At 33.8% G+C, this 115343-nt stretch carries 107 protein-coding genes, 1 pseudogene and 1 riboswitch (2 of these 109 running past the window's edge); of the genes and pseudogenes, 30 read left to right on the top strand and 78 right to left on the bottom strand.

Annotation, left to right across the window (positions count from 1 at the left end; genetic code table 11):
• Together ISP08_RS01250 and trhO are read left to right on the top strand one after the other, a co-directional pair.
• Nucleotides 1-906, top strand: the 3' portion of a protein-coding gene (locus ISP08_RS01250; protein ID WP_195719057.1) for a metal-dependent hydrolase family protein. The gene continues 318 nt to the left of window position 1, outside the view; the window shows 906 of its 1224 coding nt (coding positions 319-1224); the start codon falls outside the window, past its left edge; the stop codon is at nt 904-906.
• 460 nt (nt 907-1366) lie between these two features.
• Nucleotides 1367-2320 (top strand): oxygen-dependent tRNA uridine(34) hydroxylase TrhO, encoded by a 954-nt coding sequence (gene trhO / locus ISP08_RS01245; RefSeq protein ID WP_195719056.1) that lies wholly within the window; start codon nt 1367-1369, stop codon nt 2318-2320.
• A 64-nt stretch (nt 2321-2384) separates the two neighbouring features.
• Here the strand turns inward: trhO and fadH are convergent, their stop codons facing one another.
• From fadH to ISP08_RS01220, 5 genes are all read right to left on the bottom strand, one after another.
• Entirely contained in the window at nt 2385-3149 is a 765-nt protein-coding gene (gene fadH, locus ISP08_RS01240; RefSeq protein ID WP_195719055.1) for a 2,4-dienoyl-CoA reductase, read from the bottom strand.
• Nucleotides 3150-3314: 165 nt separating this feature from the next.
• Complete coding sequence (locus tag ISP08_RS01235; RefSeq protein ID WP_195719054.1) at nt 3315-4346, bottom strand: sensor histidine kinase; 1032 nt, start codon at nt 4344-4346, stop codon at nt 3315-3317.
• Between the two features lies 1 nt (nt 4347).
• Nucleotides 4348-5031, bottom strand: coding sequence for a response regulator transcription factor (locus tag ISP08_RS01230; RefSeq protein WP_195719053.1), 684 nt, complete (start codon nt 5029-5031; stop codon nt 4348-4350).
• Nucleotides 5032-5036: 5 nt separating this feature from the next.
• On the bottom strand, nt 5037-5459 hold the full coding sequence (locus ISP08_RS01225; protein ID WP_244138712.1) for a DoxX family protein: 423 nt from the start codon (nt 5457-5459) through the stop codon (nt 5037-5039).
• Between the two features lie 76 nt (nt 5460-5535).
• A complete protein-coding gene (locus ISP08_RS01220) occupies nt 5536-5976 on the bottom strand; it encodes a DM13 domain-containing protein (RefSeq protein WP_048793953.1) in 441 nt (146 codons plus the stop codon).
• A 275-nt stretch (nt 5977-6251) separates the two neighbouring features.
• Here ISP08_RS01220 and ISP08_RS01215 point away from each other — a divergent pair, with 275 nt between their 5' ends.
• The gene (locus ISP08_RS01215) at nt 6252-6680 is read left to right on the top strand and encodes an Hsp20/alpha crystallin family protein (protein WP_195719051.1); all 429 of its coding nucleotides are present in this window, start codon (nt 6252-6254) and stop codon (nt 6678-6680) included.
• Between the two features lie 160 nt (nt 6681-6840).
• Here the strand turns inward: ISP08_RS01215 and pcp are convergent, their stop codons facing one another.
• From pcp to ISP08_RS01175, 8 genes are all read right to left on the bottom strand, one after another.
• Nucleotides 6841-7479: a pyroglutamyl-peptidase I gene (gene pcp / locus ISP08_RS01210; protein WP_195719050.1), complete on the bottom strand. Its 639-nt coding sequence runs from the start codon at nt 7477-7479 to the stop codon at nt 6841-6843.
• Nucleotides 7480-7497: 18 nt separating this feature from the next.
• Complete coding sequence (locus tag ISP08_RS01205) at nt 7498-8424, bottom strand: DUF979 domain-containing protein (protein ID WP_048793956.1); 927 nt, start codon at nt 8422-8424, stop codon at nt 7498-7500.
• Complete coding sequence (locus ISP08_RS01200; protein ID WP_048793957.1) at nt 8417-9121, bottom strand: DUF969 domain-containing protein; 705 nt, start codon at nt 9119-9121, stop codon at nt 8417-8419. The genes ISP08_RS01205 and ISP08_RS01200 overlap by 8 nt, the downstream gene beginning before the upstream one ends.
• Nucleotides 9122-9315: 194 nt before the next feature.
• Nucleotides 9316-10908 (bottom strand): BCCT family transporter, encoded by a 1593-nt coding sequence (locus ISP08_RS01195; RefSeq protein ID WP_195719049.1) that lies wholly within the window; start codon nt 10906-10908, stop codon nt 9316-9318.
• Between the two features lie 216 nt (nt 10909-11124).
• On the bottom strand, nt 11125-11601 hold the full coding sequence (locus ISP08_RS01190) for a DUF1440 domain-containing protein (RefSeq protein ID WP_195719048.1): 477 nt from the start codon (nt 11599-11601) through the stop codon (nt 11125-11127).
• Nucleotides 11602-11842: 241 nt separating this feature from the next.
• Nucleotides 11843-12547, bottom strand: coding sequence for a transglycosylase family protein (locus ISP08_RS01185; RefSeq protein ID WP_195719047.1), 705 nt, complete (start codon nt 12545-12547; stop codon nt 11843-11845).
• A gap of 384 nt (nt 12548-12931) precedes the next feature.
• Nucleotides 12932-14311, bottom strand: a complete 1380-nt coding sequence (locus ISP08_RS01180) for a cryptochrome/photolyase family protein (protein WP_195719046.1) — start codon at nt 14309-14311, stop codon at nt 12932-12934.
• 16 nt (nt 14312-14327) lie between these two features.
• On the bottom strand, nt 14328-14699 hold the full coding sequence (locus ISP08_RS01175) for a YbgA family protein (RefSeq protein WP_195719045.1): 372 nt from the start codon (nt 14697-14699) through the stop codon (nt 14328-14330).
• Between the two features lie 118 nt (nt 14700-14817).
• Here ISP08_RS01175 and ISP08_RS01170 point away from each other — a divergent pair, with 118 nt between their 5' ends.
• Complete coding sequence (locus ISP08_RS01170; RefSeq protein WP_048794322.1) at nt 14818-15243, top strand: pyridoxamine 5'-phosphate oxidase family protein; 426 nt, start codon at nt 14818-14820, stop codon at nt 15241-15243.
• A 156-nt stretch (nt 15244-15399) separates the two neighbouring features.
• Here ISP08_RS01170 and ISP08_RS01165 read toward each other — a convergent pair whose 3' ends face one another.
• The 6 genes from ISP08_RS01165 to ISP08_RS01140 all read right to left on the bottom strand — a co-directional run bounded on the left by ISP08_RS01165 (nt 15400) and on the right by ISP08_RS01140 (nt 23827).
• On the bottom strand, nt 15400-15882 hold the full coding sequence (locus ISP08_RS01165; RefSeq protein WP_195719044.1) for a TspO/MBR family protein: 483 nt from the start codon (nt 15880-15882) through the stop codon (nt 15400-15402).
• A gap of 190 nt (nt 15883-16072) precedes the next feature.
• A complete protein-coding gene (locus tag ISP08_RS01160; protein WP_195719043.1) occupies nt 16073-16951 on the bottom strand; it encodes an NAD(P)H-binding protein in 879 nt (292 codons plus the stop codon).
• A 283-nt stretch (nt 16952-17234) separates the two neighbouring features.
• Nucleotides 17235-20042 (bottom strand): putative mucin/carbohydrate-binding domain-containing protein, encoded by a 2808-nt coding sequence (locus ISP08_RS01155; protein ID WP_195719042.1) that lies wholly within the window; start codon nt 20040-20042, stop codon nt 17235-17237.
• 341 nt (nt 20043-20383) lie between these two features.
• Nucleotides 20384-21541 carry an N-acetylglucosamine-6-phosphate deacetylase gene (gene nagA, locus ISP08_RS01150; protein WP_195719041.1) on the bottom strand — a complete coding sequence of 386 codons (1158 nt, stop codon included), beginning with the start codon at nt 21539-21541 and terminating at the stop codon, nt 20384-20386.
• A 215-nt stretch (nt 21542-21756) separates the two neighbouring features.
• Nucleotides 21757-22707, bottom strand: a complete 951-nt coding sequence (locus tag ISP08_RS01145) for a mechanosensitive ion channel (RefSeq protein WP_048794317.1) — start codon at nt 22705-22707, stop codon at nt 21757-21759.
• A 466-nt stretch (nt 22708-23173) separates the two neighbouring features.
• Entirely contained in the window at nt 23174-23827 is a 654-nt protein-coding gene (locus ISP08_RS01140) for a DUF2848 family protein (protein WP_195719040.1), read from the bottom strand.
• 472 nt (nt 23828-24299) lie between these two features.
• Between ISP08_RS01140 and lqo the strand changes: the two genes are divergently transcribed.
• Both lqo and ISP08_RS01130 read left to right on the top strand, forming a co-directional pair.
• Nucleotides 24300-25793: an L-lactate dehydrogenase (quinone) gene (gene lqo / locus ISP08_RS01135; RefSeq protein ID WP_048794315.1), complete on the top strand. Its 1494-nt coding sequence runs from the start codon at nt 24300-24302 to the stop codon at nt 25791-25793.
• A gap of 137 nt (nt 25794-25930) precedes the next feature.
• Nucleotides 25931-26032 (top strand): SE2200 family small protein, encoded by a 102-nt coding sequence (locus ISP08_RS01130; protein WP_065428961.1) that lies wholly within the window; start codon nt 25931-25933, stop codon nt 26030-26032.
• A gap of 168 nt (nt 26033-26200) precedes the next feature.
• Here ISP08_RS01130 and ISP08_RS01125 read toward each other — a convergent pair whose 3' ends face one another.
• Nucleotides 26201-27571: a CitMHS family transporter gene (locus ISP08_RS01125; RefSeq protein WP_195719039.1), complete on the bottom strand. Its 1371-nt coding sequence runs from the start codon at nt 27569-27571 to the stop codon at nt 26201-26203.
• 243 nt (nt 27572-27814) lie between these two features.
• Nucleotides 27815-28555, bottom strand: a complete 741-nt coding sequence (locus ISP08_RS01120) for a methyltransferase domain-containing protein (RefSeq protein WP_195719038.1) — start codon at nt 28553-28555, stop codon at nt 27815-27817.
• 208 nt (nt 28556-28763) lie between these two features.
• Here ISP08_RS01120 and proC point away from each other — a divergent pair, with 208 nt between their 5' ends.
• Nucleotides 28764-29537, top strand: coding sequence for a pyrroline-5-carboxylate reductase (gene proC, locus ISP08_RS01115; protein WP_195719037.1), 774 nt, complete (start codon nt 28764-28766; stop codon nt 29535-29537).
• Between the two features lie 159 nt (nt 29538-29696).
• Here the strand turns inward: proC and ISP08_RS01110 are convergent, their stop codons facing one another.
• A complete protein-coding gene (locus ISP08_RS01110) occupies nt 29697-30443 on the bottom strand; it encodes a glycerophosphoryl diester phosphodiesterase (RefSeq protein WP_048794311.1) in 747 nt (248 codons plus the stop codon).
• A gap of 163 nt (nt 30444-30606) precedes the next feature.
• On the opposite strand from ISP08_RS01110, the gene ISP08_RS01105 reads away from it, so the two are divergent.
• Nucleotides 30607-32004, top strand: coding sequence for an MFS transporter (locus ISP08_RS01105; protein WP_195719036.1), 1398 nt, complete (start codon nt 30607-30609; stop codon nt 32002-32004).
• Between the two features lie 178 nt (nt 32005-32182).
• Nucleotides 32183-32536, top strand: a complete 354-nt coding sequence (locus ISP08_RS01100; protein WP_195719035.1) for a helix-turn-helix domain-containing protein — start codon at nt 32183-32185, stop codon at nt 32534-32536.
• A 56-nt stretch (nt 32537-32592) separates the two neighbouring features.
• Here ISP08_RS01100 and mdh read toward each other — a convergent pair whose 3' ends face one another.
• The 3 genes from mdh to ISP08_RS01085 form a co-directional block, all read right to left on the bottom strand.
• Entirely contained in the window at nt 32593-33528 is a 936-nt protein-coding gene (gene mdh, locus ISP08_RS01095) for a malate dehydrogenase (RefSeq protein ID WP_195719034.1), read from the bottom strand.
• 69 nt (nt 33529-33597) lie between these two features.
• Nucleotides 33598-34131, bottom strand: coding sequence for a GrpB family protein (locus ISP08_RS01090; protein WP_195719033.1), 534 nt, complete (start codon nt 34129-34131; stop codon nt 33598-33600).
• Nucleotides 34132-34154: 23 nt separating this feature from the next.
• Nucleotides 34155-34499: a hypothetical protein gene (locus ISP08_RS01085; protein ID WP_195719032.1), complete on the bottom strand. Its 345-nt coding sequence runs from the start codon at nt 34497-34499 to the stop codon at nt 34155-34157.
• A 138-nt stretch (nt 34500-34637) separates the two neighbouring features.
• Nucleotides 34638-34742, top strand: a riboswitch (SAM riboswitch).
• Between the two features lie 69 nt (nt 34743-34811).
• Here ISP08_RS01085 and ISP08_RS01080 point away from each other — a divergent pair.
• On the top strand, nt 34812-35006 hold the full coding sequence (locus tag ISP08_RS01080) for a hypothetical protein (protein WP_195719031.1): 195 nt from the start codon (nt 34812-34814) through the stop codon (nt 35004-35006).
• A 27-nt stretch (nt 35007-35033) separates the two neighbouring features.
• Here ISP08_RS01080 and ISP08_RS01075 read toward each other — a convergent pair whose 3' ends face one another.
• The 8 genes from ISP08_RS01075 to ISP08_RS01040 form a co-directional block, all read right to left on the bottom strand.
• Nucleotides 35034-35669 (bottom strand): ABC-2 transporter permease, encoded by a 636-nt coding sequence (locus ISP08_RS01075; RefSeq protein ID WP_195719030.1) that lies wholly within the window; start codon nt 35667-35669, stop codon nt 35034-35036.
• Nucleotides 35669-36511, bottom strand: coding sequence for an ABC transporter ATP-binding protein (locus ISP08_RS01070; RefSeq protein ID WP_195719029.1), 843 nt, complete (start codon nt 36509-36511; stop codon nt 35669-35671). Before ISP08_RS01070 ends, ISP08_RS01075 begins: the two co-directional genes overlap by 1 nt.
• 23 nt (nt 36512-36534) lie before the next feature.
• Nucleotides 36535-37269, bottom strand: a complete 735-nt coding sequence (locus ISP08_RS01065) for a DUF3169 family protein (protein WP_195719028.1) — start codon at nt 37267-37269, stop codon at nt 36535-36537.
• Entirely contained in the window at nt 37266-37469 is a 204-nt protein-coding gene (locus ISP08_RS01060) for a helix-turn-helix transcriptional regulator (protein ID WP_107628402.1), read from the bottom strand. The genes ISP08_RS01065 and ISP08_RS01060 overlap by 4 nt, the downstream gene beginning before the upstream one ends.
• Nucleotides 37470-37688: 219 nt before the next feature.
• Nucleotides 37689-39038, bottom strand: a complete 1350-nt coding sequence (locus ISP08_RS01055; protein ID WP_195719027.1) for an MFS transporter — start codon at nt 39036-39038, stop codon at nt 37689-37691.
• 34 nt (nt 39039-39072) lie between these two features.
• Entirely contained in the window at nt 39073-40440 is a 1368-nt protein-coding gene (locus tag ISP08_RS01050; RefSeq protein ID WP_195719026.1) for a flavin monoamine oxidase family protein, read from the bottom strand.
• Nucleotides 40441-40482: 42 nt separating this feature from the next.
• The gene (gene dapA / locus ISP08_RS01045) at nt 40483-41367 is read right to left on the bottom strand and encodes a 4-hydroxy-tetrahydrodipicolinate synthase (protein ID WP_195719025.1); all 885 of its coding nucleotides are present in this window, start codon (nt 41365-41367) and stop codon (nt 40483-40485) included.
• 25 nt (nt 41368-41392) lie between these two features.
• Nucleotides 41393-42883, bottom strand: a complete 1491-nt coding sequence (locus tag ISP08_RS01040) for an aldehyde dehydrogenase family protein (RefSeq protein WP_195719024.1) — start codon at nt 42881-42883, stop codon at nt 41393-41395.
• Nucleotides 42884-43071: 188 nt separating this feature from the next.
• On the opposite strand from ISP08_RS01040, the gene ISP08_RS01035 reads away from it, so the two are divergent.
• Entirely contained in the window at nt 43072-43929 is an 858-nt protein-coding gene (locus tag ISP08_RS01035; protein WP_195719023.1) for a MurR/RpiR family transcriptional regulator, read from the top strand.
• 43 nt (nt 43930-43972) lie between these two features.
• Here the strand turns inward: ISP08_RS01035 and ISP08_RS01030 are convergent, their stop codons facing one another.
• Entirely contained in the window at nt 43973-45673 is a 1701-nt protein-coding gene (locus tag ISP08_RS01030) for an ABC-ATPase domain-containing protein (protein WP_195719022.1), read from the bottom strand.
• A gap of 254 nt (nt 45674-45927) precedes the next feature.
• On the opposite strand from ISP08_RS01030, the gene ISP08_RS01025 reads away from it, so the two are divergent.
• From ISP08_RS01025 to ISP08_RS01010, 5 genes are all read left to right on the top strand, one after another.
• A complete protein-coding gene (locus ISP08_RS01025; protein ID WP_195719021.1) occupies nt 45928-46422 on the top strand; it encodes an isoprenylcysteine carboxyl methyltransferase family protein in 495 nt (164 codons plus the stop codon).
• Nucleotides 46423-46611: 189 nt separating this feature from the next.
• Nucleotides 46612-47004: a heparan-alpha-glucosaminide N-acetyltransferase domain-containing protein gene (locus tag ISP08_RS12880; RefSeq protein ID WP_229294152.1), complete on the top strand. Its 393-nt coding sequence runs from the start codon at nt 46612-46614 to the stop codon at nt 47002-47004.
• Nucleotides 47005-47057: 53 nt separating this feature from the next.
• Complete coding sequence (locus ISP08_RS12875; RefSeq protein WP_229294151.1) at nt 47058-47645, top strand: DUF418 domain-containing protein; 588 nt, start codon at nt 47058-47060, stop codon at nt 47643-47645.
• Nucleotides 47646-47931: 286 nt separating this feature from the next.
• Nucleotides 47932-48735, top strand: a complete 804-nt coding sequence (locus ISP08_RS01015) for a DUF3100 domain-containing protein (RefSeq protein WP_195719020.1) — start codon at nt 47932-47934, stop codon at nt 48733-48735.
• Nucleotides 48736-48740: 5 nt separating this feature from the next.
• A complete protein-coding gene (locus ISP08_RS01010) occupies nt 48741-49193 on the top strand; it encodes a hypothetical protein (protein WP_195719019.1) in 453 nt (150 codons plus the stop codon).
• Nucleotides 49194-49241: 48 nt separating this feature from the next.
• On the opposite strand, the gene ISP08_RS01005 is transcribed toward ISP08_RS01010, so the two are convergent.
• The 13 genes from ISP08_RS01005 to ISP08_RS00945 all read right to left on the bottom strand — a co-directional run bounded on the left by ISP08_RS01005 (nt 49242) and on the right by ISP08_RS00945 (nt 64047).
• Complete coding sequence (locus tag ISP08_RS01005) at nt 49242-49541, bottom strand: DUF2316 family protein (RefSeq protein ID WP_048794301.1); 300 nt, start codon at nt 49539-49541, stop codon at nt 49242-49244.
• Nucleotides 49542-49761: 220 nt separating this feature from the next.
• Complete coding sequence (locus ISP08_RS01000; protein WP_195719018.1) at nt 49762-50973, bottom strand: MFS transporter; 1212 nt, start codon at nt 50971-50973, stop codon at nt 49762-49764.
• 100 nt (nt 50974-51073) lie between these two features.
• Nucleotides 51074-51622, bottom strand: a complete 549-nt coding sequence (locus ISP08_RS00995; protein WP_195719017.1) for a TetR/AcrR family transcriptional regulator — start codon at nt 51620-51622, stop codon at nt 51074-51076.
• Nucleotides 51623-51820: 198 nt separating this feature from the next.
• The gene (locus tag ISP08_RS00990) at nt 51821-53245 is read right to left on the bottom strand and encodes a sugar porter family MFS transporter (RefSeq protein WP_195719016.1); all 1425 of its coding nucleotides are present in this window, start codon (nt 53243-53245) and stop codon (nt 51821-51823) included.
• Nucleotides 53246-53285: 40 nt separating this feature from the next.
• The gene (araA, locus tag ISP08_RS00985) at nt 53286-54707 is read right to left on the bottom strand and encodes an L-arabinose isomerase (RefSeq protein ID WP_195719015.1); all 1422 of its coding nucleotides are present in this window, start codon (nt 54705-54707) and stop codon (nt 53286-53288) included.
• Between the two features lie 11 nt (nt 54708-54718).
• On the bottom strand, nt 54719-55414 hold the full coding sequence (locus ISP08_RS00980; protein ID WP_195719014.1) for an L-ribulose-5-phosphate 4-epimerase: 696 nt from the start codon (nt 55412-55414) through the stop codon (nt 54719-54721).
• Entirely contained in the window at nt 55383-57002 is a 1620-nt protein-coding gene (locus ISP08_RS00975) for a xylulokinase (protein ID WP_229294150.1), read from the bottom strand. The genes ISP08_RS00980 and ISP08_RS00975 overlap by 32 nt, the downstream gene beginning before the upstream one ends.
• A 144-nt stretch (nt 57003-57146) precedes the next feature.
• Nucleotides 57147-58235, bottom strand: coding sequence for a GntR family transcriptional regulator (locus ISP08_RS00970; protein ID WP_195719013.1), 1089 nt, complete (start codon nt 58233-58235; stop codon nt 57147-57149).
• 129 nt (nt 58236-58364) lie between these two features.
• Nucleotides 58365-59039, bottom strand: a complete 675-nt coding sequence (locus tag ISP08_RS00965) for an alpha/beta hydrolase family protein (RefSeq protein ID WP_195719012.1) — start codon at nt 59037-59039, stop codon at nt 58365-58367.
• Between the two features lie 104 nt (nt 59040-59143).
• Complete coding sequence (locus tag ISP08_RS12930; protein WP_195719011.1) at nt 59144-59692, bottom strand: TetR/AcrR family transcriptional regulator; 549 nt, start codon at nt 59690-59692, stop codon at nt 59144-59146.
• A gap of 266 nt (nt 59693-59958) precedes the next feature.
• A complete protein-coding gene (locus ISP08_RS00955; protein ID WP_195719010.1) occupies nt 59959-60891 on the bottom strand; it encodes a glycine betaine ABC transporter substrate-binding protein in 933 nt (310 codons plus the stop codon).
• Nucleotides 60892-60913: 22 nt separating this feature from the next.
• Entirely contained in the window at nt 60914-63565 is a 2652-nt protein-coding gene (locus tag ISP08_RS00950; protein WP_195719009.1) for an MMPL family transporter, read from the bottom strand.
• Between the two features lie 350 nt (nt 63566-63915).
• Nucleotides 63916-64047 (bottom strand): beta-class phenol-soluble modulin, encoded by a 132-nt coding sequence (locus tag ISP08_RS00945; protein ID WP_048794295.1) that lies wholly within the window; start codon nt 64045-64047, stop codon nt 63916-63918.
• A gap of 462 nt (nt 64048-64509) precedes the next feature.
• Between ISP08_RS00945 and ISP08_RS00940 the strand changes: the two genes are divergently transcribed.
• Nucleotides 64510-66615, top strand: a complete 2106-nt coding sequence (locus ISP08_RS00940; RefSeq protein ID WP_195719008.1) for a glycoside hydrolase family 31 protein — start codon at nt 64510-64512, stop codon at nt 66613-66615.
• A gap of 38 nt (nt 66616-66653) precedes the next feature.
• Here the strand turns inward: ISP08_RS00940 and ISP08_RS00935 are convergent, their stop codons facing one another.
• The 6 genes and pseudogenes from ISP08_RS00935 to ISP08_RS00915 all read right to left on the bottom strand — a co-directional run bounded on the left by ISP08_RS00935 (nt 66654) and on the right by ISP08_RS00915 (nt 72217).
• Nucleotides 66654-67949 carry a TRAP transporter large permease gene (locus ISP08_RS00935; RefSeq protein WP_195719007.1) on the bottom strand — a complete coding sequence of 432 codons (1296 nt, stop codon included), beginning with the start codon at nt 67947-67949 and terminating at the stop codon, nt 66654-66656.
• Nucleotides 67946-68440, bottom strand: coding sequence for a TRAP transporter small permease (locus tag ISP08_RS00930; RefSeq protein WP_048794293.1), 495 nt, complete (start codon nt 68438-68440; stop codon nt 67946-67948). The genes ISP08_RS00935 and ISP08_RS00930 overlap by 4 nt, the downstream gene beginning before the upstream one ends.
• Entirely contained in the window at nt 68415-69449 is a 1035-nt protein-coding gene (locus ISP08_RS00925; protein WP_195719006.1) for a TRAP transporter substrate-binding protein, read from the bottom strand. Before ISP08_RS00925 ends, ISP08_RS00930 begins: the two co-directional genes overlap by 26 nt.
• Nucleotides 69450-69786: 337 nt before the next feature.
• Entirely contained in the window at nt 69787-70980 is a 1194-nt protein-coding gene (sqr, locus tag ISP08_RS00920; RefSeq protein WP_195719005.1) for a type II sulfide:quinone oxidoreductase Sqr, read from the bottom strand.
• A 14-nt stretch (nt 70981-70994) separates the two neighbouring features.
• Nucleotides 70995-71123: pseudogene (locus ISP08_RS13010) on the bottom strand (hypothetical protein); the annotation flags it as partial.
• Between the two features lie 203 nt (nt 71124-71326).
• Nucleotides 71327-72217, bottom strand: a complete 891-nt coding sequence (locus ISP08_RS00915) for an AraC family transcriptional regulator (RefSeq protein WP_195719004.1) — start codon at nt 72215-72217, stop codon at nt 71327-71329.
• Between the two features lie 103 nt (nt 72218-72320).
• Here ISP08_RS00915 and ISP08_RS00910 point away from each other — a divergent pair, with 103 nt between their 5' ends.
• Both ISP08_RS00910 and ISP08_RS00905 read left to right on the top strand, forming a co-directional pair.
• The gene (locus tag ISP08_RS00910) at nt 72321-73229 is read left to right on the top strand and encodes a DMT family transporter (protein WP_195719003.1); all 909 of its coding nucleotides are present in this window, start codon (nt 72321-72323) and stop codon (nt 73227-73229) included.
• A gap of 65 nt (nt 73230-73294) precedes the next feature.
• Entirely contained in the window at nt 73295-74485 is a 1191-nt protein-coding gene (locus ISP08_RS00905; protein ID WP_195719002.1) for a CynX/NimT family MFS transporter, read from the top strand.
• A 104-nt stretch (nt 74486-74589) separates the two neighbouring features.
• Here ISP08_RS00905 and ISP08_RS00900 read toward each other — a convergent pair whose 3' ends face one another.
• Entirely contained in the window at nt 74590-75282 is a 693-nt protein-coding gene (locus ISP08_RS00900) for an alpha/beta hydrolase (RefSeq protein ID WP_195719001.1), read from the bottom strand.
• 127 nt (nt 75283-75409) lie between these two features.
• Between ISP08_RS00900 and ISP08_RS00895 the strand changes: the two genes are divergently transcribed.
• A complete protein-coding gene (locus ISP08_RS00895) occupies nt 75410-76333 on the top strand; it encodes an ABC transporter substrate-binding protein (RefSeq protein ID WP_195719000.1) in 924 nt (307 codons plus the stop codon).
• A gap of 194 nt (nt 76334-76527) precedes the next feature.
• Nucleotides 76528-77112, top strand: coding sequence for an immunodominant staphylococcal antigen IsaB family protein (isaB, locus tag ISP08_RS00890; RefSeq protein WP_195718999.1), 585 nt, complete (start codon nt 76528-76530; stop codon nt 77110-77112).
• A gap of 133 nt (nt 77113-77245) precedes the next feature.
• Here isaB and ISP08_RS00885 read toward each other — a convergent pair whose 3' ends face one another.
• A complete protein-coding gene (locus tag ISP08_RS00885) occupies nt 77246-77848 on the bottom strand; it encodes a short chain dehydrogenase (RefSeq protein ID WP_195718998.1) in 603 nt (200 codons plus the stop codon).
• A gap of 175 nt (nt 77849-78023) precedes the next feature.
• Here ISP08_RS00885 and ISP08_RS00880 point away from each other — a divergent pair, with 175 nt between their 5' ends.
• Nucleotides 78024-78800 carry a 3-hydroxybutyrate dehydrogenase gene (locus tag ISP08_RS00880; RefSeq protein ID WP_195718997.1) on the top strand — a complete coding sequence of 259 codons (777 nt, stop codon included), beginning with the start codon at nt 78024-78026 and terminating at the stop codon, nt 78798-78800.
• 112 nt (nt 78801-78912) lie between these two features.
• Here the strand turns inward: ISP08_RS00880 and ISP08_RS00875 are convergent, their stop codons facing one another.
• From ISP08_RS00875 to ISP08_RS00860, 4 genes are all read right to left on the bottom strand, one after another.
• The gene (locus ISP08_RS00875; RefSeq protein WP_195718996.1) at nt 78913-80523 is read right to left on the bottom strand and encodes a BCCT family transporter; all 1611 of its coding nucleotides are present in this window, start codon (nt 80521-80523) and stop codon (nt 78913-78915) included.
• 225 nt (nt 80524-80748) lie between these two features.
• Nucleotides 80749-81609, bottom strand: a complete 861-nt coding sequence (locus ISP08_RS00870; protein WP_195718995.1) for a patatin-like phospholipase family protein — start codon at nt 81607-81609, stop codon at nt 80749-80751.
• Nucleotides 81610-81629: 20 nt separating this feature from the next.
• Nucleotides 81630-82091, bottom strand: a complete 462-nt coding sequence (locus tag ISP08_RS00865; RefSeq protein WP_195718994.1) for a MarR family winged helix-turn-helix transcriptional regulator — start codon at nt 82089-82091, stop codon at nt 81630-81632.
• Between the two features lie 179 nt (nt 82092-82270).
• On the bottom strand, nt 82271-83161 hold the full coding sequence (locus ISP08_RS00860) for an alpha/beta hydrolase (RefSeq protein WP_195718993.1): 891 nt from the start codon (nt 83159-83161) through the stop codon (nt 82271-82273).
• A gap of 188 nt (nt 83162-83349) precedes the next feature.
• Here ISP08_RS00860 and ISP08_RS00855 point away from each other — a divergent pair, with 188 nt between their 5' ends.
• Nucleotides 83350-84078 carry an NAD-dependent protein deacylase gene (locus ISP08_RS00855; RefSeq protein ID WP_195718992.1) on the top strand — a complete coding sequence of 243 codons (729 nt, stop codon included), beginning with the start codon at nt 83350-83352 and terminating at the stop codon, nt 84076-84078.
• A 113-nt stretch (nt 84079-84191) separates the two neighbouring features.
• Nucleotides 84192-85052 carry a hypothetical protein gene (locus tag ISP08_RS00850; RefSeq protein ID WP_244138706.1) on the top strand — a complete coding sequence of 287 codons (861 nt, stop codon included), beginning with the start codon at nt 84192-84194 and terminating at the stop codon, nt 85050-85052.
• Between the two features lie 73 nt (nt 85053-85125).
• Here ISP08_RS00850 and ISP08_RS00845 read toward each other — a convergent pair whose 3' ends face one another.
• Nucleotides 85126-86526 (bottom strand): aminotransferase-like domain-containing protein, encoded by a 1401-nt coding sequence (locus tag ISP08_RS00845; RefSeq protein WP_195719368.1) that lies wholly within the window; start codon nt 86524-86526, stop codon nt 85126-85128.
• Between the two features lie 172 nt (nt 86527-86698).
• Here ISP08_RS00845 and ISP08_RS00840 point away from each other — a divergent pair, with 172 nt between their 5' ends.
• Nucleotides 86699-87580, top strand: coding sequence for a DMT family transporter (locus tag ISP08_RS00840; protein ID WP_195718991.1), 882 nt, complete (start codon nt 86699-86701; stop codon nt 87578-87580).
• 42 nt (nt 87581-87622) lie between these two features.
• Here ISP08_RS00840 and rbsK read toward each other — a convergent pair whose 3' ends face one another.
• The 12 genes from rbsK to ISP08_RS00785 all read right to left on the bottom strand — a co-directional run bounded on the left by rbsK (nt 87623) and on the right by ISP08_RS00785 (nt 100641).
• Complete coding sequence (gene rbsK / locus ISP08_RS00835; RefSeq protein WP_195718990.1) at nt 87623-88531, bottom strand: ribokinase; 909 nt, start codon at nt 88529-88531, stop codon at nt 87623-87625.
• Nucleotides 88532-88552: 21 nt separating this feature from the next.
• On the bottom strand, nt 88553-88957 hold the full coding sequence (gene rbsD / locus ISP08_RS00830; RefSeq protein WP_048794277.1) for a D-ribose pyranase: 405 nt from the start codon (nt 88955-88957) through the stop codon (nt 88553-88555).
• A gap of 18 nt (nt 88958-88975) precedes the next feature.
• On the bottom strand, nt 88976-89857 hold the full coding sequence (rbsU, locus tag ISP08_RS00825; RefSeq protein WP_048794276.1) for a ribose/proton symporter RbsU: 882 nt from the start codon (nt 89855-89857) through the stop codon (nt 88976-88978).
• Nucleotides 89858-90013: 156 nt separating this feature from the next.
• Nucleotides 90014-91006: a ribose utilization transcriptional repressor RbsR gene (rbsR, locus tag ISP08_RS00820; RefSeq protein WP_195718989.1), complete on the bottom strand. Its 993-nt coding sequence runs from the start codon at nt 91004-91006 to the stop codon at nt 90014-90016.
• Nucleotides 91007-91195: 189 nt separating this feature from the next.
• Nucleotides 91196-92515, bottom strand: a complete 1320-nt coding sequence (locus ISP08_RS00815) for an NtaA/DmoA family FMN-dependent monooxygenase (protein WP_195718988.1) — start codon at nt 92513-92515, stop codon at nt 91196-91198.
• 168 nt (nt 92516-92683) lie between these two features.
• On the bottom strand, nt 92684-93211 hold the full coding sequence (locus ISP08_RS12860) for a TDT family transporter (protein ID WP_229294148.1): 528 nt from the start codon (nt 93209-93211) through the stop codon (nt 92684-92686).
• Nucleotides 93196-93627 (bottom strand): SLAC1 family transporter, encoded by a 432-nt coding sequence (locus ISP08_RS12855; protein ID WP_244138705.1) that lies wholly within the window; start codon nt 93625-93627, stop codon nt 93196-93198. Before ISP08_RS12855 ends, ISP08_RS12860 begins: the two co-directional genes overlap by 16 nt.
• A gap of 185 nt (nt 93628-93812) precedes the next feature.
• Complete coding sequence (locus tag ISP08_RS00805; RefSeq protein WP_195718987.1) at nt 93813-94439, bottom strand: DNA-3-methyladenine glycosylase family protein; 627 nt, start codon at nt 94437-94439, stop codon at nt 93813-93815.
• Nucleotides 94440-94504: 65 nt separating this feature from the next.
• Nucleotides 94505-95716, bottom strand: a complete 1212-nt coding sequence (locus ISP08_RS00800) for an MFS transporter (RefSeq protein WP_195718986.1) — start codon at nt 95714-95716, stop codon at nt 94505-94507.
• Between the two features lie 319 nt (nt 95717-96035).
• Entirely contained in the window at nt 96036-96935 is a 900-nt protein-coding gene (gene mmuM / locus ISP08_RS00795; protein WP_195718985.1) for a homocysteine S-methyltransferase, read from the bottom strand.
• Nucleotides 96936-98273, bottom strand: coding sequence for an amino acid permease (locus ISP08_RS00790; RefSeq protein WP_195718984.1), 1338 nt, complete (start codon nt 98271-98273; stop codon nt 96936-96938).
• A gap of 196 nt (nt 98274-98469) precedes the next feature.
• A complete protein-coding gene (locus ISP08_RS00785) occupies nt 98470-100641 on the bottom strand; it encodes a bifunctional glycosyltransferase/CDP-glycerol:glycerophosphate glycerophosphotransferase (protein ID WP_195718983.1) in 2172 nt (723 codons plus the stop codon).
• Nucleotides 100642-101068: 427 nt separating this feature from the next.
• Here ISP08_RS00785 and brnQ point away from each other — a divergent pair, with 427 nt between their 5' ends.
• Both brnQ and ISP08_RS00775 read left to right on the top strand, forming a co-directional pair.
• Nucleotides 101069-102427: a branched-chain amino acid transport system II carrier protein gene (brnQ, locus tag ISP08_RS00780; protein ID WP_195719367.1), complete on the top strand. Its 1359-nt coding sequence runs from the start codon at nt 101069-101071 to the stop codon at nt 102425-102427.
• Nucleotides 102428-102658: 231 nt separating this feature from the next.
• On the top strand, nt 102659-103639 hold the full coding sequence (locus ISP08_RS00775; RefSeq protein WP_048794267.1) for a tRNA dihydrouridine synthase: 981 nt from the start codon (nt 102659-102661) through the stop codon (nt 103637-103639).
• A gap of 135 nt (nt 103640-103774) precedes the next feature.
• Here ISP08_RS00775 and ISP08_RS00770 read toward each other — a convergent pair whose 3' ends face one another.
• The 6 genes from ISP08_RS00770 to ISP08_RS00745 all read right to left on the bottom strand — a co-directional run bounded on the left by ISP08_RS00770 (nt 103775) and on the right by ISP08_RS00745 (nt 111154).
• Nucleotides 103775-104815, bottom strand: coding sequence for an NAD(P)-dependent alcohol dehydrogenase (locus ISP08_RS00770; protein ID WP_195718982.1), 1041 nt, complete (start codon nt 104813-104815; stop codon nt 103775-103777).
• A 221-nt stretch (nt 104816-105036) separates the two neighbouring features.
• Entirely contained in the window at nt 105037-106455 is a 1419-nt protein-coding gene (locus tag ISP08_RS00765; RefSeq protein ID WP_195718981.1) for an anion permease, read from the bottom strand.
• Between the two features lie 404 nt (nt 106456-106859).
• Entirely contained in the window at nt 106860-108182 is a 1323-nt protein-coding gene (gene merA, locus ISP08_RS00760; protein ID WP_195718980.1) for a hypothiocyanous acid reductase MerA, read from the bottom strand.
• Nucleotides 108183-108713: 531 nt separating this feature from the next.
• Nucleotides 108714-109475, bottom strand: coding sequence for an SDR family NAD(P)-dependent oxidoreductase (locus ISP08_RS00755; RefSeq protein ID WP_195718979.1), 762 nt, complete (start codon nt 109473-109475; stop codon nt 108714-108716).
• Between the two features lie 25 nt (nt 109476-109500).
• Nucleotides 109501-110214, bottom strand: coding sequence for a dihydrofolate reductase family protein (locus ISP08_RS00750; protein ID WP_195718978.1), 714 nt, complete (start codon nt 110212-110214; stop codon nt 109501-109503).
• Between the two features lie 16 nt (nt 110215-110230).
• A complete protein-coding gene (locus ISP08_RS00745) occupies nt 110231-111154 on the bottom strand; it encodes an alpha/beta hydrolase (RefSeq protein WP_195718977.1) in 924 nt (307 codons plus the stop codon).
• Nucleotides 111155-111321: 167 nt separating this feature from the next.
• Between ISP08_RS00745 and ISP08_RS00740 the strand changes: the two genes are divergently transcribed.
• The 3 genes from ISP08_RS00740 to ISP08_RS00730 form a co-directional block, all read left to right on the top strand.
• Nucleotides 111322-111870 carry a TetR/AcrR family transcriptional regulator gene (locus ISP08_RS00740; protein ID WP_195718976.1) on the top strand — a complete coding sequence of 183 codons (549 nt, stop codon included), beginning with the start codon at nt 111322-111324 and terminating at the stop codon, nt 111868-111870.
• A gap of 267 nt (nt 111871-112137) precedes the next feature.
• Nucleotides 112138-113667 carry an exopolyphosphatase gene (ppx, locus tag ISP08_RS00735; protein WP_195718975.1) on the top strand — a complete coding sequence of 510 codons (1530 nt, stop codon included), beginning with the start codon at nt 112138-112140 and terminating at the stop codon, nt 113665-113667.
• Between the two features lie 63 nt (nt 113668-113730).
• Nucleotides 113731-115343: the 5' portion of an RNA degradosome polyphosphate kinase gene (locus ISP08_RS00730; RefSeq protein WP_195718974.1), read on the top strand. 547 nt of this gene lie beyond the right edge of the window; 1613 of the gene's 2160 nt are visible here — the first part of the coding sequence; the start codon lies at nt 113731-113733; its stop codon lies off the right edge, out of view.

The raw sequence follows: 115343 nt of genomic DNA, 5'->3' as shown, positions 1-115343 counted from the left end.
CAAGGTATTAAAGAAGCTGTACAAGACGGATTAATTCTCGGACCACGTATGCAAGTGAGCATTAATGCATTGACTATTACTGGTGGCCATGGTGACAAACTTACTAAATCGGGTATCGTCATGCCAAGCTTTTTAGAAGACTACCCCGGTTTACCTAATGGTATTTGTGACGGCGTTGAAGAAGTGCGTAAGAAAGTACGTCAAATGCTACAAGCAGGTGCCGATGTAATTAAAGTGCATGCAACCGGCGGCGTTACAAGTCCTACTGACCATCCAGATTATACCCAGTTTTCAGTTGAAGAACTCAAAGTTATGGTACAAGAAGCGCAATTTAGAGATAACCGTAAAGTTATGGCACATGCTCAAGGATTACAAGGTGTGAAAAATTGTATCGAAGCAGGCATCCATTCAATCGAACACGGTATTTATTTAGACGATGAGGCAATTGAAGGAATGAAAGCCAAAAATATGTTCCTTGTACCAACACTATTAGCACCAGTTTCTGTCATTGAGTTTGCCGATGAATTAGGCATGTCAGAAACATCAATACAAAAGTCTAAAGATGTTATTGATGCACATACGACTAGTTTCAATAAAGCGGTAAAAGCAGGCGTCAAAATTGCTATGGGTACAGATGCAGGTGTCTTCAAACACGGTACCAACTTACGCGAGTTAGAACTAATGGTCGAACATGGTATGACACCTATGCAAGCTATCGTCGCATCTACACAAACTTCAGCAGAATGTCTAGGGTATCAAGACTATCTAGGTACTGTAGAAATCAACAAGAAAGCCGATTTCATCATGGTAGATAACAACCCATTAGACAATATTGGTTTACTTAAACATCCAGACAACATCCAAATAGTCGGCATCGGTGGTAAAGTCGTTAAAGACATCCGATAAAATAAAAAAATAGCCCCCCTGTTTTGAATACAGGAGGGGCTATTTTTTTATTTTTCAATCTCCAGAAATTGTGTTTATCGTATTGAAAATTTTGCTTTTTAGACCACCCGCACTAATACTTCAGACAAACGGCAGACTAACCCCCCCTTGATTAATATCGTAAATTTTTACATTTTTGTTTGCAATTACACGTTTTCTCAATCGTTGTTCTTTAAGCTTTCACAACTATTATCCTCTCCCCTATTTCTTAAATGACAGAAAAAGAGTAAACTTAATTATATTAATACATTGAATATTATCGCTTTTTTGTTAAAATATAGTATGGAATTTCTTTGCCCCTTCATAAATAAAATACCTCAAGGGTGCAAGGTATAAATCATTAGTACTTATATCATTCAACCACACAGGCACTTTATATAAATGATTAAAGACAACATTAAAATTAAGAGGAGTTAGTATAATGGATTATAGAGTATTGTTATTTTATAAATATGTAACGATTGATGACCCTGAAACTTTTGCAGCTGAGCATTTACAATTTTGTAAGGACAACGACTTAAAAGGTCGTATTTTAGTATCTTCTGAAGGTATTAATGGTACAGTGTCTGGCCCTAAAGAAGTAACTGATAATTATATCGCTCACATGAGAGCTGACACTAGATTCAGCGATATCGTCTTCAAAATCGACGAAGCTGAAGGTCATGCATTCAAAAAAATGCACGTACGTCCAAGAAATGAAATTGTCGCTTTAGATCTTGAAGATGATGTTAATCCTAAAGAATTAACAGGTAAATATCTATCACCTACTGAATTCAAAGAAGCATTACAATCTGACGATACAGTTGTTATTGATGCACGTAATGACTATGAATATGATTTAGGTCATTTCAGAGGGGCTATCCGTCCTAACATAACTAGATTCAGAGACTTACCGGACTGGATAAAAGAGAATAAAGAACAATTTATGGATAAGAAAATTGTCACTTATTGTACTGGCGGTATCCGTTGTGAAAAATTCTCTGGCTGGTTATTAAAAGAAGGTTTCGAAGATGTAAGCCAACTTAAAGATGGTATTGCAACTTACGGAAAAGACCCTGAAACTAAAGGTGAACTTTGGGACGGCAAAATGTACGTGTTCGATGAACGTATTAGTGTAGAAATTAACCAAGTAGACAAAACAGTTGTAGGTAAAGAATGGTTCGATGGTACGCCATGTGAACGTTACATCAACTGTAGCAACCCTGAATGTAACCGTCAGATTTTAGTTTCTGAAGAAAATGAAGAACGTTATTTAGGTGCTTGTTCACATGAATGTGCAGCGCACGAAAGAAACCGTTACGTTCAAAAACACGATATCAGCGAAGAAGAAAAAACAAAACGCTTAGAAAACTTCAAAGATTTAGTAAACCAATAATATAATGAAAAAAAGCACGACCATCTTATAACGTGGTCGTGCTTTTTTCATTTCCCTCTCATATTTAAAACGGATTACGATTTAACCATTGACCACCGTCCATCGTGATGCAATCGCCATTAATGTAACTCGCTTCATCTGAAAATAAAAAGCGTGCTAATCCAGCGATTTCTTCGGGTTGTCCCATTCGGTTCAACGGTACGCTATCTAATGTTTGTTGACGCGCCTCTTCTGATAGCGTTAATCTCTGTGCGCCTCCAGTATTGTCTATTGGACCTGGTGCAATTGCATTGGCACGTATCCCATATTTTGCACCCCATTCTACAGCAATCGTCCGTGTCATTGATAACACGCCTGCTTTAGCGCTTGCTGAGTGGATAACACCCGGACCTGATGTCCAAGAGTAAGGTGCGACGATATTGACGATAACGCCTTTGTTTCCTTGCTCAATCCAATGTTTACCGACAGCTTGTGTGCAATACCAAGTGCCGTTTAATACGATATTGATAACAGAATTCCAACCGTTAATCGATAAATCTTCGGCCGGACAAATAAAATTCCCTGCTGCATTATTCACCAAGCCATCAATTTTGCCAAACTTGTCTAATGTTTTATCGACCGTCTGTTGTACCATTTCAGGATCTCGAACATCCATTGCGACGCACAATACTTGCCCTTCACGTTGTTCTATTTCTTGTTTCGTTGCGTCTAATTTCTCTGGCGTACGGCCAGTTATGACGACATTGGCACCTTCTTCAACAAATCGTTTAGCCATTGCTTTACCCATTCCGCTACTGCCACCAGTTACAATAATTACTTTATCTTTCATAACCATGCTCCTAACTCATTGTTTGATATATTTATACCAACTATATGTAATCGCTTACATTGATTGCAAGAAAAATTACTTATTACTAAAGTTTACCCCTGTTAACTATTTATCATGCACCTTCTTATGAATTAAAAAAGCATCTATAAATAGATGCTTTTAAGCTTATTTTATTGGGAATGTTAATGTTATCGTGGTACCTCTACTAAAAATACTATTAACTTTTATCTCGCCGTCTATACGCTCAGCTAAAGTACGTGCAATGTATAGACCTAAACCTGTACCACCCGTAGATTTATTGCGCGAATCTTCTACTCGATACGTGCGATTAAAAATATGGGGCACATGTGACTCTTTAATACCTATTCCTTCATCAGTTACTGATATTGCTAGCTGTTTATTGGCTAGGCTGTTAACGTCTATCTTAATAGGTGAGCCTTTAGCCGAAAATTTCAATGCGTTATCGATAAAATTCGTAATAATTCTTTCGAGCGCCACCTTGTCTTGTTGGAATGGAGGGATAGTATGATCAATGTTTAATTGTAAATCTCTATTTTCCGTCGTTAATTGTTGCTGATAACTCTCTAAAACTGGGATTAACAATTGATCCATATTAATCGTTGCTTGTAATTGATCGGTACGATTTACGGCTATTAAATCTGTTAAGTCATCAAACATTTGTGACAAACGGTCTGTTTGAGTTATTAAAATACGATAAGCTGACGCTACATCTTCTGTGTCATGAATTATGCCATCTTTAAGTCCTTCTGAATAGGATTTAATACTTGCTAAGGGGGTTTTTAAATCGTGCGCTAAATTTTGAATCATCGCTATTTTTTCATCTTGTTCTAATTGGATATGTGCCATTTGCGCTTGAATTTTAGCTACCATCATTGTGAATGAAACATTTAATTCTTTTAATTCTTTTGGTGATGTTATTGGTAAACTTTCAATATTAAAATTACCTTGTGCAATTTGTTGTGTTTGGATGTTTAATTGTTCTATTTTTTGAATCGTGGGTGCTAATAAAAATATTGCAATAATCATCGTAATCATACTAGAAATAAAAGACCCTAATGTTAACATTATCGTTTGATGAACGTTAAACCACATTAATTTATAGAGCACGAAAACGAAAAGTGTCGTAATCAGTATTGAAACTATAAATGCATAAAATAATTGTTTACGAATCGACATGTTAAACACTCCTTTGGAACTTATAACCAAGCCCCCACACCGTTGCTATGGTGTATTCATCATACTGACAGGCTTCTAATTTTTCTCTAATACGGTGTATATGTACGTTTAATGTATTCATGTCTTCGTAATACGCATAGCCCCATACTTGCTCTAACAGTTCCGATTTTGAAATAGCCATTGTTTCATGTGTAGCAAAATACCATAACAACTCAAATTCTTTTATTCTAAATCCTAATTCTTGTCCGTTAATTTCTGCTGTTTTAGTTAAATTATTGAGTATTAAACTTCCGCAATTAACGATTTCTGTCTGCGTGGGTTGCTGTGCTGTTCTATTTAAAATATTTTTAGCACGTATAACCAATTCTCTTGGACTAAAAGGTTTTTTAACATAATCATCTGCACCTAGCATTAAACCATAAATTGTCTCACTTTCAGTCGTCTTCGCAGTTAAATAAATGTAAGGTATATCTAAACCTTGCGTTTTCATTTCTTCTACAACTTTATAGCCATTAAGTTCAGGCATCATAATATCTAAAATGATTAAATCCACACTGCTATTTAATTTACTGAGTGCTTCCTTACCATCACAAGCTGTCGTTACTTCATGACCTTCAAATTCAAAATAGGTCTTACAAATTGCTCTAATATCTTGTTCGTCATCGACGATTAACACGTGACTCATTGTTATCAACCCTTACCTGTTGTCCTTTTTAAGAAATGATTTAAACTTAAAGTTGTCATCGTTTCTTTATTCATTAATAATATTATAAAGAAAAACAGTTGTGTTGGGTATGTAAATATCATGTCTGCCAAAATATAATTTAACATGATAAACACACCGAAGAAGCTAGCTGTATATGACAATACGCCTAAAATCAGCGCCAAACCTACCGCTATTTCTCCTAATGGGATTAGCCATTTAAATAATTCTAAATTAGGTGCTACGACGTATTCAAAAAATTCTTTATACCAGTAAGGTGAATCTTTGTTCTCTTTAATAACTGGTACTAATCCGTCTACCGCAAAACCGCCAGTCAATTTTTCGTAACCTTGGAATAACATATAACTGCCTGAACCTAAGCGAATAAATAATATTATGAGTTTTCTTATCATTATTGTTTTCACCTCTAAAAAAGGCAGTAAAGCATTGTTAAACTACATTAATAATACTCCCCGCCCGTCTATACTATTTTAATTTAGCAGATCCAAATATAACGTGTGCTTTATCACAATATATTGTCACTGTGTCGTACTGTTCAGCATCTATGTCTTTAAGGTCAAATGTTTGCGTTGCTTCATCATGTTTAACGTCATCAATTTTTTTACCTTCTTCAATTTTGTTACCTTTAGTTAAGTAAACGTGTAAATCAGGACCTTTAGATGAACTATAATCAGTTAGCATAAGTTTACCGTCTTTGATCATAGCTTTACCTTCTACTTTTTCTTTGTTTTCAGATTTGAACATACCTGTTTTTTCTACTTTAGCGTTGTCTTTAGATGTCTTCTCGTCCTTCATTTCCGTTTTAGTGTCTGACTTCTCATTTTTCTTATCTTCCATATTGTTACAAGCGCCTAATAATAAAGTTCCTGCAATCGTCGTTGAAAATACTAATGTTTTAATATTCATTTGATTTCCTTCTTTCAAATTTAGTTTATGCTTTAATCATAATAAGACCGCTTCAAAAATCACATTAACTTAGGATTAACTAGGATTAACTATTTCTTAAATATCGATGAAGTCAGTTAATAACTCAAAAAGAGAAAACACATTTTTGACTTTGACTTTCTTTGACCTTTATGCTATTATATAGTTGTAAGGTTAAAGAAGGCATAATACAAATAGTAAAGATTTACTACCGTTTATGCCGATACACTAATCACAAGATTAAGGAGAGATGTTTTATGGCATTTGAAATGAAACCTTTCAACAACTCATTTTTCGACGTGAACCCAAGTGATTTCTTTAAAGATTTTGGACGTCAATTCTTTGATCAATTTCCAAGTCAAAATATAAAAACTGACATTACAGAATTAGACGATGCTTTTGAAGTAGAAGCAGAATTACCTGGTATGGATAAAGACAATATACAACTTCAATTCGACAACAATATTTTAACTATTGCAGGAAAACAAACCGTTGAAAACGAAGAACAAGATGATGCAGGTCGCATTATACAACGTGAACGTAGTTACAGCAACGTAAGTAGACAATTTTCATTTAACAATATAGATAAAGACAATATTACTGCTTCTTACAATAACGGAATGCTTCACGTGAAACTTCCTAAAACACAACAAGAAGACACAAGCTCAAATATTCAAATTGACTAATCAACTCAATAATTAAAGACATGAATAAAAAAGTAAGGTGGGACTATGAATGTTTAAATACATTTGTAGTCCCAATCCCCTAGGGTTATCTTCGTTTTAGATAACTAACACGCCCTCTATCAGTAAATGATGCGGGCGTGTTTTATACATATGATTCAATTTAATGCGTTTCTCCTAATGCTACATGGCTATCACCTGAGTGAGATATCGCTTTGATAGCAGCAGTCAAACCTTGCACAATAGTATCTAGCGACATTGAAGGTACATTTTGTTTCGACGCTACTTGCGCAGGTATAAATGGCACATGGATAAATCCAAATAACAGCTCTGGATATGTTGTCGCTTGTAAATATCCCATTTGATATAAAATGTGATTACACACAAATGTACCGGCTGTATTTGATAAACGTGCAGGCACGCCTGCATTTTGAATTGCTTCAGTCATTGCTTTTACTGGCATGTTAGAAAAATAAGCCGGTGCGCCTTGTGATTGAATCTCAGCATCAATAGGTTGATTCCCTTTGTTATCTGCAATACGCGCATCATCAATATTAATGCCAACACGTTCAGGCGTTAATTCAAAGCGTCCGCCAGCTTGACCTATTGTTAACACGGCTTCATAACTGTTTTGTGCCAAAGCTTCTGCTAGTACATCTTTCGATTCATGGAACACGGTAGGAATTTCTAATTTCGTAATATGATGTTCGCCAATTTGCTCAGGTAATTGCTTTACCGCTTCTAATGCTGGATTTACTTTTTCTCCACCAAATGGGTCAAATGCCGCTATTAAGATTTTCATAAAATTGCCTCCTTATAATTAAAATGCCCAAAAATACATCAGTACGATATGTATGATGATTAACGATATGGCAATAGGAATTTGCGCTTTAATTACACCGAACTCTTCTTTCATTTCGAGTAATGCGACTGGCAATGTATTAAAGTTCGCAGCCATCGGAGTTAGTAAAGTGCCACAAAAGCCTCCAGTCATCGCTAATGCGCCAGCTATTGCTGGATCTCCGCCTTGTGCAATAACGAATGGCATACCAATGCTCGCTGTGATAACTGTAAATGCCGCAAACGCATTGCCCATCAACATCGTAAACAAGACCATGCCTAAAATATAAGCCGTTGCACCAATCAAATGATTACCTTCAGGTAAAAATGATGATATACCTTTAGATATCACATTACCGACACCACTCACCGTAAATAGTACACCTAATGCGGCTAAAAATTGAGGTAAAATACCGACCGTTCCAACTTGCTGTGTCAGTCTGTCACTATCATATAAGATGTATGATGCTTTAGGTTTGATAACGACTACCGCGGCGATAATACCTACGATAGAAGCTACACCTAATCCAACAGCACCGCCAAGTGGTGTCCAATTCGATACTACGACTGCGACTACCGCTAATACAATTGCCGGTATAAAGAGTTTATTGCCGTATTTAGATGCACCCGCTTCAACCTCTTTATCTGTGACATCAACAATATTTTTAATTGCCACTTGTTTGAATAAAGTCAACGCACCCATAAATAATATCAACAATCCGTTAATGCTGTTTGGTATGTAAGGTCCAAAAATAAATAATACGCCTAAAATAATCCAAAATAGTGCGGTACCGTATTTTTTACTTCTATCTGGTGCTTTCAACACACGTAATGCTGTATAAAACAGTTGCAATCCAATTAACACGTAAAATATTTCTAACAAAGTATCTAAAGTATGACTACTCATCTTTCGTCACCTCTTTTTGTTCATATTTTCGTTGGAAATAACGATCTATACGTATATTATTCAACCACACAATCACAAACGTAATAATCGCGATTGGTACCGAAGCCAACGCTAAATCTACAGCATCGACATCAATTTTTAGTGATTTAAATGTTCCAACCATTAATAACACACCCGCGCCACCGACGAATAAATTTTGTCCAAAGAAATTACCATAATTTTCCATTGCTGATGTTTGAGCTTTAATAAGTTCCACGTCTTTGTCATCCACTTGTTTGTTGTTTAATTTAAAACGCGTACGCAAAGCGCCTTGTACCATTGGATTAATTAATGGCCTAACAAATTGAGGATGTCCCCCGATTCTAATAGATGCAAGTCCGGCCAATTCTCTAACACCTAAATAAACGGTCATCAGTCTACCACTCGTCACATTGTTAATCTTACCAATCAGTTTAGAAGCTTGTTGCTTTAATCCGAAGCGTTCAATTAAACCAACCATCGGCAATGTTAGTAAAAATAATGTTACTAGCCTATTATCAGTAAAAGCTTTGCCTAAGGTAGACAAAATATCTGTAAAATCCATGCCAGACACGAGTCCAGTTACAATTGCCGCTATTAAGACGACCGCAATCGTGTCTATTTTTAATAAAAAGCCGACAATTATAATGACAATGCCAATTAATTTTAACCATTCCATACTAACTCCTCCTTTTTATGTAAGCGCTTTTAAAGAACATACCACAGTATTCACAGAGATGAAAGACAACCCATTTAATGAGATAAAAAATTAAATTACTTTTCAAAAAATATGGCATAGAAAATATGATCACTTAAGTAGTCAGGACACAAAAAGGCTATGACATTTTATATGCCACAGCCTTAATATCGTACTTATTTAGTTGCATGTTGCTGATCCTTATTTTCTTCAATATCATCTTGATTCACTTTGCGATAGTGCAATAATTTTTCATCCCCAACATATAGTTTGCTGTTGGTATATCTTGGCTTTTCTATAGCTAAGGATTTAAATAATGCCCATATCATAAAGATAATGACGACGGAGAACGGTAGTGCAGCAATAATCAAGAGATTTTGGATAGATTGCGTACCACCAGTGTATATCATGATAATTGCGAATAAGGCTAAAATTATGCCCCAACTTACTTTTACAATTCCGGATGGGTTAATTTCACCTTTAGAACTTAACATTCCTAACACATACGTAGCTGAGTCAGCTGATGTGACGAAGAAAATCATGATGACAAATAATGTTAATATGCTTAGGACAAAGCCCAATGGAAAGTGTTCTAACGTTGCAAATGTCGCCGTTTCAGTTGCTTGCTTTGCAATATTGGCAATACCATGTTGTTGTACAAAAATTGCTGAAGCGCCAAAGACCGCAAAGAAAATAAAGCAGACAAGTGCAGGTACAAATAAGACACCCAAAATAAATTCCTTAATCGTTCTACCGCGTGAAACTCTTGAAATAAAGATTCCTACGAATGGCGCCCATGAAATCCACCATGCCCAATAGAACAACGTCCATTGTTGCACCCATTGGAATTTCTCTCCCCCATTTTGTGGAATACGTAAACTCATCTTGAAGAAATTAAAAATATAATCTCCGAGTGCATTCGTAAATGTATTTAAAATTTGTAGTGTAGGACCGACTATAAACAATCCTACTAAGACTATAAATGCTAAGACCATATTAATATTGCTCAAACTTTTTATTCCTTTGTCGATGCCTGACCATGCCGACCACGTAAATAATATTGTCGCAATAATAATGATCACTACTTGCATGGTGAAATTCGAAGGTGTTTTAAATAAAAAGTGTAAGCCTTGATTAATTTGTAACGCACCAAACCCTAACGTAGCTGCGACACCTGTTACTGTCGCTATAATTGCTAAGACATCAATCGCACCACCAACAGGGCCTCTCATCATCTTAGACCCAAATATAGGTGTTAACGTAGCACTCACTAAACCTGGGTATCCTTTATGGAAGTTAAAATATGCGAATACCAGGGCCACAATACCGTAAACTGCCCATGCATGTATGCCCCAATGGAAGAAGGCGAACTGCATCGCATCGTTAATCGCAGTTTGTGTGCCAGCCTTATGAATCGGCGTTAACGTATACGCATGACTGATTGGTTCAGCCGTCGTCCAAAAGACAAGTCCCATACCCATGCCAGCACTAAATAGCATGGCAAACCATGATTTAAGTGAGAATTCAGGTTCTTCTCCTTCTTCTCCCAAGGTAATTGAAGCATATCTAGAGAATAATAAATAAACACATACTATGAGTATGACTAACACTAGTAATAAGTAATACCAACCAAAATTTACTGCTATAAAGTCTGTTATTGACTGAGTACCCGTTTCTAGTTGTTTAGGCCAAATTGCACCGTAAACAACGAATAATGTACAAATCGCTAGGGCAACCCAGAATACTATCGTTAATTTATTTAAACGCATAAAAAATAGTAGCCTCCCCCTATTTCGTTTATGCATAACTTATACCCTAACTTCATTTAATTATGTATTGCACAAGTGTTGAAATTGTACATTCAAAAATTTCTCTATACGCTCACTTTTTTATAATATACTTTCAGGCTATCATGCTAACGTTTTGAATTGTATATAAAAACACAGTGATTCCATTTAATGAAATCACTGCGTTTATTTAATTGATTATTTTACTGCATTTCTGAATAAATCAATACTATTCATCCATATTATATGTCCTAATAATTCAGAAACATGTTCTTGTAGTGGTAATTCTGTTGCTTCAGGCGTTAATTTTAGTTTTGGTAATACCCATTCATGAAATATAACATGAATAGCAACACCAAATAACAATCCTTTACCTAAAGTAATTTTATTGCATTTCTCTGCTAACATTGCATACACAAATGCATTAGCCACAGAAAAACCATAATGAATACCCATAACTGCTAGCGGAATGTCATTACTATTATACGTAACAGTATAATTTTGAATACGCTCAGGTACTTTAAATTGCTTCATCATTGTTACTGGTGGCGGCTCTTCATCGCGTTCAGGCGTCCTAGGTGGGACGATACTTTCCCAACCCATTTTAACCATACCACCGACTAATCCACCTGCTAAACCAGTTAATAAAACGCGTTTACAAGAAATATTTGTCATTATTATTCACCTCATCCATTACTAATTTACCCAATAAAGAAAATAAACAATCAGACGATTTGTCTATTATAAATAATAAGTGCAGTTTAATTTTTGAAAAATATAGTTCTTCATCGATCTTTCAATTTTATTATCAATCGCATTATCGTAGTACTATTATGGTTAATAAAATAAAAAAATAAGCCTTACCTCTCTTGAGGTAAGGCTTATTTTAAAGAGTTATACATAATTTAGTTTAAAATTATGCAGTTACCCATTGTGAAGCACCAGCAGAGTTGTATAATTTAACTGCTGCAGCATCTTGTACTGATTCAGGAGCTGATGAAGCTGGTTGACCTTTATATTGAGCAGGTGCTACTGAATCCCATGTAGTTTGTAAGAATTGATATTTACCTGATGCACCTGAAGATGGGTTTGTAGCGTGGATGTCGCCACCTGATTCACGTTGAGCGATTAGTTTTAAGTGATCGTTAACGTTTACTGAAGAACCGCTGTCTTCACTTGAACTTGAATTACTTGAAGTAGATTCTTGTTGTGGTTGTTGAGTTTGTTCAGTTTGTGGTGCTTGTTGTTGTTGTTTTGGTTGTTCTTGAGTTTGAGCACTTTGTTGAGTTTGTTCTTGTTGTTTAGGTTGCTCTTGAGTTTGTTGTTGTGGTTGAGCTTGTTCACTAGTTGACGCTTGATCAGAACCTCCACCGAAGCTCCAAGACCAAGTTTTACCATTTGAACTGAAGTGGTAGTCAGTACCATTTTGATTAAAGTTAATGTTATATGAACCTTCTTGAACTGGTTTCGCGTTTAATTCAGAAGGGTTATTTTGCGCTAAGTTTGCTAATTGTGCATGGTCAGCTCCAGTAGTTTCTGCTGCGTTTGCATGATGTCCTGTTGCTAATCCTGTTACACCTAATCCTAATGCTATAGTTGAAGTTAAAACTGTTTTTTTCATAATTTAAAAAATCCTCCTATAAGGTAATAAGTTTTGTATGATTAATTTGCTGTACTCACTATAACATCTAAAAAATGGGTGTAGGTTACAGGCAAATAAAAAAACAGCCCTCTTCATTACATCCTAATTACACTAAAATCATTATAAATAAGCATAAAAATATGCCCTCAAAACTATCATGAAAGTTTTGAGAGCATATTTCACACGCTAAGTCTTTGTAACATCAGTGTAATACTCGAATAAGATTTAGCTATTTTTGTAACTTATTTTCTCTATTTGTTATTTATTATTCCCATGAATTTTCTTGCTGAAACACTTAAAAGTAAATTTTATATAAAAAATCGCTATAAATACTAGGTTTATAGCGAAATGAACTTCAATATTTTATTTACCTATATTTTTAAATTTAGACATAACATGCGCTCTACTTGTTTTATGATCAACGATTGCTTTAGGGTAATCTTTACCTAGTTCAACACCATACGTTTGTTGTAATGTTTGTTCATATGACATTGGATGATGAATATATTTGGACGGGACATCTTCAAAAATTGATAATTCTTCTATAATAAAATAAGCGTTTTTATCAAATCGTTCACCTTGAGTGCTTGGATTAAACATTCTGAAGTAAGGTACGGCGTCTGTACCCGTTGAAGCCGACCATTGCCAGCCATGAACATTCGAAGCATTATCGTAATCAATCAAATATTTTTTAAAATATGCCTCTCCCCACACCCAATCAATAAACAAGTCTTTTGTTAAAAATTGAGATACCACCATTCTCAATCGGTTATGCATATGTCCTGTTCTATTTAATTTACGCATTGCGGCATCGACGAGCGGATATCCTGTATTACCTTCAGTCCAAGCTTTAAAATGTGCTTTATTATAAGACCAATTTAATTTACGATATTTTTCATTAAATGATTGATGTGCAGTATTAGGAAATTGAGTCATCAATACATAATAAAATTCTCGAAACATTAATTCTCTAATATAAGCTTCGTAATTTTCCTCATCGTTGGGATAATTTTCTAATAAATCATTTATAACCATAGTAATATCGAGTAAACCATAAGCTAAATCGATACTCATACCACTGACATATGATTGCGATACATCATCTCTATTTCTACTATAATATGCAATATCATTACTTAAAAAATCTTGCCAAGTTTTATTTGATTGTCGTTCTATATTGTAATTTTTATCAAAAGCAATATTTGTTTTATTCTGTCCATCACTACATAACTTACTTAGTGCGGTTAGCTCATAACTATAATTAGGTTTGTTTATTACTTTGTCTCTATTTGCTTTATAAAAACTTGTAAACACTTTGTAAGGCTCATTTTGTTTATTAAAAGTGAGTGACGGTTGAAAGTAATGATTCACACGCAGTCCTATAATTTGAACATTGTGCTTCTTCAATTCAGCACTTACATGAGGATAATCATTTTCTTCATTATTAAAGCTCATAATATCTTTAGGCATTAATATATGTGTTAAATCTAAACGTTGGCACAAATTACCCAGTTGATTGTAGTTCACTATAAAAGGTTGAATGTTATATTGCTTTAATGTCGCAACAAAACTGCCAACTAAATTATAATAGTATTGTTTTTTCACATTGCTAACGTCGTCCATATTTTCTATTGGTATAATCATTGCAAGTTGTTCAATTTCTTCTTTATGTTGTGCTATATAATGAAATAATGGATTATCGTTTATTCTAAAAACACGGTTAAGTACAACACCTAAATTCATTTTTTATCCCCCTCGTCTATGTATATAATGCCGTACTATCAATTAAATATTGCACCTTATATTGATATGCTAATTGTTTCAAAAACTGTTGCCATTGCTTTAATTCTATTTGATTATCTTGAAATCGTTGCTTTAACATTAAATACTGCTCTTTTTCGTCTTCAGTCGCTACCTTCTTAAAATAACCCCACATATGATCATAAGCATTTACAATTGATCCTGTCGTCGGTTCTATTGCTATGGCTTTATCGATTTTGTCTACGACTGTCTTATATGAAGGATTATGTTTAAGTAACTCACGTATCTCATCATATTGTTGCTTACTATGTGCAAGCACACGATATTTCTCTTCCCGCCATAATCGTTCTATATAACCTCGTTCTTTCATGACAAAACCTCCTTCGAATTTTCCGCCTTTATCAACATGACCATTTGATTCGTCAAAATTCCACCTCTCTGTTACAACTTTTTTGTACAGGGTATAGTTAAATATGAGGTGATAAATGATGAATAGAGCACAAGTTCTTACTGAAGTAGAAAAAATATTAAGCACGTCTAGAGTAGGTGTATTATCTACGGCTCATAATAACGTTCCTAATAGTCGTTATATGATTTTTTACAATGACGATTTGACATTATATACAAAAACAAACATTGACTCTACCAAAGTGAGTGAATTTAAAGATAATCCGCGCACTCACATTTTACTTGGTTACGATGATACAAATAATCGCAGCTTTTTAGAAATAGATGCCCACGTAGAAGTTATTAATGACCAAGCGACGATTGATTGGTTATGGGAAACTCAAGATAAAACATTCTTCGATTCTAAAAATGACCCAGAATTATGCGTGTTAAAAGTAACGCCTAAATCAATTAAAGTCATGAACGATGATGCTGTGGACTCCCCACAAACCATCACATTTGATTAATAGTAAAGAATAAGCGTTTAGTTCATATACTAAACGCTTATTTTTATTGTTATTTAAAGGGGAAATTTACAAAAACAAACGTGCCTTTTAATGACAATGTCCTGTGAACAATAAAACGTACAAAACAATATCATCCCTTCATGTTCGCCACACCATTCACTGACTTGTATAATGTGCTTTATCTTTATTAAGTAGCCAGTTTCCAGTAGCTAAATAACTGGCGTATCCTGACCACGCTACGTATGGCAACATTAAACTACCACTCACTTTGTTAGATTGATAATAAGTTACCGTTGTCGTTGTAACAGCCGTAAACAAGACATAACTTTCAACAACTGCAGCACCGCGTAATTTATATCTGAAATAAAGTAACGACCATAAAAAATTCAACCCTAGTTGACTATAATGCGCACTATTTAACGTTGTGTCGTTTCCTTTTCTTTTAGCCAACACAAAGGCAACGCCCATACTAATGTATAGGATTGGCCATACGATTGGAAATATATATCCCGGTGGTGATAGCGGTGGTTTATCATTTTTACGATAATCTTTACGTGCATTTTTCACAGCATATTTACCAATAAGATTACCACCGACAAAAGGCAATATGGCCTCAACTATTAATTTTAAATATTTCATATATGAGCCTCCTAATTTCTAATTACTGGAATTTAATCCTTTTCGCTAGTAAAAACCCGATAGTCCCTAAAGCGATACTACTCCCCAACTTAACTACTTTCGCTAATGATGATTTTTGAGAAGCTTGTTTCTTCATTTTTATTGCGAAGAGGCGCATGACAATTTTATGAAGTTGTGCTTGTGTTAATTTTTAAAATTGCCATGGTAAGCTTGGTTGATAGTTTTGCAACGCTACTAAAGCTTGTGCTGAATTTACTAATCTACGAAATTCAAAAGTGCCATTCAAATTATTGCCAGCCTTGGCCAACGCACCACCAACAATTTGATAAACAACGCGGTCTGAGTCTGAACTTTGAGACATTTTTTTCATAGATAATAAAACTTTATTCAGACCTAATAATTTAATTTCAAAGTATTTTCCTTCGATAGTGCTTTCTACCATATTAAAAGTTACTTTATTAAGAAAATCGGCATACGTATTTGCGATTTGCTCCATCGTATAGTCATTGGGTGCTGCTATACGTGTAATCGAGCAAACATTTTTAATATTCTGCTGTTGCTGTGGCAATAAATATCGGGCAACCATATTCACAACATCGTAAACTACACCTTTGGAACCTGTAATAAAATTTGTTTGTAGCATAGTCACGGGCGTACCGTAAAAACCTAGTATGCGTTCACCTTCTATATTACGCCTCAAAGGAATTGGCGCATTAACATCATTTGGAACTAGACCATTCACAAACACAATATGTTTTACGTCGTTATCTCGTGCCGCTTTAGCAAAGTTGTCAGCAACTAAAGCTTCCATGTCCCGCAAATTTGATTGTGTTAATTGAGCGTTAGGCATCATCGAATGCGCTAAATAAATTACGATATCCACATCTTTCATTACTTGTTTAGCCTGTTCTAAGTCAAATAACTCCACCGCGCGCCATGTCACATTTGTTTCTTGTTGTTTATGCTCTATATTTTTAGCAACTGCTATAACTTCATATTTTTCTTTCAACTTATCTATAAGGTGAGCCCCAATATAACTTGTTGCACTAGTAAGCAATATTTTTTGCATCGTTTCACATCCTTAGGTGACTACTTAATACGTTTTAGCTATTAAAAAATTGCGAGTAAGCAAAACCTCACTCACAACTATTATTCAATGTATATGACTTTTAGGATAACTAGAAAATATTAACTTTTTATAATTATGCTATTTCCCTTATTTAATTCCCGTTAATAGTCTCGCGAAACAAAGCGACTAGCCCCATGTTTGTCACACATAAAAAAGACACTTACGATATCTTTTACATGCAAGATTCCTAAGTGTCTTCTATTCAATAATTACAGTTATTCAATTATGAAAGGTTAAATCGCTTAAAGTACGGTTTCACGCGTTGTAAAATAATTTCGCGATATTGTTCATCAAGGTGGTTAATACTGCGTACAAGATTACTTAATCGCACTCTGTAATCGCCATCTGGATTTTTATTTACATCGTATTCAAATTTTTGAACATCTTCTACGATGGCTGTTGCATAACGACTGCTCGTTCTATAATCCGCTTCGTTATTAATCTTAAATCCTTTATCCGTTAAAGTATGAGTTACAGTTTCATTGCTAGAGAACGGAACTTCAATTTTTTCTTTTGTTTCGTTACGTAACAATATGCGCCTATTATTAGGTTCTCTATGCTTCACGATAATTTTGTCACCATATGATAATTGGAAATTTTGGACATTAGCTGCGAGATTACGATTACCTACAATGGATTCATCTAACACTACTTCTCCATTTTGTTTCACAATTTTAATATGGGCGTATTCGTTATTAAAATAGTTATGTGGTATACCTGCGTATTTTTGAACCGTTACGCTAGCATTTCCCGGGTTATAATTAATGCCAACAACTTCCCTATTGCCGATACCTTTTAATGCCAGACGTTGATTATAAAAGCTTTGTTTTTCATCAATGTTAGGATATGACACTGTTATGTTATTCGCATTACCTTCTCTCACAATTAAAAACGTATGACTAGGTAGTGCTTTACCCTTTGAATGTGGCGCAAATACTTTATAAATGCCAGGTCTAATATTTTGGAACTGTGCTATATCATTTTGAAGTTTTGCTTCTGCCACCACACGTTGACCATCGATTAATTTAACGACTGCACCTTTAGGCAGCGTATGACCATTAAGTTGCAAATTAACTGCTGCATTTGTCTTAACTTTCGTATCTGCTAAATCAGAGGATTTAACAAGTTCATATTCTGTAGCTAAGCCTAATTTTTTAACATAACGTTGACGTTCTTCAGCATTATTGATTAACAATGCCAATGGATATACATAAGTTTGTTGTAATGACTCTATTTTATCCTTAAGTTCATTAGTAACTGGAATATTATATAAATCGAAATAAGCTAAAATATTCGCATTATTTTTTGCTAACCAATTTTCGCTAAACCAGCGAGGTAAATCTGCACTGACTTTTTTCTTACTTTGTTCTTCACGCACCTCTTGCAACATAGCAGTCAATCCTTCTATACCAGTCAATCTTACCATGCGTGTCATAAAATCAAGCCGTTCTTTAAGTGTTGCACGTTGGATATCAAATTTTAAGTTATTTTGTAGCATACGTTTATGTATACCAGCCTGGTATTGGCGTTGATTAGTGCCATATAACCAACCACCTTGACTTTTCTCAATGTTTTTTTGATATTCATTGGCAAAGATATTATTCCAAACTTCACCCAATGGGATACGTGAATCGCTCGTCATTATACCATCGTACCCATGCCCCACTTCATGTAAAGCTAACCATCCTTTAGTTAAAAAGTAACCAGCTGATGGATTGTTTGCTGCGACATGATCGCGACTGTAGTACGCTAATCCACCGCCATGTTTATTAGCCACAATAAAATATTTAGACTGATTGTTGAAGTTGACTGAATTTACATCATTATTTAAACCAGTCCATTTATTATAATGCGCAATCATATCATCATAATAATGTATGAGTTCGTCTAAATTTTTAAATTGGTGCATATGTTTGTTGTTTTTCATATTTACTATATGATGGCGATCCATTTTTGGGAGTAACAGTGCATGATCTTTCCCTTCAATATATGCGTAACTTGAATCCTCTTCAGTCCATCTACGCTCAAATAACTTTTGATTCCATCCTTTGCGATAAGTAGGCAGTGCTTTACCTAAATTATTTTCTACATAATATTCGATTTGTGGCTCTTTAGCTAACCCACGTGGCATATAAATAAAAGCCGCACTGTCGATAGCAGTTTTAATTTTAGTCCATGCACCCTTATCATTTACAGTCGCAGATTTATTATAGTGACCGTCATTCGTTACTAGATTCACACGTAAATTACCAGCTTTATTACCTTTTACTTGTCGTATATACAGATTCGTATTAGCAGGAACTATAAACCCAAGACTATCACGTGCTTGGCTAATGCCTCTATTCGCACCTAATGTTTGCGATTTTTTGCCAGTTTCCAGCACACTAACCGCTTTTCGGTATACTTGTTCTCTCACTTCTTTTACCTGTACAGGTCTAGCATTTGTTTGTGGAAAAATAATCGTTTCATTAAATGTAGCTTTCGGAGTCGTAACTGGTTTTTCTACTGTAGACCTTTTTACTCTTTTTGTTTCTTGTGCATGATTTGGTTTTGTAACACTAGCATTATTGTTTCCAGTTTGTTTAATCGTATTTTGTTGGGGATTTGCATTAGGTTTTGTTGTAGTTTGATTTGAAAGTGATTGTTGTTGCTTAGCAGGTTGCTTGTTTACTTGTTGCCCACCAGTTATTTGATTGCCATTCGCTTCATTCGTTTTATTAACTGATGTTTGAACATTTGTATTAGGTTGTTGTGTTTGATTTGGCTTACTGCCTTCAGTAGCTTGATTGCTTTGTACTGTAGGAAGATGATTGGTCACATCGTTAGTGGCATTTTGCGAGACAGGTGCGCCATTTTGATTTGTATGAGGTAGTTTGTTTATTTCATTATTTGTCTTTTCAGCAGCTGAAGCTTCGTTATGTTGACCTAAATAGCAAAAAGTACCAAACAATACAGACGCAATGCCGACACTAAGTTTACGAAGTGCATATTTTTGTCGTTGTTTTAAAGTATCTTTCTGTTGTTTTTTCATCGTTAGCAATAATTCCTTCCTTATATAGTAATATATTCGACCTTTTATATAAGTCGTTATTATAATACTTGTTTTTCAAACAATATTTTTTACTAAATAAGGTGAGAATTTTACTTTTTGCTGTCCTTTTCCTTCTCGTCTATCACGAGCTATACCTTATGCTCTAAATCTGACGAAACATACATAATTGCACAATAAATAAAAAACATAGTGCTAGAATTTTGAGAAATATAATACGCACGTTGAATTATTATTTGTTCCATGTGAAACTTAGCAAAATCGAGTCTAAATTATACATATTTTATAATAAAAAAAGAGCGACCATCACGTCGCTCTTTTTGTTATTTATAATTGTGTATTGTACCTTTTTTAATCGTCGTTAAGACTTCCATGTCGTTATCTAAAACTACAATGTCGGCATCTTTACCAATTTTAATACTGCCTTTTTTATGCGCGATATTTAGCGCTATGGCTTGGTTTAAACTTGTGACACGCCATAAATGGTCAAGTGAGTCACCGGTAAATTCAATTAAGTTTCGTAAACCCTCATTCATTTTCAATATGCTACCAGCCAATGCTCCAGACGCAAGTCTTGCTTCAGAACCTTTAACGATAACTTTTTGACCACCTAAGTCATACTCTCCATCGGACATACCTTTTGCACGCATAGCATCCGTAATTAAATAAAAATGTTCATTTCCTTTTTGTTTATAAGCAATTTTAACTGCAGATGGATGTGTGTGAATCCCGTCGCTTATTAATTCCGTATGCAAACCTTCATTAACCCAAGCTGCGCCAACTACTCCCGGATCTCTATGTACAAAACGCGTCGCAGCATTATATAAATGCGTAATATGTTTAGCACCATGCGCTACTGCTTCCATAGCTTCATCAAATGTTGCCACCGTATGACCGATTGAAAAGATAATTTCGTCTTTAAAACGTGCTAATGCTTCTTTTGCACCCTCAACTTCTGGCGCGAAGGTCATAACTTTGATATTGCCTTCAGCCACTTGCTGTAATCTTTCAATTTGCTCGACATGTGGTCGTTGCACATATTTTGGATTTTGCGCGCCAACTTTATGTTCAGAAATGAATGGCCCTTCTAAATGAACGCCTGCAATTTCGGCAGCATTATAGTCGTCTTGATCTTTTGAATACTTAACGATATTTGATAATGCACTTTCAATATTGTCGTTAGATTGTGTCATCGTCGTCGCTAAAAATGATGTCGTCCCCTCCGACATCAGCGATTCCGCTAAATGTTTTAAACCATCATAATTGGCATCCATCGCGTCTTCACCGTAGCCACCATGAATATGAATGTCTATAAACCCAGGTAAAACATTCGCTCCCTTAACGTCGACCGTATCAAGATTCCCCTCATAGTTACCATGACCAATTTCGGTAATTTCACCATCTTGAATAACTAGGTAACCATGTCTAATCGTTTCGTTTTCTGTATAAAATATACCGTTTGTTAATACATAATTTCCCATCGTTTTTACCTTCTTTTCACTTTGAATATTGTAATTTATTTATCAAATTCATTCCATAACCATTCTACTATAGTTGCTAACAAACATCACATAAATACATTATATTTTTTACGCAACAACATTAAAAAAACGCCCATACTTAAATTATTTTAAGTATAGACGTAAATTATTAATCATGTTCAAATTTTAATGAATGGTTGTCCCTTGCCGATTCATTATTGACGGTCGTTATCGTTTTTTGATTCCATTTTTTTAGAGAACTTGCTAAGTTGTTGCTCAGCAAAGCTTTTACCGCCAATACCAAATGCAATCGCAAATGCTACTGCTACGGCACCTAAGATTAATAAGAATGCCACGTTAACGATGCTTTTAGCAAAGTGTAACTGGTCTAATGTCATAAATACAGAAACGATAATTACTAAGTATTTAGCTATTTCTGCCAACATTGCGTTACCAGTAGATTTGTTTAATAGTTTGGCAATTAAGTTACCACCGATAAAGCCTAATGCTAGAATAATCGCACCAGAAATTACTAATGGTAAGTAACCGATAATTGCGTCACCAATTTTGTTTAATACAGTTAAGTTTACAGTATTTAATGCTTGTACAGCAAAGAATAATCCAACAAGTGTTGAAATAATCCAACCTGTTGCTACTGGAATATCAATACTGTTTTTGTCCTCACCAAAGTTTACATATTTATTGAAGCGACTAACTTTAAAGTTAGCTAAGACATTTTTAACTAACGTACCTAATATTTTAGCAATGAATAAACCTACAATAAGGATAATTACTGCCACAACGATTTTAGGTGCAAAGTTAAACATACTTGTCATCATGCCTTTAATTGGCATAGAGACAGCTTTCATTTTTAATTGATCGAATACAGGTGGTAAGAATAATAAGAAGATGAAGAAATATGCTAACTTACCAAAAGTTTGCACAATACCATCAGAATTTGATTTTCCACCTTGGTCATCAACTAAGCCTTTCTTTTGTAACCATGCTTCGAAACCTAAAGCTCCTAAGCCTTTGACAATAATTTTCTTAACTATTATCGCAATAATCCACGCGATTAATAATAATACAATTGCTCCGATAAGATTTGGTAAAAAACCTATAATTTTATCGAGCACACTAGTAAATGAATCTATAATATTACTCATAAAATCAACCTCCTTTATGGGAGGTTACCCTATCAATTTATAAATAATCGTATTTTTTAAAATTTTTTGAACGATTATAACTAATTTAAATTAATTAAATATGAAGAAAACTTTTAATAAAAGTCTTAATAGTTGTTTTAGCAATATTATGATTGCAAAATTTAGAAGTTACACACCTTTTATTGTTTTTTATTTTCTTTAAGAAAATATATTCAAGTTGTCTCATCCCGCAGTCATTAACGCCACAATATTACATTACGTTCCATATACCCCCATTTAAATTGGGGACTGAAATAATAATTTTCACAAGTTTATTTTTAACTATTATATATAAAAAGATGATGAACGATCTACGTTCATCACCTTTCTTAATCCACCCATAATCATATAATATTTAAACTTTATAATGTACTTCAAAACCTAAATTCATTAAAAATTAAGCTTTTTTACATAACTTTAGTACGTTCTATAATTCATTTACAGAATAAGTTAGTTCGATTGCTTTATTTTTTTGAGGATTAAATAATTCAGCTTTAAATTTATTTGGATACTTAAATCCATCTATCAACGGCACTGTCCCACAATAAACAATTGTATTCGTTAGTTCCTCCCCTTCTTTAGTTAAAGTCTTCATTAAGTTTTCTACTGGCAAAATACTACTCACAGCGTCTTGTTGATATAACTTCCACTCTTCATCTTCCATTATATAAGAGGATAATTGTAGATTATCCCACTGCTCTTGTACGTCTTCAAAACGCCATAAGTCAGTTGCTAGAGGCTTAGCACATACTTGTTTGGATTTATGAATACTAACCCTTTCTAAATCTCGGTCCGTATGATCACTCCCTAGCGTTACATAACTTTGTTCACCATTAAAAAGCAAAACTATTTCTGCTTCCCCACTCGTCTTATTGCCAACTACATCTATACTGTCTACTTGTTTAAATAATGAAGAAGATAAATGATAAATTTCAGGTATCGAAGCTGGTTCTGGCACACCTAATTTTTTTAATTCGGCAATATGTGCCTTTGTTTTATCTACATTACGTCCTGAATAGCCTATGCAATACGCATGCTTAAAATCAATATCCACCCATTCGTTACTTAACATAAATTTCATCAGTTCCCACCCCTATAATAATGAAATTTCACTTTATAAAGCACCCCATTTTTCATCAATAGAGGTAAAAAATGGAGTTTATTCGCGATATTATACTATTGCCTATTTGATGCAAGCCAAAGCAAAATTTTTTTAAAAAAATCGGCTATTTTTAAGTAAAAAACTTGCCGTAAATCAAATTTCGGTGCATACTCATATTATGACCTGATGACTTATACGGAAAGTTAATTTATCGTATAGTAAAACGCTTACTTTTATTTATTAATAAATGATTTTGATATAATGAAATCGGGTAAATAACTTTTAGTATAAACTTTAACGCCTTTTCCTCCACCCATTACTAAAAGTAATGGATGTAATTAAAATTATGTATTTTTATAATAGATTGGAATATATTATAATTATAAGTGGAAAGAGGCCATGGGTAACAACAAATGTTACTAATAATTTAATTAATGAAAGGTGAGACAGTATGGCTAATCAAAAGGAATCAAAAGATGTCATTCTTATTGGCGCTGGCGTCCTTAGTACGACATTCGGTTCAATGCTTAAAGAAATCGAACCAGATTGGAATGTCAAACTTTATGAACGTCTAGATCGTCCTGGTATTGAAAGTTCAAACGAACGTCACAATGCTGGTACAGGTCACGCAGCGCTTTGTGAATTGAACTATACGGTGCAACAACCTGATGGTTCAATTGACATTGAAAAAGCAAAAGAAATCAACCAAGAATTCGAAATTTCAAAACAATATTGGGGTCACTTAGTACGTGAAAAATACATCGAAAACCCTGAAGAATTTATTCGTCCATTACCTCACATCAGTTTCGTAAGAGGTAAAAATAACGTTAAATTCTTAAAAGATCGTTACGAAGCAATGAAAAACTTCCCAATGTTCGATAACATCGAATTTACAGAAGACATCGAAGTAATGAGAAAATGGATTCCATTAATGATGCAAGGTCATAGTAAAGACGATATTATGGCTGCAAGTAAAATTAATGAAGGTACAGACGTAAACTTTGGTGCGTTAACTCGTAAATTAGCGAAAAATCTTGAAGAAACACCTAAAACAGAAGTACATTACAACCACGAAGTTGTTAACTTTAACCAACGTGTAGACGGTAAATGGGAAGTTGAAATTCGTGAACGTAATAGCGGTGTAACTCAAACTCAATTAGCTGATTACGTATTTATCGGTGCAGGCGGTGGCGCTATTCCATTGCTACAAAAAACAGGCATCCCTGAAAGTAAACACCTAGGTGGCTTCCCTATTACAGGCCAATTTTTAGCTTGTACTAACCCAGATGTTATCAAAGAACACGATGCCAAAGTGTATGGTAAAGAACCACCTGGCACTCCACCAATGACTGTACCTCACTTAGATACACGTTATATTGACGGAGAAAGAACTTTATTATTCGGACCATTCGCTAGTGTTGGACCTAAGTTCTTGAAAAATGGTTCAAACTTAGATTTATTCAAATCAGTTAAACCATATAACATTACAACTTTATTAGCGGCAGCTGTGAAAAACTTACCATTAATTAAATATTCATTCGACCAAATCTTAATGACTAAAGAAGGTTGTATGAATCACTTACGTACTTTCTATCCACAAGCACGTGACAAAGATTGGCAATTATACACTGCTGGTAAACGTGTTCAAGTAATTAAAGACACTGAAAAAGAAGGTAAAGGTTACATTCAATTCGGCACAGAAGTTGTTAACTCTTCTGACCATACTGTAATTGCTTTACTTGGTGAATCACCAGGGGCATCTACTTCTGTATCAGTAGCACTTGAAGTATTAGAGAAAAACTTCTCTGAATATAAAGATGCATGGTTACCAAAAATCCAAAAAATGATTCCATCATATGGTAAATCATTAATTGATGATGCTGATTTAATGAGAAAAACACGTCACCAAACTTCAAAAGATCTTGGATTAAATTATTACGAATAATAATATTTAGCAATGCCATTATTGATATGCACGTTTAAATTTATTTAAATTGTCATATCAAATGGCTTATTGCTATTTATTACTAATCTCAGTTTAATTATTTCGTTATAATCAATGAACTTAAAGGAGTACAAGATATGAAAACATTATTAGTTGTTGTAGGCTTAGGTGCATTAGCATTCTTCGGCCTTAAACGTTATCAAAAACATGTAAACAAAGCACCTAACATCGAATATTAATAAAATAAAAGCGTAACAGATAATATAACTGTTACGCTTTTTTATAGCTAAATTAACAACACCCTCACTCTAATTAAAGTGAGGGTGTTTCATATTTTTAAAAACTTTATCTTGTCGTAAATTGTGCCGCCCTTTGTGGCCTATTTTGAAGTAGTTATAATCATTGACTTAAACTGTTACAACGCCCATTAATAAAGCAATGATTAACATAACGATTGCGAAGCCCCATATCCAGAAGAATGCATATTTAATATACGTTCCCATGTTTGCTTCCGCTAAACCAATAGCCAACCATAATGCTGGTGAGAATGGACTGACGAAAGTACCGATAATATTACCAATAAGCATAGAATAAGCAGTTGATACTGATGGTACACCGAATTGCCCTGCAGTTTGTTCTACGATTGGTAATACTGCGAAATAATAAGCGTCTGTACTTGTTAACAAGTCTAATGGTACCCCGAAAATACCTACGATAACATGTAAATATGGCCCAACTGAGTTAGGTATAATATGAATTAAACTTAATGCGATTGCTTTTAACATGCCAGTTTCATTTAGGACACCTAAGAACATACCAGCAGCAATAATTACTGCCGCCATCATTAACGCATTGGGTGCATGTGCCTTAAGTCGATTCATTTGTTCATCGACATCTGGGAAGTTAACGATTAATGCAATAGCTACACCCATCATAAATGCGAATTCTGGTGGTGCAATGTTTAATAACATAATAACGATAATAGCTAAAGTTAAAATAACGTTAACCCAATTTACCCATCTATGTTTTACTGCCATACCACGAACTGGGAATTTAACTTCTTGATCACGTTCATATACTTCTACTAATTTATGTACATCGACATGTTGTTTATCTTCTATTTCACCTTTTGCCACTGCACGATTAATTCTTCTTTTTTCTCTCAATCCTAAATACACGGCAAAGATTAACACAAGGAAAATACCAACGATTTGAACCGGTATAACGCCATACCATAATTCATTAACACTTTTGGAATGAAGCACTGATGCCGTACGCGCCATTGGGCCACCCCAAGGTACCATATTCATCACTGACGCACTTAATCCTAATAATAAAATAAGTAAGTACTTATTCATGTTAAGTGCTTTATATAAAGGTAATAAGGCTGGAATTGAAAGTAAAAACGTTGTCGCACCCGCACCATCAAGTTGGATTATTGTTCCAATCAAAGCCGTCATAATACAGACGATAATAACATTACCTCTAGTAATCAATATAAGCCGCTTAACTAACGGTTTAAATAAACCCGCATCCGTCAATAAGCCAAAGAATATAATGGCGAAAATGAACATAATGACTACGCTCATAACTTGATCCAAACCACTATTGAAATATTTAACTAGGTCCCCTATACTGTGACCTAATATGAGCGCCCCGGCACTAGGTATTAAAATCATACCTACGACAGGACTTATACGTTTAGCAATTAATAACCCTACTATTGAAATAATTATAATTAGGCCGACTATAGTAAGCCATATACTATCATGTTGCATAAACATCCCCCTCTGTTTATTAAAACGCTTATAATAAAGTATTAACTAATTGTAACAGAGAAAATAATATAAAACTATAACTATATTATATATTTTCAGGTTAAATATTATAATAATAAGTTACACTTATAATATACAATTACTATATCTTAATTTTTTAAATAGATTAATTTGCTTTTGACATAAAAAACACTTCCACATTAAAAATATGGAAGTGACAGTTATTTAGATTTCAATTGGTCATTAATCTTTTCTGCCCCACACGCCGAATGCCATATCACGTATAAACGCTGCCTGTGCTTCTTCTGCTTCATGAGACATATTCGCCTTGAATTTCTCCATAGAAAAGTCTTTAGCTATAATTTCGTTTTCTTTCATTCTAGTTTCCATCATTTCAGTTAGCCATTGTAAATCATTATCGTCAGATGTTTGAATTAATGCTTCGGCAATGACTTGAGGTTGTGGTATGCCAATATTAAGGTACATCATATATAATTTTTGCCCTATATGAATATCGCCACCTTCAGCATCTACCGTATCCCATACACGCTGAATGGCTTGTTGATGTAATGGTAATTGATTCGCTCCAGTGCCACCATTAATCGCATCACTTTCTTGGAAACATAAAATACCACCAGGCTTTAGAAATCGTTTTAAATTTTGTAAACATGCTTTAGCTTCTGGTAGATACATTAAAATCCTTCTACCAACGATTGCATCAAACTGCGCTAAATCATCAGGTAATTGATACACATCACTATTTATATATTCTATATTGGAAGCATTATTATTCGTTTTTGCCATTTCAAGCAATTGCTCGTTCATATCTACACCAACTACCTCACCCGTAGGGCCAACTATTTCTGATAATAATTGAGTCACTTCTCCCGTCGCACAACCTACTTCAAGTATACGCATGCCTTCACGAATCTCGGCCGCTTCAAATAATCTTAAAGTAAAATCATTTCTACCTTGATGTTTCATGATAGACTCCTTTCACAAATTAATTTGCGTTAGTGTTATTATTATAGCAACTTCATTATCCTACATTTCAATATTTGGGTTAAGTAACTTGCTTTCAAGCGCCGAATATTAGATGCAATGTCATATTAGTTTTCTTCACCAATTTCAAGGGAATATTAATTCAAATATATGATTTTATGATGTAACTATTATCAAAGGGGTGCTAGAAATGAAATTAGGTATTATAGGTGCAGGTCATATGGGAAGTGCTTTGGTAAAAGGGTTTTATAACTCGGATAACTTAAATATGCAAAATATTTATATTAAATCAGGTCACAGTAATAAGGCAAAAAATCTGTCATCAGAAGTAGGTGCAACACTCGTTCACAATTATGATGATTTGGCACGCTGTGACATGATTCTCTTAGTCGTAAATGAAGCTGCAGTTGGAAATGTACTCGACGAACTAAGTAACGTAGTTAATGAAGATACGATGATAGTTTCAATCGTACCCTCATTGTCTATCGCCGATATGGAACATGTTTTCTCTAAACAACAACCTATCGTCAGCCTATTACCGAACGTCGTCGTTGAAATAAATAAAGGTATTATTGGATATGCACATAACCAACTACCACAAAATAACACAATGATTACAGACGTATTTAGCTGTCTAGGTAAGCTAGTAGAAGTTAAAGAAAGTGAATTAGATATTTTTAGTACTATGTCTGGATGTGGCCCTGCCATTGTAGATGTATTTGTCGAAGCACTATCTGATGGTGCCGTATTAAATGGTATGGATAGAAATCTTTCTTATGAAGTGATATTAGAAATGATCATCGGTGCTGCACAATTAGCTCAAGAAACAGGACAACATCCTGGCGCGCTTAAAGACACAGTAACCTCTCCTGGGGGAAGCACGATTAAAGCTACAAGCGCATTAGAAAAAAACAACTTTAGATATGCACTTATCGATGCCATAAACGCTGTTGGCAGAAGATAAGCAATATTAAAAACCCGTCACCATAACGATGACGGGTTGATTTAGTTATTTATTTTCTAGGAAATATAAATCAAAGTCGAAATTAACTCTAAACAATAATTGAGAACTAATGGTTCACTCATTGCACAAATCTTGTTCCCATATTACTTCTAGTCTCATTTATACTTCTTGTAAATGACTCAATTTGTCTGCGTTATCGGTAAAGACACCGTCTACGCCCCAATTGGCTAATTGGTTGGCGCGCACAACTTTGTTGACGGTCCATACGTTGAGCTCGTAGCCTGCTTCTTTAATTGTTTTAACTTTAGCTTGTGTGAGTGATTTATCTTCGATGTTTACTGTTTTTGAATTACAAAAGTCTAATATTGTACGCCAATCTTCTTCAAATGCTGCCGCCTTAAATATGACTGCGCGTTTGAATTGCGGCATAAGTTCTTCGGCTAATTTTACTAACATCACATTAAAGCTAGAAATCAATATTTGTTGATCATTGTTTAAGTTTTGCAACTTGTCACTAACTTGTTGAACCATGCTTTTTGATAACGCTGTGCCTTTAGGACCTGTAACTCCTTTTAATTCAACATTTAAATTCATATTATAGTCATTGGCAAAATTAATTACATCATCAAACGTGGGAAGATGTTCATCTTTAAATTTGTTACTGTACCATGCCCCTGCAGACGCTGATTTAATATCGCTATACTTATAGCTTGTTACTTCGCCTGACATGTTTGTCGTACGGTCTAAATAATCATCATGAATAATAACCAATTGTTCATCATCAGTTATCGTAACATCTAATTCTATCCAGTTAATGCCTTCCGCTTTTGACGCAGATTTAAATGATGCTATGGTATTCTCTGGAGCTTGACTTGGCAAGCCTCTATGTCCATAGACAGTAAACATAATTTCACTCCTCAAAATATCATGTTTTTTCATATATAAGTATGCTATGCTCAGAGTGTATTTTCAACAACTCAACTCTGGATTAACACACTTGTATTATCCCATGAATGTTTTATCGTTTCCATTCAGAAGGACCTACATTTAATGTTGGAGGAGGAGTCACATGTCTGCACAATCTATCACGATACATACGAAGCAAGACATTATTGATTATGTAAATAGACAGAAAAACGCCAAACGTACCGCATTATTATTAATCATCGTCTTAGGTACAATCTTTTTAGATGCTTACGATTTAACAATTTTAGGTACGGCGACTGATCAATTAACTTCAGAATTCAAGTTATCTCCAAGCTATCTATCATTTGTCATGACCGCAATGCCATTTGGTGCATTTTTCGGTGCAGCCATCGGAGGATTTTTCGCGGATAGATTTGGACGCAAACTTATTTTATCCGTATCACTGATTTCACTAATTATCGGGTCACTAGGTGCTGCCTTATCACCCACACCAGCTATTTTACTATGCTTCAGATTATTAATGGGTTTTGCCATTGGTATGGATAGCCCAGTAGCATTTACTTTCGTAGCAGAAATTAGTAACCAAAAAGATAAAGGGCGTAACGTAAACTATTGGCAAGTTGTTTGGTACATTGCAGTCGTATCATCTGCACTAATTGTTATGTTATTTTACGCTTTAGGTACTGGCACGTTGTTATGGCGCTATACGGTAGGTCTAGGAGCGGTCTTCGCTACAATTATTTTAGTACTGCGACTATTTTATTTAAGCGAAAGTCCTACATGGTCTATGAAAAACAAAACGCTAGTTCAGGCTAGCCGTGAATTAGAAAAAAACTATAATATTAATGTAAATATTGAGCCTTATAAAGGTGAAAATGAAGAATTTAAACGTACAGAGGTAAAACACCCACTACGTACATTGTTCAATAAACGTTACCGTAAAAGAACAATATTAGCGACTGCTATCGCCACTTTACAAGGTATGCAATACTATGCCATTGGTTTATATATTCCATTAATCGCTGCTTACGTTATTGGACAAAATAAACTAGAATCACTTTCTGGTACAGCTTTAATTAATATTGCCGGCATCATAGGTGGTCTGGTTGGTGCATTACTGACAACTAAATTTGGTGCCCGCAGATTAACGATTACAGGTTTCAGTATCGTCGCGTTTACGATGATTATTATCGGTTTGTTCTATGGACATACTTATACTTGGCTAATTGCCTTTATGGTTGCACTATTCCTCTTCGGACATGCTGGTGGACCCGGAACACAAGGTAAAGCTATCGCTGCTTTATCATATCCAACCATTTTACGTGGTAAAGGTACCGGTTTTGTTGAATCGATTAGTCGTTTTGGTAGTATGTTTGGAACATTTGTCTTCCCAATTATTTTAGCAAGTTTTGGTTTAAATAAGACGATGCTCATCATTGCGATCTTCCCTATCTTAGGCTTAATTATTACTAAACTGATTAAGTGGGAACCCGTCGGCAAAGACTTAGAATACGAAGATCAATATATCGAAAAAGTTTAATGCCTTTCACTACACAGTGACTTAACGGTCACTGTGTTTTTAGTTTACTCCAAAAAGGGTTAGACTACCTCCCAGTCTAAAAAAGTGCGTGGCAACTGTAGGTTGCGGTCATTTCAACTAATACTATCGTGACTTTACTATGGAAAACGGGTATGTTTAAAGCAAAGGGAGTGATCTTATGGAATTGGCTAAAATTATTAAAAAGCATCGTGAATTAAATCATTGGTCACAAGAAGAACTAGCTGGAAAATTACATGTTTCCAGACAAAGTATTTCAAAATGGGAAAGCGGAGCGAACTACCCTTCTTTAGATATACTTGTTGCTATGAGTGATTTATTCGATATAACGTTGGATCATTTAGTTAAGGGAGATAGTGAATTTAAACAACAAGTTTTAGACGGTAAATTAAACGGGCATGATAATAAAGGACGAACTATAGGAGACTACTTTGCAGGATATTGGTGGCTTATCTTCCCCATTGGCGGTTTCTTTTATGGTATCTTCGCCCAAATCGTTAAACTTTTCCAATAAGATCGGCTTATCGACATAAAAAGGAGGCACTTGATTAAGTGCCTCTTTTATCTATTTTAAAATTTCAATGCATTTTTAACATTCATTACTGATTCTGCTGAGTCTTGTAATTGTTCTTTTTCATATTCGTCTAACTCTAACTCAACAATTTTTTCAATGCCGTTAGCACCTAATACGGTTGGAACGCCTAAATATATATCGTTATAACCATATTCTCCTTCTAAAAGTGTAATAGTCGGTAATAAACGATGTTGATCTTTAATAATTGCTTCTATCATACTGTAAAGCGCTGCAGCTGGTGCATAATATGCCGAACCATTACCTAATAAGTTAACAATTTCTGCCCCACCTTGTTTAGTGCGTTCTACAATCTTATCTAATACATCGCTTGCCAATAACTCTCTGACCGCAATACCATTGACATTAGTAGAATGAACGAGCGGTACCATTGTATCGCCATGTCCACCCAAGACAAGACCTTTCACATCCTTGACAGAAACGTTTAATTCTTGAGCAATAAAAGTTTGATAACGTGCTGTATCTAACACGCCAGATTGACCAATGACACGTTCTTTAGGAAAGCCCGAAGTTTTATATACTGTATAAGTCATTGCATCGACAGGATTTGTTAAGACAATGATTTTACAATCAGGAGAATATTTTACGATTTGTTCAGTAACATCTTTCATTATTTGTTCGTTCGTTTGTACAAGGTCATCCCTACTCATATTAGGCTTTCTCGCCACACCAGCTGTAATAACTACTACATCCGAATTTGTTGTAGCTTCATAATCTGATGATGCATTAATATTTACATCAAAACCAAAAATAGGACTACTTTCTAATATATCCAACGCTTTACCTTGAGCCGGTTTTTCACTTTGAGGTCTATCAATTAAAACTACGTCAGCTAGTTCCTGTTGTGCCACAATAAATGCGAGCGTTGCACCCGTATTGCCGCCCCCAATAATTGATACTTTCTTTTTAGACATTTGCGTCGCCTCCTTTGGTAACTTCAATTTCATTGTATCATAGGAAAAACATTTTCTTTATTATATAGCTTAACTATTAGAATTGCCTTCATACCACACCACTGCTTGTTTTTCAGTTTCTTTTATGAAGGCATTTTTGCCATCCATGTATGACTCAATATCGTCTGGAAATGCAGCGCCTAGTCTAGATTTTAAATTGCCATATTGATTTGCTATCTCTGGATGTGCAATTAAATATGCTTTAAAAGCTAAATGTCTAATGATTTCATCTTGGCTACTTGGATCAAAGATATGCACATGATATGTCCTTTTCCCTGAAGACATATTACATTTTCGAAAAAAACGTCTACCCACTATACCGTTTTCTCCAAGTGGTTCATAACCGAGTGCTAGCATCTGGTCGTCGAATTTATCCACTTTATTAATATCACTAACAATGGGCATCATATCTATAACAGGTTTTGCTTTCAAACCTGCTACGGACGTACTGCCGATATGATATATTTCCAATAGTAAATCATCATATATAGCCATTATTTTTTGCGCTTCTTTTTCAAAATCATCTTTCCATCTTGGATTATGTGCTGTAACTTCAACTTGCATACAATCCCCTCCCACTCCATCGTCTATGCATCTTTTCGTCCTTCAACTTTTTTTAAAAGTAGATATACGATAGCACCTATCATTACTATAGGAATGAGCTCCCAATTTCCCATCGGCATAAAGAGCACGCCTAACAAATAAAATGCTAAAATATAGAAAAAGCCTACAAATAAAATGCATATGATTACGGTAAACCAGTTAGAAATATCAATCTTGAAATATTGATAGCTTTTATATGTAATGTAATCATATAATCTTAAAATGATTAGCAATGGTAAATGCAGGCATAAAAAATAAATTACTGCGATCACTAATGGTATTAAAACAAACAACATGAATAATCCTTTAATAACATCCCATATTTCCATTATTTTACCTCTTTAATATTGTTATTTATATTTTACACTATATTCATATAATAGTTTATAAATTATTACGTTTTTTCTTAATATGTAAAATAGTACTATTAACAAAAATGTGATATTATAAAGTTAAATAAAATAGTTCTCTTATTAAGAGTGAGTGGAGGGACTTGGCCCTGTGAAACTCCGGCAACAGCCTTTTGGCGATGTGCTAAATCCAACAGTTATTTTGTAACTGAAAGATGAGAAGATGTGTGGAAGCTCTTCTGATCTAGAAGGGCTATTTTATTTGCAAAAAATAAAAAAGGTGGTCATATTATGACAACATGTCGTGAATTATTTTCAGAATTAGAAGAATGGGAAGCATACAAGCCAATGAATATGCCAAGCAGTATCGGTAAAAGCGCTCATATTCAAGAAACTAAAAGACAAATTATTGATAAGTTACTCAGTAATGTTGATTTTAAAAATCAAAAGGAAGATATTATACATTTAGCAGACAAACATAAATAATAAAAAAGCAGTCGGAATGACTGCTTTTTATAGTTCTTGTCTATTAAAAATACGAATTGAACTCGAATAAGAGAGCACGATTGTCAAAATACCAACTAGCGCATAAACAATTAGGGCAATAAGACTTGAAGGTTGTGACACAGCTTCAGTTAATGAGTTTGTAGTATTCAAATCTTTAACGATAAACACAAAAAACACTATATAAAATAGAGCTATAACAAAAATAGACGACGATATTAACACTACGTTAGAGTTTTCCGCACCAAATTTAAATGTCAACGGAAACATAACTGCATATGTCCCCGCGCCACCTAAACCAAGTAATACCGATGCAATTGCCACTTGGATACTTTGAGTCAAAACAGCAGTGACAATTAATCCCACAACCAATCCTACTACTACAAGCAACATGTAGTAAGTAAAATACCCATTAATATAATCTTTTCTACGTACAGGTAATGTTGAGATATAATTCATCCACTTAGAATTTTTTTCATGCTTTATCGTATCCGTCACAGGTGAAATTAAGATTAGCATAGGAAAGAAACAACTCATTATGGGATTAAGAAATCCAAAAATAATACTAGCTAATATAGCAATGGATAAATATAGATAGACTGCTTTCTTGGATGCGTAATAAGTGCTTAATAACATACCTTTCATTATGTTTCACCTCTCATTATAATTTTTGTAGCCTCATCTATTTGCTGAAGTTGTTCCGCTTCTGCTATCGCTGTATAGTCATTCACCAACGTTATATGTTCTTGTTTACGTATTCTTGAAGCTACAATCAATTCATTGGGGATATTAAATGATTCCATAGGTTGTTTGATAATGCCGTAAGTTGTTAATAATTTGTCTTTTTCTTCTTCTAATATCACTTTGCCATCTTTCATAAAAACAAGTTTAGTCGCTAGCTGTTCAATATCTTCTGATATATGTGATGATATTAAAATGCTGTTTCCATCATTAATAAAATCTTCAAGCATTTCCATCACTTGTTCTCTACCAGAAACATCCATACCTGCAGTTGCTTCGTCTAAAATCAATAGCTTACTGTCATGCGCTAATGCTATTGCTAGCGCGCTTTTCATTCTCATACCTCTTGAAAACGTGCTAATCATATTTGTTTGTGGTAATTCAAACTGTTCTATAAGAGATAAGAATCGTTCACTATTCCACGTTTCAAAAATTGTATTAAACACTTGATTAATACCTTTAATTGTTAATTTATTAGGCACTCTCAAATCATCAAATACGACACCAATTTGTTCCTTATAACGATAATTATCTTGAGTTATAGTTTTACTAAAAAAGGAAATGTCCCCAGAATCTTTTGATCTGTTACCAACAATGGTGTTAATGAGCGTTGTTTTTCCTGAACCATTTTGTCCTATTAAACCCACGACTTCATTTTTATCAATCGAAAAAGATATATTATCCAAACTAAAATTAGACTTTTCATATGTTTTATTAAGCTGTTTAATATCAAGTAATTGTGCCATCGTCTACCTCTCTTTCTATAAAGTTAATTTTTATAAAATTTACGTACTTTAGTTAAATAACCAAACGAATTATACATAAATATAATAATGAGTATTAATATACTCATTCCTTGATTCATGTCAGTTGCCATCGAATATATTCCTAAAAATAAAGTTCCGACCATTAACATGATTAAGTTCCAGTGATATACCTTAAACATTGATACTAAAGTAATGTATCTTTCGCCTTCATCCATAATATTAAAAACTTTGTCAGTATAATTTTTTTCACCTTGTTTAGGAAGTCTTGGTTCGAATTTACGATAATAAAAACCAATTGTAGTTCCTGCTATCATAACCACTAAGAAAGGCACAATAGCCAACAAGACATCATATTCTGAACCATAATTTGAACGATAACCTAATACAATAACAAATATATGAATGAGACTCACAGAAATTAAAGCATAAAAAATAGCGTTAACCCTTAAGTAATAAGTATTGGATTTCTTTTCATAATAATCTGCTTTGTCGTCATCTATATCTTCTGCTAATTTATTTTTAAAATTTAAAGATTTACGTTGTGTTCCGTATAAAACTACTAATAAAACAGCATTTATTAATACAACAATTATTGTAAGTACGATAATAGTAGTATGATCAGTAAATTGTAAGCTAGTGATTATTAGTTTAAATGTTGATGAACCTATGATTCCACCAAATAAGCCTCCTATAATACCACCTATCATTAAAATTAATAAATATCTACCTATTTTCATAATTCCTCCTCCTCAAAGATAAAAATACTTTCAACATTTTCGTTAAATATACGTGCTATTTTGACTGCCGTTAAAATTGATGGCATAAAATCATTTCGCTCAATTAAAGAAATAGTTTGCCTTGAAATACCGGCTTTCTTAGCTAGTTGCGTTTGATTATAGCCATCTCGAGCACGCAATTCTTTTAGACGATTTCGCAAGTTTCATCAACTCCTTAATCACAATGTACATTACTCATGTCATTTTGACAAGTATAGTAGTCAAAAATATGTTTTTAAAAAGGAAGCCAATTATTTTTTGGCTTCCTCCATATATAACTAAATCTTTGATTTAACTTTTCGTTTTTCATTGTAGAACTGAAGTCTCAAAAAACTACACATCTAAATAGACGTGTAGTTCGTGTAAACTAACTTCGTTATTTAATTAATTTCGGGTTTAATTACTGTTGCTGAACTTGCGTCATCGAGGCCTTTATTCTTCGTCTCTGGTGCCATAAATATGGAAACGATAAAGCCGATAAACAGTAGGCCTGATGAAATATACATCGTTGTACTCAATCCATAGTTAGATAGTATAACTGGGAAGAAGAATGTACTGATTGCTGATGCGATACGACTGACTGTAGTTGTAAACCCACCACCTGTACCTCTAAAGTGTGTAGGATATAGTTCATATGGATAAATCCATTGATGACTACTCATACCGGTGTTAAAGATACCATAAATAACAAAGAGTAATAATATAATCCAAAATGGTGGATTATTACCAGATACGACGCCTAATACGAATAATGCTATCGTCGTTATTAAAAACGGCCATAATAAAGTGGGTCTTCTGCCAATTTTTTCTACAAAATATAATGCCGGGAAAGCACCAATTAAATAAAATAAATTAATAATTGCCGAGCCTAAATACTCTTGCGAACCGCCTTTCAAACTAAATTCAGACAGTATTTCAGGTATATATGTACCTATCGCAAAAGTCGTCATGACTTGTACTGACCAAAATATTGAAACAAATAGAGTTCTTTTACCATAACCATTTCTAAAAATATCTAATAAATTAGGCTTTTGTTCTGAATGTTCATTTTGGCTAACTTGAACATGATCACCAAACACGCTGTGTACAATGTCTTCGGCTTTTTGTTTCTTCCCATGCTTTAATAACCAATGAGGTGATTCTGGCATATTTAAACGTGCGAATAATAATACGATTACCGGTACTGCACCACTAGCTAACATCCATCTCCAACTTGTTGCGTTGCCAATTGGAATAAGTAAATAGCCAACAATAAATGATACAGCGTATCCAATAAACCAGAATGCGTTGATACCGCCTAACAATGCACCACGATTTTTTTTCGGCGCAAATTCACTCATCAATGAACCTGCAATAGGATAATCCATGCCTAGCGTCACACCAATTAATATTCTTAAGATTATTAATTGCGTTGGATCCGTCACGAAAAACTGTGATATCGTAAATATGCCTAGTAATAACATGTCGATGATAAACATTTTCTTTCTGCCTATAAGATCGGTAAAATAACCGCCGACTAAGCCACCAAAAACCATACCAAGTAGTGTCCCCATACCGAGAAGACCTACTGTAGTAACGGACATATTAATATCTTTTTGCATTATCGAGAGTGCTATAGCAATAATACCGAGCGCATAGCCATCTACGAATGAACTACCACTACAATATGCAAATATTTTCATGTGAAATTTACAAAATGGAACATCTTCCATAGCTTTTGTTTTTTCCATTAAACCTTGCCTCCCAAAATATACAGAATGTTAATTACAGTATTTGCTGTATATCATTTTGATAGAACGATAATAAACTGTTAATATCTTGTGCAGCTGTAAAACCAGTTTGAATAGCTGTTTCTGTATAAAATGTACCTAAGTAGTCTCCTGCTAAGTATAAGCGCCCTTCAGGTTCTGTTAAAGTAGGTTGTATATCGGCACGACCCGGATACACATAAGCTGAACCGTATGGGAACTTCTGCACATGTGCTTCTACTACAATATTTCTAAAACCTGGGAACATGTCTTCAATGTCGTCTAAATATTGCTCTAAAATTTCTTCTTCAGTTTTCTCTAATAATGCTCGACCTCTATTAGCCGGCGAGAACGTCATAAAACTACTACCTTGATGACGTTGACTATGCATACTGTGTGTTAGATTTGAATTATGAATCAAGATATCAAATGACTTTTTAGGTGTTGCAAAGGCATAAACGTCGTCCCAAACTTGCTCTTCTGTTTCATTCGTCAAAAAGGAAGCGCTTACATGAGGGCCGTACTTAATTTGACTGAGCGCATCATTCAGGCGAGGGCTCAAATTTTTCGTCACTTTACGCGTAATTGGTGCTGGTGTTGCCATAATAATATAACGTGCAATTTCAGTATAAGTTTTGCCGTCTTTTTCATACTTCACACTAACAAAATCATCATTATTTACAACTTCTTGGACATGCGCATTTAGCTCAACACTGTCCTTAATACGACTCGCTATCGTATTCGTTAAAGTTGAGGGTCCTCCCACTATATTACGTGTTAACCCGTCTTCCTTACTCCAAATCATATCAAAGTATGCGACCCCGGCACCTGCAGAAATTTGTTCAGGTTCTCCAGTTGAACGACTTACAGTAGGTCTAAATATGGCATCTGCATCTTCAGGCAATTTTCCTGTAAAATCAGAAAACGTTCTGTCATTCATAAAGTTAAATATACGTTGTTGTTGTGTACAGTAATCTTCATGCGCACGTCTTTTGGCTATTTTGCTATATTTTAAAACTGCGCCTCTTACTTTTGCACCAGCAATCAACATAGAAATACGATCTTTCCAAGACATTGAAACTCTGAACGGATACAATTCGACATGCCCATCTAATAACAATTTACCATTTAATTGCATTGCTGAAAGTTTGCCAGGAACAGGTAGTGCCTTCACACCAACTGATTTTAATAATTCATCGGTCGCTGAACCTTTTCCGGCATAAACATGACCGCCCCAGTTCATCCAATAGTTGCCACGTCGTTCAGACATCACTCGACCACCTACACGGTCTTCGGATTCTAGTAGTAAAATATCATGATCTTTTAATCTCCATGCCGCTGATAATCCTGCTAATCCTCCGCCTACAATAATCACGTCTTTCATATATAAGCACCTTCTTCGTTTACTATTTTTCTCTACTACGTCTTAGTTAAGCGTTTCTAATAACTGTGCAATTTTTTGCTCGTATGCTTTGGAAGGAGACGTTAATGGTTCGCGACAAGTTGTTGTATCAAAAATGCCTAACGCTTTTAAGCCAGCTTTTACAGTACCAGGAATTACATCTTCTTCTATAATGTTAAATAAAGGTAATAATTGTTTATTAATTTCTATCGCTTTTTGGATATCGTTGTTTTGTACTAATTCATATATTTTGGCTACTTTATCAGGCACTAAATTTGGAGCGACACCAATGGCACCTTCACCACCGATTGCTAACGTAGGTAAAAATAGATCTTCATAACCATTCAATAAAGCAAAAGTGTCATCATCTTTAACTAATTCTAATAATTTAGAAGTGTGGATACCGTCGGCAGTATTTTTAATACCAACCACATGATCTAATTTACTAATTTTAGCTAAAACTTCTGGAGACAATTCAATGCCAGTAGCTTCAGGATAATGGTAAATAACAAGACCAATGTTAGTATTGTCAGCTATAGCTTGGTAATATGCTAAAATGCCTTCGTCACTTGTTGGCATATAATATGGATGAAGTACTAATGCAAAATCAGCACCTACTGCTTCAGCATATTGTGTTAAATTGATTGCATCGACTGTTCGGTGACAACCTGTACCGGCCATTACATGTACTCGACCATTAACTTTTTCTGTAACAAATTTGATAATTTCCTTACGCTCTTCAAATGACATTAAAGAATACTCGCCGCCGCTACCGCCTACAAGTACGCCGTGGATGCCACCGCTGATTACGTGTTCAATTAATTTTTCATAACTTGCATAATCAATTTCTCCATTACTATTCATTGGTGTTGGTAAAGCTGCTATCATTCCATATGGTTTTTTATTCATAATCAGTTCCCTCGCTTTTATTTTTTTAGTCAATATTAATCATGACGCTTTTCACTTCAGTATAGCTTTGAATACCGTATTCGCCGCCCATTTCTCTACCTATACCGGATTGTTTATAACCACCGAATGGCATCGTTTCAAGTTCTTGACCTACCGTATTAATCCAAACTGTACCGGCTTTCAATTTATTTGATATATAATGACCATTTTTAATGTTTTGTGTCCATACACTAGAAGCTAGTCCGTATTCACTGTCATTTGCTCTATTGATGACTTCATCAACTTCATCGAAAACAAATACTACCATTACCGGACCGAAAATTTCTTCTCGAGCAATTGTCATATCATCTTCAACGTCTACAAAAATTGTAGGTTCAACATAATAACCTGCATCATGTACTTTGTTACCGCCACAAAGGAGTTTTGCACCTTCTTCTTTACCTTTATCGATATAGTCAAGTACACGTTGCTGTTGTCTTTCCGAAATAAGTGGGCCCATATCAGAATTCGGATCCATACTTGGCCCTACTTGTACTTCAGAGGCACGTTGTTTCAATTTTTCAATCACATCTTCATAAACATTTCTTTGAACGTAAACTCTCGTACATGCACTACAGTTTTGACCGTGATTGTACATCGTACCATTATAGACACCTTCAATCGTTTCTTCTAAGTCTGCGTCATCAAGTACAATTGCAGGTGATTTACCACCTAATTCAAGAGTAACGTTTTTAATTTGTTCAGCCGCATTTTTCATTACTCCTGTACCAACAGCAGTTGAACCAGTAAATGCAAGTTTGTCGACATCTGTATGATTGGTTAAAGCTTCACCCACAGTTCGTCCTGGACCCGGCACAATATTTACCACGCCATCAGGGAATCCTGCTTCTTTGAATAATTGTGCTGCGTACAGAAGAGATAAAGGTGTTTCCATTGCTGGTTTAATTACAATCGTACAACCTACAGCTAAGGCAGCCCCCAATTTCCATGACGCCATCAGTAATGGGAAGTTCCATGGAATAATTTGTCCCACGACACCGATGGGTTCATGTAGTGTATATGCGACAAGATCATTAGAAATCTGTGTTGTTTTGCCTGAAATTTGTGTTGCAAATCCAGCATAATATTCAAATTGTTGAATTGTACCATCAATATCATCTGCCAACGCCGTTTCATAAACTTTACCACTGTCGATAGATTCCAGTTCAGCGAGTTCTTCCCTATGCGCTTTAAGTAATCTCGCAAATTCATATAAGATGTTTGAACGTTCTTGTGCAGGCATTTGAGTCCATTCACCGTTATCAAAAGCATTACGTGCAGCTTGAACAGCTAAGTTGACGTCAGTTTCATTTGCTTCACTTGCCGTAGCAATTTGCTTGCCAGTTGATGGATCAAGCACTTCAAATGAAGCGTTGCTAGAAGCCTTTTGGTATTCACCATTAATGTATAGCGGTATTTCATTATTTAAAAATTCCTGAACTTTCGGTTTAAGTTGTGAAAATTCAAAATTTTTCATATGTGAATCCTCCTTAATTTAAATTATCAAAAGCTTAGCACCATTTTGAACAAATGTAAACCCTTACATTTAAAAACGGAACTTTTTTGTTCTTTTAAAATTTAAATTGGACACAAACTTCTTTTAAATATCCTACATAAACTGGTATTATGGTTTTAAACTATTAACGGAAACGGAGTTCTGTTGTAATGGGAATCCCCTTGAAAAAGAAATTATTAAATAATAAAAAGCAGTTGCCAAAAAAGCAACAAAAATTATGTGATTATATATTGAAAAATTTTGAACATCTTGGACTAACTACTATTAAAGAATTATCACAAAAAGCCGATGTTGGTATTTCTACAGTAATGCGCACTATTCATGCATTAGACTATGAAAATTTTAACGATTTCCGTAAAGACATTTATAACGAAGCGCTGCCGAATGATACCAAATTCACATTGCAAACAGCATTTATTGAAAGTGAGCAACATCATGCCGATCCATTAACGACTGTATGGGATAGAAGCGTTCAACTACTGAATCAATCTTTAAAAGATGAACTCGCAAGCAATTTCAATCATGCAATAGAATATATTGAAAATGCTGATAGCGTTAGTATTTTAGGTACAAGACCTTATAAAGCAACAGCGTTATATTTGGAACAATTACTGAACGAGTTTTACTTTAATATTCATCAATTAAGCCATGATTTAGATGCTATGTTTGATAAAATTATTAAATTAAAACCTAACGATGTCCTTATTGTATTTGCCTTTGAGCCTTATACTAATTCTGTGATTAACGCAGTAAAAGAGGCATCTAGTTTAAATATACCTATTATATTAATTACAGATTATGATTCGTCTCCATTACTTGAATATGCAACCGTGACACTAAAAGTTGCCGTGCAAAAAAATCATTTTTCTATTCTACCAATCATCGCATTAATCGATGCCATGATTCTTAAAATTGGTAATGATTTTTCAACTTCCACGGTGGAAAACTTGAAACAACTTGAATCAGCACTCGATCGGAATAACGTCACCTATCGAGATGAAAATTAAAAAAGCTAAGACATATAATATGTCTTAGCTTTTCGTTTATTTATTAACCTTGCACTTTCAAGCCTCTATAACGGTTTAATGCTGAGCAAAACTCTTGTTTGCGTGGTAAGGCTAGATTTCCTGGATGACCACTATGCGGTGAAATCGCATCTAGTCCTTTTTCATCGATGAAATTATATAGTTTGTCCGCAGCTTGTTTTAATGTGTCTTGTTCATTTAAAAGATGTTGCTGATAATAATCAATCAACATGGCAAGACATTCTGTTTGGCTCATATCCACGAGTTGTTCTAAACCTGTGATATCAATAGATTCTTTGCCATATAAAATTTGCTCTTGTCCCTTAGCCTTAAACCGAGCGTCTTTTCCTTTTTTATTAAAACTTGATTTCAGAGGTATTCTTGCTGGTAAATCTCCAAATTCATCCTGTGAAATATTTTCACGTTCGTAACCTGCAGATTGTGCTATGTCTTTAGCTTCTTGGGTCACATCTTTTAATACATATTCATCCATCATCAATACTTGATCGGCAACTTCAAAATAATCACCTGAACCACCAACAATCAATATCGTAGATACGTGATAATCGTCATATAGAGGTTTCACCTTACTAGCAAATGGTGTTATAGGTTCTTTTTCAGGCGCAATTAATTGTTGCATGCGTCCATCTCTAATCATAAAGTTCGTGGCAGAAGTATCTTCATCAATCAAGAGAAGTGAAGTGTTTGCTTCCAACGCTTCCATCACATTCGTTGCCTGTGACGTACTGCCACTCGCATTTTCAGTTGAGAATTGCCTAGTATCTTTATTTCCCGGTAAATTGTTGATAAAAGGTCTAATATTAACTTTTTCAATATTCCTACCGTCCTCTGCTCTGATTTTCATTGCATCATGACGTGTAATAACATACTCACGACCGTCACCCACAATATGATTATATATACCTCGTTCTAATGCTTGTAACAAGGTCGACTTTCCATGAAAGCCACCCCCAACTATTAGTGTAATACCTTCTGGCACACCCATGCCTGTCACCGATTTACCGCTAGGCAAATGCAACGTGATTTCCATATTTTGAGGACTAGTAAAAGCTACTGCGCCTTTCATCGCTTTATCCGAAACTCCACTCTTACGCGGTAAGACGGAGTTATTAGCGACAAAAGCTACTAAATTTTGATTCTCTAGCATTTGTCTTATATATTGTTGATCTATCATCAATGTAACTTGTTGTTTAAGTGCTTGATGATCAATATTTTGATACAACAGTCCCTGGTTAACAATGTTAGGTAACAAGTCAGTTAAGATATGTGTCGCTGCCTTACCTAATATTTTTCTTCCAGCTGCTGGTAAACCTACTTCAAGTCGTACTTCGATATCTTGTTCATTAACTACTACCGCACTGCGTGTTAAGATTTCTTGACCGCAATTATCTATAAAAACTTTGGGTGGCTTACCATTGTTTGTTTTAATAGCATCTTGAATACTGTCTTTGACGTTACGTGTGAGAAAATCGGCCACGGCAGTCAACTTATCTTGTGTATCTAATAAATCATTTGGTATACCGGCAGTCTGACGGCTTATTAAAATTCGCATCTTACTAGGTGGTGCGAAAGGATCAACTTGCACATGATCTATTGCTAAGCAAAATTGTTCAAATTGATATATGCCTTTAACACGTTTATAGGCACCATATTTCTGTCCGTCTAACGAAACCAACATTTTGTTTAAGTCAGTACCCTTTTTCACGATAAAACTCCTTTTATAATTAACTTCTTAATTCACTTACCCACTCTTCTTATTTATCAAAACTTTTAACTGATTTTACAATTAAATAAATTTTTGTTGAAAAGTTAATAGTTAATAAATATTTAATAGCATTTGACGTCGTAACCCCTTAAAATAACCTTATAAATGCACTTCAAAGTCTTCTGTGGTAGTTAACAACTGCAACTAAGCCTTGAGAGTACATACACATCTATGAACATCACTTGGAGGACAACATGACTTTCACAATTCTACTCTTATTTTTTATTGTGCGGTTATACAGCTTGAAAATTTCAATTAACCACACACAGCAATTAATCCAAAATGGGGCAAAAGAATACGGTGCGCAAAACTCAAAGTATCTTGCATTAAATCATATCCTAATATATGTAGGTGCAGCAATCGAAGCACTTATCAACAAAGACACTTTTAGCCTGTTTAATGGTGTAGGGTTAATATTACTTATCTGCGGATATGCCACCCTATTCCATGTTATTAAAACTTTAGGTTCTATCTGGACCCTTAAATTATTTATCTTACCAGCACACCCCATCGTAAAATCAGGACTCTACAAAATAACAAAACACCCTAATTATTATTTAAATATCGTACCTGAACTCATCGGAGTACTGTTACTCACACATGCGACATACACTAGCGTGTTACTTATACCGTATGCATATTTCTTATATACAAGAATCATACAAGAAGAAAAAATGATGAATTTATAAAATTAGAAGCACACTTATAGCTGAATTTTAACTATAGGTGTGCTTTTTAATATGAGCTTTTTGATGCGCGATTGCCTATCACAGTCACCTTAATGTGACATATTTGTTAGTTGTATCTCGAGATGAATTTGATAATATTAATCATGGCTTAAGCAATACATTTATAAAATAAAACATACGGAGTAAAATATGAACTACAAATCCAAAAGAATTTCAGAATTAGATTATATGCGAGGTTTTGCATTATTAGGAATCATTTTAACTAATATCATTACCTTGTATAAATTCCCGACAGCGAACAACCTTGACCAAGTTAAATACTTACAATTTATAGACTTCTTTGTCGAAGATAAATTCTTTACTATCTTTTCGTTTTTATTTGGCGTTGGCTTTTATATTTTCATACGTAACCTAAAGCAAAAAGATTTAAATAGTAATTTTGTCTTCCTGAGAAGATTAGCCATTTTAGCAGTATTCGGACTGTTACACCAATTGCTTCAACCTGGAGAAGCTTTGCTGTTATACGCTATATTTGGATTAATATTAATACCATGTTTTTATTTAAATAAATATATCACTTAGTTCTTGGATTAATTTTCTTAGTTATTTGTTTATATTTAGGCAGTAAAACATTATTGCCAATTCCATACTTTTTATTAGGTCTTACAGCAGGTCAATTCTGTCTTTTTGAAAATATTAAAACTAAATTATTAATTATATTAGCATCTGCTTCTGGCCTGATTTCAATTGCTTGTTGGATAATATTAAGCAAAACATACGTATATCCTAGTTACAAATTAGCTGGGTACACATTGAAAGATCAAGACCTTACAAATTACACACAACAACTAGATTTTTACAATCATCTGATTGTTATTACTAGCCCATTCATAGCGTTATTTTATGTTTCAGTCTTACTACTCATCGTTAAAACTAGATTATTTGGCAATGTCTTAGCACCATTAAGCTTTTACGGAAGAATGGCTCTGACAAATTATATTGGACAAACATTATTAATATGGGTATCTTTATTAATATTTAGCAAACATCATATTAACATCACTGACACATTATTTATTTGTATAATTATCTATGTATTACAATTAATCGCATCAACAATTTGGCTTAAATTCTTTAAATATGGTCCACTAGAATATATATGGAGACTTGGCACATACATGAAACGATTTAACAACAAGACACCTAAAACACAAACAGACTAACAGATAGTTTTTAAAACAATACCTCTCAATTATTCGAAGCGAATCAATGCAAATATGAGCATTGATCCGCTTCTTTTTATTATTTATATATACATTGATTGAATTGTTCTGTGCTTATTTCATTAGCATGCACTTTTTGCGCAGTTAGCTATTTATCTTTAAATATTAAACTATTTCAAACAATAAAATTTTGTATTTTTTTAATCCACCCTTTTAATTTTAGTAAGACATCGTTAAAATAAGTATATTATTTGAATTTTCAGATATTTAAAAGGGAGGTCTTTCTATGGAAAATGAAAATAAATTGTGGAAAGATTGGCGGCTACATCTATTAGTATTGGTTATTATGGTTATCTCTGAAGTAATTGGGGCACATAAAATACCATTAGGCTTCTCTTCTATATTATTATTACCCGTGGTCTACGCTGTTTTACTAGGTTTAATCGCGTACTTCACACCACTCGTAAAAAGAAAACAGGCTAAAAATTCTGAGCCATTAGTTTTCATATCAGTCGCATTATTAATAGCTAAATTTGGTGTCGAAGCTGGACCTGCCTTACCGAAAATCATCTCTGCAGGACCCGCGTTGATTTTACAAGAAATAGGTAATCTTGGGACAATTTTTATCTCTTTACCACTGGCTGTATTATTAGGTCTCAAAAGAGAGTCGATTGGTATGACGCATTCTATTGGTCGAGAACCAAACCTTGCATTAATAACGGAAAAATTTGGTATTAGTTCTCCAGAGTGGCGTGGTGTCATGTCGATGTACATATTTGGCACAATTTTCGGTGCAATATTTTTCAGTATTTTTGCTGGATTAATTATATCTATCATTCCTTTAAGTCCTTTAGCTTATGCAATGGCAACCGGTGTGGGGAGTGGCGTAATGACGGCTGCCGCTTTAGGACCATTAGTAGAAATATATCCACATCAAGCAAGTACAATTACAGCTTTTTCAGGCGTTAGTAATTTACTTACTTCTGTGACAGGACTGTATATGGGAATACTTATCGCACTGCCATTAACGCAAAAATACTACGCAGGCGTTATGAAAGTGAAAAGTAAATTCAGCAAAAATAAGGAGTGATGAGCATGTCATCTAAAGTTACAAATTGGATACTAACATTATGTGTCGTTGGGTTTATCGCACTACTCAGTAATTTAATTGGCTATAATACGTCAATGCTTAAAGGACTGCCAGGTATATTAGTGCTCATGCTAATCGCTTTAGTTGGATTAATTTTGAGTAACGTTATTCCGTTAAACATTCCCAGTATTGCCTACATCGGTATCATTGGTCTAATCATTACAATTCCTGGTTTTCCAGGCTCAACATATATTGTTCATTGGACCGAAAAAGTTGATCTTATGTCACTTGCAACACCAGTAGTAGCATATGCAGGTGTGTCTATCGGTAATTCTTGGGCCGACTTCGCTAAATTAGGTTGGAAAACAATTATTGTAGGCATGGTAGTCTTAATTAGTACATACATAGGCTCAGCGGTAGTAGCAGAGATAATCTTGCGTATTCAAGGGCTTGTATAAAATAAAAAGGAGAAGTAACAATATAGTTACTTTTCCTTTTTATTGATTTTATTGTAAAAACCAGTAGTCTTCCTTTTCGCCTTGTAAATAAGTATAACCACTTGGCACTTCCCCATGATCTCTAATATCATTATCGATTGCATCACGTACATCCCACACGAGATGAATAAATGTTTGTAATTTATCGGCAAAAAAGCCATTTGATGCATCCATATTTAATACCTTTTCTACCTGTGAAACAGATATATTCATTTGGTGGGCTAAATCTTCTTCCGTAAGTGAAGATTGTTCAAAATTTGCAATCAATTCTTCACTTGTAATACGCCTTTGTTCTTTATCTAAAGTCATGATATTAACCCTCTTCCTTTTTAAAATCACAATTTGTGATAACCATTCGTATGAATACTCACTTGAAATCGAATTGTCACCTATACACCGTTCCTTTAACTTAAAGACTGATAATATGTCACATACAATATAACATTTTTCACTATCACTGTGAGTATTCTTTTGAAATTTTGTACAAATTAAAAAAGTGCCAACTACACAGGGTAATTGGCACTCATTTTTAAGTATTGAATTCTTGTTCAATAACTTCTCTATTTTCTTGCTGCATTTTAGTATATTCTTGATCATTCTCTACTCTACTTGGTGTCACTTCTACTTTTGGATACATTGCCAATGCAACTAGTCCTACTATGCCATAAACCATAAATGTCACAGCGTAATTGAGGCTATCTATTAATGTTCCAGCTATCATTGAGCCTATTACCTGACCAACAGCTAACATTAAAAATGGAATGCCAATCCCTAGCGAAGCATTTTTCACAAATATTTTCACACCCCATACTAATAATACGCCTGTTAAAAAGATATAACTTGCGCCGAAGAGTGAGGAAGCAATAAATGGTATTATCCATACTTTAGAAGTAAACACCAATAAAATTGAAGCTATTGATAAAAGTGTAACGCCGAATATATAAGCAAAACGTAGTCCTTGTTTATCGATAATACTACCTGATATACCACCTATTACACCTAAAACACCAATCAAAATCCAAAATATAGATAATGCAGTATTTGAATAGTTACCAGCATGCTCAATAAATGATTTCGAAAATGTCCAAAATGGAGCAGTAGAAAAACCTAATACCGTTGATGCAATTATTATTTTCTTACTCGTATTAATATCTCTAATATTTAGAGATCCTGTTTCAATTTTAATATTTTTATTCAATGCAGGAATAGCATAAAAATTCCAAATTAAAACGATTAAGGCGATGACACTATATATTAAATATGTCATTCTCCAGTCTAAAAAAATAACCATTGCGGTAAGACCCGTGAACATTAAACCAAAACTAGTTCCCGAATTAATCCACGTATTTGCCTTACCTTGTTCAGGCCATTTAATCCATAGCGAAATAGTATAACCATAGGGAGGCGAAACTAAACCCGTACTCGCACCAGCAAATATTACTCCTAGTGAAAGCATTAAACCATTTGGTGCAGTACCAATCAATACTAATCCAATGAGCACACTCAAACCGGATAACATAATCATGTTTTTAGGACCAACTTTATTAGTGCGTAAAGTAGAATATACAATTGTAAAACAATAAGATAAATAGAATAACGACGATATTAATCCTGAACTTGAGGCACTTAATCCCATATCACGGCCGATATTAGGTAAGAATAAACCAAAGCTAAAACGGCCTAAACCATACGTAGTTGCTATCATAGCAATGCCTGGTAATACTAATTTAGAGAATTTCATATAATACATACTCCTTTTTTATATAGAACGTTCATTCTACTTTATAGTAAAATGATACGAGATTGATGATTAGTCAATCTCGCGCTTTACATTGTTATACTTAGCTAGCTTCATCGATAAATAGATTAGCTACATATAATGCGTGCTTCGTTGCTTCTTCTACTCCAATTAGCGTTGTCATCGAAGTCGTACCTTCCATCAACATCGTATAACGAATAGCTAAATCGTGATCATTTTTAAAACCTGAAGCATTTGCCAGATTTTCTAAATAGTTGAGCAAACGTTGTTTATGACCCCTAGCTATAGATTCAATTTGATTGTCAGCATCAGTATAATCTTCTATTGCACGCATAAACATATCACCCGTATATGAGTAATCATTTAGCCACTTACAATGGCCATTAACGGCAGCAATAAAAGGTTCAGATGAATTTTGTTTTACATTTTCATCCAAGTAATGCCAATACCGTTGTTCACGTTGCTTTAAAATCTCTTCAATTAATTGTTCTTTAGAGTCAAAATGATTGTACAACGTCATCGTAGCAACATTAGCCTCTTTAATTATTTGTTTTAAACCTACGCCATTAAAGCCATTTTCATAAAATAACCTTTCAGCAACTTGTAATAAATCATCTTTTTTCTTCGACATAAGCTCCACTCATCCAACTAGAATAATCGTTCTATCTAAAAGTAACATATTTCATTTTAAGCTGTCAAAATGAGAATTAAATATGAAATAAAGACATATGCGATTTTACATATAACTCAAAAATATTTCATTTAATTAAAAACATAAATAACTTATAAACAAAGCCACCTATTTAGATAGAAAATAGGTGGCTTTATTTTATTTTAATTGTGATATTTCGTTTTTATCAATATTTTTTGCTCGGACTTTAGATTTCCCTTTTAACTCTCCTAATTTTTCAATTTCTTCTAAAGTTCGCCCTTTTGATTCTGGTAAGCATATCTTCACAAATAATACACCAACTAAACAAATGATACCGAAAATAGCGAATACTAATTGTTGAGAAAAATATGCAGTCATTATTGGGAATAACAGACCTACTAAAAATGAACCTATCCAATTTAACGATGATGCTGCACCAGATGCTAATCCTCTAATAGCTAACGGGAATATTTCGCCTACAATAACCCAAGTCAACGGAGCCCAAGTAAATGAATAAAATGCTACATAGATACTTAAAAATACAACGATTAAAATTGGATTAGTAGAAGGTGCAAAAATATGAATGATGGCAGGTAATATAAACGATAAACCCATCACAAATCCACCAATCATTAACAATGTTCTTCTTTTAAATTTGTCGGCAATTGCTATAAATAATAACGATCCTAAGACTAATATTATTCCTTGAATAATTGGCCACATCAAAGCTGTACTTGCAGTTTTCCCGGTTGCTTGTTCTACAATTAATGGAATGTAATAAAATATTGCATTAGCACCTTGAAATTGTTGAAAAGCTGCTACGCCTAATCCTGCAACCACTAGATACTTGTATTTCCCATTAAATAAGGTTGCAAGTGAATGATTTGTTAAAGTTTTATTCTCTTGTTGAATTGTATTTTTAATTTCATTGTATTCTTTTTCAACTTCTTGATTATTTCTAATATTCGTTAATACTATTTTAGCTTCTTCAAATTTCCCTTTTTTTATTAAAAATCGTGGTGATTCAGGTAACTTTAATACACCTAGGTATAAAATCAATGCTGGTATAGCTGCAATACTAAGCATCAATCTCCAACCCATTTCTATAGGTAATTCTCTGAGAAAATAATCAACAATATATGAAATGAGCATTCCTGAAACTATCATAGTTTGATTTATTCCAGATAACTGCCCTCGATACTTAGCAGGAGCCATTTCTGACATGTAAGCTGGCACTAAAGCAGAAGATGCACCAACAGCAATACCTAATATTATTCTTGATATAATCAAAAAGTAATTACCATCGTGAGGCGCTATACCCGACAAAATTGAACCTACCACAAATATAATAGCCGAAATTAATATCATCTTTCTACGACCTAATTTGTCTGATACTCTGCCAGCTAAAATCCCACCAAATATTGCACCTAACATAACTGAAGATGTAATCAATCCAATTATCATCCCATTATCTATGTTCCAATCTTCTTTCAAAAATGGTAATGCTCCAGTCATGACCCCTATATCATAACCGAAAAGAATCCCGCCAAATGCTCCAAAGAAATAGATAAATCTATTCGAAACTTTACTATTTAATTTCATCCCAACCACCCTTTATATTTAATCCCTATATTAAATGGGATTATTGTATTAATTCATATTCAGCGTTAAATAATTTAAATAGTTGCATAATTTGAGGTATTGTTAATTCTAATGAAAGTACTGAATGATGCCCCCCTCCTGCTTCTATCCATCTTCTAATACCTTGTTCAAAAGAAGGTTTTACATCCCATAAAATTCGAGCTACTGGTAAATTGGGTGCCGATTCATCTACAGATTTGGCATTGATTTCATTAACGATAAATTTGTAATGTGTGCCTAAATCTATCATCGTTACCATGACGCCTTCACCCTGCTTACCGTCAAAAACAAGTCGTGCTGGGTCATCTTTTCCTCCTATACCTAAAGGATTAACTACAATTTTAGGTTTTGTACTAGCTAAAGTTGGATCTACTTCTAACATATGAGAACCCAATACGTGTGTGTAAGGTTCTCTCATATCATATGTGTAATCTTCCATAAAACCGGTAGCTCTATTTTGTGTTGTAATTTTCAACAATCGATCTAAAGCTGCCGTTTTCCAATCACCTTCACCTGCAAAGCCATAACCTTGTTCGTTTAATCTTTGTACCGCTAATCCAGGTAACTGCTTCATACCATGTAAATCTTCAAAATTAGTAGTGAATGCAGTGTAACCACCATCATCTAAAAATTGCTTAATCGCTATTTCATATTTAATTTGTTCTATAACAGACTTTTCAAAATCCTGTTTACTGTAATCTCTATATTCAAAATCATATGCTACTTTATATTGTTCAAGTATTTCGTTTATGTCATTTTCAGAAACTTTATTAACGTATTCAACCAAATCTCCAATACCAAAATAATCTACAGTCCAACCAAATTTAATTTGTGCTTCTATCTTATCCCCTTCAGTTACTGTAACGTTACGCATATTATCTCCAAATCTGGCTACCTTTAAGTCAAAACTCTCATAATAAGTGTTAGCAACGTGCATCCAATCATTTATTTTTTGTTGTACTAAGGTATCCTCCCAATGACCAAAGACAACTTCATTATTTTTATTCAAACGTTTATTAATAAAGCCATACTCTCTATCCCCATGTGCTGACTGATGCAAGTTCATATAATCCATATCTATGTCAGACCATGGAATTTCTTTATTAAACTGAGTTGCTAAATGTAATAACGGTTTTTGTAATAATTGCGTACCTCTAATCCAAGTTTTTGCTGGTGAAAATGTATGCATCCAGGTAATTACACCAACTACTTCATCTCTATAATTAGCTTCTTTCATTATGTTTTTAATAACATCGGCAGATATAGCTAATTTTTCTTGCAACTTGATTTCAAAATCTAAATCAGCGGTGTTATTCAATGTTTCTACAATCGTTTCTGCATTATGCTTTACTTGGGCTAGTGCCTCATCCCCATATAATTCTTGTGATCCCACTACCAACCAAAATATTTTTGATTCTTTCATTATAATTCCTCCTATTTTTGACCATAATAAGCATTTACGCCATGCTTTCTTTGATAATGTTTATCTAAAATCGATTGCGGTAGAGTTTCAGCAAATGGATTTATTTGTCTAGTAAATATATTCATTTTGCATACTTCTTCTAAAACTACAGCGTTCATAACTGCCTCTTTGCAATCCTTCCCCCAGACAAAAGGAGCATGACCATGTAATAAAACTGCTGGTACTTCCCAATGTTTCAAGCCTCTTTTTTCAAAAGTTTCTATAATAACATTTCCTGTTTCATATTCGTAATCTCTATCTATCTCCTCGGTGTTTAAATATCTGGCGCATGGAATCGAACCATAAAATGTGTCCGCGTGTGTGGTGCCCATAGCTGGTACATCAAGTCCAGATTGTGACCAAGTAGTAGCCCATGGAGAATGTGTGTGTACTATGCTTCCAATATCATGAAATTTTTTATATAAAGCAGCGTGTGTAGGCATATCAGATGATGGTTTAAGCGTTCCTTCAACTACTTCACAATTCAAATTACAAACAACCATATCTTCTGGTGACATAGTGTCGTAATCTACTCCACTAGGTTTAATCACGAAAAGCTGTTGTTCTGTATCAAAAGCACTCGCATTGCCCCATGTATACTTAATAAGTCCTCTTATAGGCAACTCTAAATTAGCCTCATAAACTTCTTGCTTCAGTTGCTCTAACATTCTTATCCACTCCTAAATAGTAATTAGCATCCCTTTCAATCTGTAATCCAAGCTTCATTCTATTTAAATAATTTTGGAAATTTTGCACCTCTTTATCTTTTGGTTCGCTTGTAAATTCCTTAGTATTTATAAAAACTCTTTCATTGAGAAATTTTTCTAAAGTTATTTGTTCATCTAATGATGCATAATAACTTAATATACTAATCCCCCATGCTCCCCCTTCACTTGCGGTATCCATTACAGTAATTTTCTCTTGAAGGGCTGAAGATAATACTTGTTGAGCAATATTTTTAGTTTTGAAAATACCGCCATGCGCTATTAATTTTGACAAGTTAATATTTTCATTTTTCTGTAGTAAATCAATCCCAATTTTCAATGTGCTAAATGCACTATATAGGTGCATTTTCATAAAATTAGCTAGGTTAAATTTATTATTTGGTAGCCTAATAAACATCGGGTGCCCAACATCTATATCAGTTATATTTTCTCCAGAAATGTAGTTGTATGACAAAAGACCACCTAAGTCATCATCACTAGAAAGTGATGCCCCTAATATTTGTCCGTACATATCTTCAGGTGAAAAACTAACCCCCATTGTTTCTAATACTTCCGAAAATAAATTCATCCAATCATTTATATCCGATGTACAATTATTCACATGAATCATGGCTACTTCTTTACCATCAGGAGTCGTAACAACATCAACTTCAGGATAATAATTCTGTAATTTGTTATTTAAAACTATCATGGCAAATGCGCTTGTACCTGCTGAAATATTGCCAGTATTTGCTGTAATCGAGTTTGTTGCTACCATGCCTGTAGCTGCATCCCCTTCTGGCGGACATAACAAGCATCCAGCCTCAAGTTTTCCAGTTGGATCTAATAATTTTGCGCCAATTTTAGTTAAGTAACCCGCGAATTCACCTGCTAATTTTACTTGCGGTAGTACGTTTTCAATAGAAGTATGATAACCATGTGTTGCAAATAAATTCTGTGCTTCATTCAATAAATCTTGTCTGTAATTTTTAGTACTTATATCTATAGGAAACATACCTGAAGCATCACCTAGTCCTATTACTTTTTCACCAGTTAAATACCAGTGTATATATCCTGATAATGTAGTAATAAATTTAACTTGCTTTATATGTGATTCCTTATTTAAAATCGCTTGATAAATATGTGCAACACTCCATCTTTCTGGAATATTGAAATTAAATATACTCGTTAATTTTTTAGCGGCTTCTTTTGTATTACCGTTGCGCCATGTTCTAAATGGCACAAGTAAGTCATCATTGTTATCAAATGCTAAATATCCATGCATCATAGCACTAATGCCAATAGAGTTAACTTTAGTTAATGTAACGCCAGTTTTATCAAATAAATCTTGTGCCATAGCACTATAACTTTTTTGTAGACCTACCCAAATATCATTAGCCGAATATGTCCAAAACCCATCTACAAATTTATTTTCCCATTGAAAACTACCAGAAGCTCTCACATTAAGTTTTCTATCAATAGCAATTGTTTTTATTCTTGTAGAACCTAACTCAATACCTATTGATAACTCTTCACTTTTTATATTATTCAAATTTATACCTCCTACGAAACCGCTTACATGTACATTATAATATTTGTCCGTATAAGTCAATCTATAAAATATAAATAATGCGTACAAATATAAACCGTAATAAAAAAGGACCCTTTGTAAAAGGTCCTTTAAATGTATATTCCCCTAAATATTTTTTAAATCTTTGACTGAACTTCTTTCGATTATATATGTATCAATTAATTCAGACTTGAGTACATTTTCTTTTTCAATAGCTTCAATTATTAAATTAGCTGCTTTAGTACCCAATAGCTCTTGAGGATGGGCAGTAGTCGTCAAATTTAGTTCTTTTAATCTACTCAAAATTGAATTATCTTCACCAACTATTGAAATATCTTGGGGTATTTTTATATTGTATTGCCACAATTGGTGAATAATGTCGTATGCTATTTCATCGTTATAGCATACTAATGCTGAAATATTAATGTTGTTATTACTAATATGCTCAACTATTTGTTCTATAACTTTTTGACGACTTTCAGTGTTGTACGTATAAATATATTCACCTTTGAATAATTTATCGTTCTGTTCAAAGGCATTAAAATAACCTTTCATTCTCAATTTTCCTTGATTATCATCAATTTTTGTAATTAAAGCGATTTTTTCATGTCCTTGATCAATAAGATATTGCGTCGCTAAATACCCTGATTTAACATCATCAATAGCTATATAAGGCAAATTCAACTCTTCATAATTTGCATTTATCATCAAAATTGGAATGTCTCTTTGTTTAAATAAAGGGTAATAAGACAAATTAGGATTATAAACATTACTTTTTGTAGGTTCAACAATTAGACCTGATACACCTTGATTTAACATCATTTCCAAACATTGCTTTTCATCTTCATGATTATTATTAGTACTTGCTAATATTAACGAATACCCTTGCTTTTTTAGTTCTTTTTCGATACCCCTAATGATGTTAGGAAATATATATTCAGATAAATATGTTACAATTACGCCTATTTTCTTTAAGCTTTTGTCTTTGTTACTACTTAAGTATTTATTACTAACATAAGAACCTGAGCCCTTCTTCTTTTTTATATATCCTTCAGAAACTAGTAAATCCATAGCCTGCCTAATTGTATACCTACTTAAATTATATCTATCTTGAAATTGTTTTTCTGTAGGTAAGAGCATTCCAATATGATAATTTTTATTTATAATTTTTTCTTTAATTTCATCTGCTACAATCTGGTATTTTGGCTTATCCATTATTGAAAATCTCCTCTAAAATCGTCACTTTTGCTAATTAATTTATTATATCATACGCATAATTCGTTCACTCAGTTAAAATTGATTCATTACAATTAAAAATTATAATGAATAGTTTTCAATATATATCTACTCATTAATCCATTCCAGCAAATATTGGAATACTGGATGTGCTGGGTTTACGCATTCCATATGAGGTAAGTCGTTGAAGATAAATAAATCTAGGTTGGCGTGTTTGAATTTGTGCGCAAAATCAAATGTGTTTTCGACGAGTACTCGATCGTCGTTGTTACCATGCACAATGAGTGTATGTGATGATAAATTCGACTTTTCAATTGGCGAGGCCTGACGCATGAGTGCTTTATCATCGCCGAAATATGCTTTGGCAGCGTTCTGTCCTAATTCATTATCGTATGTGAAGGGTACGTCTGTCACTGGTGCTAATGCGACAACACGGTCAACTGCCCCTTCGTTTAATAATGCAAGCTGACCTCCCACTGAATGACCAATTAAAATAAGTTCTTGCTCATCGTGATAATATGTTGATTGCTTAAATTTAGTAATCGCCGCGCTTACATCTTCATTTGGTATGGGCCATTCATGCTCACCACGACGATATTCTATCGTTAACACATTAAATCCTTCAGTTCCCAACTTTTCGAATAGCTCACCGATATTCTCGTTAGAATGCTTTTGACGCCAATAACCTCCGTGTATGAGTATTATCCACTTATTACTTGTCTCATCGTTAACACCAACTTCGAAAAATTGTTCCTCTTCATTGCCATAAAAGACTCTTTCCATCACTTTCCACCCCATTTAAGTTTATTTTCATCTTTATAATTAAAGTATTTACAAACTATAGTGACTCTAACGCTTAACAATAATCTTTCGAGTATTCAAAACTATTATAATGTCGCTATAGTATTTTTAAAGAAATGATACAATTCTACTGCATCATCGTCATAATTATTATCAACCCAATTTTTTAATACTTCTATTAATCCAGCGCTCATAAAGTCGCACAACATTTCAGGATGATTGGATTGACGTATTTTTCTTGATAAGTCATCATTTTTTTCACATGACTCATCAAGCATCAATTTACTATGCACTTGAATCAGCTCCTGATAAATATCTCCTGACTTAGTTGAAGTAAACAGATGACGAAAAATTTTTTTATTTGCTTCAAAATATGACACAAAGGCTTCGACAAATGTATCTGTATCTTCCTCGTTCACACGTGATTTCAATAAATAACCAATGTATTGTGCTAGATAATACAGCAAATCATATTTGTCTTCGAAGTAACGATAAAATGTACTCCGATTTATTTCCGCTTCTTCACAAATTTGTTGTACTGTTATCACATCAAAATAATTTTTATAAAGTAAGTGATATGTCACATGGACAATATGTTGAACCGTTCTCTTTTGAACTGGTGATTGTGGTTGCATAACGTTCTCTCCTCAAACTTAAAATGCTTTACAAGTTATATTTAGACGTAGCTTATCACAAGCAAACATCACTTAACAAAACGTACCACCCTAAACTTTTAAGTTTTTTGTCATATGTACTATTAAATTTCACACATTTTTCACATATAAAAAATCCCTGTTCGCAACATGAGAAATAGCATTTTCTGCTAAGTTACGAACAGGGAAATAATGTGTGTAAATATCTATTTTATTAAATAACTCCTAATCCACCTTATGCTTCAACCTTAATTGCCAACGCCTTGTTTCCAATCATCAACTTTACTGTCATGATCATTCACATAATCTTTGGCAGTTTGTTCAGGATTTTTATCGTCGACGAATATTTTCTTAGACAGTTTTTCTTCGTCTTTTTTACTCCAATCGTCGGCAATACGTGTCGCTATTTTGTATGCACCTGGGTGACTTTCTTTAAATTCTTTGTTAAAGACTAAATTAATGTTTTGGTCTTGTTTACCAAAGACTTTATCTGGATCATCTAACATTTTAAAATCTAGTTCTTTATTAATCCAACTTGGATCCATAGCTGTAAATACTATAGGTTTTTGTTGTTTATAAGCCCCTTGAATTTTCTTGAATTGCTCTTGGTCTGAAGATTTATTTAGGCTGTATTTCTCTAAATCATCGTTACCAATTTCATCTTGTGTTTGTTTCATTACACCATTACGTTTATCTGTGCCTTGTATTGTCCAATCCACAGATTTTCCGAAATCTTTATCTTTTAAGTCACGAATTGAGCTAACATCTTTTTCATATTTCGGAACAGCTAAGCCTACTTTAACATTACTAATTAGATGATGTTGCTTATATACGGTAACTTTGTTTTTAAATTTGTCGTAATATTTCTTATCTGTAGATGGGAATATACCATCCGCATGAAATTGATTTTTATCTTCAGCAACTGAAGCATATAGTGGACCACTTGCTTGAACAGGTGTTGTCGTAACGTTATAACCAGCTTTCTTCAGTACTTCAGCAATGACTAATGAGCGTGCTGTTGAGTTATCTGAAGCAATATATGGTATTTCAACATCTTTATCACCTAAAGATGTTTTTTTATTGTCTGACGATCCACCACCATTACCACAAGCGCTTAGCACTAGGGCTAAGGCTAATGTGGCTATAAGACCAAACGTTTTTATTAGACGTCGTTTCATCATTCATCGCTTCCTCCTTTTACTATTATTCTAAATCTCCGTAACCATTATTTGTGTGTTCATTTTTGTATTTGTCATAGATTGCTTTATTGTTCACACGTGCATATAACATTAAAGCGTTGAAGACGATATCTTGGTCTGAAGTTTCTTTAGCTAACGCTTCATATAATGCTGTAGTTTTCTCTATTTTATCTTTATTCATATCTTCATGAGGCTCATAACCTTCATATCGTGAATAGTGCTGTCTGTCTTGTTCATGACCGTTGCCTTCTTGTGTGTACAATGTTTCATAGTCGATATCTTCATCTTGTTCTGGTTGTTGTGCACCAAAGTAACTTGGAGGTGCTTGATGAATAAACGTGTTACGACCGTCATTGCTATATGGCTTAGGTTGTTCATGTTCGTAACCCATATATGATGGTTTTTGACTGTCAGCATATGGTCTGTTTTGGTCATTAGTTTCTGTATATTCATCGTAGTTGTTTGATGAATCTGTTGCTTGTTGTGTGTTGTCTGTTTCGTTTTCTTCTAATGCTTTACCTTCGATATCAATTTCAGGCATGATGCCCTCTAACCATTTAGGTAAGTACCAAGAAGCTTTACCAAATAATTTTGTCAGTGCTGGAATAATAGTCATACGAACGATGAATGCATCAAAGAGTACACCGAAACCTAAGGCTATACCGATAGATTTGATTGTTGCATCATCTTGGAAGACGAATGAAATAAATACACTGAACATAATCAATGCTGCAGCCACGATAACTGGTCCACTTTGCTTAATACCTACGAGAATCGCGTGGTCATTGTCACCAGTCTTACTATATTCTTCATGCACACGTGTCATTAAGAATAACTCGTAGTCTATGGCGAGACCAAAGAGTATACCTATGACGATAACAGGTAAGAATGCCAGTACTGGACCGGTCGTATCTACACCAAATAGATTACTTAAAAATCCATCTTGCATGACTAATGTTGTAAAACCTAACGTTGCCACAAGTGAAAGTACGAAGCCTAACACTGCTTTTAACGGTACTAAGATTGAACGGAAGACAAATGCTAACAATACGAAAGCAATTGCTACGATAACACCAGCGAATACCGGAATTGCATTGTTAAGTTTTTCAGACATATCAATATTGATTACACTTTGACCTGAAATTTCAGTATCAAGGTTATATTTCTCTTTAGCCTGACTGTTGTAATCACGCAATTCGTAAGTTAAATCCTGAGTAGATTTAGCATTTGGTCCTTGTTCAGGAATAATTGAAATCAGCGCATAATGATTATTGTCATTAAGCTGTGCTTTTTGTACTTTATCTACGTGATCTAAATCTTTAATGTCATTGCGAATATTATCTAAATCGTTTTGAATATCTTTTTTACTACCATCATCTTTAGTATTCACTAACATGACAATTTGACCGTTATATCCAGGGCCAAAGTTATCGGAAATCATTTTGTATGCTTTATGTTGTGGTGAATCTAAAGGTTTAAGACTGTCATCAGGCATACCTAAACGCATATGACTTACTGGTAGAAGTGCAAGAATTAAAATAACTAAACCAATAAGTGTTGCAATGATAGGTTTCCCGACGATAAATCTACCCCAAGGGCTACTTTCTGAATTTTTAGCTTTAGGTTGTTGTTTATCTCTTTTAGTAGTTAATTTAATACGTTTATGGAAAATGCTAATCAACGCTGGTAATAATGTTAGCGCTGCTAACACGGCGAATAATACACTAATAGCAGAAGAGAATCCCATAACTGCTAAGAAATTTATACCTACAAGTGATAAGCCACAAACGGCTACCATTACTGTAATTCCGGCAAATATAACTGCACTACCTGCAGTACCTACCGCTAAACCGATTGCTTCTATTGGATCCTTGCCTTTTTTCGCAATTTCTTTATATCTAAAGAGAATAAATAGCGAGTAGTCGATACCAACGGCAAGACCTATCATAATCGATAGTGTTAAAGTTACGTTCGGTATATCAAAGACATATGTTAATAATCCGACAAGTCCTACACTTGTGCCTAAACCAATTAAAGCACTCACTATAGGCATACCAGCCGCAATGATTGAACCAAATGTAATTAACAATATGATAAATGCAGCGATAATGCCGACAAGTTCGGAAGTACCACCTGGTTCAGAGCCCATAGCCATTTGGTCAGTTTTTTCAACGTGTACATTATGAGCATCCGTTACATCTTTAACTTCTCTGTCGATAATTTTTTTCGACTGATCTTTCAATCCTGTTTGTGGTACGACATAACTAATTTGTGCAATTGCTGTATTTTTATCTTTGTTGACTTGTCCACTATCATAAGGGTTAGAAACGTTTTGGATGTAATCATCATCTTGACTAATATTATCTAACGCTTTTTCTATATCTTTCTTCGTGCTTTTCTCTGTAATGCCATTGTCTTTATCGGAATGGAAGACAATCCGCATCGATGCTTTTTGACTATCCTGATGGAATTCTTTACTAATTTTGTCATTAGTATCTAATGATTTAAGACCATTCATTGTAATGTCGTCGTCAAATTTCGGTGAATTAACTGAAAGTATACCTACTATAATAGCAAGTACAATAATCCATGAGAAAAGAGCGGTCCATTTATGTTTAGCAATGAATGACCCCATTCTATACAGTAGTTTTGCCAAAACATTCCCTCCTATTTTATTTTTAATTTTAACTACCTATTACATTTACCCTTTTTTAAATGCTTAAAGTATTTTCTGTTTGAAAAATACATTATCAACTTTACTCTTTTCCTAAGATAGTGAACACCATTAGATTTTTCATTGTGTCGAAAAATACAACACACATTCGAATGTGTTGTAATATTGTATGGATAATCACTAATATAATGCTGGTAAATATATAGCAATTATTTATAAAAATAACAAAAAACACTTTCGCTAAACTTCATAATTAAATGAATTTAACGAAAGTGCTTTATGGTTGAACGATAGTTCGTCATACATATATGTTTATTACTTAAATTGTGCGATTAGCCAATTAAACCAGCGATTGCGTCTACACCTTTAGCTACTGCATCTGCAATACTAGTACCCATTGTTACCCAGTCATGACCTAAACCTGATTTTACTGCGTTTGAAATTGCTTCTACGATACCTGACATAATATAAACACTCCTTCAATTTGTATAGTTAAAACAAAAGAGATTATATATAAGTGACTAATATTATGAATGACACAAATTCTGCTGTATGTAACGATCACTTATTAATCATCTTTGTTTTACTATTTAAATTGTACGATACAAAAATATAATTACGTTTAATTTTGCCAAATTCGTTAACTTTAGGTCTTAAATGTATTTAAAAACGTTTTTCAAATACAATATTGCACAATACATTAACGGTTAGGCAAGATGTCGCTTTTTAACAAGTCTGATTCTATAGTACCTTTAAATATTTTTTAGATAATAAACGAAAAACTAATATACTATCATTATGTCTAAAAATCTCTTCAATCACATAAAAAAATTATTAAATAACCACCCACTTATTTTGCAATTTTACACATAAAGCTATATGCTATAAAATAACAACGTTTTCATTTTTATTGAGGAGGCTCCCAAATGACATACAAAACAGCACATTTAGTTAACGCACATACTGTGGAAATCAAACATCCAAAGAAAGAATTTTTTTATATTATTCGTGTATTAGAAGATACTATTATCAATGTAAAAATAAGTAATACCCACCAAATAACATTACCTACATATACGATCACTCCTTATGATACACCACTACCTTACGAAGGCTTATCAAGGTATCATACTCAAGGTTTTACCTTGCCTCAATTTAATTTAGAGGAAAATAACGATGCCATTATCATTGAAACAAATCAACTACGACTAGTATGTGATAAACAACGTTTGAAATTTTATTGGTTACAAAAAGATATGGATGGTATATTCCAGCCTATATTTAACGACCGCCCTACTCAAGCCTACAAATCAGACATTGCCGACAATCATTCTACATGTCATTATATTTCTAGGGAAATCGATGATAAATATTTTGGTCTTGGTGAAAAATCAGGTTTAGTCAATAAGCATGGCGATAGATACCGCATGCTCAATATTGATGCTATGGGCTATAGCGCAAAAAATACAGATCCATTGTACAAACATATTCCGTTTTACATCACTTATAAACCATCGAATCAAATGTCTTATGGTATTTATTACGATGACTATCAACAATCTTTATTCGACTTAGGCAAGGAACTTGATAATTATCATGGTTATTATCGTTATTACGAAACTGATGCTGATTTTCTAGATTATTACGTTATTGGGGGCACTAAAATAAAAGATGTAACACGTCAATTTAGTCAGTTAACTGGTAGACCAACTGTATTTCCGAGTTGGAGTGCGTCTTATTCTGGTTCAACGATGCAATACACTGATGAACCACATTCACAAGAACGGTTATCTCAATTTTTAAATGATTGTCAAAAGCATGAGATTAATGTACGTTCATTTCATTTATCATCAGGCTATACGTCTATTGATGACAAACGTTATGTTTTTAATTGGAACTATGATAAATTCCCTAATCCAAAAGAATTTGGTAAAACGTTTACCAATAATAACGTAGAAGTCGTAGCCAACATCAAACCATCGCTTATGTTAAATCATCCATTACTAGATGAAGTGTTAGCATTTGATGGTTTTATCAAAAATGAACATGGCGACCCTCTTAAAATTCAATTTTGGGATGATGAAGGTTATTACTTAGATTTTACGAATCCTAAAACGATTGAATGGTGGCAACATCAAGTTAAAACAAAATTGCTCGACAATCATATAAATTGTACGTGGAATGACAATAATGAATTTGAAATTTGGGACGCACATGCCCAAGTGCATAGTTTTAATACCGAGCATACTAATTTCAATGACTATAGAGCCATAATGCCATTATTAATGTCTAAGGCTTCCCGTGATATTCAAATTCAAGAAACTGGCACTACGACACCTTATGTTATTAGTCGTTCTGGTTGTGCGGGGATGTCTAAATATGTACAAACTTGGACGGGTGATAATAATACGAGTTGGGAATCTCTTAAATATAATAATTACATGGCGCAAGGTTTAAGTTTATCTGGTGTACATAATTTTGGACATGATATTGGCGGCTTTTCAGGACCGAAACCTGATCCAGAGTTATTTTTACGTTGGGTTCAAAATGGTATATTTTATCCACGTTTTTCAATACATTCTTGGAATAGCGATCAAACGGTAAATGAACCATGGATGCACACAGAAGTACTTGAAGAAGTGAAAACAGCAATGCACCTTCATGAACGGCTGATACCTTATTTTGATCAATTACAACAAGAGAGTCACAACAACTTTATTCCAATAGTAAGGCCAACATTTTTAGAATTTGAAGACGACAGTCAAACGTTAGAAGATTATGAAACGTGGCTGTTAGGTTCAGACATGTTGGTTTCTCCAGTTGTAGAGCCAGGACAAACAACTAAAGCCATATACCTACCTCAAAACGGCAAAGGTTGGATCAACTTCTTTACTAAAGAACGGTACGACGGAGGTCAATACATTCAATTAGCTATTCAACAAGATACAATACCTATCTTTATGCAAAAAGACAGTAAAATACCAATGTATGCTAATGATTTAGAGCAAGTAGAATTAATCTCTTTTGAATAAAAAATGGTCAGTCTCAATTGTGAGACTGACCATTTTTATTATAATCCTAGTAATTTTGGTAAGAATAGTGATAATTGCGGTATAAAAGTAATAACAAGTAATAATATGATAAGTATAGCGAAATAAGGTAATAAATATTTAAATACGGACTCTACCCTGACTCCACCAACACTAGCACCAACAAATAATGCACTACCAACTGGTGGTGTGATATTACCTATACATAAGTTAAAGGCAATAATAATCCCAAAGTGAATAGGATCTAAACCGATAGCTTCTGATATTGGTAAAAAGATGGGAGTAAAGATTAATACTGCTGGTGTAATATCCATAAATGTACCAATAATCAATAAAATCACATTCATTAATAATAATAAAAGAATAGGATTATCAGTTAACGAAATAATACTTTTAGATATCGCTTCGGGTAATCCTGTATAACTCATAACAAGTGAAAATAATGCAGAAGCAGTAATTAAAAATAAAATCATTCCTGTAATTTCTGCGGTTTCTTTAATTATACTTGGAATATTTTTGATTTTTAAACTTTTATAAATGAGCGACAATACCGTTGCATATAATACCGCTACTGCTGCTCCTTCTGTTGCTGTAAACACGCCAACTACAATACCACCTATTACAATAACTATTAATAACAAGCTAGGAATAGCATCTAAAAATAAAAATAGTTTATCTTTCCATGAAATCTTTTCAGATCCTTTATAGCCATGTTTTTTCGCCATAAAAAACGCAACAATCATACAACAAACTCCCCATAAAATCCCTGGGATATATCCTGCAATAAATAGTGCCGCTATAGATGTTCCACCACTCACTAGAGAATATACTATTAGTAAAGAACTTGGCGGTATTAATAAACCTGACGGTGCAGAAGCGATATTGGCAGCTGCAGAATATTCTTTTTTATAACCTTGAGCCTTTTCCATAGGTCCCATTATACGCCCCATTGCTGCCGCAGCGGCAACACTAGAACCAGATATTGAACCAAATAACATGTTTCCTACAGTGTTTGTATGAGCCAATGAACCAGGCAATCGTCCCACTAATACTTTCGCAAAGTTAACTAATCTAAATGCAATACCACCATTATTCATAATGATGCCAGCTAGTACAAACAATGGTATAGCTAACATCGTGAAATCGTCTATCCCTGTAACCATACGTTGTGCTGCAGTTGCAATTGTTACATCAAAAGGCAAAATCAATAGTAACGTAATTATAGAGCTTAAAATTATAGAAATAGCTATCGGCAATCCGTAGAACAAGAATACAAAGAAACTAATAAATAGTACTAACCCTGCCACTAACGTCATGATGTATGCCCCCCATCATCCATATTATCTAATTCACTTTTATCCAATAAGTTGTAGATAGAATAAAAAATAATAAATATTCCAGATACTGGAAGTGCGCCATACATACTTGCCATCGATAAACCAGTAGATGGTGCGAATTGTGTCCATGTCAGTTTCACTACTTCGTATCCACCATAAATCATCAATACAAGCGCAATAATAATGATTAAAACATCGGTAACTTTTTCCATTATTAACTGCACTTTTTTAGGTAAAATTTCTCTAAAAAATAAAATGGCAATATGTTTTTTAACACCGAAAACATAGCTAGCACTGAGTAGTGCAAACCAAATCAAAAGAAATCGTACAATTTCTTCACTGACTGTACTTGGCGTATTAAAAATAAAACGGGAGACCACTTGATAAATAGACAACAAAACCATTACAAATAATGCTATGCCAGCTAATGTAAGCAATAGTTTATCAATGCTTTGTTTTACTTTCTTCATATTTCTTTTCCTCCCTTTGAATTAAGTCATAATATTTTTTAGTTTTTGGATCTGTAGCAAACTCTTTGCGTAAAGGTTTGGACGCTTTTTTGAACGATGATTTATCTACTTTATAGAATTTCACACCCATATCCTTTTTAGCTACTTTCTTCGCGTGTTTAACTTCTTTGTCCCATAATACTTCATGTTTTTTAGTTGAATCTGCTGCTGCTTCAGCAATCCATTTTTGCTGTTGTTTAGTAAGATCATTGTAAGTATCCTTGTTCATAATTAAGATATCAGGAACGTAAGCATGCTCTGTATAAGAATAGTTTTTGGCTATTTCACCATGATTATTCGTTGTGAGTGCCGTTTCATTGTTTTCAGCAGCATCTATAACGCCTGACTGCATAGCAGTGTATACTTCTCCGAAATCCATCGGTGTTGGCGTACCGCCTAATGATTTAATTAGCTTAACACTCGTTTTACTTGGCTGAACGCGTGTTTTAACTCCCTTTAAATCCTTACTATTTTTGATAGCTTTGTTTTTGGTATAAATATTACGAGCTCCGGCATCGTAATATGTAATACCTAAAAATCCATTGTCCAAAGTACTATGGAAAAATTCATTTTGAACTTTTTTATCTTTCATTAAATGACGATAGTTGTCTTGTGAATTAAATAAATATGGTGCGTTGAATAGAGAATACGAAGGTGAAAAACTTTCGAGTGCACCTGCAGAAACCTTTGTCATCTGTATAGCATTTGTTTGAGTCATTTCAATTGCTTCACGTTCACTGCCTAATTGACCATTAGGATATATTTTCACTTTTATTTGGCCATGAGATTTCTTTTCTAATTCCTTTTTGAAGATTTCAAGCGACTTATGGACAGGATGCTCCGTTGGTTGATTATGAGCTAAGACAATTTCCTTTTTCTTTTCTTGAGCATCAATCTGTGAGTTAAGTGCAAAACTAATCATTCCCAAAATTATGAATGCGCTTACAATTAACTTTAAAAATTTTGACATATAATCCCCCTCCATTTGGTTTGCATAGATAGATAAATACAAAAAATTAAATTGCTTACAAAATAACAACGTTGTTATTTGGCTATAAAAAAATATAAGACTTACTTTCTATTGTAAATTTATTTTATGTTTAAATCAACAGTTATATTATTACACTAATTTAATGAATAAGTGATTATATTAAATAACTCAGATTTTCTTTCATCATATGATGGTTTTCGCTAAGGAACAATCTCGACATAAATATGGAAAATTAATTGTTTAAAAATAATTCTATAATTAAAAATTTACACAAAAAAACAGACCCAACATGTTTAGTGTTGGCCTGTCTCTTTTACTACATTAAACCTTTTAACATGCCATGCCAGTACATTTTTGGTAATAAATCTTTTTTAAATATATACATACTCCAACGTTCTTTTGATTGGTTGAATGGCATTGTTTCTGTAGGTTTTTTATTATAATCGAACTCTGCCAAGATTAGTTTATTATATCCAGTAACAAGTGGACATGAAGTATAACCGTTGTAATGATTTAATAATATTTCGCCATTCATCGCTTGCAATAAATTGTTAACGACGACTGGTGCCTGTTTACGAATAGCTGCGCCTGTTTTGGACGTTGGTGCGTTCGAAGCGTCACCTAGTGCAAATACATTGGAGTAGCTCGTATGTTGTAGTGTCGTTGGATTAATATCAACCCAACCGTCATTATCTGTAAGTTCACTTTCTTTAACAAAATCTAATGGCCCCATAGGCGGTGTAACATGCAGCATTTCATAATCTAATGTCTTTTTAACTCCTGTTTCAATGTGTTCGAAAACAGCTATTTTTTTGTCACCATCAATTTCGATTAAATTATAATAATAATTTACTTCTATATCTCTTTCTTGAGCAATTCTACGTAATTCTTTATCATATTTTGGCACATCAAACATTACATCTTTAGGTGTTTCATAGCTGATTTTAGCAGTTGAGCGCATGTTATGTTTGCTAAAATAATCTTCTGCTAAATACATAATTTTCATTGGTGCTCCGCCACATTTTATTGGCGTATTAGGATGCGTAAAGATGGCATTTCCACCTTTGAAGTTAGAGATCTGACGCCATGTCTCCGTAACGTATTCTGGAGAATAGTTCGAACAAACGCCATTCTTCCCTATATTTTCTTGTAATCCTTTAATTTGTGACCAATTAATTTGCAATCCTGGGCAAACAACTAAATAATCATAATCAATCGTTGCCTCATTACTTAATATGATTTTATTATTTTCTGGATTAAAGCTTGCTACACTTTGTTTAATCCAATGTGCCCCTTTAGGAATCACACTACTCATATGCTTCTTAGAACTTTTCAGTTTGGATGCACCCGCACCTACTAAAGTCCATAGCGGTTGATAATAGTGCGTGTTTGACGGTTCAACAATCGCGATGTCACCTTTTAAATTATGCTGCTGTCTAAGTAGTCTTGCGGCAACGGTGATGCCTGCTGTTCCTCCGCCAACGATAACAATTTTATAATGTTGTTTCATTTTCCTCACACCCTTTATGTTATTAATTGTGGTTTGTTTGCATAACCCTCTATGGTGTGCACAATATTATTAAAACCTTTACTTTCTAATATACCCACTGTAATGGAACTTCTAATCCCAGATTGGCAATATACATCAATTTTTCATAACTGTGCTATTTACATATATAAATACAACCTTGAGCAGTTACCTGATAAAATCAACAGAAAATTAACCAGTTATGAATAATCTGCACACAAAGGAAATGTTAGTGTCGTAAAAGGATATAGCGAGAAGATGGCATTAATTAGACGCCACGCAGTCTTAGACGTTTAATTAATGTCTTTTATTTTTAGAAAATATTAACTCAATTTTCGCTTTGAGCATTTGCATTTTTTTGCATTTGTTTTGGTGTCATACCGTATTTATTTTTAAAAATTTGTATAAAATAACTTGTTGTTGAAAAACCGCAAGCCATTGCAATCTCGGTTACCGTATATGTTTGTTGGCCGTATAACATGCTAATGCTTCGCTCTAACCTAACATTCATTAAATATTGAAATGGTGTTTGATTCACATGTTGCTTAAATAATTTAATCGTTTCTGACTCGCTCATATGAACTAAATGACTCAGCGTTTTCAAAGTTATTTTCGTATGCGCATAATTATGTAGATATTCTATTAACAATTTTACGCGCTTATCAAAATAGTATTCGATATAATCATGCTTTTGTTGCAATGCACTCATTAGCCATTTAAGTGCCTCATAATACCTAATCGTAATATCTAATTTAAAGTAAGTAGGTTTTCGTTCATAAATTTGACCTGCTTCATTAATTATTTCAAGTAATTTTAACCCTTCCTTGTCATCTGAAGATAAATAGATATAAGGCAACTTCGCTGCAAAATTTGTAATGGACATAACGTAATCAAATTCCATATTATGACTTACTTCAGGTAACTCGATATTCCAGCAATAATATTCTGTATTAACAACACACTCATTAATTTCATGTACCACATTTGAATTAATAAAAATACCATCACCTTGATTAATTGTTATAGCTTTATCTGCAATGACTACATTTACGCCTCCATGAATGACATACATGAACTGTAACGCATGATGCCAATGCAACGGGATGTACCCAAAAAGTGTTTTATTAAGTACAGTATGTAAAATGAAGTGTTTCCATTGTTTATCTGGATATTGTATAAGTTCTTGATTTGTCTCATCTACAATAATTTCGTTATACATTATGCAACACCTCTATATTTTGATATTTTTAAACTATTTTTATATATTATAGCAGTTTTGGTCGCGATATAATTTCAATATCTTAACATTTCAAGGTGATAACATGACTAACAACATAAACCAACGTTTACAAGGCATCATATTAGCTGTGGTCGGCGCCTCACTCTGGGGCTTGGGTGGCACAGTTTCAGACTTTCTATTTCAACAAAGGCATATCGATATTAATTGGTATGTTACAGCAAGACTTCTCATCAGTGGTATTGTACTTTTAGTCTTATTTAAAATAATGAACCGTCATAAATCGATATTTAGTATTTTCACTCATGTTCATACTATTTTTCAACTTGTTATCTTTTCGATTTTTGGGATGTTGCTTGTGCAATATGCTTATATGGCTTCTATAAATTACGGTAATGCTGCCGTAGCAACATTATTGCAATATATAGCGCCTGTTTATATTATCTTGTGGTATATCATTCGTCGCAAAGAAAAATTTAAACTATTCGATCTTATCGCTATTATTTTGACATTATCTGGTACATTTTTATTATTAACCAATGGGTCTTTCAGTAAATTATTAGTGGCACCACCCAGTGTCATTTGGGGCATTATTTCAGGACTGGCACTTACTTTTTATACAATTTATGCCGCTCAATTATTAGCTAGATTTCAATCTATTTTAGTCGTCGGTTGGGCAATGCTAATTTCAGGTGTCCTGATGAATTTCAAGGCACCTATATGGCACTTTGATTTTTCAGCGTTGACTATTTCCACTACAGCATATTTGATTTTTGGCATTATTGGCGGTACGGCAATCGCCTTCTTTTTCTTTATTAAAAGCTTAACTTATTTAACAGCAAAAGAAACGACGTTATATGGCACAATCGAGCCTGTAATGGCTATTGTAGCAAGCGCACTGTGGTTAAAAGTAGCGTTTTTACCGCTTCAATTAGTTGGCATTATGCTTATTATTATTTTAATTTTGACATTATCATTGAAGAAAGCGTCATAATTAGGTCTGTGGTAATTGAGGCTATCTAATTAATATTATCTTTCATTTTAAGGGAGGTATTCATAATGAATTTAGAAACTAAAAAAACGTATTACATATATATGTTGCTTATAGCTATATTACTAGTGGGTGCGACGTTACGCTCACCGATAGCTTCTGTAGGCCCATTAGTTCCACATATAAAAAGTGATCTAGCGATGTCCAATACAGCAATTGGATTTATGAATACTTTGCCGTTAATTGCATTTGGTTTATTCTCACCACTTGTGCCTAAAATTGCTGCTAAGCTAGGTATTGAAGTAACATTATTAATTTCCATGTTTATCTTGTCTTTCGGCGTAATTTTCAGGGTTTTTGGCGATAGTACCGTGTTAATACTTGGTACGTTAGTCGTTGGTATTGCCATTTCTGCAGGCAATGTATTAACACCAAGTTTGATTAAATCTACGTTTATAAAAAATACAGGTTTTGTCGTCGGTCTATACTCTATTACAATGAATTTAATTAGCGCACTGTCTTCCGGTCTGACTTCATCAATAGCAAATTCAGGGACTTTCGATTGGAAATTTGCCATGCAACTGTGGGTTATATTTCCAGTGTTAGCAATAGTAGCGTTTTTCTTAAGATTTCCTCAATTAAAAGTTAAAGAAAATCTTACTTTTGGTAACATTAATAATGAAATTGCGACTACAGTCTGGAAATCTAAATTCGCTTGGGCTATTACGCTTTATATGGGATTACAATCATTGATTCCATACAGTCTTTTCGCGTGGTTGCCACAAATTTTAGAAACGAAAGGTTTTAACGGCAATCAAGCTGGCTGGTACATGACTATTTTCCAGCTCGCAATGTTACCAATAAACTTTATTATTCCTATTATTACAAGTAAAATGCAGAAACAAAGCTTTTTAACGCTAACATCTGGTATATTTTTAGTTGTTGGGTTACTCGGCGTTTTACTCATTAATAATAATTGGGTTATCGTCTTTCTAGTGCTTATTGGTTTAGGTACCGGCGCGACATATAGTTTGGCCATGATGTTTTTTGTCTTAAAAACAGCAACCGTTAAAAAGTCTTCGGATTTATCGGGTATGGCTCAATCTATAGGGTATATTTTAGCCGCTTCAGGCCCATTACTATTAGGAATTATTTCACAACAAACTGGCAGTTGGAATTTCTCAATAATATTGTTGATTCTTGTGGGAGTTTTAGTCTCAATATTTGGTTTTATTTCAGGTAAAGATACAAAGATTTAGTGAATTAACTTCAAATAATTGATACAACATATAAATAACCAACTCAAAAAAATACACCCTTTAGACTAAAATCACTTCGTCTATAGGGTGTATTTCAATATATCTCAATAAATATATTTTAAAGCTTTGTTAAAATATTTTTTGAAAAATCGATGTCTATGAATACCTCTTTTTGAGGTTTGGAATTTGAAACGTGAATTGTTATTTTTTAAACTCTGTTCTAAAATTTTTACGCCTTCTAAACTATGAGGCACCATCTTTTTGATTCTCAATGTATGTTTGATTCCTTCTTTCAACCCAACATACCAATAAACACTGACTTCTTTATTTATTGCGTTATGGTTCTGCATAAACTCTACAAATTGTGGATACCATAATGAAGGAGAAATTAAAATATAGCTTCCAAATTTTTGTGGCATCGTATATAGCGCATATAATGAAACTAATGCCCCGAATGAAGCGCCTGCTATACCTATATCATTATTATCATTCGAAACTCTGTATTTATCTCTTAATAAAGGAATTAATTTTTCGGTTAGCCATGTTAAATATTTATCGGCTTGACCTCCATTTAATTCACTACCAATTGATGCTTGCCATGGTGTAAAATCATTGGCTCTATCTTTTGATTCAATACCTACAAAAATAACTTCCTTTTTCCTACCTTTAAATAAATAATCACCATCTTGTACGCATAATAATGGGTAGTATCGATTGTTACATTTAAAATAACTTTTTGGTAGTTGAACCGTGATAACATAGTCATTCACTTGAAATTTTTCTATATATTTATTCAATCCAATTGCTCCTCCATCACAGAATCCTATATTGTAATTAGCACATTTAAAAACGCACTTGTAAGTACTTTCTATTATGCTATAATTGATAATGATAATCAATACCAACAAAAAGAGAGGTATGTGTATGAAAAAGATTTTAGTTTTATTATTAATTGCGTTTGTCGTTTTAGCAGCCTGCGGAAATAAAGATAATAGCAAAAATAAAAGTTCCAACAAATCATCCGATAGTAAACAAACTAAGACATTTACTCAAAATGACGGCACAAAGGTTAAAATACCTAAAGATCCTAAACGTATCGTCGTTTTACACCCTACATATATAGGCGCATTAGTTAAATTTAAGCATAAACCTGTGGGCGTTATAGATTTTGTGAAAAAAAATAAAACATTAGATAAAGCCACGAAAGGTGCCAAACGTGTTGGGCAAACGGACATTGAACAAATTGCACAAACAAAACCAGATTTAATCATAACTTCTAAAGAAGATAAAAATATTAAAAAATTAAAGAAAATCGCCCCTACTGTTCAATTTGATTCAAAAAAATCTAATTATAAAGAAACTACAATCCAATTGGGAGAAATCGTTAATGAAAAAGCAAAAGCCAAAAAATGGGTGAAAGATTGGAATCATCAAATGGCACAAGATAAAGAAAAATTAGGCGACAAGATTAAAGGTAAAACAATCACTGCCGTACAATCCACACCTAAAGGTTTAGTTGCTTTCGGCAAAAGTTTAGGTCGAGGCACTGAAATTGTATACGATGGTTATGGTATGCAAATGCCTAAAGCTTTAGAAGATAAAGTACACAATAGTTATAACGCTCAAATTTCTCAAGAAAACTTAACAACATATACTGGCGATTACATTATCTTAGCGACGAACGGGGACAAACCCGCATTTACAAAAACAAATAATTGGCAGAATTTAAATGCTGTTAAAAAAGGACACGTTATTACATTAGATGCATCAGATACGACATATAACGACCCAATTTCTTTAGAAAAGCAACACAAAATTATACTAAAACAATTAAATAACATGAAATAGCTTAATCTTATAAGCATAATAAGGCAGCCCCCTAGGGCTGTCTTTAGTTTTGAATACAGTCATTATATTTAATATTTATAAAATATTTGTTAATTAACAAATATTCTCTCTTTGCTTGCAATTATATATAAAAAGAGTAAGATGAAAGTGAACAATTACACCAAAGAAAAATAATATAAAAGGAGTGATTTATTATGCATAAAGTAGGCAAGTTTTTCTCAGCAACTGTCGTTGTTTCTACGCTTGTATTAGGTTCTACAGCAGCATATGTTACGACTAGTAGTTCAGTCACTCACGCAGCAGAGCAGGTTCAAAAATGGGGACACGGTGAAGGTGGCGCAAGTGGTGTAAGTACAGAAAGCACTACTAATCTCAAAACTGTAACACCTTGGTATAACTACGAAGGATATACGACATATGACCCTTCGTTCACGCAGGATTATAACTTTGTACGTGCTTTAAAATACGACAATGTTGGCATTGATGGTTATAAAGTAGATACTTCTGCCAAGTCAGGTGTCGACCATTCTAAAAAAGTTTATGACACCACAGTAGACTACAACAGTGATAATAAAGTAGTCCAAATAACATTCTTCACTAAACCTGACTCTGTATCTAAAGATACTTTCAAAAAAGCCCACACTTCAAATAAAATTACTGATGAGGGTAAATTAGGTAATAAAGATGGTACTTTTGTTAAATACGGTACAAATAATGGTTTTTATACAGCATACTTTGACCAAAATGATTACTTAACAGAAATTACTATTGGTCAATAGCCCCCCTTTTTCGCAATTAAATAAGCAATTAAGCCGCTATTATTGAAAACAATAATAACGGCTTTTTTATGTCTTAATAAATTAACTATGACGGAATTGCACATTTACTAATGAAACTGACGCTCTTCCATTGTTAATTATAAATTCGATATGTTTGGCCAGTCTGCGCACCTTCTACACTTTTAACGTAAGCGTCAGCAACTTTATCTACTGGCACAGCTGTGAAACCTTTGAAAAATTCACCATATTTATCTAATGCTTCTTCAACAACGTTAGGACTCACATTATTAATTCTCAAGCCATTGTTAAGTTCAATAGCTGCAGAAGTTACAAAACCAGTAATCCCACCATTTGCCATTGCGGCAGAACTTCCCAGTCTAATAGGATCGTCCATCATAATGCCAGAAGTTAAAGTGAAACTTCCATTGTTATTTAAATAATGTTGTCCTATTAAAACCAAATTAATTTGGCCGAGTAATTTACTATTAATCGCAATTTGATTTTCTTCTACGCTAAGCTCAGGCAGTGCCGTAAATGCGGCTCCGCCAGTCGCACTAATGACGGCATCGATATTTGAAATATCTTCATACATTTTCTTAATACTTTCAACAGACGTAATGTCAACTTGATAATCACCTGAGCTACTACCTACTGACACAACTTCATGCTGACTTTGTAACTTTTCAACTACGCGTCGTCCAATTGTACCCGTGGCACCAATAACTACTATTTTCATGCGAATTTCCCCTTTATTAATGAATTAATATTACTTGAATTTAGCGTATCAAAGTTTCCGTATAATAAAAAATAGTTAAACCAAAATATTTTTATTATCATTTTAGTAGTATTTCTTTTACAACCCCCTTCAGTAGCGTAAACTAAAAATGTATAGAGAAAATGGAGGGGTTATAATGTTACAAGATAAAATTACCATTATTTCAGGTTCGGCTAGTGGTATTGGGTTAGAAATTGCTACAGAATTTTTACACCAAGGCGCAAAAGTAGTCTTCACAGACATTAATAAAGAGCAATTAGATCGTGTAGTAAATGATTTTAAAGGTAAAGGTTTCGACTGTATAGGCGTTGTAGCAGACGTATCTAATGAAGAGAACGTAAAAGCACTCGTCGATGAAACTGTAGCCCAATATGGTCGTATTGATATTGTAGTGAATAATGCAGGTTTACAACATGTCTCAAATATTGAAGACTTTCCAACTGCTAAATTTAAACAGATGATTGATATTATGTTAGTTGGTACATTTATTATGATAAAGCATGTGCTACCTATTATGAAACGACAACAATTTGGTCGTATTTTAAATATGTCATCAATCAATGGTGTTATCGGATTTTCTGGGAAATCTGCTTACAATAGCGCCAAGCACGGTATTATCGGTTTAACTAAAGTTACTGCATTAGAAACGGCAGAAGACGGTATTACAGTTAATGCAATATGTCCTGGCTATATTGATACACCACTTGTGCGTGGCCAAATGGAAGACTTAGCCAAGACAAGAAATGTGAGTGTCGATCAGGTACTAGATGAAGTATTATTCCCTATGATTCCACAAAAGCGCCTTGTCGATATTCAAGAAGTAGCAGACTATTCCGTATTTCTTGCCAGCGATAAAGCTAAAAGCGTAACTGGTCAAGCTATATTAATAGACGGCGGTTACACAGCTCAATAATTATTTAGCATAGTTATCGTGACTATATTATTTTCGTATTTCAATCTGTTGATACAACTACACAAAAAGCCACATCTAAAATTAGATGTGGCTTCTTTACATTTTATTTAACTTAATCTTTTTCTTTTTCATTTTCAGTATATTTTAATATTTGATTGGGTACTAAAAATTTAAAAAACGTGTTTTTTTCTTTTACCTTGATGATTCCCTGTTCTTTAGCTAATTTATGGGCTATCGTTGGGGCAGTCCAAATAACAGGTAACATGATAATTGAAATAGGTACTGCCGTGATAATAATAAAGGATTGAATTGCATCAATACTACCTTCACCTATATTAATAAGAATGACAGAAATAGCGCCCATCACAGCTACCCAAAATACTCTGACTAACTTTGGTGGATCACCTTGTCCTGTTACTGACATGGATATTGAATACGACATCGTATCCGCAGTTGTAATAACGAATATTAACGTCAGTAAAAGTAAAACTATGACAACTATAGTACCTAAAGGAAGGTGATTAGCAATAGAAATAACGGCTGCAGGTAAACCATTCTTTTCTAAAGGATGACTAATTGTCCCAGCCTGATGACGTTCATAAAACAGACCACTGCCTCCTAAAATAGTAAACCAAATCTGAGAAACTAATCCCGCTAAAATTGAAACTAAAATAAAAATTTCTCGTATCGTTCTACCTCTAGAAACACGTGCTACTAACATACCCATTAAAGGCCCATAACCTATAAACCAACCGAAGAAAAACAACATCCATGCGCCTGCCCATTTATTATCCCCTCTAAAAGTACTAATACTAATAAAATGCGTAATATAGGTACCATATGAAGACATAAATGTCTGTAATATAAATATGCCAGGTCCTATTAAAATAATAAATGCAGCTACACCAAGCGCTAACCACACGTTCAATTTACTTAAGAACTGAATCCCTTTATCGATACCCGTTACAGCAGAAAATGTTACTACTACAATTAAACCGACAACCGAGACTACCTGTGTAATAATATTGTCGGGCAAACCAAATATACTATGTAACCAGTAACTAAATTGAAACCCGAAGAAACCTATTGTCCCTATCGTTCCAGCTACAGCACCTAGAATACAAAATATATCTATTACTGCGCCTAAGCCACTGCGTTCAAGTTTTTTACCAAATATCGGATACAACAACGTTCTTGGCAAAATTTTCATACCTTTATTATAATGTGCATACATAATGATGATGCCACTTACAGCGCCATACACTGCCCAAGCTGTATAACCCCATGAAGTAAAACTTTGTGCCATTGCTGCCGGTATTGCTTCGACACTTTTATTTTTTATGCTTGCATCCATCGTAGGTGGGACATCTATAAAGTAATACATAGGCTCGGCTGCCGCCCAAAATATAGCTCCCGCACCTAAACCTGATGTGATAATGATTGCTGCCCATTTAAAATAGCTCATTTCTGGTTTAGACGTATTGCCTAATCTGACTCGACCATATTTTGTAATGGATAAAAATAATCCTACAGCGAATGTGGCTAATAATAAAAATTGCCAGAAAGCACCAAAATACGTTATAGAATAATGAAAACCTTGTTGAATAAACTGCGAAGTGGCTTTAGTAAATAATGATGACATAATTACAAATATGATAAGTACGCCACCACTTATGATAAATACAGGCCAATCTAGCTTATCTTTCAACTTTCTGTGTATCATGTTGACACCTCAAATATTTCTTTATAATTTAATTGCCTATGTAAATTTTTCATAATTTTCTCCAAAATCTCAGCAAAGTATGTTATCCAGTATATACTAATGAAATTATTTTTAAATGGTAAATATGAAAAAATAATTAATTATCTTTTAAATGACACGCTACTAACTAAAAAAAGACCTCACAAAAATCGATGGATTTCTGTTAGGTCTTTTTAATATATTAATTTAGTTCCAAAATTCTTTGATCATTTGTGCATCTCTTTCGCCTTGTTGTTGTCCAAGTCTAGCCATTTCAGGTCTAATAGCAGTATCAACTGTATTGCCACCTAGTTCGTTTAGTTTTTGAATCACATCTTCGCTAGGCGTGATTAATTTTACGTTTGCACCACTGTTTTGTAATTCTGCAATCGCATCATCAATTTTATATGGTGTGGCAACAGGAAGATTGGTAGCTAAAATCAATACTTTATTTGCACCTTTAGCTAAATCTGCATTTTCCATTGAATGACAACCACCATCATAATACTTTTTGCCATCAATTGTTGTAGCAGGCCATACACCAGGCAGTGAACCACTTGAAGCCATTGCTCTATAAATATCAACATTAGAATCTTTAGTGAACACAGCTCTTTTAGATGCTTGCGCATCAATTGCTGTAATCATTAAGTTTTGAGGCCAACTCGTTACTTTAATTCTATGTTTTAATCTATTGATGTGTTCACTTTCATCAAATTTATTTTTTTGTAATGCAAACTCGCTGTAATTTTCAATCCATTCTTCTGGGCTATGAGACTTTTGAGCAATCTCACTATATTTAGCTACCACTGCCTCCATATTTTGTTGAGGTGGTTCTTCATTAGATTTAGGCTCGATTTGTTCATTAAAAATTTCTTCCCAACTTTTAGTTGAAGTAATACCCGTAGCTGCTTGTGCTCCACCAGAAGTACCTATAACTAAATCTGCATTTCTAATATCGATACCTTCATTTTCAAGTGCATATAAATAACCTAATTCCCAACCGATAGCTAATGAACCTCCGCCACCTAAAACTACTGCACCGTTTAACATTTCATTATTGTTATTCATTTTTATGGCTCCTTTTTAAATTAATTTTCATCTTTATAATATTTATCAGCATTTATAGACATTTGATTTAAAACATTGAATGCTATCGCTTTATCTTTATCATCGATGCCTTCTGATATCATTAATTCCCACTCGCTTAAAAATTTCCAACTAATTTCTTTAAATTCCATAGCTTTGTCAGTGAGATATAAATTAAATGCTCTTTTATCACTTTCGTTTCTAGTCCTTGTTAAATATGCGTTATCCTCTAATGATTTAATCGCTCTCGTTACACTTGCTTTATCAATACCTATATCTTCTACTATTTCTTCTTGTCTAATACCATCCTCTATATATAAAGCAACTAAACACATCATTTGAATGTAATTTATACCATATGGTTTTAACTTTTCAGTTATATAGATATTCCCTCTTCTATAAATCTTTGATGATAACTTTCCAATAAACTTTATGTCCCTATATTCAAATTCCTTTTCATTCAAAGTATCACCTTCTCCAATATATAGTTGACAAATCAACTATTTAAGCATATACCTAATTAGTTGATTAGTCAACTAAATTTATTTGTTTTTTACAAAGTTATTATTCCCTAATAAAAAAAGGCCAGTCACGTGTAATGACTAGCCTACCTATTAAAATACTAAGATGAGCATAAGTATTATTAATTTTTATTACCCCATAGAAATTCTATTAATTCGTTAGCAACTTGGCTATTTTCATGTAATTGACTGTGTTGTGCTTTTTGCCCTTCATATTTTGACTCTTTATAGCTTTTAGGACTATGTCCCAGTAAATATTTCAATGATTTTGACGAACTATTCGATACACGTCCATCGGAGTGCGTGCCGTCTTGTAAATCACTATAAATATTCAATACCTCTATGTGTTTACCTTTATAAATTCCTTTTAGTTTAAGCAATTTTTGGTAAGGCTGATTCATACGACTAGGCTTGCCATTTTTATCTACCGAAATTTCATTTACTTTTTCATTCAAATTCAACACACCATTAAACGTGCCAGCAATGTTTACCTGTTTATTTAATTGTGGCAATGATTGATCATCACCATATAAATACATGTAGTTGGCAAACGATAAATTACCCATCGAATGTCCTACGAAATTAAACTTTTTAATTTTATACTCGCTTTGTAATTTCACCAAAACATTTTTAAACCATTTTGCATTTATGTCATAGTCGCCTTGCTTATTATTTTGCAACACGATTTGAACGACAGGATTAGTTGCGTTCTTCTTCAACTTCCCTTTCAACTGAACTTGGCCATCATTGCTCACTATCGCCGTTATAACATTCTTTGTTGCACCTTTTTTCTTAGCCTGATTCACCATATATTTCTCAGAATTTAGTGTACCTGCATAACCATGTAAAAATAACGTTGGTGTTTGACTTGTTATATATTTTGAATGTTGCGTATCCTTCTCACGCTCTTGATGTTTAGAATTAGATTGCTTTTTGTTCATGCCTACTGTGATTAATGACACAATAACGATAATTGCTATGATACTTGCGCCTAAAACCCATAACTTCTTCACTACGTTGACCTCAATTCTAAATATTTTGTGTTTATTATAAAGCAAGTAACTCAAAATTTCTTTTCCTAGCTTGTTTATGCTAATTAAACCACTAATAACGACATGTTATATGTTTGCTAAAACTATTGCTGATAACTAAAATTATAATTAGTACAATTCTACTCATATTGTTAAATGGAGTGTTATAAATGGCAAGCAATATCGAACAATTAAAAGAAATTATTAATAATTCTAATAAAATCACATTTTTCACAGGAGCTGGCATATCTGTAGCAAGTGGTATTCCAGATTTTCGTTCTATGGGTGGCCTTTTCGATGAAATTTCAAAAGATGGCTACTCCCCTGAATATTTATTAAGTGCCGATTATTTACAAGATGATCCAACAGGATTTATGAATTTTTGTCATAAACGTTTACTCTATACTGATAAACAGCCTAATAATGTGCACCAATGGATTGCCGACCTAGAAAAAAGCAATCAATCACTTGGTGCCATTACCCAGAATATCGATGGACTCCATTCAGTTGCCGGTAGTGAAAAGGTCGATGAATTACATGGCACATTAAATCATTTTTATTGTACTAATTGCCACAAAGACTATTCACAATCATATGTCATCAGTAATGATTTAAGTCATTGTGAAGCATGTGGCAATGCCATTAGACCTGATATTGTACTCTATGGAGAAATGCTTAACCAAGAAACCATCGTTAATGCCCTAAGCAAAATACGACAAGCCGATACGTTAGTCGTACTAGGCTCTTCACTCGTAGTGCAACCAGCAGCGGGACTCATTTCAAATTTCGAAGGTAAGCATCTCATTATAATTAATAAAGAGCCGACACCTTATGATAGAGATGCAAACTTAGTTTTCCACGAAGACATGGTTACAGTAATTAATGAATTAAATAATTAAAATTTTAAAATCCTCTCTTGCATTGTAATTTTTTAAATTAATTGTGATAATGCACAACATTTTGTGTATAATAATAATTAAAAGATTTAATTATTTAACAAGGGGGATTTTTTGTGAAATTAAAATATGTGGCTGCTAGCGCACTCTTAGCATCAATGGTTTTATCGGCGTGTGATATTAATATCAATACGGGATCAAGTAATGATTCCAAAAGTTCAAAAGAAAGCTCGTCATCTAGCGACAGCAAGAAAAACAATCAATCATCAAATAATAACTCATCTTCATCATCTGATAGTAATCATAACAGCGAAAATACAGACTCTAACGAACACTATGCTAAAGTCTGGGTTTCAGTTATCGAAGACAGTGGTGGCACTGCAGATTCTTCGAATACGGAAATCGGCCATGAAGATGTTTCCGGTAAGGCTCTAAACCCATATAATAAAAGTGCTTCAGCGAAATTCCCTAATGGTACACAATTATTATCAGGCACGCCAATGTCTGCTGGACAAGTAGTGTATACAGATAATAACGATGGTACAGTGACCGTTTACAACGTTCCTAGCCATTTCCAAAATAAAGGTTGGGATGAAGATGGTTATACTGAACGTGAGTCTAACCGTATTCTAGATAATCCTAAAACGGTAAAACTTCAAGACCTCTCACAAAGCGAAATTAACTCTTGGACAAATGTTATTTCAGAAACGAGTGGCTATGGAGATTTCGGTAGCGACGATAGTGACAATGATGATAGCAGTGATGAAGTAACAAGAGATAATGTTATCGACAAAGTGGAAGACTATGAAGGTCATAATTTAGATACTTCGAAATATGACTACAAAGAACCAGAAAAAAATGATGATGGTGAATGGGGATTCTCCTTTACTGATAAAGATGGAAATCTTGCAGGTTCTTATATCATCGACCAAGACGGCGATGTCACAAAATATGACGAAAACGGTGACCCTGAATAAAATCATAAAGTAATAAATACAAAACAACCTCCTGACACGCATTATGTCAGGAGGTTTATTGATAATATTCTTTTTAACTTTTCATTACATACTGCTTAATTTTTTTAAGTGAATAATTAATGTTTTCCTTACTTTCAAAAGCGTATGATAAACGAACTGTATTGTCTTCACTTCCGTAAATAAATCCTGGATTTAATAAAATTTTCTCTTTATTAATAAGTTCAGAAAACAATCTTTTAATATTTATATCTTTTTCAAGAGTAAGCCATATAAAGAATCCACCTTCTGGAACATTCCATTGAGCAAGAGTAGAAAATTCTTTATCCAAAATATTCAACATGTAATCACGTTTGTCTTTTAATATTTTTCTTAACCTATTTGTATGATTATCATAATCTCCATTTTTAAGTAATTCGTAAACGACCATTTGAGATAATATACTAGACCCATAATCAATTTGCATTCTAATATCTGCTAATTGTTCTATTATCTTTTCTGACGCTATCACCCAACCTATTCTTATTGCCGGCGCAATCGATTTTGAAAAGCTACTTATATGTATCACATTACCATTTGTATCTAAAGCTTTAATGGGACATTCTGGCTTACTATCTATCCAAATATCACGATAAATATCATCTTCTATAATTGGAATATTATGTAATTTACTGCATGTCATAATACTTTCTTTTTCTTTTATTGAAAGAGAGGAACCTGTAGGATTGTTAAACGTAGGATCCACATAAATAGCTTTTTCTTTAATTCCCGGATAATGATTAACTATACTGTAAAATTCAGTAAAATTATTATATGGTATTTTAACTTTCTTCATATTTGAATAATCAAAAACATGAGTAGAATCTATATATGAAGGGGTATTTGAAAATATTAGTGTATTTCGACTTAAAAAACCAGTAACTAAAAGTTGAATAGCATGTAGTGCTCCTGAAGTTATTAGAACATTATCACTTGTGACATTTATTCCTTCTGAACTTAACCTATTAGCTATTAACTCTCTCAACTTAATATATCCATAACCATTATTATAACCAAAGGAGAGTTCACCAATATATTTCGAAACGTTTGTCATTGCATTTTTTAATTCCAAATGCGGTATCAAATCAATGCCTAGTTCTCCTTTACTTATATGGATATAAGAATTATCAGCTTCTAATTTATTAATCAATTGCACGGTATACTGACTTCTCAAACTAAGCGACCAATCCATCATTTCACTCCATTTGTTTGAAATGAAATCTTCATCTAGATAGTCATTTACATATGTTCCGCTTCCCATTTTTGTAAAAACAAATCCCTCTGCCTCTAAAATTTCTATACTTTTAATAATTGTTACTCTATTCACTTCAAATTGGTTGGCTAATTGTCTTTGTGTTGGAATTCTCATTCCGTAATACCAATCGCCAGAAATGATTTTATCTCTAATGTATGATGCTATTTCTCTATATTTAATAATTACACACCCTTTCCTAAATTGGTTGGGTAAATTAACTAAGAATTGGTTGCACCAATTATAAACCATTTTTCATAACATAGAAATATGCTATTAAAGGTGGTTTTTGTTATGTATAAAATTAATCAACATACTATAAGCGTGAGATACAGTTCTAAAACTGGGGTCGAAAACTATGCTAAATATTAAAATAAATAAGTCTATCCTTTTGGCTTTCGGTGTAACTATATTTTTGTGGGCTTCAGCATTCCCAGTCATAAAATTAGCATTACAAGATTTTAAAGCGGAGAACTTATCAGCATTGAGATTAATAATAGGTTCATTACTATTATGTATAATCGGAATCATAAAAAAAGTGCCTTTACCACTTCTAAAAGACATACCTTTTATCTTACTACTAGGTTTTTGTGGTTTTACTGTCTATCATACATCATTAAGCATTGGGGAATACTATGTAAGCGCTGGAATAGCAAGTTTACTAGTTACTACTACACCTATTTTTTCTGCGCTACTTGCAATTTTCTTTTTAAGAGAAAAATTTTCAAAATTAGCTTGGATGGGGTCGATAATAGCCTTTCTAGGAGTGGCATTAATCTCTTTAGGCAGCGAGGGCAATATTACTGTAGTCGTTATAGGGGTTATTTTAATTTTATTTGCTTCTTTAGGCGAAAGTATTTACTTCGTTTTTCAAAAAAGATATTTAGATAAATATGGGTTTATACCATTTACAATCTATACCATAGTGTCAGGTGCTATTTTTATGCTTTTATTTTTACCAGGTAGCTATAATGAAGTTCAAACAGCAAGTACAACTTCACTTCTAGCAGTACTATACCTCGGTATTTTCCCTACTGTTATCCCATATTTTGCATTGGCATTTACAATTCAAAAGATAGGTGTTTCCGATGCGACTATTTCACTCTATTTAACTCCATTAGTATCAATCTTGTTATCCTATTTATTGTTAGGAGAAATTCCAACGTTAATTGTAATTGGTGGCGGTATTATTACGCTAATTGGCGTATCTATAGTAGTAATTAGCGTTGATAATCATTAAAAACAACCTCCTGACACGCATTATGTCAGGAGGTTTGTTAGATTATTGTACTTCTTTCGCTAAAGGTATGGACGCTTGTGCGCCACTGCGTTGTACTGTTAGTGATGCTGCTTTATTGGCATAATCGATGGCCTCAGTTAAATTTAATTCATCCATTTTAAACTTGCTGACGAATGCACCGATAAATGTGTCACCCGCTGCAGTTGTATCTATCGCATTCACTTTATATGCTTCGACAAATCCAGAGTCTTCTTTCACTGCATAATAAGTTCCTTGTTCACCTATCGTAATAATAACAACCTTAATTCCTAATTCTAAAAAGTAATTAGCATTTTGTTCCATAGACGCTTTATCGACAACAGAAATACCTGATAATGTTGCTGCCTCAAACTCATTCGGAATAATTACATCCGTTAACACCAACAATTCCTGTGGTAAAACTTCTGCCGGTGCTGGATTTAATATCGTCGTAACGCCTGCATCTCTAGCGATTTTAAAAGCTTGGATGATCGCTTCCACAGGTACTTCTAATTGCGCAACGACATAATCTGATTGGGCAATTTCGTCTTTAGCCGTGTTTACGTCTTCCGGTGTAATAGCCATATTAGCCCCACCATATACGTATATAGTATTATGACCTTCAGCATCAACCGTGATAAAAGCTTGTCCTGTGTCGGCAGTTTCAGATTTTGAAATATATTGCGTATTAATACCCGCTTCTTTGAAATCATCGAACATAAAGTTAGCTAAATCGTCTTTTCCGACTTTAGAAACGAAGGTCGTTTGTGCGTTCAGACGAGCAGAAGCTATCGCTTGGTTAGCGCCTTTGCCTCCACCAAAAGCTTTCTGTGCATTATCTACATGTAACGTTTCTCCCGGTTTTGCATATCGTTCTACTGACAAAAATTGATCCACATTTGTTGATCCTAAAACTACTACTTTGTTTGTCATGACTTGTTCTCTCCCTTAATTTTAAAATGTAACGTTAGATTCTAAAATAATATTTGAAAATGGTGTGATTTCACCAGTACGTATATTCCCTTTATTCAATGGATGGCTAAGATATTCTTTCATTGTTGAATGTGGAATAAATTCAATTTCAACATCATCTTCGATTAATGCTTTAATTTGTTTTAATTGTTGCGCATTTTGAGTTTTAATTTCTTCGGCTAAATAGATTTTTTGTATTTTCATTTCTGCTAATACAGTTTTCAGTACATCTATAAATAATGGTAATTCTTTTGTCACAGCTAAATCAATTCTTCTGTCATCATTAGGTATTGGCATACCTGCATCATTAATTGTTAATAAATCAAAATGGCCTATTGTGGCAATTGCTTTAGATACATTACTGTTAAGCATTTCTGTTTTTTTCATAGTTATCGCTCCTACTTATTATTTAATAAATACAGTGACTGTCGCTGCTACTAAGATAAGGACTAATCCAATAATCGTAATAACCATTTCTTTTGAAGTTTTGCGTTGGTTTAAGAAATAAATACCCGTTAATGTTGCTAACACTACTGAAGTTTGAGAAAGTACGAAACCAGTAGCTAAACCATTCATATCTGGTTGCGCTGAAATTAAATAAGTTAATGCCGCAAATGCAAAGAAGAAACCTGAAATAATTTGCAACCATGTAACCTTATTGGTAAATGCATTTTCTTTTTTCATCTTTGTCAATCCATAAACGACTGCGACTATAACCATACCAATAGCTTGAGGTAAGAATGCTGTTTTACCACCAATATCTGTCGCTTGAGGCGCTGCTGAATATAACCAATAACCGATTTCCCCAATTAATAGAATGACGACTGCTTTTTTCAAATAATTACTGCTAGTTGCTTCGGTTTTTTCACTCCATACCGTCATACGTGCACCAATTAAAATAACGACTAATGCACTAAAACCTATAATTTTATGTGAAATGCCCGGCCAGTTTCCTAGTGCAAAGACACCCCAAAGTGAAGCACCTAATAATTGAAACGCTGTTGTGACTGGCATCGCTCTTGATGAACCTACGTACTCAAAAGCTTTAAACGTCATAATTTGACCGAAACTCCATCCTGCTCCTGATAATATTGCGAAAAACAAATCCATTCCCGTTGGAAAACTATGTCCTGTAGATAAATAAAAGACAACTGCAAAAATTAAAGTTCCTATCGTTGTCCCAATAATTTGGTTTACGGGTTTACCACCAAATTTTGATGCAATGGTAGGAAATAACCCCCAACCTATTAATGGTCCTAATCCAATCAATAATGCTACTACGTTCATTTCTTACACCTCTCTATATTTAGTAAAAGTAATTTTGCAATTGAGTAAAACGTTTTACTAAAAATATAACACTTCTCTTCAAAAATGTATACGCTTTCTTTTTGATTTTTAGTATTTAAAAAGCCCTAAAAGTTAAATTAACTTCCAGGGCAATGCTTATTTGAGGCTTTGTGTCGTTTCTCGCACAATTAATTGTGTAGGTAATTCAATTTTCTCTGTTTTACTACTTAGTCCCTCTACTTTTTTAAGTATCTGATGTAAGGCAACCTTCCCAATTTCATCTATAGGTTGTGCAATCGTTGTTAAAGCTGGATTCATATATTGGGCAAAATCAATATCATCGTAACCAATAATTGAAATATCATCGGGAACTGCAAAGTTATTATCGATTAATGCACGTATAGCACCAATAGCAATTTCATCATTTATCGCAAAAATACCAGTGACTTCTTGGCTAATAAGTTGATTCACAGCATTTTTACCTCCAAGTTTCGATAATTCTGTATTTATTTTTTTAGGATTAGGGATATTGTGTACACCACAATACTGCTCAAATCCATCGATTCTGTTTTTCATGTTAGCCATTAGTTCATAGGGTTGTATAATTGCAAGGTTAGTGTGACCGTAGTCTATTAAATGTTTTGCTGCCGACTTTCCACCTTCATGTTCATTCGTTCTAATAATATCCGTAAAACCATTGTCTTCACTTTGATCTAACACTACATATGGAATTTTATGTTTCGTTAAATATGCGTTTAAATTTTCTGGTTCATCTATAAGCCGACCTATGACCAAGCCATCTACACCATGCTCTACTAAATGCTTTATATTTTCTTCTAGTCCTTTATTAATGGTTGTTAAAAATATAATCTCAACATTATCTGGCTTATGCTCATCCATACTTTGTATGATGGTAGAAAAGAAAGGATTCGTTAAACTCGGCAATAATACGCCAATCATTTTCGTTTTACTTCCACGCAATTGTTGCGCATTTTTATTCGGTATGTAACCTAACTTCTCTTTGGCATCTAATACTTTTTTTATTGTCCCTTGAGAAAAACGTTGCTTATTATCATTTAATATATGTGACACAGCAGTCACCGATACGCCCGCTTCCCGAGCTACATCTTTAATAGATACTTTTTTCATGATCCATTGCCCCTTGTATTGCTAACATGTTTTAATAACAAGTTTATCACACTGTGATTTTGAACCAATGTATATGCCTACAATCAACTTAGTCTCACCTAGAACTGCATTTTGTAATATTAAAAAGAGCCACAAACCTTTAGTTTGTAACTCTTTTACGTTTTAGCAATACTAAATAAATATAAATTATTATCGGCTTTTTACTTTTACTTCTCGCTCACAACAACCTAAATGCCCTTTTAATGTTGCGTGTTGATAGTCTTTTCTAAAGACACCACGCGCTTGTAAAACTGGGATAACAAGATCAATGAACTTTTCAAATAGATCAGGATATGTAGGCGGCATTAATGTAAATCCGTCACACGCGCCTTCCTCGAACCATTGAATCATTTGGTCAGCCACCATCTCAGGTGTGCCCACAATCGTTTTATGTCCCACCCATGTTGAAAAACGTTCGAGTAATTGTCTCAAAGTTAATTCCTCAGTCTCGACCGCATTTTTCACTGCACTATAAACTGATTTCACAACTTTTTGTTGTACTTCTTCATAAGGTTGCAAGTTAGGAACGCGCTCATCCATTTCCCAATTAGCAACATCTATACCTATTGCTTTGGATAACCGTTTTTTCCTATTCTCTATAGAGACAAATTGATCTAATTCTTGTTTTAAAGCACATGCTTTCTCATATGTTTCATCGACATAAACTGTTAAACCGGGTAATACCAGCGGTGTAGTACGCTCCTCTTTTTTTGCACGTAACTGCATGTCTTTTCTAAAATTCTTAGCATCTCGCATGTTCCAAGCGATAGAAAATACGCCCTCTACATGTCGTGCAGCAATTTCTCTCCCAGGTATCGATGTGCCAGCTTGAAATAACATTGGTCGTCCATATTCAGATGTAGGTATGTTCATTGCACCATTCACTTGAAAATGTGTTCCAGTATGTTTAATTGCCTTTATTTGATTACTATCCAATCCGATACCAGTTTCTTTGTCATTAACAATTGCGCTTGTTTTAAAAGAGCACCATAATTTTTTCATAACTGTAATAAATTCGTCTGCACGGTTATACCTTTCCTCAAGCGAAGGTAACTTATCCATGGAAAAATTTTGAGCTTCTACATCAAATTGTGATGTCACAATATTCGCACCGATACGTCCTTGAGCCATTTGATTCAGACTCGATAACATTCGCGCGGCTAAATATGGCTCATAAAATGAAGATGAAATTGTCGCCACAAGCCCAATATATTTTGTTTCTCGAGACACCGCAGCTAAAGCTGTAAGAGGTTCAAAATAGTAAGAAATTTGTCCTGTAGCTTCTTCTGAAATATATTGCCCATCTCCCAAAAAGAAAGCATCTAACTTACCTCGTTCAGCCAATTGTGCCATCTTAATTTGAAAATCAATACTTCCAATTTCGTTTATATGAGAATTAGGAAGTCTCCACGAATCTGGATGCAGACCTGTACTATAAACTAAAGCTGTTAAATGCATTTCTCTCGACATTTTGTCCCCTCATTTCGTCAATTATAATATTGATTAACAAGAGTATAACAAAATAATTAAACTTTTATACTTTTATTTACTAAATACTTTTGAATGTTATTTTATAAATTCAAAAAGTTGTAAATTATTAAAATCAGTTGTAAAAATTGTTCGATACACACATCGTTATTATCTACTTTCATGCTTAGCAGTTAAAAACACGAAATACTTGTAAGTTACATAAATAACAATAAGCGTTGCCCAAACAATTTCAACCCAAGAGAGTATATTGAAGACATATATAGTCATATCATTGACATTAACTTTTTGCGAGACATTATATAACGACGCAGCTGTCGTTACCCACGGGAAAGTTAATGCTGAAAAAGAGACTTTAAATCCTCTTTTCATAATTGTAGGGAAAAATAATAACGAAAATACGAATAACAGTTGCGATAATATAATAAAGCTAACTACATAAGTTGTAGCATAAGTTGAATTATTTAAAATATAGCCATTCAAACATAAAGCCGCTGGTGCACTTATTATGATTACCATTGGATATTGTTCTTGATTATAGATTTGCCATGTCTTAGCTATCAATACATAAATAAGTATGACAATTAACATCAACGAGCCTAACAGCGTTGCTATTAATCCTAGAGTACTATTAAATGCGGGCGCTGTTTCTCCGATGACGCCTATTCCAACAAACATGACAAACCAACTTGTATTCGGTCGTGACTTATAATTTCTAAATGCATAAATGCATAAATGCCTAAAAATACTATAATCAAACAGATATGAAACATAATTGAGGCATACCAAATTATGTCTAATACTCCCGCTTCAACTGAAAAGTCAGTTTTAATGATAGCTAACAATAGCATTATCGTCATTGGCAAGGTAGGCAATATCGCAAACGTGTTTACATTTTTCAGTTCTTTTATAAACATTTGCGGCATGACAATCCACTTTATAAAGAACAAGATCAGAATTACCCAGGAAATAATAAAGCATATTAATCCACATATAGGTAAATCTATATGATAAAACAAACTACTTAGCGCTATATTGCCTAGCGCTAACCCAGATATTGCGATTGGTAACCGTGCTAATGCTTTTTTAAACATATTCAAGAACCTTTCGTTGAAATAATTATATGCTTTATTTATGTAATGTATATGCATTCATATGGAAGTAATTTGAAAAATCCCATTTTTATACATAAAAACTCCCATGTCGATACTTTATATCAAGTATAAACCGAATGGGAGTAATATGAAAATCAAGATTTTGAAACTACTATTGGTGCTTTTTAAATATTGTATTTATGAATATATGCCCATAAATACAAACAACCAATTGTTGCTTGGGCACCCCAAGTAGCTTGGCATTTTTTTAATAATGCTTTGCCATTATCGTCTGGAACCTTATATAAACGCTTTGCCGCACGCTGTAATCCAACATCGTCAATGGGTACGACATCCTCTCTTTGCATCGTAAAAATCAAAAATACTTCTGCCGTCCATTTGCCAATGCCTTTTACAGCAGTTAACTGTTTAATAATATCGTCGTTACTTAAGCTATCAAATTGACTAAATTCGAGTTTATTATTTTTAATATGTTCAATAAGATTAAATAAATATTGCTGTTTAGGTTTAGATAATCCTATGGCTACCATATCTTCTTGCGTTAACTTACTAATCCTATCGACTGACCACTCATTATTAATTTTTTGAGTTAGTCGCTCAAAAATGGCGGCTGCTGCTTTAACTGTAATTTGTTGACCTACAATCGAGCGAATGAGTGACTTTAATGGGTCTGTTCTCAAATTTCTATTCACATCACCAATATCAGCAATTAATGAAGCTAATACACTATCTTTATTCATTAATTGTTGCGTCCGGTTGTCATTCATAGATATATGCCAAGTTTCTACCATCGTTTCACCTCTTTTTTCAATAATGGCGTTACCGATTGTCGCTTATGCACTGCATTTTCGAAACTTTATTTTGCTTTATTTTGATTGGATTTGTTGTGATTAGTAAGTAATAGCAATAATGAAATAATAGCGAGTACAACCACAATAATACTAAATACAATACCTGCGCCTTGAACGGAAAGTCCGAGTTGTAATAATCCTACGCCAACTACTGGTATAGAGATTGCTACATACGCAATAGTAAAGAATGCTGAAGTAATTTCGGCTTGTTTATCAGATGGTGCTACACTATTCACCGTAGACAGACCCGCACGGAAACTAAACGCTTGTCCGAAACCTGAAACAATTGCACCAATTAGTAATAAAGCGTATGAACTAAGTGGCAATGATATGCCTACTAAAATAACGCCTACAATCAATGTCGCACTACCTAATATGAGCACGTTGTAATCTGACTTTTGCTTAAATAATAACTGACCTACTGTGGAAGCACAGAATACTAAAAATACCGTTACCCCTATAATGGCTTTGTTTTGAATATTCAAGATCTCCCCTAAAAAATTAGGTGAGATTGCCGTAAATAGACCTAACATTGAAAATCCTACAAACACTGGTATCACTGCATAAATAAATGTGCCTCTAATCTTACGAGGTACGCTCAATTTTTGAACTTTAATATGAAAACTTTGCTTATTTTGAATAGGTTCTGGCATCAACCAAATTCCAATAAATGCAGGTACAAGTAGGACAATATCAACGATAAAGACTAAATGTAGCGCGTACGGAAGATATTGTGCCAACACACCGCAAAGTAACGGACCAAATCCTAAACCTAACATGTTCACACTACTTGCAATCGTAGAGGCTTGGTTCTTTTTATTGTCCGGCGCTAAATTTACAATGGTTGCCGTAGCCGTACTTGTGAATAGTCCTGCAGAAAGCCCAGAAATCACTCTTCCTAATAATAAAAGACCTACGTTAGATGCTAAGAGAAAAACAACGGCGCTAATTACAGATAAAATAATACCCGGAATAAGTACATAGCGTCTGCCGATACGATCTGACAGTTGACCAAATACTAACAAACCACCAATTACGCCTAAGGCATAAACTGCATAAATAATTGTTATCATTAAGGGTGATAATTGAAATGTGTCACTATAAATTGGATATAGTGGCGTTGGCAGTGTAGTCCCCATCATAACAATCATAAAAGCATAAACTGCACCGATGAATCCCCATTTCATTTTTGTATTGTTATTTTTTTGATTATTCAATTCTTTTCACTACTCCTCGTTTATGGAATACCTATAAATTCATTTTAAATAATTCACAACATTATTATTCTACTATATTATTAATTATTCAAAACAACTGTTTGTTTATCAAAAAATTTGTTACCTATGACCATCTAGTTTCATAAACTGCTATATCTACACATACTATTACTTCCCGTTAAATAAAGGTTGAAATCATTTTGGTTGATTCAACTACACTCATAACAAATGAACTATGGTTAAAAAATAAAAGTTACTATCTTTTGGTAAATAAACAAGAGAGCGAACCATATCATCTATGATTCGCTCTCTTTATATATCAAGTTATTTTGTTAATTCTAGCAATATCTTTAGGACTTACTTGGCAGCAACCTCCAACAACTTTTACACCCTGCTCAATCCATTGTGGCACTGTTTCAAACAGTTGTTCATGTTCATCATTATCAGACCATGTTTTAGTCTCAGCATCAAATGTTGCACCCCCATTAGGATATATTGCAACTTGTTGTGGCAGACTAGTTAGACCCTTATCAATAGCTTTATTTACCGCGCTTACCTTAGAGCAATTAATACCAAACACCGGCACACTCTCTTTATGATTTTGAATGTAATCTACCACCGTTTCAAATGGTGTACCATCAGACAAATCGCCATCTAAATTAACCGTAACCGAAATCCAAAATGTATTTTCCTCACCGTATTGTGGAATGATTGTCTCTACGATGGATTTAATCTCTGAAAACGAAGGCGTCGTTTCAAAAACAAAATCATGAATACCTCGAGTTATTAACGCTTCGATTCTTTGGTAATGAAACTGATAATAATCTTCATCAGTTAAATCATATGCGCCTGTGTATTCAGAACCATCACTTAAATATGCGCCATATGGTCCTAAGCTCCCAACTATGACTTGATTGTCATATGTCGCATTTTTAATACTATCGATAGCATTATCATATATTTTATAAATATCCTGATCAGATAAGCCAATTTTTTTAAATGTAGGAAAGCTAGCTTGATATGTACTCGTTAAGACAATATCTGCGCCGGCATTAGTAAAATCTTGATGTGCCTGCTCAATTTTTTCAACTTCAGTACGTAGTACTTCGCTAGACCATAACGAAGTGTTTAAATCACAGCCATAACTTTCTAATGTCGTAGCCAAACCGCCGTCTAAAACGACCGTACCTGATTGGGCTAATTTATCTAATAAGCGCATTTAAATTTCTCCTTTTTTATGGTATTTAACGAAGTAAAATATTACCGCTATAATTGCGAAAGGTAAACCGAAATATAGTGCGGGTGCTTGGTTAGTATCGAACAACATCCCAACACAAGATATTAAGCAGAGTATAAATCCTGCGATAGGGATTGAAATATGTATGTTCAATTGTGTATCGATCCGCTTCGCTTGAAAGTATGATGCGCAAATACTCATCCAGACGACGACTACCGCAAAACCGGCTAAAGAAACTAACACGACATAAAGCGTATCTGCCGCATAAATACTCGAAAATAACGATAATAAACCACCAATCATACTAAATATCGTTGCTCTTATCGGCATATGATATTTGTTTAATTTCCCAAACCACTTAGGCATCGTACCTTCATTTGATAAACTCCAAATCATTCGACTAGCCGCATATAAACCAGAATTAGCCGCAGAGAGAAGCGCCGTAATGATAACTAAGTTCATAATATCACCAGCATAAGGTACACCGATATTTTGTAAAATCACCACAAAGGGGCTTTTTAAAGATTTGCCTTGGTAACTCGGTATCAATACTGAAATAATAACCATTGTTCCAATAAAGAATACAACTAAACGCCATAAAGTAGCTTTAATTGCTTTAGGGATAACCTTTTCCGGTTCTTCCGTTTCTCCTGCAGCTATTCCGATTAATTCAGTACCGCTAAATGCATAGTTCACTGCTAGCATCGTCAAAAATACTGAGGCTATACCATGAGGGAACACAGGATTTGTAAAACGGTTTACTATTGTATCAGTACCTTTATAGCCATCATAATGGATAAGACCTACTATGACTAAAATACCTAACACGATAAACCCAATAATTGTTAATACTTTTACTAATGAGAAATAAAATTCTACTTCGGCATAAAAGCGTGTCGAAATAATATTAAAGATTAAAATAAATATAATTGAAACTGCAGAAAATATAGCTACTGGAATATCTGGAAACCATTTTTGCATTAATAACCCTACCGCCGTGAATTCAGAGCCAAGTGCCACCGTCCAACATAGCCAGTAAAACCAAGCCACGACGTAACCGATTGAGGGATGTAAATATTTAGCAGCATAAACATGAAATCCACCTGTTACAGGGTGTTTAATCGCAAGTTGACCTAAACATAGCATTACAAGGTAGACCAGTATTGCTCCAACAACATAAGATAGCACCGTACCAAATGGGCCAGCTTGTTGCAAAGTGTAACCAGAACTTAGAAATAGACCTGTCCCAATCACACCACCAAAACTTAATAACATAATATGACGCGACTTCATCGCACGCTTAAAATTTTGCTTTTCCATTATTTCCCCCATTAATTTAATTTAAAGAATATAAGTATATATTTTATATATTTCTGAAAATTTAGTCAATGACGGGTTGTGTACGTGATTTCTTCGTCTTAGTACATATGATTATCATTTAAATATAGTTAATTTATATAAAAAACAAACCAAACTGTTTAATACAGTCTGGTTTGTCACCATTAATATTATTAATTTAACGTTCTAACCTTGATTGATCGTAAATATAATTTCCAATAAATCTAGAAGCCTCGCCTGTTTCTAATGAACAGAATTTTTCATAAAACTGTTCAATTTTATCTTTATATAGCGCTTTATGTTTATCTATATTTTTAAGTTCTTTTGCAAGCTTAAATTCATCTGTAAATATTTCGCCTGGTAGGTCATTCATATAGTCCATATAAAATCCTCTTAAGCCTTTATCATACTTTTCAATATCATAAGCAAAGAAGAATTGAGGTCTTTTTAAAATACCAAAGTCGAACATTACAGAAGAGTAGTCAGTAACAAGTGCATCTGTAATTAAATAGAGCTCAGAAATATCATTATAATTAGATACATCGATGGCAAAATCTTCATACCCTTTTAAGTTTAAGGCGTTAGAAATCAGATAATGCATACGCAGTAAAACAACATATTCGTCGCCTAATTCTTTTTGTAAATTTTCTAAGTTGATTCTTAAATCAAATAAATATTTCCCCGCTTTAATAAATTCATCATCTCTCCACGTTGGTGCATACATAATGATTTTTTTATCTTCAGGAATATTTAAGTCCTTTCTTAAACGATTTTTAAAGTCTTCATCATTACTTCTATTAACTAATACGTCATTTCTTGGGTACCCGATTTCCCATACCCTTTCTTCATTCATCCAAAATGCAGATTTAAAAATTTCAGTCGAATATCTATTAGGAGAAACTAAATGATCCCATCTTATTGTTTCAGAATAGAAATTCTTTTTATATCTAGACGTTGTAGTACCAGGCATTCTAACGACCTTCATGTCATTACCTAATCTTTTCAATGGCGTACCATGCCAAGTTTGAATATATTCTTGATTATCTTTTTTATTTAAATATTGTGGTAATCTGGCGTTTGTAACCCAAAATTTCGCTTTAGAATATGCTTCATAGTATGCTTCAGAACCCTTTTCCACTTTTTTAGCATTACCCTTAATTAAATTCCTTTTGGGATTATTGAAGACCCAAATATAATTTAATTTTGGGTAGTGATTTTGCATATATTCATAAATATATTTCGGGCTATCACTGTAGTTTTTACCGCCAAACGATTCAAAAATTACAGTATCTGCATCAACATTTTCTTCTTTATCGAACAATAAGTATTTAGAACGGTTTTTCATTTTATTCTTTTTCATAATGTTCTTAACGTGTCTACTTACATGTCTAATGTTGTTTATAAACTTAGCGTTGTCAGTCGAATTCATAATTAAGAACAACATTTCTAAATTATAAAGCATTTTAGAATCTTTAAGTAAGTCCCATTTTAAATATTTAACTATTTCTACTAACGGTTTCTCAAGCACATTGTATCTCGTTTCAATGTCTTTTAATGATGGATCGAAACCTTTTTTTATTTTACTTTTCATTTTTTTAGTTAAAAAGTCTTTTACTTTTTTATTGTCCGTTTTGCTAATTGCATCAAAATAACTATTTACATAGTCTTCAAAAGTGTAAATGAAATCTTGACTGCTAAGCGCATTACCTTCAAACGGATCATATACTTCCCCTCTGAAATAAAATGGGAAATTTAAGACCCTAACAAATTTTTCAACATACTTTATATAATCCACGATAAACGAAGTATCCGTATATATATTTAAGTCTTCATTAAATCTAATGTGATGAGCTTGGATAATAGCCGTTTTAAATAAAATATTACAGACAGTATTCTTTCTCAAAAATGAATTAGTATTTGATTTTTGAGTTAAATATTTCACTCTAACCTTGTCTTTATCAATATATTGGGGTTTATCTTCAAGGCTAAACTTATGTACAGGCGCAACGAGTCCATCTAGTCCGTTCACTTTAGATAAATAAAATTCAACGGCGTAGCTTGCCAATTGATCGTCAGCATCTAAGAACATAACATAGGGTGTTTCAACTTCATCTAGTGCCTTGTTCCTAGCATAAGCGTGGCCCTGATTTGTTTCTAATGTAATGTAGTTAATATTTTGCATACTATCTTTAAAAGTTTCATTTACTATATTAGCTGATGCGTCAGTTGAACCATCATCAACAATAATAAGGTTAAAATTTTGATTACGTTGGTTTTTTATACTTTCAAGACAATCTAAAATATGATCTTCTTTATTGTAAAAAGTAATAATAACAGATAATTTATTCAATGTTTTCTCTCCGTTTTTAAAGGATTAATTTATAACAATAATATTATTATATCAAAACCTTACATTTATTAAATAGAGATAGTTTAAAGTATTTTAATTATTTCTATTTAATATGACTATAAAAATTATCTTTTTAAAAATCACTGATTTTTTGTTTACATTTTCTTAGATAATGGCTAATCGTTTTTCTCTCTCCAATATTCAGCAGTTCCCTTTTATATAGCGCACCGTCTTTATTTGTTCTTCCAGTTACCTATTAACATTGTTATAATGCTTTAATAAGTGTGAAAATCACCTTTATTAATATATTGGTTTCTAAAATGCAAAACGTCATATGCTAAGGCATAATAATTTGAATTATATATATGTTCTGCATCAACATCTCATTCAAAAATGAAAGAAAACATATTAGGAGAAAGAACAAATCATCATGAAAAATAAACTTAGTATTAAAGAAAATATCTTTATAGGATCGTTGCTATTCGGCTTGTTTTTCGGCGCTGGCAACCTTATATTTCCCATACATTTAGGACAAGCTGCCGGTTCAAATATTGTCAAAGCAGACTTAGGGTTCTTAATTACAGCCATTGGTTTACCTTTCTTAGGTATTATTGCAATCGGCATATCTAAAACAACTGGTATATTCGAAGTTGTTTCAAGAGTTAACGTTAAATACGCTTATATTTTTACAATTTTACTTTACTTAGTCATTGGCCCTTTTTACGCTTTGCCGAGGCTAGCGACAACATCATTTGAAATAGCATTTTCACCATTTATTTCAAATTCATCTATGCCACTGTATTTATCAATTTTTAGTATTTTATTCTTTTTTGTCGCATGGTTTTTCTCTAAAAAGCCATCACAAATTTTAGAATATATTGGCAAATTTTTAAATCCAGTTTTTTTAATGCTGTTAGGGTTACTTATCGTATTAGCATTTATTAAACCAATTGGTCACATTTCGGATGCTAAAATCAGTCTAGACTACGAAAACAGCGCACTCTTAAAAGGATTTATTGACGGTTATAATACGTTAGATGCTTTAGCAGCACTGGCTTTCGGTATCATCGTCGTTACCACGATTAAAAAACTTGGCGTAACAAATCCAAGTCATATTGCTAAAGAAACCGTTAAATCCGGTACAATTAGCATCCTTTTAATGGGTGTCATTTACAGTTTATTGGCATTTATGGGTACGATGAGTTTAGGCCATTTCAAGATGAGTGAAAATGGTGGTATCGCACTCGCACAAATTGCACAATATTATTTAGGTGATTACGGCATCATTTTACTGTCGTTAATCATTATTGTTGCCTGTTTAAAAACTGCAATAGGTTTAATCACAGCCTTTTCAGAAACATTTTCGGAACTATTTCCAAAACAAAATTATTTAATGTTTGCGACAGTCGTTAGTATTATTTCTTGTGTTTTTGCTAACATCGGTTTAACAAAAATCATCGCTTACTCAACACCAGTATTGATGTTCTTGTATCCATTAGCCATTACCATTATTTTACTTACACTATTTAGTTCATTATTTAACCATTCAAAAATCGTCTATCAATTCACAACATATTTCACGATGGTCGCATCATTTGCAGACGGCATCAAAGCAAGTCCTGCACTTATTGCAAATACATCATTCGCACATAGTATCATCTCATTCAGCGAAAAATATCTGCCCTTCTTTACGATGGGTATGGGATGGGTAACACCCGCACTATTAGGATTCATTATCGGCTTCACCGTGTACAAATTTAAAAAGACTCACATTAAAACAGCATAAAGTTGCAAAGCACAAAGCGTTTGGTCTGCTACTACAAATATTAAATTTATTTGTGGTAGCAGTTTTATATTTATAGAATCATCATTTTAATCGAATTAAGACTACTGTTAGACATCCTTCTACAAGGGTTATTTCTGGTTAAATTCATTTTGTATAAGTTCACAATTTGTGGTAATATCATCATGGATAAAAATTCGATTATACTAATAAATAAGAAGGTTTAAATATATTATGAAAGAAAATTTTTGGAGTGAGTTACCACGTCCTTTTTTTGTTTTGGCACCTATGGAAGACGTTACAGATATCGTCTTTCGACATGTAGTCAGTGAAGCAGCAAGACCTGATGTATTTTTCACTGAATTTACAAACACTGAAAGCTTTTGTCACCCCGAAGGCATACACAGTGTTCGTGGACGCTTAACTTTTAGTGAAGATGAACAGCCTATGGTCGCTCATATATGGGGAGATAAACCAGATCATTTCCGAGAAATGAGCATCGGTTTAGCAGATATGGGCTTTAAAGGTATTGATTTAAATATGGGCTGTCCTGTAGCCAATGTTGCCAAAAAAGGTAAAGGCTCTGGTCTGATTTTGCGCCCTGAAACTGCGGCTGAAATTATTCAAGCCTCTAAAGCAGGTGGACTACCGGTAAGTGTTAAAACGCGCCTCGGTTATTATGAAATAGACGAGTGGAAAGACTGGTTAAAACACGTCTTCGAACAAGACATTGCCAACTTATCTATCCACCTCCGTACGCGTAAAGAGATGAGTAAGGTAGATGCGCATTGGGAATTAATCGAAGCCGTTAAAGCGTTACGCGACGAGATTGCACCAGATACTTTACTAACGATTAACGGTGATATCCCAGACAGACAAACAGGTCTTGAACTTGCCGAAAAATATGGTATCGATGGTGTAATGATTGGTAGAGGTATTTTTAATAACCCCTTCGCTTTTGAAAAAGAACCACGTGAACATTCAAGTAAAGAACTTTTAGATTTATTGAGATTACATCTTTCTTTGTTCAACAAGTACGCTGAAGATGAAACAAAACAATTCAAAAGTTTACGCAGATTCTTTAAAATTTACGTACGTGGCATTAGAGGTGCAAGCGAACTACGTCATCAATTGATGAGTACAGAAACGGTAGACGAAGCCCGCACATTGCTTGATGACTTTGAAGCCCAAATGGATGACAGTGTAACATCTTAATACGCGCTAAAGATAAAATTTAGAAATTATCTCATACAAAAACCCTGTTAACAATTTGGTTAACAGGGTTTTTTATTATATACGTCGGCTTTCAAGTATTAAAAAAGTGCCCATATACGGGCACCATTTTTAAGTTTACATTGTACTTGTATCAATAACGAAACGATACTTAACGTCTGAAGATAATACTCTCTCATATGCTTCATCAATTTGATCTGCAGAAATTAATTCGATTTGTGGTGTAATATTATGTTGTGAACAGAAATCTAACATTTCTTGAGTCTCTCTGATACCACCAATTGCTGAACCTGCAAATGATCTACGACGACCTATTAAACTGGCAACATGTAACGATATTGGCTCTGCTGGAGCACCAACGTTTACGATTGTACCATCCAAACTTAATAACTTAAGATAATCGTCTAATTTTAAATTAGCACTTACTGTATTAATGATTAAATCAAAAGAATTTGCAAGTTGTTCAAATGTTGTATCATCACTCGTTGCGTAATAATGCGCAGCGCCTAATTTCAAACCGTCTTCTTTTTTATTTAATGTGCGTGATAATACTGTTACTTCTGCACCCATAGCATGCGCAATTTGAACAGCCATATGGCCAAGTCCACCCATACCGATAACAGCTACATTTTTACCTTCGTACGCTTTCCAGTGATTCAAAGGCGAATAAGTCGTAATCCCCGCACATAATAAAGGTGCCGCGGCATCTAAACTAATATTATCAGGAATGCGTAGCACAAAATCTTCATGTACTACTATATGTGTTGAGTAGCCACCTTGAGTTGGTTCACCATATCTATCTGTACTTGCATATGTGCCAACCATCCCTTTTGAGCAGTATTGCTCTTCTCCATTTTGACAATGTTCACATTCACCACAAGAGTCCACCATGCAACCAACGCCGACACGGTCATCTACTTGATACTTACTAACATCTGAACCGACTTCTTTAACAATACCAGCAATTTCATGCCCTGGTACTAACGGGTAATTAATTGGACCCCATTCTCCATGTGCAGTATGTATGTCTGAATGACATATGCCAGCATATTTAATTTCTATCAAAATATCATGTTTATCAAGATCTCGTCTTGTAATTTCTGTAGCATAAAAATCAGAATCCGGACTATTTACAGCTCTTGCTTTAGCATTTATCATAAATTTCTTCCTCCATTAGAACCCCGATAGAATACCTTTATTAATATTCTTCATCGCTCATACTAGACTTGGCGCCAAGCAACGTCAATTCATATGACTCAGTAGTGAGATCATGTTGAGGCTTTTATAACATTCGCTGTTCTCGTTATGCTTTATAAATAAATGTTACTGTTAACAGATATATGCAGAAACTGAGTTAGTCATAGTTAGCGCTCTTACTCTTATAAGATACCTATTAATTTCATCCAAACTGAGCCTAAACCTATCCAAATAATAAAATAGACAATACCAAGAATGAAGTTCATAGTCCACCAACGTTTTTGTGTGATATAGCCTGCTGAATATAATATTGGAGCAGGACCACTACTGTAGTGCGTTGTTGAAGCTAGCAAGTTACCGAAAAAGCCTAACATTAGTGCGCTGTATAATGGCGGCGCACCCGCAGCAACTGCTACGCCTAATAAGGCAGCATACATTGCACTAACATGTGCTGTCGCGCTCGCAAATAAGTAGTGTGAATAGAAATAAAATACTAACAGAATAATGAGCACAATTGGCCAATTGAAGTGACCTAAACTTTCTGCTATTAGTTTACTTAACCATGGAATAAAACCTAATTTATTTAATCTGTCTGCCATGAGCACAAGCACTGAAAACCATACTAACGTATTCCACGCACCTGTCTCGTTCAAAATATCTTTCCATTCTAGTACACCAGTTAAAAGTAATAATGATAAGGCTATAAACGCTGTTAAAGTAGCGTCAATATGGATAAGGCTACCTAGTACCCAAAAGGCTAACGAGATGATAAAAATAACAATCATGAATTTTTCTGCTGCTGAAATTTTTCCCATTTTAGCTAATTCATCATTAGCCCAATGTTTAGCGTTAGGTGTTTTTTTAATACTTGGAGGATAAATTTTATAAATTATGTACGGCACTACAATGAGAGAGACTAGTCCAGGCACTATGGCCGCTAAAAACCAATTCATCCAACTAATATTTATATGAGCAGTACTTTCTGCAAGGTTTTGTGCTAATGGGTTTCCTGCCATTGCTGTTAAAAACATTGCGGCGGTAATTAAATTGCCTTGGAACTCAGTAAATATAAGAAAGGCACCCATTTTACGTTCTGTTCCTTGTTTCGGATCTGAATCAAATGATTCTGATAAAGATTTGATAATTGGGAACATGATACCGCCTGCACGTGCGGTATTACTAGGCGTGGCAGGTGCTAGTATAAGGTCAACACCGACAAGTGAATAAGCCAAACCTAATGTTCTTTTACCAAATAATTTCACAAATTGTAGGGCAATACGGCGACCTAAACCTGTTTTGACGAAGCCTCTAGATATAAAAAAGGCTATTACAATAAGCCAAATACTGTTATTACCGAATCCTGCTACTGCAGTCTTTATGTCGGTTACGCCTGTAAGGACCATTGCCGTAAAACCGAGTATAGATACAGCACCAATAGGCATAGGCTGCGTAATACAAGCAACAATAGTTGTTACAAATATTGCGAACATATACCAAGCTTGCGGACTTAATGACTCCGGCTTAATAGGCGTAAGCGCACAAATAATTATACCGATGATTAGGGGTAAAATAAACTTACGGTATTTTATTGAATTTTGCATTTTAAAACTTTCCTTTCTTCCAAACTTTATTACTGCTTACAAATAACAATCTACGCCTATCGCTATAATATGTAAATATAAAACAGGAAAAAGTTTGCTCGCAACTAACTATTTTTTAAAATATTTAGTTAGATATTATTGTATGAACTATCGTACTACTAATATATTTATATAAAAAACGTGCAAACTAAAAATATATACTTCACGCTTAAAGCTAATATGGCTTGTTTTGGACTATGATTTCATCTTTTCCAGCAGTTAAGCATGGCTGACAACCATAAAACAATAAAATTTTAACAAATAAAAAAAGCACATCACTTAGTAATTAGTCAGTTGGATATTACTAAGTAATGCGCTTTTATTTTAAACTATTTTCATCCATTGAATAGATGAATTATTTATCTTTAAACATTAAATAAATCGTTAAACGATTCAACCATTGTTGGGTGTGTATAGATATTGTCGCGTAAAACGGTATAGTCAAGGTTTTGGTCGATTGCTAATTTTACAGTATTGATAATCTCTTCAGATTGTAGGCCGTATAATGTAGCTCCAAGTATTTTATTTGTTTTAGCATCTATCACTGCTTTAAACAGACCTCTAGGGTCATTATTGATTTTGTGTCTTGGTATGTTATTAACTGGTAGTTTACCTTCTTTAATCTCATAACCTTGTTCATTCGCTTCTTTAGCCGTTAAACCAACACGAGATAATGGTGGGTCTATAAATACAGTATATGGTATTGCGCCTCTATTTTCTGTAGTACGGTCGCCTGAACCAAATAATTTGTCTTTAACAATTCTAAAGTCATCTAAAGAAATATAAGTGAATTGCATACCACCTTTAACATCACCAATCGCGTAGATATGATTAACGTCAGTTTCCAATTGATTGTTGACTTTTATTTCGCCACGTTCACCAAGTTTAATATCAGTGCTTTCTAGATTTAAGTCTGTGTTTGGTTTTCTACCAACTGCAAGTAGTACTGCATCTGCTTCAAAATCACCGTTATTCGTTTTAACGACAGTGTGACCATCTTTATCTTCAAATGCTGAAGTTTGCGTACCTAACTCAAATTTCACACCTTTATCTTCTAAATCTTTAACCGCTTGTGAAACAATTTCTTCATCTTCTTTTGGCATCAATCCATCATGCGCTTCTAAGACAGTGACTTCTGTACCAAAGTTAGCAAACATAGATGCGAATTCTAAAGAAATGTAACCTCCACCTACAATAACTAGTCGTTTAGGTTGCTCACTTAAATTCATGATACCCGTAGAATCATATAAATATTTCGATTCATTAATGCCATTAATATCTGGTATAACAGGTGTTGCACCTGTATTTATCACGATGTCCTCTGCTGTAAGCGTATCTACTGCTTTACCTTCTTCATCTAATAAGTCCACTTCCGTATTTGATTTAAAGGCTGCTTTATAATCTAAGACAGTTATATTTTCATCATCTGCTAAGTTATGATAATTCTTTTTATTAAGTGCAGATACGACTTCTGCTTTACGATTAAATGCTTGATCGAACGAACCGTTTTCTAGTCCTTCGTGTACTAATGTTTTAGATGGAATACAGCCGATGTTTATACAAGTGCCTCCATACATTTTTTGAGATTGTTCAACCACCGCTACTTTCTTTCCTTGTGCTGATGCGATTTTTGCAAGTGTTTTACCACCTTTACCAAACCCTAAAATCAATAAGTCATACTTTTTCATTCTATCACTCCATTAAAATTTCATTTAGTATATTCCCGTTAGCAAAATTTTAATAAAACGTTGCTAAAACATCAATTTCTTTGATTGCATCCTGAAACGACAAGAGCCATTTCTACTGATATTTTTGTAGTCATTCTCTTTATTTCTATAAAAATGTTTAAAATACTACCACTTATATTACGCCCTACACACTTACCCTTTTGTGCCGTCATATAACCATTTCAAAAACAACTAAAACTTTCTATGGTTAATGAGATTTTTACTTAACAAATAAGAAAGACAGCTCTAACTAAAATAAACGCCAATTTCTATATCATCTTCATAGAAATTGGCGTGTTCATTACTTTTATGAAATTTTGTAACTCGTTCATCTGCTTGCTTATAATTAATGGCAATAAGATAACATCAAGTTACCCTCTTATTGTTTAAAGTTGTATCAAAAATTCAATTTTAGTGTACTAATCCGAGAATGCTCGAATATCTTTGAAGCGTAAACTTGGGTTTTCATATTAAATATTTATCGTTTGGAATTTACCCACTAAAATTATTAACAGGATAAAAATGATCATAAACTTTAAGTTCTAGCGTATCATCATCAACAATACCTATATGATCATTACTATCATATAAATCTAGAATATATCCCGCTAATTCTTCAGAAGTGTTGTATCTATCAAACACTTCATTATAATTTGTGCCTGAAGTATCTAATGAACGATCCATAAAACTTGTCTGCGTAGAGGAAGGTGCAATAACTTTAGCACGCATTTTAGCACCTTTGTCTCTCAATTGAACATCTAAACCTTCCGTGTAAGCAGCCACATAATACTTAGTCGCAGAATAAGTTAAAGCTGCTGTATAAATTTCATATCCACCTACAGATGAAACATTAATTACCTGTGTGTCTTCTACATCTTCATAGTCTTTAACAAATAAAGTAGTTAAGATGGTTAGTGCCTCTACATTTAAATGAATCATTTTTTGAATTTTATCTAAATCGACATCCTTAACATTGCCAAAATCACCAAAACCAGCATTATTTACAAGTGTTTGTAAATCATAATTTTTTACGTCTTCATATAACTTATAAACATTTTGCGAATCAGCTAAGTCAGCTGTTTTGATGATAACGTCTAGTTCCGGATTTTTTGTTGCTATTGATTCTTTTAACGCTTTTAATTTTTCTTCATTTCTTGCAACAATAATAAGGTTATTGCCTCTTTCAGCAAATTTTAGTGCTGTTTCATAGCCAATACCTGAACTCGCGCCTGTAATCATAGTATATTTTGCCATTTTCAAGCCTTCTTTCAATCGGCATTTATTTTGTATAATGAAGCCAAACAATATCGCCTTCAAGTTGTTCTAAATGTGCTATTTTAAATCCTTGAGGTTTTATCTCGGCAGAACTGTTACTATTATTAAATAATTGTGGACGGCCATAGTGATCGTCTACCGCTGGTACTAGGACTATGCTTACTTCATCAACAAATCCTTGTTCGAAAAAGGACCAGTTAATACCGCCACCACCAGCTACCACAACGGTTTCAAATCCAAAATAATGATGCAATTTATCTAAAACTACAGATAAATCTAAATTTCTATCTTTACCACCAAATATATAAGAAACGCCGATATTTCTTAAGTGTTCTAAATAAGCATCAGACACATTTTCTGAAATCACTTCAACGACATGCATTTCTGGTCTCTCGCGAAACGTCGTATGATTTGTGGTCCACGCTGCTTTTCCTGAAGGATCTAATGAAATTAAATAATGATCATATGGGGTATCAGCGATAAAGTCTTCATCTCTTGAATACTGTTTGGGATTGCTAGGAAGTTGTGGCATCGCTTCTGTCGCAAATGCTTCTTCTATTGTCTTACGTCCTAACAACATTGCGTTAGACCCAAAACTTTCATGTTTCTCTTCATATGCGTTACTTAACGCATCTCCTTCTACAACACTGCCATATGGGCCTGTGATATTTCCATTCATTGACATAGACATATGAACAATCACTTTAGGTTTAAACAATACAATTTCCCCTTACTTATAATTTTTCTTTATAAAATGGAATTAATCCAGATAACGCATCGTCTACAGCTTTAGGTTGGTCATATAAATCATAATGAGATGCGCCTTCAACTAGATGAAGTTTTTTATCTTTCGTTAATGCATTATCAAATAAATGATAAGCAAAGCGATATGAACCGAAAGCACCTGGTACGTTACCAGCCACAATATAAAGCGGTTGATCTAATAATTTATCTACTAAGTGATAGGCATCGAATCCTGCCACTTCAATATTGCTTAGTAAGCGATATCGGTTGATTGAATTTTCATGATAACCGCGATCTGTACGATAATAATCTACAGCTTGTTCGATATCGATATCATTGATACCTGCTTGTTGACGCTGTTCCTCACTATCAGGAATATATGGCGTATACGCCACATCATCACCTGTCGCTTCTGCTTCACGTTGATTTGCAAGATTGTGTAACATATCTAGCGCTGCATTAGGTGATAAATCGCCTTCTCTTGTTAATGTCCCAAAATCTGCACCTACAACAGAACCTACAGCTTTTATACGTTTATCAGTTAAACTAGCATTAACAGCATAACCGCCGCCGCCACAAATACCTAAGATGCCGATACGTTTATTATCTACAATATCTAACGTATTTAAGAAATCAATTGCATATTTCGCATCCTCAACACGGTAGTATGGGTTCTCTATATAGTCTGGTCCTTCATGTAATTCACCTTGGTGACCTGCATCAAATGCGAATGTGGCAAATCCTTCTTCAGTTAAACGCTTTGCGTAAATACTAGCTGTCTGCTCTTTAACACTACTAATAGGATGCATCACTACAATCGTTGGTAATGCTTTATCGTTTGTTTGTTCTGGCGTTCTTAAGATACCAGCTGTTTCTATATTTCTTGTTTTAAATTTAAGATTTTGTTCTTCCATTATAATTACAACTCCTTTATAATTTAAATCTCTATAGATACTTAATACTCATCGGTGTATAATTTAATAATAGCAAACAAATCCATATTTACAATTCATAGTATTGGAAATATGTGAAATAATACTCACTTTTAAAAATATGGGTTATAAGAAAGGACGATTAATGGATGGACTTACGTATTGTGAAAACAAGAAAAATAATTAATGAAAGTTTTCTTGAGTTATTTAATACCACTGGTTTTGATAATATAACCGTAAAAGATATTACTGATAACGCTCAAATAGGCCGCAAAACATTTTATTTACATTATTTGGATAAATTTGATTTGTTGGATTCAATTGTAGATAAAAAATTCAAGGAATTAGAAGACATCTGTGAATCAAAAAAAGAGCTAGGTTTAAAAGAAGGAACAAAAATTTGGTTTGGTTATTTTGAAGATAATAAATCTTTTTTTACTCAATTATTTAATATTCAAACTGCTAACCAGTATAAAAAACAGTTACAAAGCTTTATTGTGAATGAACTCAAATACAAAGTAGATACAACACATATTACTAATAATCAATCAGACTATGAATTATTTCTCCAATTCTTTGCGAGTGGCATTATTGAGTTAATCACTATATTTTTAACAGATGATCATTTCCAAAAAGAAGATATAGAATTTCAAGTTGTATATCTGATGGAAATGTTTACTAAAAAAGTTAATAACTAAACGACACTATTTACAAATAAATAGTGGAACAAACGCTAAATTTCAACAATACTATGTTATTAATTAAATAAATAGTGGTAGATATTAAAACAATATATTAACCTATTAGATAGAGCGTAATTCATACTTTATTTTCCGTTCTACTATTAATGATTATTTTATAAGTATGGTTATTCCGTTATTTCAGGTTATAATTGTAAAATTTTATAAACGTGGGCACTGCATTCCGTAAAATTATATGATTTAAAACCCAACTAGGAGGTCACAATGAAACGTATAGGTTTAGTTGATATAGGTTCTAATACGGTCCGTTTAGTAATATTTGAATTCGACCATAGAACTGGCTTAAATGACATACTTAACATCAAGACACCTGCTCGTTTAAGCCAATATTTAGATGCTGACATGAAAATGTCTCAAGATGGCATCGATGTATTAGAAGAAACATTACAAAGCTTTAAAAAAGTAGCTAGTCGATTCCAAGTAGATACGTTAAATCCCATTGCAACTGCAGCATTGAGACAGTCTACAAATAGGAAAGATATTATCAAGACGATTGAATCAAATCTTGATATTGTTATTCAAATTATTCCTGAAGAAGATGAAGCATATTATGGCTACTATGCAATTACGCATACTACAGAAATTCAAGACGGTATTTCGATTGATATTGGTGGTGGCTCAACCGAAGTGACTTTGTTTAAAGACAAAGAGTTAGTACATTCACATAGTTTCCCTTTTGGAGTCGTAACACTTCAACGCCAATTTTTTGATAACCGTGACCATAACGATAAAAAAGCATTAAAAGAAATAGAAGCATTTTTATTGAAACAATTTGAACAATTCGACTGGTTAAAAAAACAACAAGTCGCGCTTATCGGTATCGGAGGGTCGGCACGAAATATCGCCCGCATACATCAAGCACAACACACTTATCCAATTAGTGGTGTCCATAATTATACTATGGATGAAAAAGCACTCAACGAAGTTTTTAAATTACTAACACATAGTTCACGAAAAGAACTTAAAGATTTAGACGGTTTGAGTCGTGATAGAACAGACCTTATCACACCCGCTGTCGCACTCTTTAAAACGCTTTATTCTTATACCGATGCTACGCAGTTTACCTTTTCAAGAAAAGGACTACGCGAAGGCTACATCATGAATTTAATTAATAAAGAATTCGACGGTGAATTCAAGTCATCAAATGTGAGCGAGATTGCGCTCAAACATTTGGCACAAGAATACTATATCGAAGAGGAAAGTGCAGAGCATCGTGTCACACTTTGTAAACAATTGCTCGAGCAATTATGCGACGCTAAAGCTCTAAAAATATCAAAAGAAGACCGTTGGCTATTTTTAGAGGGTGCTTACCTTTATTACTTAGGTCGCTTCATCGATTCAGATTCTAGTTCACCACATACATTTTATATTATAGCTAACTCTAATATTGATGGTTTAACACATCATGAACGCGTCAAACTCGCACTAATTGCAAGCTTTAAGAATAAATCACTACTCAAATTTTATAGTCAGCAAACAAAATGGTTAGATGACGAAACAATCAACCATATACAAGAATTAGGTGGCATTGTTAAATTCATCAATGCACTCAATATTTCACATACGAGTAGAGTAAAATCCATAGAATTACAGTATATAGATAAAAAGAACTATCAATTGAATGTATATTGCAAAGATAAGCTTGTAGTCGAAGAATATGATTCTCAACGTCAGAAAAAACACATCGAAAAAATACTAAATGCTAATCTTACAATCGTCTTTACAAAAACTTAAAATTTATATGTTAAATTTGTATTATCGATATATAAAGATGATAAATGAGGTGCAATTAATCTTATGGATACAGAATTGGGAGAGAAAGATATAAATTCACAAATATATTATAATAACCGTGAATTGAGTTGGTTAGACTTTAATCTAAGAGTCTTAGAAGAAGCATCAGATCCAACAAACCCTTTATTAGAACAATTAAATTTTATATCGATTTTTAGTTCTAATTTAGATGAATTTTTCATGGTGAGGGTCGCTGGTCTTAAAGATCAGGTCAAATTGGGGTATGACAAACCAGAAAATAAAACACAAATGAAACCCCAAACACAACTACGTGAAATTAAAAAGAAAAACGAAAATTACGTAGATAAGCAATACCAAAGGTACAATGAATTAATCTCTGAACTAGCTAATTATGACGTTAAAATTGTGCGTCCTGATGCATTACCAAATGAATTACATGAACAACTAAAGCAAGAATTCACTGCTCATATTATGCCTGTCCTAACACCGTTAGCGATAGATGCGTACCATCCTTTTCCAAAACTGAGTAATAAAAACTTAAATATTTTCGTGGATATTAATACGTCTGACCATTTGCAATCGGCGATTATACCTATCCCATCACTCATACCAAGATTTACAGCATTTAATCTAGGCCAAACACAATACATAGTGATGATAGAAGATATTATTGAATATTTTGTTGAAGATTTATTCCAAGGTTACGAAGTGCGTAACACGTTTACATTCCGCATCACACGAAACGCCGACCTCACATTGGATGAAGACGGTGCAGAAGATTTATTGATAGAAATCGAACGCTTTTTAAAAGAACGTAAAAAAGGTGCGTCAGTAAGATTAGAGGTTGATGGCCGAAGCGTTACTTCAGAAGATGTTACTTGGGTTATGAAGCAAGTAGAAGTAGATAAGGAAGATGTCTACTTCGTAGAAGGGCCGTTGGATTTAACTTTCCTTTCTCAATTGGTTGGCCATCTATCTCACAAACTCAGTGAGTTAACATATGAATCATATACACCACAACCACCACGATCATTAGGTGATAACGACGTATATGAATTATCTGCAAAACAAGATATTTTCTTCCACCATCCTTATGAATCTTTTGATGGCATCGTTGATTTTATTAGAGAAGCTGCTCAAGATGAAAATACAATCACAATAAAGCAAACGCTCTATCGTGTCAGTAAAGACTCACCGATTATCACGAGTCTTAAAGAAGCTGCCGAAAATGGTAAACAAGTCACAGTGCTCGTTGAACTTAAGGCTCGTTTCGATGAAAAAAACAACGTTCATTGGGCTCGTATGTTAGAAGATGCAGGCTGTCACGTTATTTATGGTATGACACATCTAAAAACACATAGTAAGATTGCCCTTGTTGTCAAAAAAGACAAAAATCGTTTATCTTCTTTTGTTCACCTTGGAACAGGTAACTATAATGATAAAACTGCTAAGCTCTATACTGATATGGGAATCATTACGACCAATAAAGAGATTGTAGATGATGCCATCAATTTCTTTAATTATTTAAGTGGCTATACGCGAAAACCGGATTATAATAAATTAATCGTAGCACCCTATGATATTAGAGACGTTTTCATTAACCATATTGATAGAGAAATCAAACTCCATAAGGAATATGGCAACGGTAATATTAT

Source organism: Staphylococcus lloydii, assembly GCF_015775975.1.
In the GTDB taxonomy this organism is placed as follows: Bacteria; Bacillota; Bacilli; order Staphylococcales; family Staphylococcaceae; genus Staphylococcus; species Staphylococcus lloydii.
This window is presented reverse-complemented; position numbering and strand designations above follow the sequence as displayed.

What these genes read in the sequence shown, in the direction of transcription:
- trhO (WP_195719056.1), top strand. Translation starts at nt 1,367, where the DNA reads ATGGATTATAGAGTATTGTTATTTTATAAATATGTAACGATTGATGAC.
- fadH (WP_195719055.1), bottom strand. Translation starts at nt 3,149, where the DNA reads ATGAAAGATAAAGTAATTATTGTAACTGGTGGCAGTAGCGGAATGGGT.
- ISP08_RS01235 (WP_195719054.1), bottom strand. Translation starts at nt 4,346, where the DNA reads ATGTCGATTCGTAAACAATTATTTTATGCATTTATAGTTTCAATACTG.
- ISP08_RS01230 (WP_195719053.1), bottom strand. Translation starts at nt 5,031, where the DNA reads ATGAGTCACGTGTTAATCGTCGATGACGAACAAGATATTAGAGCAATT.
- ISP08_RS01220 (WP_048793953.1), bottom strand. Translation starts at nt 5,976, where the DNA reads ATGAATATTAAAACATTAGTATTTTCAACGACGATTGCAGGAACTTTA.
- ISP08_RS01215 (WP_195719051.1), top strand. Translation starts at nt 6,252, where the DNA reads ATGGCATTTGAAATGAAACCTTTCAACAACTCATTTTTCGACGTGAAC.
- pcp (WP_195719050.1), bottom strand. Translation starts at nt 7,479, where the DNA reads ATGAAAATCTTAATAGCGGCATTTGACCCATTTGGTGGAGAAAAAGTA.
- ISP08_RS01205 (WP_048793956.1), bottom strand. Translation starts at nt 8,424, where the DNA reads ATGAGTAGTCATACTTTAGATACTTTGTTAGAAATATTTTACGTGTTA.
- ISP08_RS01200 (WP_048793957.1), bottom strand. Translation starts at nt 9,121, where the DNA reads ATGGAATGGTTAAAATTAATTGGCATTGTCATTATAATTGTCGGCTTT.
- ISP08_RS01195 (WP_195719049.1), bottom strand. Translation starts at nt 10,908, where the DNA reads ATGCGTTTAAATAAATTAACGATAGTATTCTGGGTTGCCCTAGCGATT.
- ISP08_RS01190 (WP_195719048.1), bottom strand. Translation starts at nt 11,601, where the DNA reads ATGACAAATATTTCTTGTAAACGCGTTTTATTAACTGGTTTAGCAGGT.
- ISP08_RS01185 (WP_195719047.1), bottom strand. Translation starts at nt 12,547, where the DNA reads ATGAAAAAAACAGTTTTAACTTCAACTATAGCATTAGGATTAGGTGTA.
- ISP08_RS01180 (WP_195719046.1), bottom strand. Translation starts at nt 14,311, where the DNA reads ATGAATTTAGGTGTTGTACTTAACCGTGTTTTTAGAATAAACGATAAT.
- ISP08_RS01175 (WP_195719045.1), bottom strand. Translation starts at nt 14,699, where the DNA reads ATGAAAGAACGAGGTTATATAGAACGATTATGGCGGGAAGAGAAATAT.
- ISP08_RS01170 (WP_048794322.1), top strand. Translation starts at nt 14,818, where the DNA reads ATGAATAGAGCACAAGTTCTTACTGAAGTAGAAAAAATATTAAGCACG.
- ISP08_RS01165 (WP_195719044.1), bottom strand. Translation starts at nt 15,882, where the DNA reads ATGAAATATTTAAAATTAATAGTTGAGGCCATATTGCCTTTTGTCGGT.
- ISP08_RS01160 (WP_195719043.1), bottom strand. Translation starts at nt 16,951, where the DNA reads ATGCAAAAAATATTGCTTACTAGTGCAACAAGTTATATTGGGGCTCAC.
- ISP08_RS01155 (WP_195719042.1), bottom strand. Translation starts at nt 20,042, where the DNA reads ATGAAAAAACAACAGAAAGATACTTTAAAACAACGACAAAAATATGCA.
- nagA (WP_195719041.1), bottom strand. Translation starts at nt 21,541, where the DNA reads ATGGGAAATTATGTATTAACAAACGGTATATTTTATACAGAAAACGAA.
- ISP08_RS01145 (WP_048794317.1), bottom strand. Translation starts at nt 22,707, where the DNA reads ATGAGTAATATTATAGATTCATTTACTAGTGTGCTCGATAAAATTATA.
- ISP08_RS01140 (WP_195719040.1), bottom strand. Translation starts at nt 23,827, where the DNA reads ATGAAATTTATGTTAAGTAACGAATGGGTGGATATTGATTTTAAGCAT.
- lqo (WP_048794315.1), top strand. Translation starts at nt 24,300, where the DNA reads ATGGCTAATCAAAAGGAATCAAAAGATGTCATTCTTATTGGCGCTGGC.
- ISP08_RS01130 (WP_065428961.1), top strand. Translation starts at nt 25,931, where the DNA reads ATGAAAACATTATTAGTTGTTGTAGGCTTAGGTGCATTAGCATTCTTC.
- ISP08_RS01125 (WP_195719039.1), bottom strand. Translation starts at nt 27,571, where the DNA reads ATGCAACATGATAGTATATGGCTTACTATAGTCGGCCTAATTATAATT.
- ISP08_RS01120 (WP_195719038.1), bottom strand. Translation starts at nt 28,555, where the DNA reads ATGAAACATCAAGGTAGAAATGATTTTACTTTAAGATTATTTGAAGCG.
- proC (WP_195719037.1), top strand. Translation starts at nt 28,764, where the DNA reads ATGAAATTAGGTATTATAGGTGCAGGTCATATGGGAAGTGCTTTGGTA.
- ISP08_RS01110 (WP_048794311.1), bottom strand. Translation starts at nt 30,443, where the DNA reads ATGTTTACTGTCTATGGACATAGAGGCTTGCCAAGTCAAGCTCCAGAG.
- ISP08_RS01105 (WP_195719036.1), top strand. Translation starts at nt 30,607, where the DNA reads ATGTCTGCACAATCTATCACGATACATACGAAGCAAGACATTATTGAT.
- ISP08_RS01100 (WP_195719035.1), top strand. Translation starts at nt 32,183, where the DNA reads ATGGAATTGGCTAAAATTATTAAAAAGCATCGTGAATTAAATCATTGG.
- mdh (WP_195719034.1), bottom strand. Translation starts at nt 33,528, where the DNA reads ATGTCTAAAAAGAAAGTATCAATTATTGGGGGCGGCAATACGGGTGCA.
- ISP08_RS01090 (WP_195719033.1), bottom strand. Translation starts at nt 34,131, where the DNA reads ATGCAAGTTGAAGTTACAGCACATAATCCAAGATGGAAAGATGATTTT.
- ISP08_RS01085 (WP_195719032.1), bottom strand. Translation starts at nt 34,499, where the DNA reads ATGGAAATATGGGATGTTATTAAAGGATTATTCATGTTGTTTGTTTTA.
- ISP08_RS01080 (WP_195719031.1), top strand. Translation starts at nt 34,812, where the DNA reads ATGACAACATGTCGTGAATTATTTTCAGAATTAGAAGAATGGGAAGCA.
- ISP08_RS01075 (WP_195719030.1), bottom strand. Translation starts at nt 35,669, where the DNA reads ATGAAAGGTATGTTATTAAGCACTTATTACGCATCCAAGAAAGCAGTC.
- ISP08_RS01070 (WP_195719029.1), bottom strand. Translation starts at nt 36,511, where the DNA reads ATGGCACAATTACTTGATATTAAACAGCTTAATAAAACATATGAAAAG.
- ISP08_RS01065 (WP_195719028.1), bottom strand. Translation starts at nt 37,269, where the DNA reads ATGAAAATAGGTAGATATTTATTAATTTTAATGATAGGTGGTATTATA.
- ISP08_RS01055 (WP_195719027.1), bottom strand. Translation starts at nt 39,038, where the DNA reads ATGGAAAAAACAAAAGCTATGGAAGATGTTCCATTTTGTAAATTTCAC.
- ISP08_RS01050 (WP_195719026.1), bottom strand. Translation starts at nt 40,440, where the DNA reads ATGAAAGACGTGATTATTGTAGGCGGAGGATTAGCAGGATTATCAGCG.
- dapA (WP_195719025.1), bottom strand. Translation starts at nt 41,367, where the DNA reads ATGAATAAAAAACCATATGGAATGATAGCAGCTTTACCAACACCAATG.
- ISP08_RS01040 (WP_195719024.1), bottom strand. Translation starts at nt 42,883, where the DNA reads ATGAAAAATTTTGAATTTTCACAACTTAAACCGAAAGTTCAGGAATTT.
- ISP08_RS01035 (WP_195719023.1), top strand. Translation starts at nt 43,072, where the DNA reads ATGGGAATCCCCTTGAAAAAGAAATTATTAAATAATAAAAAGCAGTTG.
- ISP08_RS01025 (WP_195719021.1), top strand. Translation starts at nt 45,928, where the DNA reads ATGACTTTCACAATTCTACTCTTATTTTTTATTGTGCGGTTATACAGC.
- ISP08_RS12880 (WP_229294152.1), top strand. Translation starts at nt 46,612, where the DNA reads ATGAACTACAAATCCAAAAGAATTTCAGAATTAGATTATATGCGAGGT.
- ISP08_RS01015 (WP_195719020.1), top strand. Translation starts at nt 47,932, where the DNA reads ATGGAAAATGAAAATAAATTGTGGAAAGATTGGCGGCTACATCTATTA.
- ISP08_RS01010 (WP_195719019.1), top strand. Translation starts at nt 48,741, where the DNA reads ATGTCATCTAAAGTTACAAATTGGATACTAACATTATGTGTCGTTGGG.
- ISP08_RS01005 (WP_048794301.1), bottom strand. Translation starts at nt 49,541, where the DNA reads ATGACTTTAGATAAAGAACAAAGGCGTATTACAAGTGAAGAATTGATT.
- ISP08_RS01000 (WP_195719018.1), bottom strand. Translation starts at nt 50,973, where the DNA reads ATGAAATTCTCTAAATTAGTATTACCAGGCATTGCTATGATAGCAACT.
- ISP08_RS00995 (WP_195719017.1), bottom strand. Translation starts at nt 51,622, where the DNA reads ATGTCGAAGAAAAAAGATGATTTATTACAAGTTGCTGAAAGGTTATTT.
- ISP08_RS00990 (WP_195719016.1), bottom strand. Translation starts at nt 53,245, where the DNA reads ATGAAATTAAATAGTAAAGTTTCGAATAGATTTATCTATTTCTTTGGA.
- araA (WP_195719015.1), bottom strand. Translation starts at nt 54,707, where the DNA reads ATGAAAGAATCAAAAATATTTTGGTTGGTAGTGGGATCACAAGAATTA.
- ISP08_RS00980 (WP_195719014.1), bottom strand. Translation starts at nt 55,414, where the DNA reads ATGTTAGAGCAACTGAAGCAAGAAGTTTATGAGGCTAATTTAGAGTTG.
- ISP08_RS00970 (WP_195719013.1), bottom strand. Translation starts at nt 58,235, where the DNA reads ATGGATAAGCCAAAATACCAGATTGTAGCAGATGAAATTAAAGAAAAA.
- ISP08_RS00965 (WP_195719012.1), bottom strand. Translation starts at nt 59,039, where the DNA reads ATGGAAAGAGTCTTTTATGGCAATGAAGAGGAACAATTTTTCGAAGTT.
- ISP08_RS12930 (WP_195719011.1), bottom strand. Translation starts at nt 59,692, where the DNA reads ATGCAACCACAATCACCAGTTCAAAAGAGAACGGTTCAACATATTGTC.
- ISP08_RS00955 (WP_195719010.1), bottom strand. Translation starts at nt 60,891, where the DNA reads ATGATGAAACGACGTCTAATAAAAACGTTTGGTCTTATAGCCACATTA.
- ISP08_RS00945 (WP_048794295.1), bottom strand. Translation starts at nt 64,047, where the DNA reads ATGTCAGGTATCGTAGAAGCAATTTCAAACGCAGTAAAATCAGGTTTA.
- ISP08_RS00940 (WP_195719008.1), top strand. Translation starts at nt 64,510, where the DNA reads ATGACATACAAAACAGCACATTTAGTTAACGCACATACTGTGGAAATC.
- ISP08_RS00935 (WP_195719007.1), bottom strand. Translation starts at nt 67,949, where the DNA reads ATGACGTTAGTGGCAGGGTTAGTACTATTTATTAGTTTCTTTGTATTC.
- ISP08_RS00930 (WP_048794293.1), bottom strand. Translation starts at nt 68,440, where the DNA reads ATGAAGAAAGTAAAACAAAGCATTGATAAACTATTGCTTACATTAGCT.
- ISP08_RS00925 (WP_195719006.1), bottom strand. Translation starts at nt 69,449, where the DNA reads ATGTCAAAATTTTTAAAGTTAATTGTAAGCGCATTCATAATTTTGGGA.
- sqr (WP_195719005.1), bottom strand. Translation starts at nt 70,980, where the DNA reads ATGAAACAACATTATAAAATTGTTATCGTTGGCGGAGGAACAGCAGGC.
- ISP08_RS00915 (WP_195719004.1), bottom strand. Translation starts at nt 72,217, where the DNA reads ATGTATAACGAAATTATTGTAGATGAGACAAATCAAGAACTTATACAA.
- ISP08_RS00910 (WP_195719003.1), top strand. Translation starts at nt 72,321, where the DNA reads ATGACTAACAACATAAACCAACGTTTACAAGGCATCATATTAGCTGTG.
- ISP08_RS00905 (WP_195719002.1), top strand. Translation starts at nt 73,295, where the DNA reads ATGAATTTAGAAACTAAAAAAACGTATTACATATATATGTTGCTTATA.
- ISP08_RS00895 (WP_195719000.1), top strand. Translation starts at nt 75,410, where the DNA reads ATGAAAAAGATTTTAGTTTTATTATTAATTGCGTTTGTCGTTTTAGCA.
- isaB (WP_195718999.1), top strand. Translation starts at nt 76,528, where the DNA reads ATGCATAAAGTAGGCAAGTTTTTCTCAGCAACTGTCGTTGTTTCTACG.
- ISP08_RS00885 (WP_195718998.1), bottom strand. Translation starts at nt 77,848, where the DNA reads ATGAAAATAGTAGTTATTGGTGCCACGGGTACAATTGGACGACGCGTA.
- ISP08_RS00880 (WP_195718997.1), top strand. Translation starts at nt 78,024, where the DNA reads ATGTTACAAGATAAAATTACCATTATTTCAGGTTCGGCTAGTGGTATT.
- ISP08_RS00875 (WP_195718996.1), bottom strand. Translation starts at nt 80,523, where the DNA reads ATGATACACAGAAAGTTGAAAGATAAGCTAGATTGGCCTGTATTTATC.
- ISP08_RS00870 (WP_195718995.1), bottom strand. Translation starts at nt 81,609, where the DNA reads ATGAATAACAATAATGAAATGTTAAACGGTGCAGTAGTTTTAGGTGGC.
- ISP08_RS00855 (WP_195718992.1), top strand. Translation starts at nt 83,350, where the DNA reads ATGGCAAGCAATATCGAACAATTAAAAGAAATTATTAATAATTCTAAT.
- ISP08_RS00840 (WP_195718991.1), top strand. Translation starts at nt 86,699, where the DNA reads ATGCTAAATATTAAAATAAATAAGTCTATCCTTTTGGCTTTCGGTGTA.
- rbsK (WP_195718990.1), bottom strand. Translation starts at nt 88,531, where the DNA reads ATGACAAACAAAGTAGTAGTTTTAGGATCAACAAATGTGGATCAATTT.
- rbsD (WP_048794277.1), bottom strand. Translation starts at nt 88,957, where the DNA reads ATGAAAAAAACAGAAATGCTTAACAGTAATGTATCTAAAGCAATTGCC.
- rbsU (WP_048794276.1), bottom strand. Translation starts at nt 89,857, where the DNA reads ATGAACGTAGTAGCATTATTGATTGGATTAGGACCATTAATAGGTTGG.
- rbsR (WP_195718989.1), bottom strand. Translation starts at nt 91,006, where the DNA reads ATGAAAAAAGTATCTATTAAAGATGTAGCTCGGGAAGCGGGCGTATCG.
- ISP08_RS00815 (WP_195718988.1), bottom strand. Translation starts at nt 92,515, where the DNA reads ATGTCGAGAGAAATGCATTTAACAGCTTTAGTTTATAGTACAGGTCTG.
- ISP08_RS12860 (WP_229294148.1), bottom strand. Translation starts at nt 93,211, where the DNA reads ATGTTTGTTGGAATAGGCGTCATCGGAGAAACAGCGCCCGCATTTAAT.
- ISP08_RS12855 (WP_244138705.1), bottom strand. Translation starts at nt 93,627, where the DNA reads ATGTTTAAAAAAGCATTAGCACGGTTACCAATCGCAATATCTGGGTTA.
- ISP08_RS00805 (WP_195718987.1), bottom strand. Translation starts at nt 94,439, where the DNA reads ATGGTAGAAACTTGGCATATATCTATGAATGACAACCGGACGCAACAA.
- mmuM (WP_195718985.1), bottom strand. Translation starts at nt 96,935, where the DNA reads ATGCGCTTATTAGATAAATTAGCCCAATCAGGTACGGTCGTTTTAGAC.
- ISP08_RS00790 (WP_195718984.1), bottom strand. Translation starts at nt 98,273, where the DNA reads ATGGAAAAGCAAAATTTTAAGCGTGCGATGAAGTCGCGTCATATTATG.
- ISP08_RS00775 (WP_048794267.1), top strand. Translation starts at nt 102,659, where the DNA reads ATGAAAGAAAATTTTTGGAGTGAGTTACCACGTCCTTTTTTTGTTTTG.
- ISP08_RS00770 (WP_195718982.1), bottom strand. Translation starts at nt 104,815, where the DNA reads ATGATAAATGCTAAAGCAAGAGCTGTAAATAGTCCGGATTCTGATTTT.
- ISP08_RS00765 (WP_195718981.1), bottom strand. Translation starts at nt 106,455, where the DNA reads ATGCAAAATTCAATAAAATACCGTAAGTTTATTTTACCCCTAATCATC.
- merA (WP_195718980.1), bottom strand. Translation starts at nt 108,182, where the DNA reads ATGAAAAAGTATGACTTATTGATTTTAGGGTTTGGTAAAGGTGGTAAA.
- ISP08_RS00755 (WP_195718979.1), bottom strand. Translation starts at nt 109,475, where the DNA reads ATGGCAAAATATACTATGATTACAGGCGCGAGTTCAGGTATTGGCTAT.
- ISP08_RS00745 (WP_195718977.1), bottom strand. Translation starts at nt 111,154, where the DNA reads ATGGAAGAACAAAATCTTAAATTTAAAACAAGAAATATAGAAACAGCT.
- ISP08_RS00740 (WP_195718976.1), top strand. Translation starts at nt 111,322, where the DNA reads ATGGACTTACGTATTGTGAAAACAAGAAAAATAATTAATGAAAGTTTT.
- ppx (WP_195718975.1), top strand. Translation starts at nt 112,138, where the DNA reads ATGAAACGTATAGGTTTAGTTGATATAGGTTCTAATACGGTCCGTTTA.